Origin of the sequence: Microcystis sp. BLCC-F210, assembly GCF_042134685.1 — a bacterium.
GTDB classification, from domain to species: domain Bacteria; phylum Cyanobacteriota; class Cyanobacteriia; order Cyanobacteriales; family Microcystaceae; genus Microcystis; species Microcystis aeruginosa_D.
In genome coordinates, this window is sequence record NZ_CP169647.1 from 112,785 (window position 1) to 228,127 (window position 115,343).

Genomic DNA, 115,343 nt, shown 5'->3' on the forward strand with positions numbered 1-115,343 from the left:
AAGGAGGCGGTAAAAACGGCAAATTTCGTCTATGCTATTGTAGGATTTCTTTGCATCAGGTTAATAAATAGGGTTTATGAGAATTAATTTTTCCTTCTGTCAGATCACTCTTGCGATCGCTTTATTTCTCAATCCCTTGCCGGTGATCGTTGCCCAGACTGCCACCTCTGGGGAAATGGTATCACCGACCACGGGCATTAATTACACTCGCCTGAAAAATTTCCTCGCTCAACAAAATTGGCGACAAGCTAACGATGAAACCCGTAATTTAATGCTGAAAGCAACCGGACGGGAATTACAGGGCTGGTTTACCATAGAAGATCTGCAAAAATTGGCCTGTTGGGATCTGCAAAAGATGGATCAACTCTGGAAAGAAGCTTCCGGAGGTCGTTTTAGTTTCAGTACCCAATTTCGTATTTTTACCGAGACAGGTAATCGACCGGGTCGCTTAGTGGCGATCGAAAATTTTCAAACATTTGGCGATCGCATCGGTTGGCGTAAAGATGGTGATTGGATTATTTTTAAAGAAAATCTTAACTATACCCTCAATGCTCCCGTCGGTCATCTACCGGCGCCCCGGGACGAATATCAGATCGCCGGTGGTCGTCTAGAATACACCACCCTCGCCCAAAGATTAGTTACCTGTAATATTGTTAGCTTAGGGCAAGGCAAACAGTGATCACGCGATCAATTCTGTAGAATAAAATTTAAGGAAAAGCTTCTCTCCTCATCTTCTCTTTTTTTCCGATTTACTAGCACTTTTTCTGCCAAAAACCCCTAAATTTAACAATGATTAAACGATCCGTTAACCTATCAAGAGCGATCGGTTCGTCGATCGCCGTTTCCCTAATTGTCGCCGGTTGCGCCCCCCAGGGTCCCCAGGCCACCGGACCAGCGGCTATTCCCGTCAAACTGCAAACCCTCGGCACCGACAAATTAGTGCAAAGTAGCGAATTTGTGGGGACTTTGCTCGCCCAAGAGCGCGTTAGAGTCTCTCCTCAGATTACCGGTCGGATTCAGTCTATTTTCGTTGAATCTGGCGATCAGGTAACTCAGGGACAAAAAATCGCCGAATTGGATCCTGAACAACAACAACAACAGGTAAACGCTGGCATCGGCCAGGTAAATGCGGCCAAAGCGAACCTCAATGGGGCTGAGGCGGATTTAAGGGAAAGACAAGCGCAAGCGGCCGCAAATAAAGCCCAAATAGCTCAAAATCGGGCTAATGTGGCTAATGCCGAAGCCAATGTTAAAAGTCAGATCGCCACGTTGAGCGCCGCCGAAGCTGATTTACAGAGAGCAAGAGCTAATTTAACCTTAGCGGAAAAAGACCTAAAAAGAGCCGAATTTCTGGTCAAACAAGGCGCACAGCCCCAACAGGACTTAGATAATAACCAGCGCAACGTTCAGGCCACCAGGGCGGAAGTAGAGGCCCAGTCTCAAAATCGTGATGCGGCCCGTCAACAGGTGACGGCAGCTAAAGCTACTTTACAGGCAAACAAAGAAGCATTAAGTATCGCCATTCAAAACGAATTAGCGTCACAGCAACAGGTGGCGGCGGCAGCGGCAACAGTGAACAGTCGTCAAGCGGCAGTGGCCAGCGCTGAGGGGCAATTAGGGGCGACCCGTCAGAATTTAGTTTTTAACACTATTACCGCCCCGATTGATGGTTTTGTCGGCGATTTTAATCAAAGAAAAGTCGGCGATATTATCTCCCTGGGTGAAGAATTAACCTCGTTGACTAATAATAAAACTTTGGAACTAAATGTGCAGATTCCCGTAGAATTACAACCGCGTCTGCGCGTCGGGTTGCCCGTGGAAATTATTAATCCCGATGGCAGTCCTGGGGTTCGCGGTCAAGTAACTTTTATTTCTCCCACCGTTTCCCAAGCTACCCAATCGGTTTTAGTGAAATTTGCCTTTACTAATGATGGCAGTCTTCGTAATAACCAATACGTGCGGGCGCGGGTAATTTGGGATCAAAAACCGGGGGTATTAATTCCCACCACGGCAGTGACTAGCATCGGGGCGCAAAATTTTGTTTTTGTGGCCGAAAAAGAAAAGGCTAAAGAAGGTCAAGAAAATGTCAAGGAGCGTTTAGTGGTCAGACAAAAACCAATTCAAGTCGGCACAATTCAAGGACAAGCTTATCAGGTTATTTCTGGAGTAAATGCCGGGGAAAGAATTGCTATTAATAATATTCTTTCTCTCCGAGATGGTACAGCTATAACTGTTAGTCAGCAGTGATTTTTATGAGTAATTCGATTACCGTTCGTCCCCTGTCAGCGCAACTAATTACCGCCGAGAGTTTCCGTCCCTACGGTCAATTAATAACCCCTAGCCATGACGGAAAACCGTTTGATGAAAGCGATGCACAACTGCATTTAAAAAACGGTATGCCACGCTTTTATATTATGCGTTTACAGACTCGTGGACGTAAATTTAAACGAATTACTCGTCATAGTCAATGTACCCAATGTCTTGGTTCTTTGGGGGGACAAGAGTGGTTTTTAGGAGTGGCCCCCCCTAGTCCTCATCCTCAACCAGATGTAGAAAAATTAAAAGTTTTTCGCATCCCTGGCGACTGCTTTATTAAATTAGAGGTGGGAACTTGGCACGCTGGCCCACTTTTTGATCAACCGACAATTGATTTTTATAATCTTGAATTGAGCGATACTAATATTATCGATCATTTTACCTATAATTTTGCCCAAGAGCAGTCAATGGAATTCGAGATTATTGATTAAAACAATTAATTTTTTTTACCTAGGTTTTGCTGAATATTGGTGAAAGCTGACAGGGGGAAAATGTGAGTTCGGTAAAGTTAAAAAAAGGGCAGAAAGTAGAGCAGGTAAGCCTTTTGCCTCTAAATCCAGAAAAGGTTTAATAGGATGATAAGTGTAAGCAATGATACCCCCTAAAAGGTTAACTAGAAAATTCCAGATACTACTTTCAATTGGCACTATTTGTTGATGCCAAGTTAGTAATCGATCTTACTTTTTCCGCTAAGTCTGAAAATGATGACATATAGTCATTTCAGATAATTTATAATACAGTCTAGACCGACAAAATCCTTAAGGAACTCTGGGATTGATATTTCCAATCTGGTAATGATTCGGTAGTAGTGCCGTAGCCCTCTTGCTTACTTGGTATGAATTGTGTAAAATATTTATTGATAAAAATAAATGGAAAACCCAAACGTCAATGTAAAGAATGTGATCAATCCCACTAATAAAACCGTCTCTGACGAAACCAAACAATTAATTGATAAACTCTTACTCGAACGAATTTACTTAGGAGTAATTGCTAGAGTAACTGGAGTGAGTTGGCCATGCTTACAAAACTATGTTAATAATAAATTTAGCCAAGCTCCTCGCCAGGTCAAGGTAACAGACAAACCTAAAGGCAAATTAATCATAGCGCGTGATGAGTTATTCACCCGTTCGGACTTCGACGTAAGACTTCGGACGTTCGGCAATCAGCCAAAAAACTTTGGACTAGTTTACCAGGTATTGACAGACAATATGCGGTTGCTTATACAGACTTTTGGGAGTTCTATAAGACAGTAATTCCCAGTTAATGTCATCGACCCGTCAAGAAAGAAACTGGTCAAACTAATCCTATTGAAAGATTAAATAATACCTTTCGACAAAAGATTTCTCGGCTGGTGAGAGACAGTCTATCTTTCTCTAAAAAAATAGAGAATCATGTTGGGGAACTGTTTGGTATTTTATCCATGACTACAATGCACAGTAAAGCAAAGGATTAAGCCGCCATGACTACCCGAATCACCGCCAGGAATTGTTAGTATAAACTTTGTATTTTTACTCTCACCCACCCTAAAAATTATGGCTAATCAAGAAGATAATCAATTTTCCTGGTCACGGTTGCCGCGATTAGGCAAAATCCTGCTCATTTGTTCAGGTGTTGCCGCTTTAGGCTATCTTCTTATCCCTCGTTCCTCAGAATTGTCCAATATTCCCCTCGAACCCTACAGCGAATTTATCAGTAAAGTGGAACGGGGCGACATCAGTAGGGTCAGAATCGGTAATCAAGTCATCTTTTATCAATTAAAAAATCCTTTAGAATCCCTGTCTATTCCCAATCATCCCCCCGTTAATCCCCCGGGATCAAGTAATCCCTTTTACGGTGATCCTAGTTCTATGGCTACCGAACCAAGCAGTAATCTAGTCCCAGAACGAGTTTTTGCGACAATTCCAGTCGATAACCCCCAATTACCCCAACTATTACAGCAAAAAGGCGTAATCTTCGAGGCGATTCCCGTGGCCGAAAACAGTTGGATCAGCACTCTCCTCGCTTGGGTGGTTCCCCCCTTAATTTTAGTCGCCGCCATGCAGTTTCTGTTCTATCGCAACGATGACACCCGTAAATCGCTGCTTTTTAACAAAAATCTCGCTAAAGTTTACGGAGACGACGAAAAATATCCGATTACCTTCAGTGATGTGGCCGGGGCCGAGGAAGCAAAAACCGAGTTAAAGGAAATTGTCGAATTTCTCAAGGATGCCGAGCGCTTTAATAAAATTGGGGCGCGTATTCCTAAAGGTGTTCTCTTAGTTGGACCGCCGGGGACAGGAAAAACCCTCTTAGCGAAAGCAGTCGCAGGAGAAGCGGGAGTAACTTTTTTTAGCATTTCGGCCTCGGAATTTGTGGAATTATTTGTCGGCACTGGGGCAGCTCGGGTGCGGGATCTATTTGCCCAAGCGAAGAAAAATGCCCCTAGCATTATTTTTATTGATGAATTGGACGCGATCGGTAAATCAAGAAGTTCGGGATCGGGAACTAGCGGCAGCAATGATGAGCGTGAGCAGACTTTAAACCAACTTTTGACAGAAATGGACGGTTTTAGCCCGAAAGAAGCCGTAGTCATCGTTTTAGCCGCCACCAATCGCCCAGAGACTCTTGATGCCGCTTTATTGCGTCCGGGGCGCTTTGATCGTCAAGTTTTGGTGGATCGTCCCGATTTAGCGGGAAGATGGGCAATTTTAGAAATATACGCCCGACGAGTCCAGATGGGTGAAGATGTTAACCTCAAAGCGATCGCTACCCAAACCCCCGGTTTTGCCGGTGCCGATTTAGCCAACCTCGTTAATGAGGCCGCTCTCTTGGCTGCCCGTAATAATCGGGAAAAAGTCAGTCAAATTGATTTTAAAGAAGCGATAGAAAGAGTTATCGCTGGTTTAGAAAAGAAAAGTCGGGTTTTATCGGAAAAAGAAAAGAAAATCGTCGCTTATCACGAGGTCGGTCATGCTTTAGTTGGTGCTGTTATGCCTGGAGGGGGTTGCGTCGAGAAAATTTCCATCGTTCCCCGGGGTTTATCTGCTTTGGGTTATACCCTGAAAATTCCCACGGAAGACCGTTTTTTGATGACAGAAACCGAATTTAAAGAACAAATTACTATGTTATTGGGCGGTCGGGCTGCTGAAGAATTAATCTTTGGCAGTGTCACTAATGGTGCTTCCGATGATTTACAAAGGGCGACGGATATTGCGGAAAGAATGGTGACAATTTATGGTATGAGTAAATCCCTCGGTCCCCTAGCCTACGATAAAACGGGACAGGCTAATTTTTTAGGTAATAATCAGGGTAGTCCCAGGCGTTCGATCGGGGAAAATACGGCCAAAGCGATCGATGAAGAAGTTAAACAAATTATCGACGCTAGTTACCAAAAAGCCCTAGCAATTCTCAGCCATAACCGCAATTTATTAGAGTCGATTGCCACTAATCTTTTGACCACGGAGGTAATCGAGGGAGAAGAATTGCAAGGATTATTAAATCAAGCGCAAATGCTCTAATCAATCCTCATAAATAGGGTCTGCTGAAAAAGTTTTTTGTGGGGACAGGGTGTGGGGAAGTGGGGAAGTGGGGAAGTGGGGAAGTGGGGAGAACAAAGCTGCCTTTTGCATGAGCGCCTTTTGCCTCTCCTCATAACTAGGGTTTGCTGAATAAATAGTCGAGAAGAGCTAACTTAAGGAGGAGACAGAATCAAAGCATTGGAAAATTGATATTTCCCTGCTTTGACGGTTAATTTGCCCTTTTTCCATCCCAAAGAAACGGGAGAGTTATCTCGACTTAAACTGTTATAAAGGGCGAAATTTTTTGACCAATCGTGCTTTTGACCGTTACGAATTAACATCGGCAGTAGATTGATTTGATTATAGGTAAATTGTAAACTCTGTCCTTGACTACCTTTAAATAAAACCTTGCCCTGCTTAATTTGATTTAAATTTACTTGACTTTTTTGCTTAAATATGCCCTTAAAATTCTCATAACTGCCCTGGGTTGCCGCTTCCCCCACTTCCAGAGCAAAACCCGCATAATTGTTACCTGTGGGTAAAGCTTGGTAGGTATTATCATCGGGATAAGGGGAATTAGGAATCTCGATCATTTCAGGAGAAGAAAGATTGATTAATCTCAGAGCTAACCAAGTTTTTTCTAATTGAATAAACCAGATATTATCATCTTTTTCTACCTTGGCGGTTTTCGGTAATTGCCAGAAAAAAGCTTGATCTGCTGGTCGTAACCAGATTAAAAGATTGCGATATTGTCCGATTTCATCCCCGGGATTTTTGCCCGGTTTTACGCCATTTTTACCAGTGTTAGCCACAAAAAAATCCACCCCTTTTTCTTGATTAAAAGCCATTAATTTAAACGGGGCCACATCACCATCGGGAAAAGTTCCCGCCAGACTACCCATTTGATAACTAGCTCCGATAAATTGAGTTTCCCAATAACCCGGACTTTGATTATTGCCCGGTTTCCAGTTTTCATACAGGGGTTTACTGGCGAGAATTTCTACCGGTTTATTAAAGTTTTTTCGGGCTAATTCCATCACTGCTAAAGGAGGACGATAACCACTGGTAATTAGATAAAGAGAGTCCAATTCTGGGCGATTATTGGGGACAGGAGTATCACCAAAGTATAACCAAAAAGTGCGAGCAGAATCCGATCGCATTACCCCATTACTACCACCATAATCGCGTTTTACGGGACCACCCCAACCACCGCGATAATATTTAATACTAGCGGCCATGGATAACCAATCTAAGGTCATTTTTGCCCATTGTTTAACTTCCGTATCTTGAGCAAAATCGTAGAGATTGAGATAGGGAGCAAAGGTGTGACCGTGATAAACTTCTGAATCCCATTCTCCCATCCCGATGTTATATAAAGCTGAAACGTAACGCTTGATTTTACTTTTATAAATTTGACGAGTTGCTTCATTTCCTGTTTCTTCGGCCATAAGATAAACTGATGTTTCGCGCATTGCTCGCAGGTTATCAGTATTGCGACTATCTACCCATAAACCCCGTCTTTTCATACTCCAATCATTACCCGTTCCTTGGCCAGTGCCATGGATAGGGTGGGGCCGTTGTAAAGGGTCGGTTTCTGTCCAAATTTTCGCCGCATTATACATTCTCTGATGATAAACTGGATCGAGATACTTTCCGAAAAGAAAATATTTTCTAATTTGTCCTTTTAGGGTGAAAGAAAAATAATAATCTATATAATCAGTGTGGAACTGTTCTCGTGTTTGTGGGTCATCCTGCTGCAGGAAATCTAGGGCTTTTTGCTGGTTTCCTGCCAAGAAATCAAACATGGCCATGGGGTAGGCTCTTTTCTCGTTTTCTCCCCACAAATTGCCATAACTTTCCCGATTAGCAAAATGGTTAATAACCTGCTTTGCTCTTTGTTGAAATTCTGCCTCTAATTCCGGTGTCCAATCGTTAAGATATTTGGGGTTAACTTCGGCAACAGGAAAGGAAGCGATCGAGTTTTGAGAAACAGAATAGAGGGAGTTAAATCCAATAGTAAATAGGGCAATTATTACCCCTAAAACTAAATATTTAATTCTAGATCCAATCGTCATCTTCAGCAAATTCATCGATGTTTCCTTGATTTTCTGGGGACTGAGGTTGATCCTCTCGATCTAATTGTAAAGGTATTGGTTCAGCGGCGATAATTTCTGGTAATAATTCTTCGGGTTTTTGACCATCTACCTCCACCACGATCATTTCCGTGACGGGAAACCAAAGTATCCGGCCTTGATCATCACAAACCGTCAGCGATCGAGATTTATCTGGAGTCTCAGTTGCGAAGAAATCTCCTAACATTTTGGTGGGTAAAATACTCTTACTTTCACCCCCACTAACTCCTAGGAATATATATTCGTTACCTGTGGTCAAATGTTGAACAATAATCGCCATAGTTAAAAGATTTTAGTCAATTAAATGTACTGATTGATAGTGGACTCTTGAATGAGAGCTTTCAGCCCTAAGCTTTCCACTGATAACTGATAACTGATAACTGATTACTGCTTAACTTGACTGCCGTGACTGCGGGGATCGGTTTGACTAGCACCTACAAGGATATTAAAATCAGAAGTCTCTCCCGTAATGGTGGCATAGGGTAGGGTGGAATTAGTTAAAAGTGCTTCTAAATTAGCAGTTAAAATTGATTTTGGTTGTTCTCCGATCGCTTGGGCAACCGGTTGTCCTTGGTTATTTAAAAAGACAAAATGGGGAATCCCATCCACACGATAACGGAGAATTTCTGGCAACCATTTATTATTATCAACGTTGAGCATGACAAAATTAATGGCATTACCGTATTGTTTTTTAATTTCGGCAATTTCAGGGGCCATCGCCTGACAACTGGTACACCAATTAGCATAAAATTCTGTCAGGGTGGGTTTACCATTGCTGAGGGCAAGATCGAAAGGTGTCGCTTTTTCCGCTTGCGCTTCCAAAGATACGGAACTAACGGTGGTTTGAAACCCCAAGAAAATCGCTACACTAAGGATAACTGCCGTTACTGCCAGCAGCAGATTTCTGGTTTTGTTGGTGGGTGTGGTGGCTGTCATGGATAGTCTCTCAAAAATTATTCCTATCCTATCCTAATGAAAAAACGCGTTACTCTCACTTTTCCCAAAAAAGCCGTCCATATGCCCGTTACCTATCGACTGGCGAAGGATTTTAACGTCGCCGCTAATATTATCCGCGCCCAAGTTGCCCCCAATCAAGTGGGAACATTAGTATTAGAATTATCGGGAGATATCGATGAGTTAGAAGCGGCGATCGAATGGTTACAATTACAAAATATTGGCGTTTCCCAAGTTAGTCGCGAAATCGTCATTGATGAAGAAAAATGCGTTGATTGTGGCTTATGTACGGGAGTTTGTCCCACGGAAGCTTTAACCCTTGATCCCGAAAGTTTTCGTCTCAAGTTTTTGCGCTCCCGTTGTGTGGTTTGTGAACAATGTATCCCCACTTGTCCCGTTGTGGCAATTTCCACAAACTTGTAAAGTAGAAATTATTAAATTAATTTTTTTGCCCATTTAAATAATATCCATCTCTGGAGATTTTAAGCCTTCATTTGTGTCCAACCCGGTTAATCGTCACAAATATCCGGCTCCTTTTCTGCCTAAAGACCCTTTCTCCGATATCATAGTTAAAAAGAGAGCCTTGACTCTGGCCACATCTGTGGGGATTACATACCATTAATCATGGTTTTTTTTGCAAAAAATACAAAAAACTTGACATGACTTCTGCCGTTCCTCGCCTTTCCTATCCTGATAGTCCAATTGCTGATCTTCACAGCCTCTATAACTTTATCCTCAACCCGCAACTGTTAGCCGCAGAAAAGGGAAATCCGTCGATCATCAGTTTTTGTCAAAAAATTTCCCCCCTTGATCCCCTAGAAATTCTCCCTCGGATTGCCCCTAGCTATCCCACCCATTATTATTGGGAAAATCCCGAACGAGAAACCGTTTTTCTCGGCTACGGCATCGCCTTTGCTGCCACTTTCCACGGTAAACAACGTTTTTTAAAAGCTCAAAAATTTATTGAAAACTGTCAACAAAAAATTATTAAAATTGATAACTATAGCGAGATTACCCCTCGCATCTTTTGCAGTTTCACTTTTTTCGACTCGGCAAAAGCTACCCCTTTTCCCTCAGCTAACCTGACCCTGCCTAAGTTTCAAATTATCAAAAAACAGTCGGAATATTTTTTCCTGACTAATCTCTTAATCACCAGCGAAAAAGAAATAGAAAACTCCCTCGAAGAAACTATTAATAACCTCAAAATTATCCAAAATAACTCCAGCAATTACCAACAAAATCCCCGTCAGGATCCCTGTAGTTATTATATTCATCCTACCTATAATTTTCAAGCGGCTGTTGCCGATGCCCTCCAATCGATCCAAGCTCAAAAATTTAGCAAAATTGTCCTCGCTCACGCTCTTGACGTGATTTCTCCCCGTCCTTTTCATCTGGTAAACTGTCTCGATAATTTGCGTCAACGTCATCCCGATTGCTACACTTTTTCCCTCAGCAATGGACGGGGAGATCATTTTATTGGCGCTAGTCCCGAACGCTTGTTAACTGTCCATCAGGGGCAATTAATCACCGATGCTTTAGCGGGATCTGCCCCCCGGGGAGAAAATGCGATCGAAGATGCTCTCTTTGCCAATAAACTCCTCGCTAGTGAAAAAGAACAACGGGAACATCGGGCTGTTAGTGACTTTATTAACCAAAAATTGCGACAAATTGGCTTAAATCCGCAAAATTCCCCCTCTAGATTGTTAAAACTCTCCAATATTCAACATCTCTGGACTCCTATCCATGCCAAACTAAAACCCTCCATCCATCCCCTCGAAATTGTTGCCCAACTACACCCCACTCCTGCTGTTGCTGGGGTTCCCACCGAGATCGCCCTAGCACAAATTCGTCATTATGAAACCTTCGATCGCTCTCTTTATGCCGCTCCTTTGGGTTGGATTGATTGTCAAAATAACAGTGAGTTTATTGTGGGTATTCGTTCGGCATTAATTAAAGGCGATCGAGCGCGATTATATGCCGGTGCGGGTATTGTTGCCGGTTCCGATCCGGAAAAAGAACTAGCAGAAATTCAGCTTAAATTTCAAGCTCTCTTAAAAGCTTTAACTTAAACTGTAGGGTAAGTATGGTTTTCTGAAAAAGTTTGTTGGTGGGTGTGGGGAATTATGAATTATGAATTATGAATTATGAAGTGGGGTGTGGGGTGTAGGGAAAGAAACCTCTTTCATCTCTGGTGGTGAAAATTTTTTCATCGGGACTGACTCCATTGCTATCTGTTAAACTATAGATGAAATATTTTAAATCAGCTTATGAAAGTGGTGCGGCTGGCTTGGGTGTTAACTTTGGCATTGATGATCATGCCGCCGACAACAGTGGCACAAACACTGGAGCAGTTATGGCAACAGGGTGAAACCGCTCAAGCGCAAAAAAAATACCCGGAAGCCGAAAGAATCTGGCGACAAATTATTCAGCTTGATCCTAACAGTGCTGTGGCTTTTAGCAATCTCTGCGCTGCGCTATTCCGTCAAAATAAGTTAGACGAAGCACCGATTTTCTGTCAAAAAGCTCTCGCTCTCGATCCAAAACTTCCAGAAACCTACAACAATCTCGGTAACGTGCTGTATAACCAGAAAAAACTAACGGAAGCCGAGGAAATGTACCGTAGGGCGATCGAGCTTGATGATAAGTATGTCTATGCCTACAACAATCTCGGTATCGTGCTGGCAGACCAGAAAAAACTGACAGAAGCCGAGGAGATGTTCCGTAGGGCGCTCGCTCTTGATGATAAGGATGTCGATGTCTACTACAATCTCGGTATCGTGCTGTATGACCAGAAAAAACTGACGGAAGCGGAGGAAATGTACCGTAGGGCGATCGAGCTTGATGATAAGTATGTCTATGCCTACAACAATCTCGGTATCGTGCTGTATGACCAGAAAAAACTGACGGAAGCCGAGGAAATGTACCGTAGGGCGCTCGCTCTTGATGATAAGTATGTCCATGCCTACAACGGTCTCGGTAACGTGCTGTGGGCCCAGAAAAAACTGACGGAAGCGGAGGAAATGTACCGTAGGGCGCTCGCTCTTGATGATAAGTATGTCTATGCCTACAACGGTCTCGGTGTCGTGCTGAGGGACCAGAAAAAACTGACGGAAGCCGAGGAAATGTACCGTAGGGCGCTCGCTCTTGATGATAAGTATGTCTATGCCTACAACGGTCTCGGTGTCGTGCTGAGGGACCAGAAAAAACTGACGGAAGCCGAGGAAATGTACCGTAGGGCGCTCGCTCTTGATGATAAGTATGTCGATGCCTACAACGGTCTCGGTAACGTGCTGTGGGACCAGAAAAAACTGACGGAAGCGGAGGAAATGTACCGTAGGGCGCTCGCTCTTGATGATAAGTATGTCTATGCCTACAGAAATCTCGGTCTAGTGCTGAGAGACCAGAAAAAACTAACGGAAGCCGAGGAAATGTACCGCAGGGCGCTCGCTCTTGATGATAAGTATGTCGATGCTTACAACGACCTTGGCAACGTGCTGAGAGACCAGAAAAAACTAACGGAAGCCGAGGAAATGTACCGCAGGGCTTTAAGTTTACCCGATGATACCTCTGCCACCCCGACTACCGTTCACACCCTTGCCCATAATAATTTGGGTCTGCTCCTACAGGAACAGGGCAAGCTAGAGGCAGCGATCGCTGAGTTCGAGAAGGCGACGAAAATCGATCCGAAGTTTGAATTTGCCAGCAATAACCTGCAAGAGGCCCGGCGCTTGTTATCCTTGCAGCAACAACCGGAGCAGATCATCGCTTTGAATAATACCGAATATTTACGCCAAGAGGATCCCCTCACCCGGATCAAGCGATCGATCGTTAAAATCAGTGTGGTCTTTACCGGTAACGCCAAGGGGACTGCCTACGGTACGGGTTATGTGGTCAAACGCCGGGGAACAACGGTGTGGATTATCACTAATCGTCATGTGGTGGTCGATCGCGACACGGAACAGAGGGGCGATAATCTGGAAGTGGAACCCTATTACGGCGAAAATCTACCCAACCTCCCGCGCGATCGTGTAGTGGCTAAAATAATTCACATCACCCAACCCCAAGAAAACTTGGATTTAGCTTTGCTGGAAGTCACGGGTTTACCAGACGATATCAGTCCTTTAACCTTTCATCAAGGCGAAATTAACCCACAAACACCGATTTCTATCATCGGACATCCTGAATCAAAAGATTGGTCGAAGTACGAGGCGATTACCATCGGCATTCAGTCTAGTAGCGGCAATTTATTAATCGATGTGAGTCTGGCCGTGGGGGGGTCTGGCAGTCCAGTATTTGATCAGGAAATGCGGGTGATCGGATTGATGTTTAAAACGATTAACGAGTCCCAAATCGATTCTTCCGGTATCGGTTTCGCTTACCCAATCGATCGAGTTCTCCAAAAATTAGCTCAATGGCAGGTGGCTTTACCATGAAAAAATCATTTATTGCCCTCAACTTAACAATTCTTAGTCTTATTTTGGTCTCGTTCTTCCCTATTCAAGCTCAAAACTGTGGGACGGGAAATACTAGATCTAGCAACTATATCCAGAGAGATAATGACAAGCGCTGTGAGGGAATAGCTCCGATCGAGATTGCGGGCAGTTTTAGTCTTATTTCCCTTTCTATCGGCCGGATTCGGGAGATGACTGACTCCCTGAAGTTGGAAGTACCTAGTCGTAATAACCGAGCGCCAAAAGTGATAGTGCGTTCTGTGCCAAAAAATTATCAACTCGATCCCCTCACCTTGCGTCCCCAAGGTTCTCGCTATCAATTTAAATGGTCTAACTATGTTATTGATCGCGAAGATATCGCCCTTGAAAGTCTGCGGGCCACGGCCTCTATCAGTGACGGTAAATTGATCTATTTGCCAGTTATTTTTAATCAGGCAAAAACCTATGATATCGTCCTTTTTGCTAATGTGCGTAGCCAGATCAAAGAATTACAAATCCTCCAGAACAACGAGGTTATCTATGAGACTTCTCGCCCTAACTGGCAACCAAAAGGAGAAATTTTCTTTAGTTGGGATGGTCGTACTTCTGATGGTAAACTGGCTAAGGCGGGATTGTACGAATTGCGAGTCAAAGCTTTATTAGAACAAGATGATGCTCCTCCCAGAAATGCCCCGATTAATATAACTTTTGAACATAATCCCCAGTGGCTAAAATGAAGTCCAAGCATAATTTTAAAAGTTTCTGGCGATTTATCAGGAAAAATCTCAAGTTTTGCACAGTTTTTATAGTTACTCTAGCACTGGTTTTCCTGTCGATTTTTTGGGGAATTATCCCAGTTAAACAAAACTTTGAAGGCAATTTATTGGTAAAAAGCTTTAGTTTTACCTGTCAAGAAAACGAAAGTTTATTGCTCAAAGATGTCTATAATCTTTCCCAAATAGATCTATCGGGACTGAAAAAATTTACCCTCGCTGGCACCTTTAGCAGTCTTGCCGATCCCGAACTGAATAAACGAGAGCGACTAGAAATTGAATCAATCCGGGAAAATAGCACTTTAACAATTACCCCGACGGCGGATTTTATCCTGCAAGAACTCCGTTTACAAAAGGAAACTAGAGTAAAAAATCTCAAATACGCGCCTTTTAATAATCTTTTGGCTTTTAGTTTGCAGCCAAATTCTCAACCAGTAAATTTATCATTTAACCCTAGCAGCACCCCGATTAAAATAACTCTTTCTGGTTATAAAATTGCTAATTTTTCTTTAAAAAAAGAGGATATTCCCCTCGAATTTAATCTCAGCACCACCGAATTTAAATTAGAAATACAACAAGCGATCGATGTTAATTTACAACTTTCTCAAGATCAAGAACAGCCTATTTTTTGGCGCAATATTAAAGTTAATAATGTTAGATTTGAGCGACCGATTATCACCGGTAATAATGTGAGAGATGACTTAGTGGAATCGACAATTATTTCTGGTAATATCCGGATGGCTCAACAGGATCTTAAGCTAGAAGAAAACCAATTCCTGATCGTTGAGAAACCGGGAGTAGAGATATTAAATCAGATAAAAATTATCCGAGAGGATACCAACCAAAACCTCAAACTAAAAACCACGGGGGAAAACTTGCAGATTACCGAGGCATCACAAGGTTTAGAAGTGAGCGTTTCCGGCAATACCAACAGCATCCAAGTGGGGTTAAATCCGCGACTACCGATCGCCCAAATTCAAGGCAGTTTTTTATCCCGTTATCTTGGCAGCGAGGCGATCGTGGCGATAATTTCCTTTTCTGCTGGTTTGATTGTTTCCTTGCTTTCGTGGTTATTCGATAATTTTCCCGCTTCTCCCTAAAAATTACCGTCCCGCTCGCTAAACTGCCAAATTGATAAGATCCTTTGACCTTTCGCCGCCCTATTGAGCAAAACTAGGTATAAACACTTTCTTAAGAATTAACCTATGTCACAATAGATGAGGATAAACCAAATAGTGTGAAATTGTAAACTAGGTATTACTGAATGGAACCGCTTTATCAGTACGCGTGGCTAGTTCCCGTCCTGCCTTTGGTAGGCGCTACCCTAGTCGGCGCGGGCTTAATTTCCTTTAATGAAGTCACCAATCGTCTGCGACAGGTGAATGCTGTATTAATCATTTCTACCCTCGGTGCGTCGATGGTGCTGTCTTTTGCACTGCTGTGGAGTCAAATCAATGGACACGCTCCCTATACCCAAATGATCGATTGGGCATCGGCGGGTAACTTTCACCTGAAAATGGGTTATACGATCGATCATCTCAGCGCTTTAATGTCGGTTATCGTCACCACCGTGGCCTTTTTGGTGATGATTTATACCGATGGTTACATGGCCCACGACCCCGGTTATGTGCGTTTTTACGCCTATCTGAGCATTTTTAGCAGTTCTATGCTCGGTTTGGTCATCAGTCCCAACCTCGTCCAGATCTACGTTTTCTGGGAATTGGTGGGGATGTGTTCCTATCTGCTAGTAGGTTTCTGGTTCACTCGTCCGGCGGCCGCCGAGGCCTGTCAAAAAGCCTTTGTTACCAACCGCGTCGGCGATTTTGGCTTATTACTAGGAATGCTGGGGCTTTTCTGGGCCACCGGTAGCTTCGAGTTTGATATCATGGGTGAACGTCTAGAGGAATTAGTTTCTTCTGGAGCCATTGCCGGCAGTTTAGCGGCATTATTCGCCGTTTTAGTCTTCCTTGGACCCGTGGCCAAATCAGCCCAATTTCCCCTTCATGTCTGGCTACCGGATGCCATGGAAGGTCCGACCCCGATTTCGGCCCTGATTCACGCCGCCACCATGGTGGCCGCTGGAGTTTTCCTGATTGCTCGGATGTATCCCGTTTTTGAGCCAATTCCCACGGCGATGACGGTAATTGCTTGGACGGGGGCCTTTACTGCCTTTCTAGGGGCAAGTATCGCCCTCACCCAGAATGATATCAAAAAGGGTTTAGCCTATTCCACCATCTCCCAATTGGGTTATATGGTTATGGCTATGGGTATCGGCGCTTATAGTGCGGGGTTATTCCACCTGATGACCCACGCTTATTTTAAAGCGATGTTGTTCCTCGGTTCCGGTTCGGTCATCCACGGTATGGAGGATGTGGTGGGTCATGAGCCGGTTTTAGCGCAAGATATGCGGATGATGGGCGGTTTACGCAAGTATATGCCCATTACTGCCCTAACTTTCTTGGTGGGAACTCTGGCCATCTGTGGGATTCCTCCTTTCGCTGGTTTCTGGTCTAAGGATGAAATTCTCGGTTTAGCTTTTGAGGCGAACCCAGCTTTATGGTTAATCGGTTGGGGGACTGCGGGTTTAACAGCTTTTTATATGTTCCGGATGTACTTTAACACTTTTGAAGGGGAGTTTAGAGGCACTAATAAGGAGATTAAACGCCGACTGTTAGCCAACGCGGGCGCGATTCCGGCTTTTGGACCGGGGGCAATGAATGTTAAGCAATTAGACTCGGAAGCGCAGGAAGAAGACAACCACGGCCATCATGCCCATGAACCCCACGAATCGCCAATTACTATGACTTTACCTCTCATGATTTTGGCGGTTCCTTCTTTGTTAATTGGTTTGGTGGGTAAACCTTGGCAGAATTTCTTCGAGGGTTTTATTCATGTTCCTAACGAAGTAGTGGAAGAAGTTCATGCTTTTGATTGGACAGAGTTTCTGATTATGGCGGGTAATTCGGTAGGGATTGCTTTAATCGGGATTACTGTCGCTTCTCTGATGTATCTCCAGAAAAAAATTGACCCCGCAACTATTGCGGAAAAATTCCCCGTTTTGTATCGTTTTTCCCTGAACAAATGGTACATTGATAACCTCTATGATCGGGTTTTTGTTCAGGGTTGTCGTCGTCTCGCACGGCAAATTATGGAAGTGGATTATCGCGTTATCGATGGGGCGGTGAATTTAACCGGTTTAGCTACTCTTGTTAGTGGTGAAGGTCTGAAATACCTCGAAAATGGTCGCGCCCAATTCTACGCTTTAATTGTCTTTGCCGCAGTTTTGGGTTTAGTAATTGTCTATAGTCTGGTGTAGATTTTAATACTTTGACTAAAGATTTTTAGGGGCGCAAAGCCCCTTTTTTCGGCTTTAAGTCCCCCTTTTTAAGAAAGATTTAGGGGTATCAAACTCTTATAATCAGATTTGGGAAAAGCGATCGCTTTTGATATACTCTTTAAAAATAGATGATAATTGAAATCGGTTTTGATCCCTTTGAATTAAATAACATTGTTCCAAGGATTGTAAACCATTGATTAAATCACTGGCAGATAAATCTAGGTTATTTTATAATCATATATTGTCCTAAGCGATCGCTTTTCCTATCGGCTGCATTAACAAAGTATAGTGGGTCTGACAGTATTTCTCCTAATTTAGACTGCCCATCGGAAATAATAGTACAAATGCTCGGACTAGCAATTCTGGCACTCCCGTGCAGTCCTAACGAGTAATCTGGATAGTCAGCAGTCCATTCTGGTCATTTCCTTGTCACCTCGTCAGAGCAAGAGCAAAGCACGGACAGAAGCGAAGTTTGACCCAATGATTAGCTAATGGTATCGATAAACATCTTCAATGCTGCTTTTGAGAAGGAGACGGGTTGCTAAAGCCTCTATAATAAGTAGCCATAGAGATGCCGACAACTTCCCTTGTCGATAGCGAATAAGGAGAAAAAAAACCCAGTGTTTGTCCTCAAAGGTTACGAGTATTTTCTAGGATTTCTGCTCGCTTGCAGTTTAGTACCAATCCTATCCCTAACTGCCTCCAAAGTCCTGCGGCCTAGTGGTGGCGGTCCAGAAAGACGCACCACCTATGAATCGGGGATGGAACCGATCGGTGGTGCTTGGATTCAGTTTAACATTCGTTATTATATGTTTGCCCTCGTTTTCGTGGTTTTTGACGTGGAAACCGTCTTTCTCTACCCTTGGGCAGTAGCTTTCAATCAATTGGGCCTATTAGCTTTTGTAGAAGCACTGATCTTTATTGCTATCCTTGTGGTTGCTCTCGTCTATGCTTGGCGGAAAGGAGCCTTAGAATGGTCATAACGGCCATAATTTTCCTTATTTTTGACTTTTCATGAGAGGATAACCCGATGAGTCCCAACCCTACCAGCGAATTTAAGCAAATTATCGAACAACAAAGCGAAAAAATCCTTAATCCCATCGAACGCACCAAAGTTACTCAGGATTTATCGGAAAATGTCATTCTTACCACCGTTGATGACCTGTATAACTGGGCGCGTTTGTCAAGTCTTTGGCCGATGCTATACGGTACAGCCTGCTGTTTTATCGAGTTCGCAGCCTTGATTGGTTCCCGTTTTGATTTCGATCGCTTTGGTTTAGTTCCCCGTTCTAGTCCCCGGCAAGCTGATTTAATCATCACTGCCGGTACAGTTACCATGAAAATGGCCCCCGCTTTGGTGCGTCTGTACGAAGAAATGCCGGAACCTAAATATGTGATCGCCATGGGGGCCTGTACGATTACGGGGGGAATGTTCAGCAGTGACTCCACCACCGCAGTTAGAGGGGTAGATAAGCTTATCCCCGTGGATGTCTATATACCCGGTTGTCCCCCCCGTCCGGAAGCGATTATCGACGCGATTATTAAACTGCGGAAAAAAGTCGCTAACGAATCCATTCAAGAACGTGGGACTGTCCTCCAGCAAACCAATCGTTATTACAGCACCACCCACAAAATGCAGCCCACAGAACCGATTCTTACGGGTAAATATCTGCAATCGGCCACCCGTCAAGCACCTCCGAAAGAGTTACTAGAAGCCACTGGTATGCCTGTTCCCCCCGCTCTTTTGACCACGAAACAAAAGGAAGAAATCTAAATGACTGAAGAAACGACAGCTATTGTGCAAGCTGGCCCCACTTCGATTTGGTTAAGCGAAAATGGTTTTGAGCATCAAGCTTTAGAAGCTGACCATAGTGGTGTGGAATTGATTAAAGTAGAACCAGACTTTTTAATTCCTCTGGCCACTGCTTTATACGCTTATGGTTTTAATTATCTCCAATGTCAGGGCGCTTACGATTTGGGACCGGGGAAAGAATTAGTTAGTTTCTATCATCTGGTCAAAGTAGCCGATAATGTCGATAGTCCCGTGGAAGTTCGCTTAAAAGTCTTTCTTCCTCGAGATAATCCCCGGGTTGCTTCGGTTTACTGGATTTGGAAAGCTGCTGACTGGCAAGAACGAGAAAGTTATGATATGTTCGGCATTATTTATGAAGGACATCCCCACCTGAAACGGATTTTAATGCCAGAAGATTGGGTCGGTTGGCCCCTACGCAAAGACTACGTTTCTCCCGAATTCTACGAACTACAGGACGCTTACTAAGTCGAAAAACTAATCACTAATATCGGGTTAGAAGATATTTCTACCCCGATTTTTTTGAGATTTAGGGACAAGATAAACTATTGAGTATTTAGTCGAATAAATCTACATTTCGTAGCCAAATTTATTGGCATCTACTTCTTGTAAATTAATGTCGATTAAACCGTATTCTGACCAGCGTTGGGAAACCTTGACCACCATGGCCGAATCCGACTCCAAAGGTTCCCCCCACTCGTGGTCAGTTTCGGGATACATTTTTGTCGTGGCATCAATTCCCATTCTCCCCCCCAAACCGACCTTTTCGCTGGCAAAATCGAGGCTATCAAAGGGGGTTTCCGGGAGAATAAACACATCGCGAACCGGATCCACTTTAGAACTAATTGCCCAAACCACTTGCCGGGGGTCGCGAATATTAATCTCCTTATCCACGACGATGACAAATTTAGTATAGGTGAACTGGGGTAAGGCACTCCAAAAAGCTAAGGCCGCTCGCCGCGCTTGCCCTGGATAAGCTTTATCAATGGAGATAATCGCCGCTTTATAGCTTAAAGCTTCCATCGGTAGGAAAAAATCCCTTATTTCCGACACCTGTTGCCGCAAAATCGGCGTATAAATACGATTAAGAGCGATGGCCATCATCGCTTCTTCCTTAGGAGGACGACCGCTAAAAGTGGTCAAATAAATGGGGTCACGACGATGGGTCATGCAGTGGAAATGAATCAGGGGTGAATCTTCCACACCGCCATAGTAACCCATGTGATCACCAAAAGGACCGTCTGGCAATACCTCTCCGGGGGTAATTGTTCCTTCGAGGACGATTTCTGAGTCGGCCGGCACTTCCAAATCGAGGGTTTTACATTTGGCTAACTGTACCCCAGAACCTCCGTACAATCCCGCAAACAGCCATTCTGAGAGATCTACGGGGATAGGAGTGGCAGCGGCCATGATAATCAGAGGATCGACCCCTAAAGCGATGGCTATTTCTAATTTTTTGCCCATTTGCGCCGCTTTTCGCAGGTGACGCGCCCCACCGCGCACGGATAACCAGTGAACGGTCATGGTATTGTGAGACTGTAGCTGTAATCGATAGACACCGACGTTAGGGGTTCCCGTTTCGCAATCTTTAGTAATTACTAGCCCTAGGGTGATAATCTGGCCTGCATCGCCCGGATAGGGGCGAATCATCGGAATTTTCTTTAAATCTACTTCATTCCCCTCTAAAATCACCTGTTGACAGGCAGGAAAAAAGTTACGGCTGGGTTTGGCTTTCAGGACATCAAACAACACTTTACCAAAATCGATCGCTTGGGAGAGTTTTTTCGGCGGTTTCGGTTGTTGCAACAGGGCGAGTTTTTTGCCTAAATCTTCCAATTCTTCGGGTTTATTCAGGTTCATCGCCCAACAGATGCGTTCTACCGTTCCCATCAGGTTAATAGCGACGGGAAACTCGGCCCCCTGCACGTTTTCAAACAGTAGGGCCGGTCCCCCCACCTGCAGCATCCGATTAGCGATCTCGGCAATTTCTAAATCGGCAGAGACCGATGCACTAATGCGGCGTAATTGGCCACGATCTTCTAAAAGCTTAATAAATCCTCGTAAGTCTCTCGCCATGATGAAGAAATGTAAATAAATCCCTGTCTCTATTATCTCTTAGGGCGGCAGTTTCGGTGGGGGATAGTCACCGTTTTGAGAGTTGGAGGCGATTCTCGTCTAGAATTAAGTAAAAAAATCCCCATCTTGCCAGCTTCATTCCTAACCCTAAATTTATGCTTATTCAGCCCGGAGGTCAACATGATTAAGGATATTGAAATTAGTAATTTTAGATGTTTTGAGCATACCAAAATTGAAGGTTTTGAGCGAGTTAATTTAATTGGCGGTAAAAACAATTCAGGGAAAACTGCCCTATTAGAGGCAATATTTTTGTATAGTTATCCCTATCCAAATACTATTCATCCCTACATCAGAGGAATCATTCGTAGGCAATCTTTAGCAGTTGTTCAGGCTGTTCCCAAAAATGCTTGGGATGATTTATTATTCAATCTTGATAGAAAAAATATTATTGAGTTAAAAGGCTCCCAATCTAACCAAGGAGATAAATTGGTAAAAATATCGATTTCTAGTTCTCTTAAAGATAGTATTCTAGGAATCTCTGAAGACTGGCAAAAATTATACGATTTTATCGCTAAAGATAAATCAGTTATTTCTATCTTGAATATTCACACAAGTTTTGACCATGATCATGACTCAAATGATGAGCAAATGAACTATTTTTTAATTGCTAGTTCTAAGGAGATACTAGCTTTACCTAATGGGGGTGATGAGGAACCAGTAATCATTGCCGCATCTGTCAATAAATCTTTGGAAGAATTGAGCGAGTCTTATACTAAAATAGTTTTTAATGAACAGGAAGAAGAAGTGCTAAAAGCTCTACAAATTCTCGATCCGTCCATTGAGAAAATAGAAAGTTTTTTTCTGGGTGAACCAAATTTATATCTGAAAAGAAAAGAGAGAAAACGCCTACCCGTATCTCTGTTTGGTGAAGCCATTAATCGTCTGATAGAGATGATTTTTGCTCTACTGCTTAATCCGCAAAAAATTATTTTTATCGATGAAATAGAAAATGGTCTTCACTATACTGCTTACCCAGATATTTGGAAAACTTTATTCCGATTAGCTATCGAACTAGATAGCCAAATTTTTGCTACAACCCATAGTTTAGAGATGATCCAAGCTTTTGCCGATGTGGGGTTAGAATATTATCCAGAACAGGGGGCCTATTTTGAACTAGCAAGGAGTCCCAGAACTGATAAAATTATCGGTATTAAAAGACAATTAAGCACTTTAGAGTACGCCTTAAAACATGGCAATGAGGTGAGAGGTGAGTAACTTATTAATCGTCGAGAGCAAGAATGATAAAATTGGCTCTTCGGTTTGTGTTATGCAATGGACGAGGGTTATAAGGGATGGAACCCTTATAGAGAAAGGCATTTAGCGATTTTTGTCAATTGTTTTTGATCTAGAGCGAACTAATCAATTAAATCTTTTGCCAGATAAGGATTTAGTCGATTTATGCAACCCTATCGAACCATACCAAGTAACGAAGAACCATAAAATTTTTATCGAAGCCCTAGTGCAATACTTAAATTTTACCAAAATTCAGTTAGATAAACCGATTTGCTTTGAGGAAGATGACTATAAATGTTTACAGGGTTTAGATCAAGCTAAATTAACCAGCACTTTCGATGAAATTAAGGCGACTCTTGGTAAAAAAGCTATCCCTAAAGTTGGTATTATTATCGATCAAGATTCTGATACTAAGACAGAGCGACTAAATTGGCTTAACGATTGTCTAAAAAATGTGTATCCAGAAGCGGAAGATATTAGGGAAACCAGTCAGCTTTATAGATTGACAACAATAGAAGATCAAATCACAGAATTTGCTTGTTATTTTACCAATGTGGACGGACAAGGAGAACTAGAAACAGTTCTCAAGAAGATTAAAAGTCAAGATTCCACCTATGCGGATTGTTTAGAAGACTGGAGAAATTGTTTAAACAAGCAAGAAAAATCGATTAAAGACAAAGATTTTGATAAGTTTTGGATTAATAACTATTTACGATTTGATACCTGTTCCACAGAAGACAAAAAACAAGCTGGCAGGAAATGCAGTATGAATGGATTTGATTATGTTATGAAAAACAAACGTCATATTTGGAACTTTGAGCATGAGGTATTAAATGAACTCAAAGAATTTTTACAACTATTTGCTGTGTAATCAAAAATCCCCCTAGAAATCTAGAGGGATCGAGGGATATATGGAGGGCAATTTAGAAGTAAATTGTCCCACCCCAACGCTCGTCTAGACGGGGAGCAACCAACATATAAGCGGCGACGTTATACACATCATCTTCGGTCAGATTGCGTAATTCTGGAAAGACATCGGGACGGCTAACATTGGGATGCAATTCGCTCAGATCATCTACACCATCGTAACTGGTGGGATGTTCTAGATAATCAATCAGTGCTAACAGATTATCTCTGGGAGGTTCCGCTTTTGCCAGATCACCCAGACCCAAACTGACGTTATTATTAGTTTTGGTTTTACCTTGCAGGTGACACTTAGTACAATTGGCTACAAAAAGTTTCTGTCCTTCCGTCGCTTGTTCAGAAGTCAAAGTCACCGATTCCCCCGCATCATTGAGGGTGATGGTGAGGGTTTTTTCATTGAGTTCTAAGGCACTAGCGCCGTTAAGATTGAATTGTAATACAAAAAAGACTACAGCGATCGCTGCCACAATCAAACGTTTGATCATTGTTCTCCTACTCGCAATTGTTCCAAAAAAGGGAATTTTAAGGTGACTAAAAAATTTTCTCCTCTGGGAGGGTGTCGATCAATTCTAAGTGATCACGGACACCGAGAAGATCGCAGTGGGGAATAAAGTCAAGGGGACGTTTCCGTTTTCGAGGCGGTTACTCCTGAGCGTTGGGATAAAATCAGTGAGATAATTGCTTTAGCATCTTCTAGGGCGAGATTAGTCTGCCGATCTTTATAGGAGATGCCTAATTGGTCGCAAAGTGACAACACAGATTCATCGGCCAGATCGTACTCTGCCGCAATATCAGCGATCGATAGATCAGCAAAACCCATAGTCTGACGCACCCACTAAGGATAGAGAATACTTATTAGTTACCATAATTATCATGCCATTGTCGGGGACATTCTTAACAGTGATCAGTGATCAGTGATCAGTGATCAGGAGTCAGGAGACAGGAGACAGGAGTCAGGAGTCAGGATACAGGTTTTGGGGGTTGGGGTTTTGGGGTTTTGGGGTTTTGGGGTTTTAGTTCAATTTCCCCACCTCCCCAATTCATAATTCATAATTCATAATTCCCACTCCCCCTACACCCATCACCCCACACCCTACACCCCCAAAATTCCCTAATTTTCCCGACTTTTGGACTATTTACTCCCTAAGATAGAGACTTGTGTAAACAAATTTAATTAAAATCGCAAAAAACCTGAAAAAATACTAAAATGTGATTAAGAATGTTATTTTTAGCGTTGTAAGGCTAAATCTTTCTCGATAACATTGTAATCATACCTCCACACTCTTTTGTACAAGGGACTACACCTTTGTTAACTTATGGATATACAACTGATCAACATCGGCTTCGGTAATATTGTTTCCGCTAATCGGGTTATCGCCATCGTTAGCCCAGAATCGGCTCCTATCAAACGCATCATCAGTGATGCTCGGGATAAAGGCTGTTTAATCGATGCTACATACGGAAGACGGACTCGTGCGGTGATCATCACCGATTCTAGTCATGTAGTGCTGTCGGCCATTCAACCGGAAACCGTGGCTCACCGTTTCGTGGTCAACAAGGAAGCCCCTGTTAATAGTAGCAACTGAGTTATTAACCCCATGCAACCCGGTCAATTAATCGTCATTACTGGCCCTAGCGGTGTGGGCAAGGGTACGCTAGTACGGCATTTACTAACTCGTTTCCCTAACCTCTACCTGTCCGTATCCGCTACTACGCGCCCACCTCGACCGGGTGAAATTGAGGGGGAAGATTACTACTTTCTCGACCGTCCCAGTTTCGAGAAGAAAATGGTAGCCGGAGAATTTCTCGAATCGGCCGAATACGCGGGCAACTACTATGGAACACCCCAATCAGCGATCGCCGCTCAATTAGCGGCAGGCCAGACCGTAATTCTAGAAATCGAATTAGAGGGAGCTAGACAGGTGTGTAAAAGCTTCCCCCAAGCGAGGAGAATCTTTATCCTACCCCCCAGTTTCGAGGAATTAGAACGTCGTTTGCGCGACCGGGGCAAAGATAGCGAAACAGCGATCGCTAGTCGCCTAGAGCGCGCCCGAGAAGAATTGGCCGCCAGCGAGGAATTCCCCTATCAAATCGTCAACGATGACCTAGAAACCGCCCTAGATGCCATCGAGAAGATTATTTTTAGCCGTTAGGTGTTAGGGTGTTGGGGTTTTAGGGTTTTAAGGTTTTAGTTGAAATTCCCCACTTCCCCACTTCCCCACCCCCCAATTCATAATTCATAATTCATAATTTCCCGAATCCCTATCCCCCATTCCCTAAGTTACAATCAAAAAACTAACCGCAGCAGCAAGACGAGAAAGCGCAATGATTCCTACCGTTATTGAAACCACAGGCCGGGGCGAACGCGCCTTCGATATCTACTCCCGACTACTCCGGGAAAGAATCGTCTTTTTGGGACAAGAAGTAACCAGCGACTTGGCTAACCTAATCGTTGCCCAATTACTCTTTCTAGAAGCAGAAGACCCCGAAAAAGATATTTACTTGTATATCAACTCCCCCGGTGGTTCAGTTTCGGCCGGATTAGGGATTTTTGATACCATGAATCAAATCCGTCCCGATGTCAGCACCATTTGTATTGGTTTAGCTGCCAGTATGGGGGCTTTTCTGCTCAGTGCCGGCAAACCGGGCAAAAGAATGAGCCTACCCAACTCGCGGATCATGATTCACCAACCCCTGGGCGGCGCCCAAGGTCAGGCCACCGATATCGAAATTCAGGCCAAAGAAATTCTCTATCTCAAACAATTACTCAATCAACATCTAGCTAGTCATACCGGTAAACCTCTCGACCTCATCGCCGAGGATACGGAAAGGGATTTCTTTATGTCCGCCGAAGAAGCTCTAGACTATGGTTTAATCGATCAGGTGATCGATCGCAGTCCTTCTGCTTCCAACCCTCCCCAGTAAATAATGATGATCGGGTAGGCCTCGCCTACCCAAATTTTTGTAAATATTTAGTAAGCAGAAGTTAATCATCGATCATCGTTATTAATCTTAAGTAACAGTGAAAAGTTCTAGCGGATTGGGTTAAGATCGAGACGTAACCCGAAAAAATTGCAACAGGAATCGGTAGAAACACCCGGTGGGTTATTAACGGAAATTTTTTTACTGGCAATCCCTATGAACTATCATCCGCCCTCACAGCCCCTGCCCGCCCCCTGTATTATTGACTCTGGCGTGGTCATCGCTAAAGAAGATATGCGTCGTCTCCTCGATGATATCGGACGAGTTCGCTACATCCATAGTCTCGAAGGGGTGATTCAGAGTGAAGGGGAGGGATGGATAGTGGAAGTTTTCGCCGATTATCAGCAAAGTACCCTGGTTGCTAACTACAGTCTTTATCTGAATACCTATAGCTTCGATTATCTGCGTTTAACACGCTCTCCTGACGGTGAAACCTATTTTGATCTGGTCCAAGACAATCGGCAATTACGGCTGATTCCCCTGAGTAATCCACTGCAAGACCCCGATATGAAAGCTCGTCTCAATGCTGATACCCTCGAAGCCATGGTTACTCAGGTACTTTCTGCTAAGTGGGATGTGCAGTTTGAAGACGAAGACGACAACGATTGCCCCTTTTAGGCAGTGAGCAGAAATACTGGTTACTAATAACAAGGGCCGAATCTAAAACCTAATTGGTTAAGCTAAAAGCTTTGATGTGCTTAGTTTCTAACCTTCTTTTTAGGTAGGAGAATTGCCAGATTCTGTCTTTTACCTCTTGCCTTCAGAAGCTGATAACTGATAACTGATAACTGATAACTGATAACTGATAACTGAAACAGTGGGATTTTCCTTTGAACTAATCGCCCAGTGTCCCCAAACTGGTGCGCGGGTTGGGGTTTGGCATACTCCCCACGGACTGGTAGAAACACCCCGTTTTATGCCCGTGGGAACTTTGGCCACGGTGAAAGGTTTGACCCCCGCTCAAATCGCCAGCACGGGAGCGCAAATGATTCTCGCTAATACCTATCACCTGCATCTGCAGCCCGGAGAAAGTATTATCGAGAAATCGGGAGGTTTACACGATTTTATGGCATGGAATCAGCCAATATTAACAGATTCGGGTGGATTTCAGGTATTTAGCCTGAGTCAACTCCGGCAAATTAAAGAATCGGGAGTCACCTTTCGATCGCCCCGGGACGGTAGAATAATCGAAATCACGCCGGAAAAATCGATTCAGATTCAAAATGCCCTCGGTGCTGATGTGATTATGGCCTTCGATGAATGTCCCCCCACGGGAGTCAGTCATGAGACCATGAAAGCATCCATAGAACGCACCTATCGCTGGTTAGAGCGCTGTCTGACGGCCCATCAACGACCCCAACAACAGGCTTTATTCGCCATAGTACAAGGGGGAATCTATGAGGATTTACGGGCAGCGGCGGCGGAATCTTTAGTAAAACTCGATTTACCCGGTTATGCTATCGGGGGCGTGAGTGTGGGGGAAGAAACGAGCCTAATTCATCGCATTGTCCAGATAACTGCCCCTTTACTCCCCGAAAATAAACCCCGTTACCTGATGGGAGTGGGAACTTATCGAGAAATGGCCAAGGCGATCGCTAGTGGCATAGATCTGTTTGATTGCGTCATTCCCACCCGTTTTGGTCGCCATGGCACGGCTTTGGTGCGGGGAGAGCGTTGGAACCTCAAAAATGCCCGTTTTAAGGAGGATTTCGCCCCTTTAGACGAGACTTGTCCCTGTTACACCTGTCAACACTTTAGCCGTGCCTATCTGAATCATTTAATTAAATCGGGGGAAATGTTGGGTTATATTCTCTTATCTCTGCACAATATCGCCGAATTAATCAGATTTACCCGTGAAATTCGTCAATCTATCCTAGGGGGGACTTTTGCCCAAGATTTTGCCCCTTGGCTTGAGGATGCCGTAGATGTTACCCCAACGTGATAAAATTTCAGGAAACGTTTAAAAATTTTCTTGTCAAGGTAGATAGAGAGATGGAAACTGCACTTTTGTTCGCCAAATTGCCAGAAGCATACCAAATTTTCGACCCCCTAGTCGATGTCCTGCCCGTGATTCCCCTATTTTTCCTCTTGCTGGCCTTTGTTTGGCAAGCATCCGTCGGTTTTAAATAAATCGACCCTTAATTATCAGTGATCAGTTATCAGTGAGCAGTTATCAGCTTCTGAAGGCAAGAGGCAAGAGGCAAAAGACAGAATCTGACAATTGTCCTACCTAAAAAGAAGGTTAGAAACTAAGCACATCAAAGCTTTTAGCTTAACCAATTAGGTCTGAGATTCGGCCTTTGTTATCAGATTTGAGTTTTAAGTGAGTGGTATTAAGTGAGGAGTACGAAATGACATTAACACTGCTGTCTTTTCACTGTTTACTGATTACTGTTTACTGACCACTGAAAAAGCTTCCCAGATTAAAATAAAGTCCCGGTTAAATCAGCACCAGTTAAGTCCACATCTTCTAGAATTGCCCCGCGCAAATCGGCATAACTGAGATCCGCACCCCGGAAACTGGCCCCGGTGAGATCGGTGATAAATCCGTCTCTTTCGGGACTAGCACGAAAATTAACCCGGCAAAGTCGGCAATTAGCCAAATTAGCTCGATATAACAGGGAGCCGCTCAGATTAGCATAGTTGAGATCGGCTCCGCAAAAGTTAGTTTTGCCCAAGTCCGTGCGTTGGTCGGAAGTGGAGCGAAAATCCGTATCGATTAATACGGCCTGCTGGAGATTAGCACTGTTGAGATTAACACCGTTTAAGACGGCTTTGGTTAAATAAGCGGCTTCTAAATTGGCTTCGATCAGATTAGCTCCGCTTAAGTCCGCATCGCGTAAACAGGCTCGATAAAAGTCCACTTGACTTAAATCTGCTCCCCAAAGAATCGCCTCACTTAAATCCGCTTCCCTCAGCAGCGATCGCGCAAGGCGTATTTTTCCTAACCGCGCCTGTCGCAGATCAGCACGGCAAAAATCGACTCCCGGGAGGATAATATTCGTTAAGTCGCCTTCCCGCAAATTAATCCCCTGAAAATCTCTTTCTCCCTCCCGATAGCGTTGACAAAGTTCTTCTACGAGCATGGAAATTTTTCCTTATCATAATTGAGGCAAAATGTCAAGGATTTGGTGATTTTTATTTAGGGAGATGGAAAGCTGGCAGACTCTCGAATTCTCTGGCCCGTTGACGCATTTGCTGACTAATGCGATCGCAAACCACCTGACAGAGATCATAGATGACGGGGTCGGTAATTTGATAGTAAACGCTGACTCCTTGGGGTTGTCGCGAGATAATTCCCGCTTGGGTTAAAGCTTTCAGGTGTTTGGAGAGATTGGCCTGGCCTAGTCCGGTAGCTTCAGCGATTTCTTTACCATTCATCGCGCCTAATTGCAAGCAACTGAGAATCTGTAGGCGACTGACTTCCGACAGGACTTTGAAATAGTCCGCCACGGAAGCGAGGACGACGCTAGAGGTTTGGGGGGAGAAACTGTCTAACATGGGTGGGTAATAAAGTGACCAGTTAAAAAGGCTGACAATAGGTGATCGTTTAAAACTTTATAACTATTGACTACTATAGTTTAACTGGAGAGGTAACTAGAGTCTAGTCGGCAAACTCGATCGAGATTGGGTCATTCATAAAATCTACTGCTGCAAGAGTGCCTCCTAACTCCACCAACAGACTTTTTATCGCAAACCCTAACTATCACCGAGCATGGTAGTGATTAAGTTCCGGACTGTAGTGCTAGGATGGTTCTCTAAATTGCTTGGTAAAGCCCATTCTGAGTCAAGATAGGACATCTTCAGTAAATCTCTCACTTGTTTTGATTTAGCTTGTCCTGTACTTTGAGCAACCCCAAAAGCCTGATAAAGTTCTGTGGCCGAAATGTGGGGATTTTGACTAGGATCGAAGAGAAAATTGACCATTCCTAGGGCGTGAGTAATGCCGGCAGCCCAGGAATTAGCTTTACCTTTTTCTAGGGGAGAGGGACGCTTACGAGCTAAAGTTGCGGTTAATTGGCGAATAAGTTGGGCGTATTCTTCATTAAGATATTTAGCGGCAAATTTATCGGTAATATCGATAATTTCTTGATATTTGGCCTGCATTGCCTTGGGAACATTTTCCGATTTAGGAACAGCTGGGGGCGTTTTTTTCGATGTTGCTGCCGCTTGCTGTTTGGCGCGTTGTTCAGCATTATATTTTTCTTGAAAAGCTGTTAAACCCTCCTGACTGGTGATATCGAAACCCTGCTGATGCGCTTGTAACAGGAGATTTTTCATAAAACCGCCACTGTTGGGATCGTTCATCAGTTGACCAAAGCGATCGCCTAATTGCTCTAAATATTTAATAATAGCCTTAGCCTGAGTTAATTTATATTCTCGTTCCAAAAATTGCCAAAAACTAATTAATTCAGGGATAGCATCTTCGGTTTCCGTCGGATCGAGGATAGTAATTTTGCGTGGTAAGATCTTCTCCATTAAGATCTGCACATCTGCCTTAGTCATGGTAGCAAGGGTATAACCTTCATAGAGATAGCCCAACTCGATAAAGGTAGCAATCCAATCACAACCTTCTTGTTTTTCTTGATAATAGGCATCTCCCTCGGGCGAATTGATATATTCTTCGATCGCTCCATTAATATAATCTTCTAGTAAGGGTTCGGCTTCATCGTAGTCTAAATTATCTAATTGTCGGATATTAAAAGTCATAACTGTAGGTTTTCCTTCGAGGCTTTCCTTTAATTTTAGGGGATTAGCTGACCGACAGCCAAACTGACGCTAAAATAGTCTTTGCTGTCCGGGGTTGTTGCTTGCTCCTGACGGTGATTGTAACCGGTAACTGAACATGACTTCGATTCGTCAACTGCATCAACAACTCGTTAATAAAGAAAAAACAGCCGTCGAAATCGCCACAGAATTTCTTGCTCGTATTGAAGCGATCGAACCACAAGTAAAAAGCTTTCTCCATTTAACCCCGGATTTAGCCCTCGCACAAGCCCAAAAAGTGGACGAGAAAATCGCCAGAGGTGAATCTCTGCATCCCTTGGCAGGTATTCCCATCGCATTAAAAGATAATCTCTGCACCAAAGGTATCCCCACCACCTGCGCTTCTCGGATTTTAGAAAATTTTGTCCCTCCCTACGAGTCCACCGTTACCCAAAAATTACGGGATTTAGGGGCAGTTATCGTCGGTAAAACCAATTTAGACGAGTTTGCTATGGGTAGTTCCACAGAAAACTCCGGTTATCACGTTACTGCTAATCCCTGGGACTTATCCCGGGTGCCGGGAGGCTCTTCGGGGGGGTCGGCTGCGGCTGTGGCCGCTCAAGAATGTGTGGTCGCCCTAGGATCGGATACCGGTGGCTCAATTCGTCAACCGGCTTCATTTTGTGGCGTTGTTGGGCTAAAACCGACCTATGGCTTAGTTTCTCGCTTTGGTTTGGTGGCTTACGCTTCTTCTCTCGATCAGATCGGTCCCTTTGGTCGTACCGTAGAAGATGCGGCGATTTTATTACAAGCGATCGCAGGTTACGATCCCCAAGATTCTACCAGTCTCAATCTGCCGATTCCCGACTATAGCCAATTCCTGAAAACCAGTTTAAAAGGGCTAAAAATTGGCGTAATTAAGGAAACTTTCGGAGAAGGTTTGGATCAGGTGGTTGCCGAGGCAGTTAATCAAGCTTTAGAGCAGTTAAAAGCCCTCGGTGCTACGATTAAAGAGATTTCCTGTCCCCGTTTCCGTTACGGATTGCCCACCTACTACATTATCGCCCCCTCGGAAGCATCGGCGAATTTAGCCCGTTACGATGGGGTTAAATACGGTATTCGGGAAGATGCCGACAGTTTGATTGATATGTACACCAAGACTCGCGCTCAGGGTTTTGGTGCAGAAGTTAAGCGCCGGATTATGTTGGGAACCTATACCCTCTCGGCGGGTTATTATGATGCTTATTACCTGAAAGCACAAAAGGTGAGGACTTTGATCAAAGAGGATTTCGATCGAGCTTTTCAATCGGTAGATGTGTTAGTTTCTCCCACTTCACCGACCACAGCTTTTAAAGCCGGGGAAAAAACGGCGGACCCTCTGAGTATGTATTTATCGGATTTAATGACTATTCCCGTCAATTTAGCCGGTTTACCCGGGTTAAGTCTTCCCTGCGGTTTTGATGGGCAAGGTTTGCCGATCGGTTTACAATTAGTCGGTAATGTGCTGCGCGAAGATCAATTATTTCACGTCGCCCACGCCTACGAACAGTCCACCGATTGGCACAAACGTCAACCATCTTTTACAAATTGATACAATTGCCGATGGCTATCTTTTGCCGGTAGCCAAATAGTAGGGTGGGTTAGGCGATGACAAATGAGACAGTTAAGCAACTAATAGGGTATTCGCCATAACCCACCAATCTGTTGATTTTGATCCTAATGCTGAATTGCTAGAATTTGGTATTGTGTGTATCGGTGATTTCTCGGAAAGTTGATGTGTCTCTATGAATATATCTCTAGATTTATTAAAGAGTGAGTTTCGACAATTTTGCTTAGAATATAGATATTATATTGATCAAATAGATAGTTGGTTTACGGAGGCGGGATTTGATAAATACGAGCCTCGTGCATCTACGCGCCTAGAGCAATTGAATGGATACTACTCAAAGATTGATTGGGAAAATCAAAACGATATTCAGAAATTTCTGAAAGTAATTGAATCAATACTTTTATACAACACTTATCATATTAAGGAAGAGCATAAGCAAACTTTAAGAGGAATTTGTGAAAAAAGTGGTTTTCAAGTTGATAGTAATGGCTACACAATTCATTTAACCAAAAAACTAGGACATCAAAATATCAAAAATATTATTTTTGCCTCTAATTCTTTTAAACCAGAAATTATTTTTTCAGATTCACTTAGCAATGATATTGAAATTACGAAGTATAAAGAATCCTGTTTGATCTATGATAAGCCGATTCAAAGTCATGGATTATTATGGATAGAGTTAATTGATTGGTGGAAAGAGTATAAAAAAATTATTAGCTGGTCAAATTCAGAAGCGGCAGATTCTCTTTACAAACGACTTAAAGAATCCTTGCAAAATAATGGAGTAGAATCTAGATTTTTTGACACTTACTATAACAATGAGCAATTATGTCGTCGTTGGGGTGAAAATTCGCCCGCTCTACTGCCACAAGTTTATTTACATTATGATCCCTATACTATCAAAGAACTCAAAAGATATAACAATGGGAGAAGATTGATAAGACAACGTATGGATTTTTTATTATTATTGCCAAAATCAAAAAGAATTGTTATTGAGATTGATGGTAAACAACATTATGCTGAGGGAGAATATGCGAAGCCTCAGCTTTATGCAGAAATGGTAGCTGAAGATAGAAAGTTAAAATTGCTAGGTTATGAAGTTTATCGATTTGGAGCTTATGAAATTATGCAAGAAAACTATGAGTCTATAGTGGTAGATTTTTTCCAAAAACTTTTTGATTTTTATGATATAAACCTTGATTTTTGAAGACTAAAAATAGGGTGCATTTGATGGTTCTTATAATTATAGCCTAAAGTAGGATTACGGAAGGGTCATGCTTGGTGCTGAGTTTAATTGCCTTCCATATATTGAAGTAAAACTTTGTTGATAAGGGTTTTACAATTAATCATAGCACCAACCGCCAGAGCGATCAAGCAAGGAAAACAATTAATTCCACGGATTAGACAAGAATTACCTAATCTCAAACAACAGCAAGAACTTTTAGAATTGATAGAGACAATCTTGGTTTATAAGTTCCCCCAAGTCAGTAGAAAGTAGATAGAAGCGATGTTTAGTTTAAGCGATTTAAAACAAACTAAAGTTTATCAGGAAGCTTTAGAGGAAGGTAGAGAAGAAGGCAAATTAGCGGCAAAATTAGCCTCTATTCCTCGTTTATTGGCATTAGGATTAAACTTTGAACAGATAGCACAGGCTTTAGAATTAGATATCGAACAGGTTAGACAAGCAACTCAAGGGGAATAGGAAAAGTTCAAAGCGATCACACTAATGTTAGATAGCGTATCATGCTAAACGACGATAAAGTTTAGCGTTTTTCTTAAGTACATAGCTTGATGCTTGAGTAAATTCGTTTTTAGGATCAACCAACCAATCTTCTATGCTGGCACTGAGTAAGTCTTCAGGGGAAACTTGGCTGTTCTGAGCTAACTGTTGTAATCGTCGAAACTGCTCATCTGAGATATTAACAGTAATGGAAGCCATCAAAAACCTCTCAATAGTCTAAATATTTAACATTATAACCTCAGTGATATCTTCCTCTATCTCCACCAAACGGACTTAAGCAACAACTGGCAGGGAGTAGTTATTTATCCTCGGCGTTCAGTGGAAAGCCTAGAGACTGCTCGTTATGGGGAGTTAATCAACTCAGGCAGGATTTTACGTTTTTATCTCGAGGAATTAAGGGAAGTGGAATCCTTGGGAATATCGATGTTACAGTTAATTATAGCACCCACCGCCAGAGCGATCGAGCAGGGAAAACAATTAATTCCACTGAATAGCTTGGCAATAAGGCTATCATCAATTATGATTAAAATTAATAAGTAGGTAGGCACAATTATTGGGAGGATAGGTTAGCGGTAGCGTAACATGAGCGGGCGTTGGGTTTGATGCTTCAACCGTTCGGACTTCGTCCTTGAGCTTTTGCGTTCGACAAAAGCTCAAGGACGAAGTCCAATCTAAGTTCATCTTATCTTTAATTCCACCCACCCACTTAAAAACAGATCAGCAATATTTGAGAATAATTGTAATTATGAAACTTGTGTTAAGTTCTCAAAATGTTTATGACTATTTAATCGACAAAAAAATCTGCGATCGTCTTCTAAGAAATCCGGGAGTAGAGCAGATTCAGGCTAAAAATTTTAACTTATTAGTAACTTTACCAGAAGGTCGAAAGTTACTGGTTAAACAAGAACAATTTATTAATTTAGAAAAGGAAACAGTGGGTGAGTTTTTTGGGGAATGGCGAATCCCCAAATTTCTAGAGAACTTTCCTGAAATTGATCATTGGCGTAGTTTTATGCCAGAATTGCTGCTCCACGATGCTGATAACTCAATTTTAGTTTCTACCTATCTGGATAATTATCAGGATTTAGCAGAGTTTTATTCTAAAGAGAATCTCTTTCCGGCTCAGGTTGCTACTCAAATCGGCAGTTGTTTGGCGACAATTCACCGTGATACTTGGAATCAGAGTATTTATCGGGAGTTTTTTGTCAAAGAAGAGTTTGCTGAAAAACCGAAAGTATCTCCGCTATTATTAGAGAGTTTGGAAAGGATCGGTCCTGAAATTTTTGGCATGGCTCCGATGGATGGATTGAAATTTTTTGCACTTTATCAACGATATGATAGCTTAGGAGAAGCAGTTCATCGAGCCAGTGAAACTATTGCTCCTATTTGTCTGACTCACAATGACATCAAGCTGAATAATATTCTTCTGAATCGAAACTGGGAAGATATTAATGGAAATGTGATCCGGTTGATTGATTGGGAAAGGTCTGATTGGGGAGATCCAGCATTTGATTTGGGAATGGCAATCGCTAGTTATCTACAAATTTGGTTGGGTAGCTTGGTGATTAGTAATTCTCTCAGTATTGAAGAATCTCTGCGACTAGCCACTACTCCCCTAGAATTACTGCAGCCATCTATCGGTGGGTTAACTTTAGCTTATTTAGAAACTTTCCCAGAAATCTTAGAATATCGTCCTGATTTCTTAAAGCAAGTAGTCCAGTTGGCCGGTTTTTCTTTAATTATTGCAATTTTGGCCATGGTTCAGTATCAAAAAATCTTTAATAATACTGGAATTGCTATGCTTCAGGTAGCCAAGGCTTTGTTATGTCGTCCTGAATCATCAATGTCCACGATTTTTGGGGCTACTGCTAATCAGTTAAATCAGATGAATTCTTCTGTTGTTGGCCAAGCTTAATATCGTTGAGTATCTTGAAAAATTATGTCATTACTTAATTCTCAATTCCATCATTTAGCCCCTGAGGTTAGAGGTCGGTTAAAGGAAGTTTTGTTAGATATTGTTGAAAATCTCGAAATTTCCGCTGATTTTTCGATTCGTCATCCTAACTATCAACCCTGGGAAATGCCTGCTGAGATGTTGTCTCGGATTCAGGCTTTACCGAAGGAAATACAGGATAAATATATGAGCTTACAGTTGAGGAGTTTTCTTTATGGCATTTATTATAATGGGTCGATGCAAGCATCGCAAGCATTAGGTTCTGAGAATAAGGGTCAGCAATTAGATTTGGAGAATAATAGTTTTGCTGGCGTAGCTATGAACTTTTATTTACAGTTGGAAGAAGCGAACAAGGGGAAGGGATATTTTGATTCGGGTTGGTCAATTTTGAAAGAGGAAACCGATGGCAGTTTGGCTGTGACTAAGGGAGGTTTGCGACTGCATATCCAACGGAAAAAGCATCTTCAAGGGTCTGAGCAAGCGGCAGCAGTGGGGGGTGTTGTGTCAATTTTGATGCCTAAGAATTTTGTACAAAATGGCTTTTATATGGCGGTGGGTAATGCCGGTTTACAGAGAGAAGAAGCTATGGTGCGGCTCTATTTTAATGTTACTCCCGAAGGCGCAGTGGCTGTGATGACTGGGTTGACTGAAAGGTTAAATGAGAGGGGGATTCCTTTTAGTTTTAAGGCTTTATATAATCCAGTTGATTATCAACGATATGATGCTGGGGTGCTTTATTTTGGCAAAACAGATTATGAGTTGGTTAGGCAGGTTGTGGCTCATGTTTATCAAGAAAATCAGTCTGTGTTTAAGCCAGAAATACCTTTGTTTACTCTGGAGTTAGCACCGGGTTTGGGGTTGGCGGAAGAACCGGACAAAAAGTTTGGCAGTGAGGAGAGTTTTGGGATGAATCGCTGTCAGATTATAGCCAATGGGTTATTGATGGCTTGGCAACAGGAGGACAATTCTGCGGCGGGTCGGATTACTGCTATTTCTGAGCAGTTTTCTGGGTTGGGGATTGATTGGCAGCGTCCTTATTTGAATGCTGATTCTGAGGATGTTTATCAGGGATTAGAGTTGGCAGGCTGATATTAGTCGCCTATCTGGGAATCAAAGAGCAATCGGCCTATCGGTAGATTTTAGCCTCATTAGGTCATGGGGCTATTTTTTTGCTCTGCCACCACCCAAACCCTGGGCAGAGAGATATTAAAAAAACATATAGCGTTTCTGATTCACAAGAGGTACATTCCCGATCCTGAACAGCTTAATCAGCAAAGGTTTAAGTGTGCCGCACAGATGCGAGAACCGCTATAATTGGGTTATTTATGTCTTGAAAAACAAGGCTCGTTGATAGGAGATTATGGGCATTTGCGGTCATAATCTACATGAAGTTACGGTGTTTAGTCGGTAAAATTGAGACATAATTGTGTCATTTAGATTAATTTTAAAGTTACTTAACCTATTGTCATTGTTGGAGAGTTGGGCAATAATAACTGGACTTCCCCCATACATAAATACTAGAAAATTAACAAAACCCTTACTGCAGGTCGCGTCTAAGAAAAAATTGAAAAGAGGCTACTGGGTACATTTTTCCCTTGAAAATGGACGTTCGGCGATGCTCAGACGTTCGGCGATGCTCAGTCGAGCCGTCGAGCCGCTGTACCGTTGACTGTATCTGGAGTAGAGCGATTCCGTAGAGTTGGCTGTATAGTGATCGCTAACCTGATTTTGACAGATAGTGTCATTAATCTCTAGAGTAAGGGATGCGCTCTGTAGCCATGTTTTTGCTGGTTTTCTGCCCCAAAACAAGCTATAATGGTCTAAAGGTCAAATTTGAAAATTTTTGCCTCAAACCCTATCTGCGTAAGAACTTCAGGATTCTGTGCCCAGTAGTTCATTGGTATTATATGGCTTGAACTCAGTCTCTGTAAGACTTTTAGCCATAGCTAGTATGTTTATACGGGGGAAGTCCAGTAATAATAGTCATAGGGAAAGAAAAAATATAAATCTAATTACCTCAAAGTAAAACTTATTCCAAGAAGAAACAAAAATGGCTAATATTACTATTTCTGAGTTACGCTCTGCTGGTGCAGACTTGTTCTCCGATTCTGAGAGTTACCTTACTGACTTGACCGGGTCGGAAACGCTTGGTTCAGTCAATGGTGGGTTATTTTGGTTTGGAGTTGCGGTAGGACTTGCTATTGCTCATGTTCTGAGAAACTAGGTTGTAATTCATAGGTTGGATTTAGGCATTACAAAACCCAATACCAAGAATACCTACTTTTGTGGTGTTTCGTAACGCCTCAACCTACGTCTAAGTTTATCAAGACGTTTTGGTTCTTCGGTTTGTCTTATGCAATGGACGGGAGCATAAGAGATAAAACCCTTATAGAGAAAGACATTTGGCGATTTTTGTCAATTGTTTCAAGGGGTGACAAGGCGACTAAAAGGCTTGCTGGATAAGGCGCATAGCCGTTAGACCCCTAGAAAAATCGGGGTGTTTTCCTGGCTTGAGGCGGATCAAAGAAAAGGCGAGTTCCGAGTACGCGTCCATCGACTCGATCCAGAAGCTCCCATAAGTACCTATCCAAAAATCGCTATGTCTTTCCGGACCGCGTTTCGCTTCTTTGGAGCGACAAATATAATCGCGAGTTCCCGATTTCTTGAGATTTTGACCACGGGTTGTATTCAAAGAGTAAGCGATAGCGATTAATAAAATTAAGGCGAGAAAGCGAGGCTCGCTCACTTTCGTTTTTTCAAGATTATATCCTCCCGTTTTACAATCTTTGAACATCGCTTCAATCCCGAATCGAGATTTATATAACTTGAGAGTTATCTCTAAAGATTCTAGGTTGGTCAATAAATACCAAGGCTCTTTAGACCCTTTAGTTCGATAACCTCTTTTCCAATAAGTTGCTAGGTTGAACCCCTCGATCTCATGGCTTTTCGTGTGGGTCACTCCCCGAAAGAAGTTTCGCTCGCCCCGGTTCGGTTCTAACTCGGAAAGGGCTTGATAGTTTTCTCCATCTTTCAATCGCGTGTAGGTACTTTTCTTTTGACGGAAGATAAAAGCTACACCTCTGTCGTCAAGCCACTTCCCTAATTGCGCTGACTGAAATTCACGGTCTCCCATTACGACGAGCGGATAGGGTTTCAACAACCCTAAGACTGGCTTGAGGAATTTTTTCTGTTCCCCGAGAGCGCTACTTCCTTTTTTATTCAGTAACACCCAATATACGGGCAAAGCTCTCCGACCACAAATCACACTGGCGACGAATAAATTTCTCCCCTTCCAATCGGTTCTATCTATGACGACTAATAATCTTCCCGCGTGTTTCAGTTTTTTGAGCCTTCTTCTTTGCTCTCGATTTTTATTTTTTCCGCTAAATTCTAGCTTGACGATCTGTTTGATCAAAGGAAACCACAAGAGTTTCACGTTTAGTTGCGGGAGCTTAAGAAATCTCTGCAAATTCCGTCTTCTACTTTCAAAGGTTATCGGTTGCGGGAAAAGAGCGGCCAGTTTCTCTAGTTGGACTATCCGATGACTTTGTAAGAGCAGGATTAGGAGCTGTAAGGTCAAATAGCTCGCCTCGCTAAGGTTCGCCTGTAAACAAGCCTGATAGAATGAAGGTAACATTTTAAAATTTTGAGTGGTTGTCCTAACCACTCTATTTCTTTAGGGGGTCGTTTGGCTAGACCCCCCGCTCTATCTAGCTTGTAGCCCCTCTGTCACCCCTTGAAGTCAATTGTTTTTGATCCAGAGCGAACTAATCAATTAAATCTCTTGCCAGATAAGAATTTAGGCTATTTATGCCGTCCTATCGAACCATAACAAGTAACGAAGAGCCGAAAATTAGGTAACTGACTACCTCAAAATCGGTAAAACCCGACACCCGTTCAGACCTCGGTGTGAGACTTCGGACGTTTCGGACGTTCGGACGAACGCTGATTTCACGGCCGAAGTCCACACCCTTCACCCGTTCGGTGGTAGCGACAATGGGCGATGCCTCTGGGTATAATGGTTCAACTGACTCTCAGGCTAGAAAGCTCTATTGAAAGAACAACCTTTTTGCCTTAGCTTTAATTGGAGGCTATGATGTTTTCATGCTTGGCAGTGCCAACTTTAGCATCGGGACTGCCTTCTGCCTAAACCCAGATTTATGTACCTCAACTAAATGATAAACGCTGTAACTGATAACTGATTAAGACATTTCTAACATTTTTTGAATCGGCAACAGTGCCTTAACTCTTAAATCTTCGGCAATAGTAATTTCTGGAGTTTTATATCGCATACAGAGATACAATTTTTCGAGAGTGTTCAGTCTCATGTAGGGACACTCATTACAAGCACAGTTATTTAAAGCCGGTGCGGGGATAAATAGTTTTTCTGGGGCGGATTTTTGCATCTGGTGAATAATCCCCGGTTCTGTGGCGACAATAAAGGTTTTTTCGGAACTTTTCAGGGAATAATTTAACAGTGCCGTCGTAGAACCAATATAATCGGCATGGCGTAAAACCGATGATTCACACTCAGGATGGGCGATAATTTTTGCTTCTGGATGAGCAACTTTTAATTCTATTATCTTGCGCTCAGAAAAAGTTTCATGGACAATACAACTACCCTGCCAGAGAACTAAATCTCTACCAGTTTGCTGACTGACGTAACGGCCTAAATTGCGATCAGGAGCAAAGATAATCTGTTGATGAGCAGGGATTTGATTAACTATTTTGACTGCATTGGAACTGGTGCAGATAATATCACTCATGGCCTTAATTTCTGCACTGCAATTAATATAGGAAATCACCATATGATCGGGATATTGGGCTTTAAAACGAGCAAAATCTTCAGGATGACAACTATCTGCTAAAGAACATCCTGCATCTAAATCCGGCAGCAATACCAACTTATCTGGATTTAAGATTTTAGCTGTTTCTGCCATGAAGTGAACCCCCGCAAATACGATCACATCTGCTGGCGTTTGGGCAGCCTGTTGGGATAAACCTAGAGAATCACCAACATAATCAGCTGTATCCTGTATGTCAGAATTTTGATAGTAGTGAGCCAGAATAACGGCGTTTAATTCCCGTTTAAGCTTTTTAATCGCTGTAAATAGGTCATCAGGTAAGCTCGATCGATTTGCAGGTTGAACAGTTGTGAACACGGTGGCACTTATGGTTATTTTTACCAAATACTAAATGAGATTCTCATATGATAGCAAATTTTTTTGAAAAAATTAGAATCCACATTCAGCACTCACCGTTCGCTTAAACTGAAGAGGTAAGGTGGGCAAAAAAGGTTAAGATCCTTGTTTAGTCAAGTGTTGGGTAACAAGGATCCGCTCAATTACGTCACAAACACAGTCAGACTCACCGTTCGCTTATTTTAAACTTAGGGAGCTTCGATAAATGAGGCTAACTGCTCTGTGTACAAGGCTTTTAGCCGACTAAGCGGGGAGTGAGGGACTATTTTGGGCAGTCATCTTCTCTGTGCCTTGGCATCCCTACAAAAACGAAGCAATTATGGCTCTCCCAGGCTTGGTGGGTAAAATGTATTCTAAGATACAGTCCTGCTGGCGAGGGAGTAAAAGGAACCACAGAGACACAGAGGACACAAAGATCGAGCGAGCCTATGTAGGGCTTGCTGAATAAATGTGAAATATAGACGAGGTAAGGGTTTTAGGGTTCTGTTTTGCTCTCACAGGTGCAAGATTTTGAGAGAATCGTCGTTCAAAACCTTGCGTCTTCATCGGCCTGCGTTCTGTAGGGGCGAAGCATTCGGACAATAACCTATCGGTGAAACCGTAGATTTTCTATCCGAATGCTTCGCCCGTATTTTTTCAGCAGACCCTATGTAAGTTAAACTTATCACACAGAACCTAGAAGAGCCCAATTATGATTTTAAGTAGGTTAGTTGGCACACTGCGAAGCGGCTCCCTTGGAGATTGCCTTGGATTAATTTTCTCCAAGTTAACCACCGCTAATTCTTGTCGATTGATGACCTACGGACAAATAAACTTATGATAGACCCAAAAAAATATTTACCCTATCAATCAGCCGCTAATTTCGGCAAGTTTTTGATTATTGCTATTTTATTAATCGGAATTAGCCTAAGATTTTTCAATTTAGAGCAAAAAGTCTATAGTGCCGATGAAGTTAGAAGTATTAAACGTTTTTCGGGATACACGACTCAAGAGCTGCAGGAGCAGGCTTTCAACGGTCAAATTATTGGTCGGAAAGACCTACAATATTGTCAACATCCTCATTCCGAACGCTCTCTATCCGATGCCTTGCGCTCTCTGATGAGAAATCCAGAACATCCTCCCCTATACCATTTGTCAGCGCGCTTCTGGATGCAGTTAATCCCCATCGAACATTCCGCCAGAACTTTCTCGATTTTCTTAAGCATCCTAGCCATTCCCTGCCTTTATTGGCTATCCCTAGAATTGTTCAATTCTTCGCTAACGGCCTGGATTACAATCGCTTTATTCGCTGTTTCTCCCTTTCAGATGCTTGTGGCTCAAAATACTACCCAGTATAGTTGCTGGACAGTGACAATTCTTTTATCAGGAATTGCCCTTTTACGAGCAATCCGTAAAAATACGCTTAAAAGTTGGCTCTGGTATAGCCTGAGTTTAGCCTTGACTTTTTATACTCATTTATTTTCTGCTCCCGTCGCCATCGCCCAAGCTTTATATGTGATTCTTCTAGAAAGATTGAAAATTACAAGAACAGTTGTTAGCTATGTATTGGCAGCCGTTGGCAGCTTAGTTTTATTTAGCCCTTGGCTATTCGTGATTTTTACCAACCTAGACAAAATTGATGGCAACACCCAATACTATCGACAGTTTAAGAGTAATATCATCCAAATATCTCAAACCTTATTTCGTCATACTGGTCATGTATTTGTGGATTTCTTTCACCGCAAAGGAAGATTAGAATCGGCTTTTCATCTATTAATATTATTGTTAGTGGTTTATTCTCTTTACCATCTGATCCGATACGCATCGCCGAAAGTTTGGTTATTCCTCATAACTTTGATTGTTGTTCCGACACTGTTTCAAATTGTACCTGATTTATTAAAACCATCGATCCGCTCCCTACAGGCAAGATATTATCTACCGGTTTTTTTGGGAATACAGATGGCTATATCCTACCTGATTGCCAGTTGTATCGGCTCAAAGTCGCCAAAAAATTGGCTGCACTATTTAGGACAACAAATCTTGCTAATTTTCCTGCTACTAGGTATAGTATCTGGTGTATTTCTGGGTTTAACTCCTGATGCGGGTTTAGACGATCAACGAGGTACAGGCAGTGGAGCTAATCTAGAAATCGCCCCTGTTTTAAACTCCATGACCAAGCCGATAGTTATCAGCGATAATACCCCTAGTTTCTTTTTGGCATTATCCTATTTAGTGAACGATCGAGTTAAGTTTCAATTATTTCAGGATAGCGATGTGGAATCCTGGCGGCAAAAACTCAATCTCAAGGAATTAGCCCAAAACTACAGTAATATCGTCGTGGCACATCCCGAAGAAGATTTTGTTAACTTTTTAAATGAGCAGTACCCAATTCGTACAGAAAAATTAGCAGAGCAGCTAATAGAAATTAAACTCGAATAGCGGAGGAAAACTGTCTAACTTTGTCCACAACAGCGATCGATTCCTAAACTATCTAAAATTAAATCACTAACAGCGTTAGCGATGGCAAATTCACTATAAAAACTTTCGCGGAAATCAAAAGCTTGCATCTCGGTAACGATCGCAATTACTAGGCAACCGAGATCGTTTTCTCCTTCCAAACGCTGACGCAGAAAAATCTGACTAGCGCGTTCAGCGATAGTTTCATTAATAGCTTCGGGAATAAATTCTGCATCTAACCAACGATGTAAAGCAGTGCGTAGCCAAGTTTGTTCCCGTTGGGGATTTTCGATCGGTGGTAAAGTAATAGGTGGAATTGGTGCGGGATTGTCAGGCATAATTAGAGGATGATCCGGCTACGAGACTGAATTCTTGGGGGGAGTCGTGGATATCGCCTCTATTATACAAGGATACGCACGCGGTTATTTTCTCATGGCCGATGAGGGGGGGCGATTGGATTGGTATTCTAGTAGAAATCGCGCTCTTATCCCCCTTGATCGGCGTTTTAGGTATCCCAAGTCCCTAAAACGAGTTTTGAATCAAAATCGCTTTAGCGTGGCTATTAACCGGGATTTTGCTGGGGTTTGTGCCGGTTGTGCCGATCGCTCGCTGACTTGGATTTCCCCGGAGTTAATCCAAATCTATCAGCAATTACACCAAGCCGGTTGGGCCTACAGTTTCGAGACTTGGCAAGGGGATCAATTAGCGGGGGGGATTTTAGGTTTAGCAATTCGCGGGGTTTTTATCGGAGAATCGATGTTTTATCAAATTCCCGATGGTTCTAAAGTAGCCATGGTAAAGTTAGTTGAACACCTCAGAGAACGGAATTTTTGTCTATTTGATGCCCAAATGCAAAATCCCCATCTGGCTAGATTTGGAACCTATACTATCTCCGAAAAAGAATATCATTCTCGACTAGAAAGCGCTCTGCTCAAGCATTGCCGTTTTGTATAAGTAGAGTTAGGACTTTATCTCTCCGGTCCGATTATCGATGCTCATGGGGGAACTATTGCCGTCACTTCAGAATTAGAACATGGTAGTAGCTTTTCTGTCCGTTTACCTGTCTATAAAGATCGATAATAGAAAAAATACTTTCTGCCGATCGGTTACTGTTAATGGCTTCTAATTGGGATATCTTGTTAATACAAGCGGCGCGTCAGGGCAATCTGGCGCGGGTTCAAGCTTTACTGAGTCAGGGGGCAAATGTCAACGCCACTGATGGCCAAAATACGACAGCTTTAATCTATGCCGTGCAGGGGGGTCATCGGGAAATTGTGGCAATTTTGCGAGAATTTGGGGCTGATATCAACAAAAGTAAACAACCTCAAGGTTTAACCCCTCTCATGTTAGCAGCTGCCCTCCATCACAGTGAAATCCTCGCTCAATTAATCGCCGCCGGTGCTAATGTCAATCAGGTCAATCAAGATGGTACACCTGCACTAATGATCGCCATTTATAAGGGTCATACAGCGATCGCAGAACAGTTATTAACCGCCGGCGCTCGGGTCAATATGCGCGATCGGGATGGAGATACGGCTTTGTCTGTAGCGATTAGCCAAAATTACGCCATAATTGTCCATTTACTGCTCGATCGTGGTGTAGATGAAGAAATCCGTCAAGAAGCTTGGTTAGAGGCTCTCAACGCTAATCGTCCAGAAATCCTCCAATTGTTTATTAACCGTGGTATGCCCCTCGATTCTCCCACTTTATCCGGGGAAACTCCCCTAATTTTGGCTGTAGAGAGGGGAAATCTCGGCAGCGTACAAACTTTACTGCAAGCGGGAGCAAATCCGAATATCAGCACGGAGGAGGGAGAAACTGCCCTGATGCTCGCTGCTGCTGAAGGATATTTCGATATTGTCCGACTTTTACTCGCTCAGGCGGCCAGTGTTGACAATCAAAATCAGGTTGGGGAAACGGCCCTGCATTTAGGGACGATCGAAGGACATTTAGAGATCGTCCAGGCCCTACTACAAGCTGGTGCTTTTGTCAATCACCGTAACCATTTTGGTGATACACCCTTGCTTATCGCTACGATGCAGGGATACGAAGCGATCGTTTTAGAATTGTTAAAACAGGGAGCCGACCCTAACCTAACTCAGCAAGGAGAAACACCATTAACTTTAGCTTTACAGCGCCAATTTACGAAAATCTGCCGTTATCTCCTCGAATACGGGGCTAATGCCAACGCCGTTTATCCCGATGGTAAAACTGTCCTCATGAAAGCTTGTGAGGGCAATAATAGTCAATTGGTGCGCTGGCTAATCGATATCGGTGCTGATGTCAATAAACTCGATTTTAGCGGTGCTTCCCCTTTAATGTGGGCCAGTTATCACGGTTGTCTCGACACGGTTAAAGTTTTGTTAGACGGGGGAAAGGTGAACTTAAATCAGAAAAATCAAGGGGGAATGACCGCTTTAATGTTAGCTAAATTTAATCACCATCAGGCGATCGTTTCTTTATTACAACAAGCAGGAGCGATCGAGTAGGAGTGCAAGTTTAGCGATCGGCGATCGGCAGGAGATAGGGTGTTAGGGTGTTAGGGTGATAGGGTGTTAGGGTGTTAGGGTTTTAGGGTTTTAGGGTGATAGGGTTTTAGGGTGTTAGGGTGATAGGGTGTTAGGGTTTTAGGGTGTTAGGGTTTTAGGGTGTTAGGGTTTTAGGGTGTTAGGGTGATAGGGTGTTGGGGTTTTAGGGTGATAGGGTGTTAGTTGAAATTCCCCCACTTCCCCACTTCCCCACTTCCCCACTTCCCCACTTCCCCACTTCCCCACTTCCCCACTTCCCCACTTCCCCACGAGAAACTTTTTGCCGCAAACCCTAGATAGTCAACAGCTGACCATGACCACGGTGATATTATCAGAACCGCCGGCTTTTTTGGCCGCTGCCACTAAATTCTCGACAATTTCCTGACAATCGGCACCAGTTTGCAAATAATCGCTAATTTCCTCGTCGGACACTTCTTCCGTCAAACCATCACTACAGAGAATTAAACTATCGCCGGATTGCAGATCGAGGGGAGATACCGTTACTGGTGGCAAATCGCGACGACCAAGACATTGAAATAAAACGTGCCGCCAAGGGTGGTTTTTCGCCTCTTCTTTGGACAGATCCCCCATTTTTATCGCCCTAGCTATCCAAGTATGATCTTCCGTCACCTGTTCTAATTTTTGCTCACGAAAGCGATAGAGACGGGAATCACCAATATGGGTGTACCAAGAGCCATCATCTCGGAAGATAGCCATGACTAGGGTTGTCCCCATGTCCTGTCTTTCGGGATGTTTCAGTTGATCTTCGATAATCTTCTCGTTAGCGACGGTAATTGCCTCCTGTAGCAATTCCCCAGCAGTCAGGGGTGAACTCCAGTGTTCTTCTAGATGAGCTTGGATAGTTTCAGTGGCGATTTGACTAGCTTCCTGGCCCCCCGCATGACCCCCCATACCATCAGCAACGATAAAAAAGCGCCGCTCGGGGTCGATATAATAACTATCCTGATTAACTGATCGTACTACACCACGATCAGTCATTCCTCCAAAAGAAAGATTGTTCATCGAAATTTCTGCTGCTAACACAATATTTATTATCCCGCAATCGATTACATCATGCGATCCTGACGTTCAATTTTTCGCCAGAGTCTCACAAGAGCTATCCCCGGCAGCAGCGAAATCGCCATTGGTAATAAAGTTAACCAACCAAAACCACTGACGAATAGAAGCGTCGCTGAGATAAGCAAAGCACTGATCAGTAAAGTGTAGTTGGTTCCCATTTGAATCATACCCAATCGCCGCAAAAGTCGATCGGATTCGCTGGAACGTACCCGGACACGGATATCACCCCGTTCTAATTTTTCGATCGTATCATCGATGCGTCGGGGTAAACTCAGGGCGGTGCTGCTCACTTGGGCTGCTTGTCGTCCTAACTCATCGAGGATATTACTGCCATTATTTCCTGTCATATCATTTACTAATTGCAGGGCAAAAGGTTGGGCCACTTCCATAAAGTTAAATTCGGGATCGAGTCCTTTGCCTACCCCTTCTAGGGTAGAAAATGCTCGCATGACGAAGGTGAAGGTAGCGGGAAAGCGAAAAGGCTGATCGTAGGCGATTTCATAGAGATCATCGCTGATAGAGGCTACGGATTGCTCCTCAAAGGGTTTATCCATGAAGTTATCGAGCATATACTGGATCGATCGCCGCACTGCTCCCATATCACCATTAGCAGTTAATGCTCCTAAATCCACCAGAGAAGTGACCACGCGATCGGCATCTTTTTGGGCAATTCCCAAGAGAGTTTGCATTAATTTTTCGCGCACGTTGGTTTTAATTTGTCCCATCATGCCGAAATCGTAGAAAATTAAGGAGCCGTCACTATCAACGGCAATATTCCCGGGGTGAGGATCTGCGTGAAAAAAGCCGTTATTGAGTAGTTGAATTAGATAAGCTTTTGCCCCTAGTTTAGCCAACAATTTGCGATCGAGTCCGGCCGCTTCTAGGGCCTCATAATGACTGATTTTGATGCCGGGGAGGTATTCTAGGGTTAAAACCTGGGGAGCGGTGTAGCGCCAATAGACTTTCGGTACTTTCACCCAATCTTCCCCGCGAAAATTACGGCGAAAAGTGTCAGCGTTACGACCTTCGTTGAGATAATCGGTTTCTTCCCAGAGGATTTTACAGCATTCTTCATAAATACCCGTCCAATCGCGACCTTTACCCCATTTTGGATGATTTTGGAAGTATTGGGCGATTTTTTTTAGGATGGTCAGATCGATACTAAATAATTTTTTTAATCCGGGCCTTTGGACTTTGACCACCACATCTTCCCCGGTCTTCAGTTGGGCCCGGTGAACTTGTCCTAAACTAGCGGCTGCCAGGGGAATAGGATCAAAGCTTTTAAAGAGTTGATTGAGGGGTTTACCGAGGGATACCTCGATAATTTTGCTGGCCTGTTCGTAGGTAAATGCGGGAACCTGATCCTGTAGTTTCGAGAGTTCTTCCACATATTCGAGGGGAAAAAGATCGGCCCGGGTGGAGAACAGTTGACCGACTTTAATAAAAGTCGGTCCCAATTCTAGCATGGTTTCCCGAATCCAAGCGGCTTGTTTTCTGCGTCTGCTGGCGAGTTTTTCCTCGCTATAGCTGCCGTTATAGCTCCATTTTTTACCGTTGAGCCAGAATTGATAAAGTACAGTCAGAACGAATCGCCAAATATCTAGACGACGACGATTGATGGAATAGTTTTCTTGATTCCAACGATAGCTATTTTTGGCGACTTGGAGGGCCGGCATTGCTGGGTTTAACTCTAGGGTAACGGGGACGGGTAGAAGGGCTGACACGCAATTTTTGGGGCTTTAAAGCGACTAAAAGAGGGTTTTTGGTTAATTTCGGTAGTTTTTTAGTTCCGAGCGCAATTGGGCGATTTCAGCCCGCATTTCGTCGATGTTTTCCTGCACATCGGCACTGGAGGAACCACTGGAGTCTGTACCAGTATATACTCCCTTTTCCATGGCTCGATCGGCTCTCATTTGCACTTCTTCGACGAATTGCCGCAGGTTTTCCCGTTGTTCGGCATCAAATTTGCCTAATTCGCTTAAAGCGTTGGTAAACGCATCTTCTAGCTGTTCACTGACCACTTCAGCGATCGCTCGTCCGAGGAAAAAGGCGTGAATAACGGGGTTAGTCATAATCTTAAATGGATGTTTTCGCTTGCTGGGGTTTGTGGACGGGAAAGGCGATAATAAATTCCCTAACTACTAGGTTAGGCGACAGAACCAGAAAAGGCAAATCGTTTTTCTGAAAAGGGAGGTGAGACGGGGAGGTTGATCGACAAAATCAGGAGAAACAAAAGGCGCTAAGGGAGCAAAATCCTGTTCGATCACGTCGAGGATTATCGCTGAAATCAACCCGATTAGCGAAATAATAGTGTCATCAACAATACTCAGTCCCCGGAGAGTTAAGATGCTCAGAAAACGTTTATTAATCCCCTTAATACTATCCCTAGTCACTTTTGGTCTAGTGGTGGCCTGTAATTCCGGGACTCCCACCAGTCAAACTAACCCCAGTCCCGCAGAAAACGCCGCCACTGCTGCTATTCCTATTGGTGCAGCTTTAGCTCAAACCAGCAATCTCGCCCTATTGGGACAGGAACAGGTGATCGGTGTCAAGATGGCTGAAACATATTTTAATAAAAAGGGCGGAGTCAATGGAACACCGATTAAAGTTATTATCCAGGATGTGGCCGGGGATGAACAGGGGGCGATCAACGCCATTAATACCCTAATCACTCAAGATAAGGTGGTGGGTATTCTTGGTCCGTCTCTGTCCCAGCAAGCTTTTGCCGCTAGTCCGATCGCCGATCGAGCTAAAGTTCCCATTCTCAGCCCGTCTAACACGGCTAAAGGTATTCCCCAGATCGGTGAATATGTGGGTAGGGTGTCCGCTCCTGTGGCTGTGGTCGCTCCCAATGCAGTTAAAACCGCTTTAAAAATCGATCCCAAGATTAAAAAAGTGGCTGTCTTTTTTGCCCAAAATGATGCTTTTAGTAAATCGGAAACAGAAACTTTTCAAGAAACCCTAAAAAGTTTAAATCTTGATATTGTCACCGTGCAGAAATTCCAAACCACCGATACAGATTTTCAAAACCAAGCCACCGCCGCTATCAATATTAAACCGGATTTAGTGATTATTTCTGGTTTGGTTGCTGACGGGGGCAATTTGGTCAAACAGTTGCGACAATTAGGCTATCAGGGGTTAATTATTGGGGGCAATGGTTTAAATACTTCTAATATTTTCCCGGTTTGTCAAGCTCAATGTGATGGTATTCTCATCGCTCAAGCTTATAACCCGGAATTAGATAATCCTATTAATCGGGATTTTGTCGCCGATTATACAGCAGAAAATAAAAAAGCACCGCCCCAATTTACTGCTCAAGCTTTTACGGGAATTCAAGTTTTTGTCGAGGCCCTAAAACGGGTAGATGATAAAAATAAACTCAGTACACTTTCCCTCGAACAAATTCGCCAACAATTAAATCAGGAAATTTTAGCGGGTAAGTATGTGACTGTCCTGGGAGATATTGCTTTTACTCCCGAAGGGGAAATCATTCAGGATAAATTCTCCGTGGCACAAATTAAAATGGATGCCGATGGTAAAAATGGTAAATTTACTTTTGTGAAAAATTAATCAGTAAAGGGTTCTTCTCATTTCTATCTCGTTGCAAGGGTATCCCTTGCAACGCACTTCCAGAGGTTCTAGCTTTTGTGTCATAATCAGACACGCTATAAACTAGGCGATGTTCTTTTGTAATGCGTCGTGACCATAATCCTGATAGTTCATGTTTTAATGCTTCTGGTTTTCCTAATCCAGAAAAAGGCTCTCAGCGTAAACTTTTTTGTCTGCGATCGCTTATTGGTTAAACTCATCAAAACTTCGGGTTAGAAAGGCGACTTTCCTCATAAGTTAGCAGCATCTACATAAATATAACTATCAGGATTTTTCAGAGATTCTATTGCCTCTTGGAGATGTTGACGGTTAGCTTCTGTGGAAAGCAGATAGTCGGTTTCATCCATTTCAGCAGCTTCTTTAATCAATAAAATCGCTTCGACCACTGTTCCTTCTGGTAAGTCGAGGGGAGGTAAACTAAGTTGACCATTTTTGATGATTGTTTGGTATTTCAGTGCATTCATAGACTTTTACTATTCTTGAGATTTTATTAATTATGGCAGTTTCAATGATAACTTGGCTCTTCTCGTTTCTGTATAGTCTTACCTCGCTGCAAGGGATACCCTTGCAACGCACTTCCAGAGGTTCTAGCTTTTGTGTAACCGATCAGGGAAGGGAGGGATATCCTCCCCTTTCTCGTGCCAATGTGGAACCTTGGTATCAGAGAAGAAAAATGTAGGTTGGTTTTCACTTTCTTCGGAAATTCTTCTTAAGTTTTCGTGTACCCTAATTCTTACTCTCAGCTAGTTTTGGAATTTCTGGCGATTATTATTAGTGAAATTTGCAGAAAATGATCACAATTTCTTGATCAGACACGCTATCAACTAGGCGATGTTTTTTTATAATGCGTCAACTAGCGACTGATCTGGACTTTATCCTAATGTTGCCATAATAATGACATTTACATAGGGACACTTGCGGGCAGTTTGTACTAAAATCTCTAAAGTTAAAGATGTTCAATAGAGGCCAAGAGAAAAATGACTTATCTGGAAGCTACTGCCAAATTTTACAGCGAAGTAGCCCAAACTCCTGAAGTGGGGCTATGTTGTGTTCAAAGCAGTCCTTTGCAACTACCGGGGCTTAAAATCCCTACCATTATGCAGGAGATGAACTATGGTTGTGGCACGACAGTGCAGGTTAATGAATTGGGCAATTCTCCTAAGGTGTTGTATGTGGGTGTGGGTGGTGGTTTAGAAGCACTGCAATTCGCCTATTTTTCCCGTCGTCCGGGGGGGGTAATTGCGGTGGATCCAGTGCCAGAAATGCGTTGGGCAGCCCAGAGAAATCTCGGCGAAGCACTGCTGGAAAATTCCTGGTTTAGTCTCGATTTTGTGGAAATTAAAGATGGTTCCGCCTTTGAATTGCCAGTGGAGGATGCCTCCGTCGATGTGGTGGCGCAGAATTGTCTTTTTAATATCTTTAAACCAGCCGATTTACAGTTAGCTTTACGGGAGGCTTTTCGCGTCTTAAAACCGGGAGGACGTTTACTGATGAGCGATCCGATCGCCACTCGTCCAATTCCCGAACATTTGCAAGAAGATCAGCGTTTGCGCGCTATGTGTCTATCGGGGGCCTTGACCTACGATGATTATATTAAACAGTTGATCGCTGCTGGTTTTGGTCAGGTAGAAATTCGGAGTCGTCGTCCCTATCGTTTACTGGACTGTCAGAGTTATAATTTAGCCGAGCCGCTCCTACTAGAAAGTTTGGATTCCGTAGCTTTTAAAGTAGCTATTCCCGAAGATGGGGCTTGTATTTTTACGGGTAGAACTGCTATTTATACTGGTACGGAGGCAATTTTTGATGATGGTGCTGGGCATATTTTAGCCAAAGGATTGCCGGTGGCCGTCTGTGATAAAACTGCGGGCAACTTAGCTCGTTTCTCTCCCCAAGATATCCTCATCACTGAGTCCACTTGGCACTATAATGGGGGCGGTTGCTGTTAAAAAAGCAAGGTCGAGACAAGTTTGATCGGTCAGTTACCAGTTATCAGTTATCAGTTATCAGATGTGAGTTATCAGTTATCATTGATTAGTTATTGGTCACTGATTACTGTTTCCCGTTTACTGTTTACTGATTACTAATTACTAATTACTGTTTCCCGTTTACTGTTTCCCGTTTACTGTTTCCCGTTTACTGATTACTCTACCATGATTCCTTTTTTTAAGAAACTAAAAACTCCTTTAACTAAGCAAAAAATCTCGGTTCTGCAAGTTAATTTGGGGAAAAGATGTAACCTTGCTTGTAGCCATTGTCATGTGGAAGCTAGTCCAGGTCGCACCGAAGAAATGAGTCCAGAAGTGTGCGAACAAATTATCGAACTGATCGCAAGATTTCCCCAAATTAAAATCGTCGATCTGACCGGCGGCGCTCCGGAAATGCTCTACGGTTTTAAGCCAATTGTGGAAACATCTAGAAAAGCAGGAAAAGAGGTAATTGTGCGCTCGAATTTAACTATTTATTTCGAGAAAGGATTTACTGATATTCCTGAATATTGCGCTGGTCATCAACTGCGGGTGGTGGCTTCTTTACCCTGTTATCTTGCCGATAATGTGGATAAAATGCGCGGTCTGGGAGTCTATGATCGATCGATCAATGCTTTACAATGGTTGAACCGTCTTGGTTACGCTCAAGAGCCGAATTTGATTGTGGATTTAGTCTATAATCCCCAGATTCCTAAGTCAGAGAATTTTTCTCTCACACCGGATCAGGTATCCCTAACACGGGATTACAAAAAGTTCTTGCAAGAACATTTTAATATTTCTTTTAACAATCTGTTTACTATCACTAACTTACCCGTTGGAAGAACCCGTTTCCATCTGGAACACCAGCAACTCTATCAACCCTATCTTCAATTCCTCGAAGACCATTTTAATGGTGATACTGTCGAACATTTGATGTGTCGTAATCAGCTTTCGATCGATTATTTGGGTAATATCTATGACTGCGATTTTAATCAGATGGAGAATCTGGCTGCTTGCACCAGTCAAGGCCAAAAACTAACCCTGCCGGATTTATTACAAGCGGATAGTTTAGATGTAATTGCAGAGGTACAAACCGCTTCCTATTGTTACGGTTGCACTGCTGGCAGCGGTTCCAGTTGTGGGGGAGCTTTGATTGCAACCTGAACAAGTGTACTGAATTGACAGCCTATCTCGGAAAAATTTAGTACAAATGCTCGGACTAGCTCTCCCTTGATTAAGGACCAGAAAAAACCGCCGATTCGATATCGTGACGACTAAGGGAGTATTTAAAAGCGCGATTGATATCGCTGCCGTCATTGGCTGCCCGAAAGTAACAAACGGTGATTTCTTCGAGATCAAGGCAGATTTCCGCTTTCCATGTCGGTTTTTCCACAGTCCAACAGTGGACATTCTCGGTATTTTTCCGACAACCTAACTTAACTAGCCATGCTTCGATCGCCGGTAAGGGATGATTATAGAGGGGAGTATCAGCAGTGGGAATCTTCATCGCATCTAAATCAAAAATAATTGGGCTACAGTGACGGCATTCTCTCCTCGAAGCATAGCAATAATCACCGCCAGTAACAAGCAGCCCAGCAGGGTCAGTCCTAAGATAAACAAAGCGAAAATTTCTCCCGAAGATAGGGGGCGATCGGTCGGATCGAGATAGGCGCTACGATTAGCTATGGGTTCATCGCTATCCGGGATAGTTTGGATGACATTCCAGCGGGAGTAACCTATCTGTAAATCATACAGGGAACGGCGATCGGGATTACTCAGGGTGGCATAAGCTTCGTTAAGACGCTGGAATTTAACCGTTGCCACTTCGGGGCTGAGTTCGGTAGTATCGGGGTGGTATCGTTTACTGAGTTCCCGATAGGCGCGTCGCACTTCGATCACCGAGGCGCTCGGATGTAGTCCTAGAATGGCATAATAGGTATTGGCAAAGCGCGAGTTAGCGGCAATGACTCGCGGGGTGGTTGGGGAATTATCGCGCTCGAAGGTCACAAGATTTTTTACACTAAAAATTGTCTTAATATTTTAACTCTGTTGATCATGAAATCTCGTTATCGGCTGCGTCTTCGGATCTGTCTTGTCTTTCTTATTATGGCCTTGACGAGTTTGTCTCCTTGGCTAACCCCTAGCGCCTACGCAGGGATCGATGACGATCGCCTTGATGGTAATATTTTTGTGGTCTATGCGGGTAATGGTTCCCTCGTGCCACCACGTTTAAATTTAGCGGAAACTTTTCAACGGAAAATTCCGGCTATTATTGTCTATTATCTGGATGATAGTAGTGATTGTAAGCGATTTGCGGCGATTGTCTCCCGTTTTCAAGAGTTTTATGGTCGCGCCGCCAGTATTATCCCCGTTACTGTCGATTCTATCCCCTTAAAGTCTTCCTATCGTCCCGATGAACCGGGTTACTATTATCGCGGTGGGGTTCCCCAAACGGTGGTTTTAGACCAACAGGGTAAAGTGGTTTATGATGGTTTGGGCAATATTAAATATGAAGATGTGGATGATATCTTAAGAAAGGTTTTTGAGCTTCTGCCTCGATCGGAATCGGTAGAGTTAAAAAGACGCTCTTTTAACGAGTTTAACGCTGAATTGCGCTAGTTACCTCTTTTTTATCCTCAATTGAACCAAAAATAATCATTTAGAGATGCTGTCAGCAGTGTCTCTATCTTGTTTTTAGGAACAATAAAATTATTTACTTATTGGTTTTATTATCATTTAAGATTTATTTGAACCAATAAGTGCTAGACAAATCAGATTTTATCTGAAATAACACTTGAAAAATATTAGCAACAGTGCCAGACTGGAAAAAGTTTGCTAACCTGATTATATTGAGAACAATAATCATTCTTATAGGTGTGAGAGACAGCAATGAAAATCAAGCAAAATTTCCTAACAGCAGCGATATTACTGGGTTTTTCTGGTCCGGTACTGGCTAATAGTCTCGAGAACCTCTCTAGTAACCCCATGGCACAGGTAACAAGTGTCAATCAATTGCGGGATGTTTCTCCCACCGCCTGGGCTTTTGAGGCCTTAAGAAGTCTCGTGGAGAGGTATGGTTGTATAGTAGGTTATCCTGACCGTACTTTTCGCGGTGAACGCGCTTTAACTCGTTGGGAATTTGCCGCCGGGTTGAATTCCTGCTTAAATACCCTAGAAAGATTGATTCAAGAAGGAGTAGCCGTATTAAAAGAAGATCTAGACAAAATCAAGCGATTAGTCAGCGAATTCGAGACCGAATTAGCGGCATTGGGTGCTAGGGTTGATAACTTAGAAAATCGAGTCGCTTTTCTGGAAAATAATCAATTTTCCACCACTACTAAATTAACCGGGGAAGTGGTGATGGCATTATATGGGGTAGCCACAGGAGAAAAAAACGGTGGTGAAGGGATTCCCCAAGTGCCAGCTTTTGGTTATCGGGCCCGTTTAGAATTAAATACTAGCTTCACAGGCAAAGATTTACTCTATACCCGTCTAGCAACGGGAAATATTGCCGATTTAGCCGATACTACGGGAACTTTTGAAAGTACCTTAGCTTTTACCCAACCCGACGGCAATGATTTACTGCTAGAAGTTTTAAACTACAGTTTCCCCCTAACGGAAAATATCCAACTCTGGTTAGAAGCGACGGGAGGTGCTAAAGATGACTTTACCAATACCCTCAACTTTTTGGATGGAGATGGCGCTAGTGGGGCGCTTTCCACTTTTGGTACCCGCAATCCCCTTTATTTTGCTCCAGGACAAACTGGACTCGGTTTACAGGGTAATTATGGGGCTTTGCAATTCAGCGCCGGTTATCTTGCTGGAGATGCTAACGATCCTAACCCAGGAGCGGGTTTATTTAACGGTTCCTATACTGCCCTAGCGCAGGTGGGTTATGTTCCGGGCGAAAATTTTGGCATTGCTTTATCCTACTTTCATAGCTATAACCAATTAGATACGGGAACGGGAAGCCAGCGCTCGAATTTCCGATTTTTCACCGAAGAACTATTCGGGGAGGCTGTCCCGACAATTAATAATAGTTTGGGTTTACAATTTACTTGGCGAATTGTCGATGGTTTTGTCCTCGGTGGTTGGGGGGGTTACACAAAAGCGAGAACTCTTAGCACTTTAGATGGACAACTAGAACGCGGGGATTTAGATATCTGGAATTGGGCGGTAACTTTGGCTTTTCCTGATTTATTTAAGGAAGGAAATACGGCCGGTATTATTGTTGGTATGCAGCCTTGGGTATCTAGTTCTAGTATTAGATTAAATGATGGTAGTGCCACTAATGATCCCGATACTTCCTTTCATATTGAAGGATTTTATGAGTGGAAACTCACCGATAATATTGCCCTTACTCCAGGGGTAATTGTGATTACTTCTCCTAACTCCAATAACAACAATTCCACCTTAGTTATCGGTACTATCCGCACGACTTTTACTTTCTGATTTGTCTAGGCAGCCCGTCAGAAATAAACTAATCCTACTTGTGGGACTAAATTGGCTATTTGTCTCTTCTCGACTTTGTGTGATCATCAATGCTTTATCTTGTTCCAGGGTAGAACCTTGGAACAGGATCAGGTAGGATATACCTCCGTTTTCTGATGCGTTATACCAATTCTCCAAAATCTAACTACAGATAGGGTAGAATATCATATTAGTACAGTTAAGGGAAAAATATGGGACGAGTTTATAAGATAGAACTATCTGAAAGTGGTCGATTCAAGTCTGAATTGCATCACTATCTGATCTACCTTTATAGAATACCTAATTGGGGGTACGATAGTCAAGACATTTTCGAGGACGATTGTTAATCAAGTTTACGGCTCTTTCCACCACCTCTGGCTTAACGATTTTAAAATTCGTTCCCTTGGGGAAAAATTGTCTTAATAGTCCTTTGGTATGCTCGTTTAATCCCCGCTTGGATGGATGAGGTTCTTTCTCAGAAAGCCCAAGAACTTGTCGGCTAAAAATATTATAGATGACAATTTTTGAGAGTTAAAAGGAGAGATTTATATTACCTCGTTCCCCATCTCTTTTGCCAGAAATAATTTCCCCTACATATCTTTATTTTTGCTCAGGTTAATTTTTGGTACTTGCTATCAGATTACAACATCTGCTCAAAAACTTGACAGATGCGGGGTTGAAAGCGCTGACGGTGTTTTATTTTTAAAAAAGGGCGCGTAAATTCGAGATAGCGAGGAGATAAACCAGAAGTATCGATGACTCGAATCGATCGCAATGTGCCTAATTCTAATTCCTTTTGAACCATCAATTCAGAAATACCGGCAGCTGCCGAACTATTCTCGATGATTGCTTTCACCATTTCTCCGGTATTTAACAGCAAAGTCACCTTTAGTGTCCTTAAATCGATACCCCAATTCCGTAACGCTTCCTCGAATCTTTGTTGAGTTCCCGATCCCGATTCTCGCATTACCCAAGGAGTTTCCACTAATTCGGGTAATTCGATCGCTTCTCTTTTATACCAAGGATGAGAACGTCCGACAATAATTAATAGGCGATCGCTGCCGACGATCTCCTGTTCTAAACAATTTGTTAAATCACTCTTGACTTCTCCCTCGATTAATGCTAGGTCAAAACGTCCGTTAGCCGTACCCAGACAGATTTCTTCCGTATTAGCTAGGGTGCAGTTAATCTTAATTGCCGGATAGCGCTCCTGAAAATCGCTAATTTTTGCCGGCAGCCAATAGTTACCAATAGTCAAACTCGACCCTAATTGTAGTTCTCCCCGTTGCAAGTCGTTAAATTCCGCCAATCCCCTTTCTGTCAAAGTTACCTGGGTAAGAATGCGTTGCGCTTCTAATTGCAGTAAACGTCCTGTTTCCGTGATCTCGATATGACGACCGACGCGATGGAATAATTTCACCCCGTATTCATTTTCTAGAGAGGCAATGGCGGCACTGACAGCCGGTTGGGTGATATATAAAGCTTCTGCTGCTTTGGTGAAGTGGAGATGTTCGGCAGTCGCTAGAAAGATTTCTAGTTGATCTAGGGTCATTCTGGCCATGGCAATGGGGTTTTCCGTCTTTATTCGTCTTTCCATCATTTTAATTTATTAAATCAACAAGAAAGAATATTTGATTTTATTAATGGCTCTTTCTAGAGTGGAGGTAGGGCGATCGAGATCAGAAGACCCGATTAAGAAAAAAATCCTATGACTACCATGATTACTGCCATATCTACAGCAATAGCGGCCTTTATTGCCACCAATCTCGATGACATCCTGATTTTGACGATTCTTTTTACCCAAGTCAATCAACTTTTTCGCCGTCGTCATATCGTTATCGGTCAGTATTTAGGCTTTATACTGCTGATTTTGGCCAGTTTAACTGGCTTTTTCGGGAGTTTCTTGATTCCGGCTCAGTGGATTCGTTTTCTCGGTCTTTTGCCGGTGATTGTCGGGATTCGGAGTCTCTGGCAGCGAGAAGAAACCGAGACGGATAATCATCTGGAGGTGGCTGTAGAATCAACAGCGTCTTCTCCTTTGGTGGCCTGGTTTTCCCCTCAAACCGGCGCTGTGGCGGCAATTACGATCGCCAATGGCAGTGATAATATCGGCATTTATCTGCCGCTGTTTGCTAGTAATACCTGGCCAAATTTAGTTACTATCGTCAGCGTTTTTCTGATCTTGGTGGGTGTTTGGTGTTTTACTGCTCATCGGTTAACCCAATTACCGGCGATCGCTAATTTAATTACCAGTCACGGCAGCCACTTTGTCCCCTGTGTGTTGATCGGTTTGGGTGTATTTATAATCAAGGAAAGTCTTCCCCTCGCTTTCTTGGCCTTGTCCTTAAGCTATGGATGGAGGCTTTTTCAGCAACAAGCAGAATCTATTTAATTTTTGATTCAATACAAATACATTTAAAAATAGATTTTAGATTTTTTCCATACCATCTATAACTCAAGTGCCATAGAATAACATCATCTTCTCAAGCGGTCAACTTGAAACCGACCCCTAGTCATCTCGATCATGTTATTTTTTCTCAAATCACCAGTGACGGAAAGCAAGACCACCATTACACCGAAAAAAGTCAATCCCAATCGGGTCCGCGATCATCTGGCCAATGAACGCACCTATCTGTCTTGGATGCGAACAGCGATCGCATTAATGGGTTTTGGTATGGTTATCCTGCGCTTACGGGCCTTTCATCCTCCTCTGGTTCCCCGGCCCGGTTATGGCTGGAAATTAGGCTTAATGTTTGCTTTAGTGGGTTTATTGACCGTATTTTTGACCACAGCCCATTATTTTACAGTCAGACGAGATATAGATGAAGATACCTACGAACCAGCCGATCGATGGGTGGTACTATTTAGTTTAGCGATCGTTATTCTCGGTGCGGGAATTATCTATTTTGTCGCCACCAGTCCCGATCTGTTGATGGGTAGTATGATGACCTTCGAGTGAACTGTAGGCATTAGGTCCGTTGGAGCAGTGGAGAACCAGTACACTGCCAATTACTAGCTATTTTACCCCCTCTAACTCGATCGCCTGCCCTTACCAGTGATCAACAGTGCTGACCACAAAGAATAGTCGATTTTTGCTTCAGTCGTCTCTTTTCTCCGATGCGTTTCCGGTCGTTAATGGATAAAATTAGTTAATTAAGCCTTTAAAAGAGTAAAAAAGAGTAATGGTAAGCTTTTATGTCTCTTGAAAAATGTAATTGTATTAAAATACAATTGTGCTTGATTCGTAATCAAAATACGGTCAAACCCTATACATTTTTTGCCAGAGGATTAGCCACCGTGAGTATCATCATCGAGCAAGTATCGAAAAAATTCGGCACCTTTACCGCTTTAGACCAGATCAACCTAGAGATCAAATCGAATCGTCTGGTGGCACTGCTGGGGCCGTCTGGTTCAGGAAAAACCACTCTCCTGAGAGCGATCGCAGGATTAGAACCCCCCGACACAGGCAAAATTATCATCAACGGCAAAGACACAACCAATTTAAATGTCAGAAAAAGGAATATTGGCTTTGTTTTTCAGCATTATGCGCTTTTTAAACACCTGACGGTGCGTCAGAATATCGCTTTCGGTTTAAAGATTCGCAAAGCTACCCCCGACTATATTCAAAAACGAGTGGACAGTCTCTTGAGTTTAATTCAATTGCAGGGATTAGGCGATCGCTATCCGGCCCAACTATCCGGAGGTCAACGTCAACGGGTTGCCCTGGCCCGGGCCTTAGCGGTGGAACCGGAAGTATTATTATTAGATGAGCCTTTTGGGGCCTTGGATGCCAAAGTTAGAAAAGAGCTACGGGTTTGGTTGCGACAGTTACACGAGGAAGTCCATGTCACCAGTGTTTTTGTCACCCACGACCAAGAGGAAGCCATGGAAGTGGCCGACGAGATCGTAATTTTCAATGAGGGTAAAATCGAACAGGTGGGGACTCCCGATCAGGTGTACGATCATCCGGCCTCTGCTTTTGTGATGAGTTTTATCGGTCGGGTGAATGTTTTACCACCGACCTCGGCCGCACTATTCGGGCAGCTTGGGGGGGGTACTAACGGAGTCAAGATTTTCATTCGTCCCCACGACCTAGAAATTCTCTCTTCTCCCAATGGGTCTAGTATTGCGGCAAAAGTCGAGCGCATTATCCATCTGGGTTGGGCCATCGATGTGGAATTAATTCTACCCGATCGCTCTCTCCTGATTGCCCATCTGAATCGAGAACAACTGGCTCAATTGCATCTCAAAGTCGGGGAGCAAGTTTATGTTCGTCCTCGGGATGCTCGCGTTTTTAATTAGGGTTTGCAGCCAAAAGTTTGTTGATGGGGTTAGGTTTCGGCCGTGAGATCAGCGTTCGACTCAGCGTTCGTGTTAGTGAGCTTGTCGAACGTCCGAAGTCTCACACCGAGATCCGAACGGAGTCAGTAGCCAGTTGTCGGGAGGGAAAGTCAGAATATATAGAATGACCTCGCAAGTCTGGAAGCAGAACGCTTTGGGATCGAAACTTTGCATCTCACTATTTAGATAACTGCCATAACTTTTCGATAATCTAAGACAAGAGTGGATTAAAAGTCAAATTTCCCCTGAGAACCTGTGAGAGAGTAAATTTTCTCTTTTCACTATTTAGTGTCTTACCGCTAGAATAATAGGATAAAAACGCTATATATAGAGTCTAGCGAATAGGGGATAAGGATGAAATATTTAGAAGAATGGCGTGATAGCGGGGTGGATACGGAGTTAATCGATCTCAATGTCACCAGTTTAGGGGGATTATCTGCCAGTGAATACCTACTCTACTCCCAAGAGTTACCGCGACGCAATGATGGCAGAGTTAGGGATGATATTCTCAAGCGTTATGAACACATCAGTCAAGGTGGTTGGTGGTGTTCAGGAATTGACTTATTAACGGGTAATTATGACCTTTGGGGCTGTTTTAAGCCCGATTTTCCCCGTTTAAGCTTTGATAAGGCTAAACCAATTAAGTACGAACATCCTCCCCAAACCCCTACGGGAGTCTTTGCTTTGCGGGTTCCCCTAAAAATTTGGCAAAAGATAGCCCACCATATCAGTATTAATATTTTAACTGAAGAAGTGGACAATACGCAAGAGGATCTGGGTTTTTGGTCTTGGGTAATTAAACATCCAGAGATACCTATTTGTCTTACGGAAGGAGCAAAAAAAGCGGGGGCATTATTAACAGCAGGTTATGTAACAATTGCCTTACCAGGAATTCACAATGGTTATCGCACTCCCAAGGACGAATTAGGTAGGAGAATCGGCAAATCTCATCTAATTCCGCAGCTAGAAAAATTAGCTCATTCAGGACGAAAGATTTATCTAGTTTTTGATCAAGAAACTAAACCAAAAACCCAACAAGCGGTTAATTTAGCTTTACAGAGAATGGGTTATCTATTCAGTCAGGCTAACTGTGAGGTAAAGGTGGTTACTTGGGATGCTGCCGATGGTAAAGGAGTAGATGATTTACTAATCAATCGTGGAGAAGATTACTTCCAGCAAGTCTATCAAAAAGCTACCTCTTGGGAAATTTGGAAGGCAGCGAGTTTAAATAGTTTAACTCTCTCACCTAATCTAGAGTTAAATAGTCGTTACTTGCCAGATATTGCTATCCCGACATCAGCGCAGTTAATGGCGATTAAATCGGCTAAAGGTACGGGGAAAACTGAGTTTTTAGCCAAGATAGTTAAACAGGCTATTGCCAATCAACAAAAAGTTTTAGTTATCGGTCATCGGGTGAAACTGGTCGAGGAGTTATGTCAACGCTTTGGTTTAAACTATATCAGTAATATTAGGGACAATCCTGCAGCACAAATTTACGGTTATGGTTTATGTATTGACTCTCTTCATCCCCAATCACAAGCTAAATTTCAAGCAGAAGATTGGCAAGAAGCTATTATTATTATTGATGAGATCGAACAAGTTCTATGGCATGGGTTAAATGGGGATACTTGCAAAACTAATCGAGTGGCAATTTTAAAATCCCTAAAGTCGCTGCTGCAAACTGTGGTCAGCAGTGGGGGTAAAATCTTAGTTGCTGATGCTGATTTAAGTGATATTTCCTTAGAATACTTAACTTCTTTAGCGACAATTAAACTAGAAACTTTTCTAATTAATAACGAGTGGAAACCAAGTTATCAAGAAGCTTGGCGAGTTTATAACTACTCTGATAATACTCCCGAACAACTAGTTAAGGATTTAGTAAAACATATTAAAGAAGGAGGAAAACCTTTTGTTTGTTTATCAGCACAAAAGTTAACCAGTAAATGGGGTACGATTACCCTAGAGTCTTATTTAAAAAAGCAATTCCCTCAAAAGAAAATTCTACGGATAGACTCAGAGTCATTGCAAGATTCTAGTCACGATGCTTATCAAGCGATTGGCAATTTAAATCAGTTGTTACTTAACTATGATATAGTTCTAGCTAGTCCTGCGATCGAAACGGGAATTAGTATTGATATTCAGCAACACTTCACCTCGGTTTGGTGTTTAGCGCAGGGGATTCAGACTCCCACTTCTATCGCTCAATTTTTAGGGAGAATTAGGGAGAATATTCCTCGTTATATTTGGTCAGCAGCCTACGGATTTAATCAGGTGGGCAATGGTTCCACTTCTATTCCCAAACTTCTCACCTCTGGACACCGATTAACCGAGGTGAATATTCGCTTACTACACCAATCAGATTTAGAATCTCTGGAGGATTTAGATACAAATTTTCAAGCGGAATCTCTCCTCTGTTGGGCTAAAATGGCTGTGCGAACAAATGCTTATATGCTTAACTATCGTCAGTCAATTCTAGGGATTTTACAAACAGAAGGTCATAGAATTAAAGAACGGAATCAGGAGGAAAAACTGGAAACAACTAATCAGTTAACGGCAGCAATTGAGGAAATTAGGGAACATAATTATCGTTCTGAATGCGAGGCAATTGCCAGCGCAGCCGAGATCACGGAATCAGAATATCGTTTGCTAAAAAAACAGTTAATTAAGTCAGTGAAAGAAAGGAGAATTATCAGGAAATATGACCTATACAAACGCTATGGAATTCCCATTACACCGCAATTAGTGATTAAAGATGATCAAGGATGGTATCAAGAACTACGCCTACATTACTTTTTGACAATTGGGCGACAATTTTTGTGTGATCGAGATGCTTTAATTGCCCGTAAACTGATAGAATCAGGTCACGGAAGTTTATTTATTCCTGATTTTAATGGTAGTCAATTAGGAGTGATTATCGGGACGTTAGAAGTGTTGGGAATTCCCGTATTATTAGCTAACCCTGAAAGAGAATTAACTAACCATGATACCGATTTACAAAAAATGGCTGCAATCGCCATTAAAAATCGTAACGAGATTAAAACTATCACCAAGATTAATCTCTCTAATACTTCCCGTCCTCTGACGATTATTCGTAATTGTTTGAACTTGTTAGGTTATGAATTAACCAGCAAGGGCAGCCGGAGAATTGCTAAAAAATCTCTAAAAGTTTATCAGATTGTTGTCCCTCAGGATGGTAGAGAACAAGTGTTTCAACAATGGTTATTTAGAGATGAAAAATGTGCGGGAAGTTCTGAGATTTGGTATGAAGACTATCTCTTTTCTCTCAACCAGAAACCATCTCTAGGCGAATCAGAAAATGCTTATATTCAACTAAGTCTAGAATTTAGTCTAGCTATGGGAAAATTGCCTATTTAAGCGACTTTTTTTCCTAAAATGACCACATCAGCCAGAAAATCGTCTAGAGCGGCAATTTGGGGTAAATAACCCCATCGTTGGAAGCCGAATTTTTCAAAGAGACAAATACTGGCTTGATTGTGGGCAAAAATAATACAGATAAGATTAGATATACCCAATTTGGGACAACGATTCAAGCAATATTCTACTAATAATTTACCAATTCCACGACCTTGATAATCGGGGGCAATATATAAACTAACCTCTGCCGTTTTTTGGTAAGCGATACGACCATAAAACATCTGTAAACTCAGCCAACCTACCACCCGACCTTCGATCGCTATTACCCAGATGGGATACTGTTCAGGTTCGTGCTTTTTAAACCATTCTCGCCGACTTTCGAGGGAAATAGGCTTTAAATCAGCAGTTGCCTTGCGAGTGGGAACAGCAGCATTATAAATCTCGATAATTGTTGGTAAATCTGTTTCCTTAGCCTCGCGAATAATCATAGAATATCAAGTAAGTAGTCATGCAAAATAAATTTCCCAGTGAAGATAGGCAAGAGGCAAGAGGCAAGAGGCAATAGCTTCATCGAAGCGTGTAATTAATTTTGCTTAGGTACTTAAGATGAAGTATAACCTAATTTTCCCTTGTCTCCTAACTTCTGAACTCTCCTATATCTCTCAATCTTACTTTAAAATTGGGTTTGATAGCGGACGGTAAACTCATTCAAATTGTAATCGTAGGAGAAGCGGATAAAAGACTGGGAATTAACTCGATAAACGGTTTCCAAATTAGGAAGAATATTAAAATCTGTTGCTCCGATCGCATTACTGACCGCATTCTCCACATCATAGACGACTCCTTGCGCTAAGAGGGGAATGGCCAACTGAACCACTCCAAATTGAATCAATTGTTCTGTATTTTTCCCCTGTAAACCATTAAAAACCGATAGCAATTGTTCCCCCAAAAGTCGAACAATTTCCCCTTGACTGCGGGGGGGAGTGCTGGTTAATTTAACTAGGGGAGTATTAAGCAATCCCTCATCTTCACCTCTAGCAAAAGCTACTGCTTGTAAACAATTAGCAGCTTTTTGTAATTCTGCATCTGTATAGTTTTCCTCTAGGGGAAAAGGGGGACTATCGGGACGAATTTGGCAGACTTCATTGATGTTGCGACCTAAATTTGGTAGCAAGCGGTTTAATTCCCCTTCAACGCTGAGGGTGACATCAATCCTTTGAATGCGATTGAGGCTATCATCGGGAATTTCATTACTAGGAAAATCCCCCCCCGGACGGGAGATTGCAAAATCGCGAGATTGAGAAAATTCGCTGAGAATTGTTCGCAGTTGAATGTCAACAAAGGGGTTTAAAAGTCCCAACCCGCGACTAGAATCGAAAACAATAACATTTTGATTGCGTCGGTTAAGAAGAAAACGCGTATCGATGTAGCTAACCCGTCCTCGATCGAGATTAATCACTCCATTGGTTTGTAATTTCTCTAGTGGAGTGAGCGGACCGTTCAAGGTTAAAGCACCACTAAAATCAAATTGATATAAAGGTTCTTGTTCAATTGATAATCCTGCTAAAGACACTTGAAAATTATTTAAAACTGGAGTGATATTTGTCGTCTGAGGAATGTTGAGAGGCTGCAGCCAGCGACTCACTGGTTTATTGGTTGCTTGATTAATTTCTGGGGTGCGAGGAAGAAAAACTTTACCTCTAGAAAGACGCACATTCCCCCCAATAATTGGTTGTTGGACTGTCCCTGTCACCACGGCATTTCCGGCAATTAATCCCCGATAAAGGCCATTAATTGCTATATCTCCCTCTTGAATATTAACTGTTAAAGGATTAGAACTATTTTTGATGGCTTGAAAGAAAGGTAAAACTCCCACCACAGAAATTTGTCTGTCAGCGATCGAGCCTTCTAATTCCTCTACTGTTAAGCTTTCAGGGGTTAACCCAATGCGGCCATTTACGGTTAAAATCTCTGGAAAAGCAACACTGCGGATAGCGACATTATCGAGAGTAACTATACCATTTGCTTCTAAATCTTTGATTTTTAATCCCTCTGTTACATCTAATCTTCCCGTCGCTGAAAGAACTACCTCTCCTTCACCTTTAACCCATTCGATGGCGTTTTGACTGATAGCTTCAATTAATTTGATTGCATCGGTTCCTAATTTTGCTTGTATTTTTAATTGATCATTACCCGGTAAGGGAGGATAGGGAATGCTGCCATAGAGTTGGATTGATTCAGAGGAGGTTGTCCGCAAATCAAAACGATACTGATTATAGGTAAATAACCCAATTATATCCTGATTAATATTTTGGGCATTAATTGCACCATCGATAAAGGCAAAGTTACCCTGAATACGAGGATTTAATAAGGTTCCTGTAATTTGTCCTTGAGTTTTTAAACTCCCGGATACATCTAAGGGAAACTGCACAAAATTTCTCAAGAGGTCGAGAGAAAGATTTTCCACAACAAAAGTTCCCTCTACTTTTTTTAAGGAAAAATCACCCGCTAAAAATACGGAAGAATCTCGTGATTTTAATCTAATCGGTTCTATCCTGAGCAACTGACGATTTAAGTTAAGATTAATTGTTACTTCATCAATCGGAATTAATTGGGTATCGGTGGTGACAATTCCCAGAGGGTTAACAATATTTACCGTCGGTTTTTGGGGTCGCCATTCCCATCGATTACCCTGAAATTGTACGCTAAGATCAGGATTTTTAAAAGTCCCAGTTAAGGCTATATTTGCTTGATAACGACCGCGAAAATCTAGTTCAGAAGGTATCCCAAGTACCCCTCTTTCCCCTGCTAATTTCTGGATTATTTCTTCAATTTTTGCCCGCAAATTTACCTGTTGTGCTAGGGAAGCTTCGGGATTACCTACTCCTAGGGGACTAAGTTCAATAGCTGGGTTATTCTCTGGGGAGAAAAAGTTGATTAAACTGGTTAAATCATAGATACTAGCAACTGATAATAAATCCTGAATATAACCTTGATCTACCCTGAGTTTAGCTTCTATTGCTTGGGTTTGCCAATTAAATAAACCTTGCAGATTATATTGACTTGCACCTGCTTGCAAACTTCCCGATTGTAGTTGAACAATGGAATCTTGATAAACCAAATGTGCTGTTAATTTTTCCCCAATTAAATTACCTAAACTAGGTTGATTAATCTCTAGTTGTCCCTGTCCCTGTAAGTTAAATAAATTGATGTCTAGATTGGCACTCAATTGTCCAGTAATAATCCCCGGAATATTGTAGGCTGCCGTGGGAGATATTTTCAGGATTTCTAGGGGAAAATTGGCAATCTGAACATTTAATTTTTCTCCGCTTCGTTTAGCTGTTGCTAGAAAAGGAGTCTTATTTCCAAAAGCTTGGCGAATATTCATCTCTAGGGGAAGATAGGGCAGCAGACAATTATTTTGTTGACAAGGATCAAAAGTTAGGTCAATAATGTCTTGATTTCCCCGCAGATTTAAACTAATATTTTGACCGATTCCTGCTTGAATTGTTCCTTTTAGTAGGGGTTCAAAGAGTCGCTCATTAATGCTAAAGTTAGCTAAATCTATATCCCCTTTGATTTGTATATTTCCCACTTTTTGCCAAGCACTTAAGAAATTTTTTCCTGTGATTTGTCCTTGAAATTCTCCTATCCCTGTTAGTGTCGATTCTTTGGGTTTTAGGTTAGAGTCAATCGGCAAAAGTGATATAATCTGATTTAGCGGTACAGCAGCAAGGTCGGTTTTTGCCTGTAGATTTAAGTTAACCTCAGCGATATCGGGTTGACTGGTAAGATTAGCTAAAAGAATATTTCCTCGCACATTAAAGCTATTTTCTCCCCACTGTGCCGAAAGATTATTAACCTGAATTGGTGTTACTCCCTGCCAAATTTCTTTAATATTTCCTGCTAGATTAGCTCTAAAATCTAAGTTAGGAATCCAGATCGATTTTATTCCTGGCAATTGCCCCAGTACGGCAGCGGGATCAAGATTAGCGGCAATAATATCACTTTGCCAGAAATTATTATTAAGTTGTGCCTTAGCTTTAATCTCTCCTTTAGCTACATTAATACGAGAGTTGAAAACTGCTTTGACACTGCTTAAGTTCAGTTGTTTTTCTAGCAGGGAGTCGAAAATAGTTTGAGCATTTCCTGCTGCTTGAAACCTCGTTTGGTAAATATTCAACGCTAGGGGAACATTAGTCTGAAAACGCTCTAAACTACCGAGAATATTAAAAATACCTTTGTTTAACTGAATATCAGTATTAATAGGATTATTATCCACTAACAAGCGAGTATTTACCCTAGCATTGATGGTGGACAAATTAGGAATTTTTCCCGCTAGTAAATTATTGATTGCACCAGTGAAATTGACCTGGGTTTTCCCTAGACTAACAGGAATATTTATCTTGGGTAAAAACGGATTTAAGTTAATCCCATCTGTCTTAACTATACCGCTTAAAATACCTTCTTCCAGTTGGGTTGTCGTTCTTAAAAATTGATTATTGACAAGTAACTGTATATCTCCTTCTCCGCGCCAAGTTTTTAAATCCGTCAAAGTACCACTAATCAGAGAATTTATTCTACCAGCAAAGCTGATTTTTGCCCTGCCTAAACTAACGGGAATTGTTAAATTTTCTGTGAAATTATTGAGACTAATTCCTCTGGTATTGACTGTTCCTGTCAGGAAACCTCGATTTAGTTTGGCTGTGGCAATTAAAGGATTATTATCCACTAATAACTGCATATTACCTTGACCTTGCCAACTGCTGAAAATATTATTTTTATTATTCAGTAATTCCCCTAAATAACCCTGTAAATTAATTTGCGATTGCATTAATTTAACTTGGGTTGGTAAGTTAGGTAATAGGGAATTAATCGGCAATCCTGCTAAGACAGCTTTGGCCTGAAGATTTCCTTGCAATACTTGACTATTGACTAAAATTGTGCCTTGTTTACCGCTAATTCTTAAGTTAGCAATTCCGTTTAAAGTATTAATATTGATTTGATCAACTTTGCCAATAACCTGAATATTAGCTGTCTCTAAATTTAAGGGTTCTAAGGTTTCTAAGTAGGGGCAAATAATATCTACATATTGACAAACGATAGGCACAAAAGGAGTCAATAAAAAGTTATTACCCGTGATTTTTGCCTGGACTAATTTGCTAGTAAAATCACTATTAGCATTAACCTGTAGTTTGCCGCCATTTGTTTTAATCACCGTATCGGTTAAATTTATTTTGTTGCCACCTAAAAATACTTTACCCTCCCCAGCAACATTGATTAATCCTGACTGATTAATCATGGGTATTTGCCAATTAATTAATAATTGGGGCAGTCCTAAACTACCTCTAGCTTTAATCTTAGCTTGCAGATCGTTTATCTCAATTTTAGTGGGAATTGTTGCCAATTGAGATAAAATTTTTCTCGTGGGAAAATGCGCTTGTAAATTCAAATTAATTGGCATTTTTGTTCCGTCAAGAGGTTGATTTTTTTGCAGGGATTGCAGAATATTTAACTGCAATTTTCCTTCCCCTTTAATTTCTCCACCTGCAACGGGTTTAATTTGAATTTTATCTAAATTAAGACTATTGAGATTGGTTTGAAAATTACTGGTTATTGATTGAAGAGGTATTTGCTCAAAAATAATCGGTTTGCTGTTGCTAACGGTTCCTTTAATTAGAGGTTGATCTAATTTTCCTGTCACTTGAAAAGTAGAGCGTGCCTCTCCCCGTAAATCTAGAGGTGATTGCAGATAAATAATTCTTAAAAGCTGTTGTAAATCTACCGATTCTAGAGCGACCTTGAGATGATAACCAGTTTGCCAATTTACTTCTCCCTTCACCTCAGTTTTAATCTTGCCAATACTTGCGATCGCTTGTTCAATTAATACTTTATCCCCCTGTAAATTTAACTTAGTTGTCAGCTTAATTGGGTACTGGAAAGGTTGGAATTTTCCCGCCAAATCTGTCACCTGAAAATTTCCATTTCCTTCGGTTTGATTTAGCTTTGCCCAACTGGGAATATTGAGAGCAATATTAGCATTTACTTGTCCTTGATTTAATTGGAAATTGCTCCGAGGAATTAAAGTTAATAGTTCACTTAAGTTCAAACGATCAATCTGAAGATTAGTTTGACTTTCACCCGTTTTTAACGCCGTTTCTCCAGCAATTTTTACTTGACTTTGGAGAATTTCTGCGCTAAAATTGTAGGTGAGAGGCTGCCTTTGATTATCGATGAATCTTCCTTGACCATCGGCCTTAATTTCTATTGGTTTTTTCAAGGCATAGGGTTGGATAGTAATATCTCCCTTCTCCACCTGAAAACCCAGATTTAACCTGATGGGTGCCTCCCGATCTAAGTTACTAGATATTTTTTCTAAATTATCGAGCCATTGACCATTTTTATCCTGATCGAGATAAATACTGGGATTAATTAACTTGACATCAACCGGCAGCGGCAGACCTAAAAGTAAGGGCAGCGGATTTAATCCCAATTCGATCGCATCAATAGATAAACTATCGGCAGAATTGGCCGTAGCTGGAATTTCCGATTTACCGATACGAATGCGATTAAAATAAAAGCCCTCTATCTTACCTACCCTGACGGGTCTGTGCAGCATTTCACTGAAGATATTATCTAAAATCGGAGTGAGACGTTCATAAACTAAATAACGAGTCGTAAAATAGCCAAGGGAGGTAATTCCTAGGAGAGTAATTCCCCCAAAAATTAAAGTAGAAGGGCGACAGAAAAATCGACCAAGACTCAGAAAAAGATTAGGACGAGGAGAAGGATCACCAGGGGAGTTACTCATAATTTTTTACCTCACACACACCAAAGAAAGGGCAATGGCTCACCAGAGCTAATGAACTATGATAATTCACCGCGGCACTGATAGCCCTCGATCGATTAATTGCCACTTTTTAGGCAATTATTGGGCTTAAATCCTGTGAGGAAGTCAAGGGCTGCGGCCAATTAAAAGCCTCTCTTCCCATCTTAGCCTAAGACTCGAATAGCTTGCTAAAATTTTCAACAATCCGCCAAAATCTTCCCAATTTCAACAGCTAACCGAGCTAATATTGCTCAACCCACCAGTTCCATCAGAATATTGCTCAGATCAATGGGTTCGGAAATTGAAGATTGAGAGAAAACTGCTGCGGACAGACAACAATCCGGCGCAGTCTGGAACAACCACCGGAAGTATTCAGTCCTAGAATATTGGGACTAGCACATCTATTTTTACTACAAAAAACGTCTTATAGATAAAGATCATGAAAGCCAGATTATCGATCGCCCTAACCGCCCTAATGACCTTGGGCATAACTGCCACACCAGCGGCCAACTTTGACGAACAGGACATCGAGCAGACCCAGGTAGTAGCGATCGCTCGTCCCTACGGAGGTAATAAATTTGACCTGCTAGTCTTGGAACAAATCCAAGGAAAACAGAAGTGTTGGAGCGAAAACGGCTCAAATCCCGTCATGATCGACCCGCTGCTTCTCAACTTTGACTTTACCGGCATTTGTCGCCGCGCCACCGATAGTAATGGTTATTCTATCCGTCTTGATGGCCGGGATTTTGGGCTAGATTACATCCTGCGTATTGTGGAACGCAACGGCGAATTATACTTAGTGGGAACTCCCCGGGATGCTCGCAGACCCGAATTAGTGGTGGGAAGAACTCGAGGAATGCAAACAGGATTTATGAAAATTATCCTCGAACCGGGTTGGAGATTTAGCCGTCGTACTTTCCAGGGCAAAAGTTTAGGCCACTTCTACTTTAGCGGCAAAGAAGCGGAAGTTCTCGCAGCCGTCGGCAGACCTCCCATCAGCGAAACCACTCCCCCCCCCAGTTCTGGATCTAGTTTCCAGGATATTAGCAGCGATATCTATAAAACTGAGATTGAAAAAGCGATCGCACTTGGGGTAGTGGCCGGTTTTAAAGAAGATAACACCTTCCGCCCCGAAAATCCCGTCACTAGGGAACAATTCGTCTCGATGATTATTGAAGGGATGGGAACTGTCACCAAAATTAACCTAGAAGAGATTCCCCCCGGCAGCGGCAGTTTTAACGATGTGGACGCGACGCGTTGGAGTGCCAAAAAAATTCAATGGGCCCGGGCTAATGGTATTGTTGCTGGCAAAGCTAACGGCGAATTTCGTCCCACCGACCCCATCACCCGGGCTGAATTGATGGCGATTCTCAAACAGGCCGCCACCTACCTGAAAACTCAGCAAAAACAAGCCCCCGATTTAGCCCAAACTAAAACCCCCGTCAATTTTTCCGATACTTCCGGTCATTGGGCTGCCGGGTTAATTACCCAGATGTCGGGATTTTGCGCTGTGGCCTCTCCCTTGAACGAACAGGGTAGTGCCTTTGTACCAAATGATCCCGCCCGTCGTAACTACGCGGCTGCTGCGATCGTCCGTACCCTCGATTGTGTTAAAACCGCCAAAAAATAAGTAGGGTTTGCGGCAAAAAGTTTTTCCTAGGGGTAGGTTGTGGGGTTTCACCCATTTTTGGGTGGTCAATTACCTAATTTTCAGGGATTTTTTCCCTGAATTTTCCCCCCGACCACTCCCGGACCCAGAACTTTTTGATTTCAAAAAGGCCTAAAGATATTATCCAATTACCGATGACTGATCACTGATTACTGACCACTGATAACTGATTACTGATTACTGATAACTGATCACTGATAACTGATTGTGGTTATTAATTTTTACTTTAGGTATGCCGTCGAGTATTCCCGCTAGACTAGGAAATAATGCACCTCGGCTAGACAAAATCCTATGGTAAAGCTGCTCGAAAATCCTCTCCGAGTGGGATTGCGACAAGAAAGAACCCCAGAACCCTTAATCTTAGTCATTTTTGGGGCATCAGGAGACTTAACCCAAAGAAAACTGGTTCCTGCTCTCTATCAACTGAAACGGGAAAGACGACTGCCGGCCGAATTAACCATCGTTGGTACAGCGCGCCGAGAGTGGAGTCATGATTATTTTCGCCAACAGATGCGCCAAGGCATCGAAGAATTTTCCGACGGGATTGGTAGTGAGGAATATTGGCAAGACTTCGCCCAAGGGTTGTACTATTTCCCCGGCAACATGGACGACCCAGAAAGTTACGCCAAAATGAAAGTCTTTCTGGAAGAACTAGACGGAATCCGGGGAACTCGCGGCAATCGAGTCTTTTATCTAGCGGTTTCTCCTAATTTCTTTCCCCCCGGTCTTAAAAACCTCGGCGCAGCCGGAATGCTCACAGACCCGATTAAACACCGGTTAGTGATCGAAAAACCCTTTGGCAAAGATCTCAGTTCTGCCCAAGTTCTCAATCGAGTCGTACAAGAGGTTTGTCAGGAGAACCAAGTTTATCGCATTGACCACTATTTAGGCAAGGAAACCGTCCAAAACTTATTGGTGTTCCGATTTGCTAACGCTATCTTTGAACCCCTCTGGAATCGTCAATTTATCGATCACGTCCAGATTACCGTGGCCGAAACCGTGGGAGTGGAGGAGCGGGCCGGATATTACGAAAAATCGGGAGCTTTGCGGGATATGGTGCAAAATCACCTGATGCAGTTATTCTGCTTAACGGCGATGGAAGCACCCAACGCTATTAACGCTGATAGTGTCCGCGGCGAAAAAGTCAAAGTCCTACAAGCAACTCACCTGGCCGATATTAATAACCTAGAAAAATCCGCCATCCGCGGCCAGTATAAAGCCGGTTGGATGAAAGGAAAACCCATTCCGGGCTATCGGGAAGAACCGGGGGTTAATCCGGAATCGACCACTCCCACCTATGTGGCCATGAAATTAATGGTAGATAACTGGCGTTGGCAGGGTGTCCCCTTCTATCTGCGTACTGGTAAACGTCTGCCTAAAAAAGTTTCCGAGATTGCCATTCAATTCCGCCATGTGCCGTTATTAATTTTCCAATCGGCAGCTCAACAAACTAATGCAAATGTACTGAGTATGCGAATCCAGCCTAACGAAGGTATTGCCCTCCGTTTTGAGGCGAAAATGCCGGGGTCGGAATTACGCACGCGCACGGTAGAAATGGACTTTAGCTATGGTTCCTCCTTCGGTGTCACCAGCGCCGATGCCTATAATCGCCTACTTTTAGACGCTATGCTGGGAGATCAAACCTTATTTACCCGTTCTGACGAGGTAGAAGAAGCATGGCGCATCGTTACTCCCGCTCTTGCCGCTTGGGACGCTCCCGCTGATCCTGCCTCCGTACCCCAATACGAAGCGGGTACCTGGGAACCCACAGAAGCGGAATTTCTCCTTAACCGCGATGGCCGTCGTTGGCGACGACTCTAGTACAGTGAACAGTAATCAGTGAGCAGTAAACAGTGAGCAGTAAACAGTGAGCAGTAAACAGTAATCAGTAAACAGTAATCAGTAAACTAAAAACTCACATCTGATAACTAAAAACTCACATCTGATAACTGATAACTCACATCTGATAACTGGTAACTGAATCACTGATAACTGATAACTGGTAACTGGTAACTGATAACTGATAACTGATAACTGACATGACTACCCAAAGCCCCCCCATTGTCTCCCTGCAAGCACCGAAAGATGTTTCCATCGATGTGATCGAGCAGGAACTACGCGATATCTGGCAATCCTACAATAATAATGAGGATGGTATGGCCGCCACCCGGGCCACCACCTTTAGCTTTATTGTCTATGAACCCGATGCGGTACAGGAATTGTTAACCCTTCTCGGTTATTACACCGGCCCGATTGATGGTATTGCCGGTCCGCGGACCTACGCCGCCATCAAAGTGGCCCAGAAAGACCTAGGACTAGAAATAACTGGGCTTTCTAGCGATGAATTTGTCGCCGGGTTAAGGGCAGCCTGGGAAGCGGAAAAAAACGCCGAGGACGGGGCTAATCATCGTCAATACGCCGCCGATTTGGACGCGATTGGGGTCGCAGATGCGATCGCTGCTTCCAATCCCTGTCGCATTATTACCCTCTGTCCCACCGCCGAGGCCGATGAAGGGGTGAAAGCCTCCGTTTCTGCCTATTGTCCCGTTAACAAACGTAGTCAGAACACTTTAGTTTGCTGTGAATACGTCACTTTAAGCGGTACAGCGGAAGCTTTGGAACGAATTGGCGGCATTATTTCTGAGTTAACTATTCCCAGTTTGCCTAAATTTCTCTGGTGGAAAGCCAGTCCCGATGGCGAATATGGACTATTTAAACGTTTGGCCGGTCAATGTGATACGGTTATCGTCGATTCCAGCACTTTTCGGGAACCAGAAACGGAACTGCTGCAGGTGGGGGATTTATTAGCAACAGATGTACCATTAGCTGACCTAAACTGGAGTCGTCTCGCTCCTTGGCAAGAACTAACCGCCGAGGCTTTTGATCCGCCAGAGCGTCGGGATGCTATTCTGGAAGTCGATCGCATCACTATTGATTACGAAAAGGGCAATCCTTGTCAAGCTTTTATGTTCCTCGGTTGGATGGCCAGCCGGTTACAATGGCGACCGGTGGGATATACTCACCAGTCGGGAGATTACGCTATTCATCGGATTAGTTTCCTCGGTCTGGACCAGCGTTTAATTGAGGCGGAATTAGCCGGTGTTCCCGTGGCCGATTGGGGTGAGATACAAGGGGATCTGATTAGTATTAAACTCAGTTCTACTAATCTTCAGGCCGATTGTTGCACGGTAATTTGTTCGGGAACTACCGGCTGTATGCGGATGGAAGCTTCGGGAGGGGCCCAATCTTGCCGCATTGAACAAGTGTCCCATCTGGAAGACCAAAAAACAGAAACTCTTCTAGGTAAACAGTTACAGCGTTGGGGCCAAGATGTGCTTTATCAAGAAAGCATGAAAGTCACCGGCGCTATCCTCAAATTATCCCAACCAGATTAGCAAATTAGCAATAATAATCCCACCCACTTTGAAGAGACCTTGTTAACAAGGTCTCTCGATATTTATACAGCAGTCAGCACCTGATTAAAACCGATAATTATAAGTAGCTAGGCGTTAAAAACTGTCAGACACCCCCCTTATCAAGGGGGGATTAAAGGCAAAATCCATTTTTAATTTAATTATAACCAGCTACTTACCTTTTCAGAAAACAGGTTATTATAAAAACAGAGCTTTGCTTTCAAGGGGGCAATATGGTCGCAACCACTGAGAAACGCTACACAGTCGCAGAATACTTTCAACTAGAGGAAACTGCCACCGACAGACACGAGTATCGAGATGGAGAAATTATTATTATGACCGGGGGAACTCCTAACCATAATCGCATTGCCTTGAATTTCTGTAGAAAATTTCCCTTAACTATCCAGAATCAAGCCTACGATATATTTATCAACGATCTACGCTTGGCCATACCCGCCTATAATGTGTACACCTATCCCGATATTATGATCGTTAAGGGAGAACCAATTCTCGAAAGAGGACGCACCGATACGATTACCAATCCACAGGTGATTATCGAGGTTTTATCAAAATCTACTCAAGACTATAATCGGGGTGATAAGTTTAAATTTTACCGCTCTCTTGATAGTTTTGAAGAATATATTTTAATCGATCAATATGGTTATTATATCGAACAATTTCATAAAAGAGGCGATCATTGGGAATTTCGGGATTATCACAGCCAAGAAGCGATTTTAACTCTGTTTTCTCTAGATTTTCAAATATCCCTGACAGATTTATATCAGCGAGTGGATTTTACTGCGATTGAAGTATCCTAATGATTCAACTATTTTTGCCGCAAAAGTCCTGGTATGATCAACTCCCAATCCAACTTTAAAAACCTAATTCCCAATTCATAATTCATAAAAAAAAGGCGGGTTAGTACCCACCTTGTTTAAACCTTAGATATTAGCGATAATTAGGCCTCATCGAGAGCGGCAATACCGGGTAAAACCTTCCCTTCGAGTAATTCCAAACTAGCGCCACCACCGGTGGAAATATGGCTCATTTTTTCTGCCACTCCCACTTTTTCCACCGCCGCCACCGAGTCACCACCACCGATAATAGTAGTTGTACCCGTAGCGGTTAAATCGGCTAAAGTATTAGCGATCGCATCTGTACCCGCCGCAAATTTATCGAACTCGAACACCCCCATCGGGCCATTCCAGAGGACAGATTTACAGTTAGATAAAGCTTTTTGGAAAACTTTAACTGATTCAGGTCCAATATCCAATCCCATCCAACCATCGGGAATATTTTCGACGTTGACGATTTGGGAATTGGCATCCTTATCGAATTTATCCGCTAACACCACATCGGTAGGAAGGAGGAATTCCACCCCTTTTTCTTTAGCTTTTGCTTCCAGGGATTTAGCTAACTCTAGTTTGTCTTCTTCCACCAAAGACTTACCAACACTTAAACCGCGGGCCTTGTAGAAAGTAAAGATCATACCGCCACCGATGAGCAGTTTATCGCACTTTTCCAATAAAGTTTCAATCACGCCAATTTTACTAGAAACCTTAGAACCGCCGATAATCGCCGCTAGGGGACGTTGGGGAGTTTCAATAGCGGACTGTAGGTAGTTTAACTCTTTTTCAATCAAATAACCCGCCACCGAGGGGCTGAGATAGTGGGTAACGCCTTCCGTGGAAGCGTGGGCGCGGTGGGCCGTACCAAAAGCATCATTAACATATAAATCGGCATTAGCGGCTAATTTTTTGGCAAAACCGGGATCATTTGCCTCCTCTTCACCGTGGAAACGCAGATTTTCTAACAGGGCCACTTGACCGTTAGACATTTGACTAATCGCTGCCGTCACTCCCTCACCAATACAATCGGGACACATGATTACTTCTTGGCCCAATAATTCCGAGAGACGTTTAGCTACAGGGGTCAGACGCAAATTTTCTTTAACTTGACCGTCGGGGCGACCCATGTGGCTGCATAAAATAACCTTAGCCCCTTTTTTGATTAAATCCTCAATAGTTGGTAGTGCGGCCCGAATGCGGGTATCATCGCTGATTGCCCCGGTGGCTTTGTCCATGGGAACATTAAAATCGACCCGGACTAAGACCCGTTTACCCGCTAAATCAGCCTCTGTTAAATTCGCTACTGTTTTTTTTGGCACAGCCCATAACCTCCTAGATTGCTTACCGTACAATAAAGATTAAATCAGGGTATCGCTACTTGCGGCAATTACTTTGACAAAGATTATTTCAGATTTGGGGATCAGTTTTGCAGTTCCAAGACCGATTTGCCCAGAAAAATTTGATTGGAGAGACTTGCTAATTATGTTTGAGACGATTTTATTTCCCATCGACCACAGCCGCGAAAGTCGTGACGCTACCAGTAGTGTGATCGAATTAGTCAAAATCTTTGACAGTCGTTTGGTGCTGTTGTCGGTGGTGGAAACGACACCCACCGGGGAAATTGCCGCCGACGATAAGATGAATTCGATCGAAGCGGTGGATAGATTGTTACAATCGGCCCAAGCGATTTTCGCCCAAGCTGGTGTCAAGGCAGAAATGATTGAAAGGGAGGGAATACCCTCTTTTGTCATCTGCGATGTGGCCGATGAAATTAATGCTCACCTGATTGTTATGGGTTGTCGCGGTTTAGGATTAACCAGCGAAGGTGTGTCCGAAAGCGTCACCACCAAAGTCATTAACCTTGCCCCCTGTCCAGTGTTGATTATCCCTTAATCAGTGAGCAGTTATCAGTGAGCAGTTATCAGATGTGAGTTTTCAGTCCACTGATTACTGTTTACTGTTTACTGATCACTGAAACAAAGCTCCCCACTCCCCCGTCTCCTGAGAGAAATGTAACGAATTGTGAGAGTTTCAGCCGTCAACCCTTGAAAACTCGATCGATGGGGTTGCTTGAAGTAATTCTTAGGCCTAAAGTGTAATCTTAAAGTTTTATGATCAATTTTCCTGTTGATCGGAAAAAGGAGAACTCAAACACAATGGCTGAAACTGGATACAAACAGGTGGTGACACCCTACAATGATGATCCGTTCATTGGTCATCTAGCTACCCCCATTTCCGCTTCTGGTTTTACCAAAGCTTTTATTGGTAACTTACCTGCCTATCGTCCCGGTCTAGCTCCGATTCTGCGCGGTCTAGAAGTGGGTATGGCCCACGGTTATTTCCTCGGTGGTCCCTGGGTTGTCCTGGGTCCCCTGAGAGACTCGGAATATGCTAATCTCGGCGGCTTAATCCCCGCTTTAGCCATGGTTCTTTTGGCTACGGGTTGTTTAGCTAGTTATGGTCTTGTCTCCTTCCAAGGTAAGGCCGCTAGTGGTGATCCTCTGCAATCCTCCGAGGGTTGGAGTCAATTCGCCGCCGGTTTCTTTATTGGTGGTATGGGTGGCGCTTTTGTGGCCTATTTCCTCCTAGAAAATCTTGGTGTCGTTGATGGCATCATGCGCGGGGTTTTTAATCAATAATTAACCCTTGTTCTACCTGATTATCATTTCCTTATTTTTTTACTAGGAGCATTTGACATGACTGGTGCCTACGCAGCTTCTTATCTGCCTTGGATTTTAATCCCGATCGTCTGTTGGTTAATGCCAGCCGTGGTTATGGGGTTGTTATTTATCTATATCGAAAGTGAATCCTAATTTAGCCTAGGATTCCTACAATTAAGGGCTTGAAAATTAGCTATGTGATAGTTAGTTTTCAAGTCCTATTTTCTGAGGAAAAAAGAAAAATATGGCTCTTCGTTACCCTTTATGCTAAATCAACAGACAAGATGCCAAGATAACATACTTCTAACCCAAAAATTCCGAAAGTTTCTAAAGCCATAGGCTCTCCGTTTTATTAGTTTAAGTTTATTGTTGATTCCCTCGACCACCCCATTTGTTGTCCTTTGCTCGAAATAACTAATTATTTCTCCAAACCAGTTTCGGATTGTTTGACAACTCTTAGTAAAAACACTGGAGGATTTTGCCAACCATTCCGAGATGGATAGCATTCCCTCTGTCGGATTCTCTGAGGTTTCATAAATCTTTCTAAATTCTTCCTTTAATTCCTGCATCTTTTTCAAATTTGGAAAATTTTCTTTGATAGCTTCTAGTTTAATTTTTTGGGTTTCCGTTAAATCTTTTTCATTTTTTAACAAGCTATATTTACTTCGCTTTAAAACTTCTAGCTTTGCTTCTTTTTCCGCTTTCTGTTTTTTATTTTTCTGCGCTTCTACCGCTCTTTTTTCTGCTTTTCTCTGTTCGTCTAACTCTTGATTAATTTGTTTCATTACATGGAATCTATCGGCGACTACCTCGGCCGATGGCATCAATTCTTTCACCAAATTTTTATAGGGCAACCAAAGGTCTATGCTGACTTCTTCAATTTGCTCTAACACCTCTTTTCCCCACCCTGTAAGCGTTTCCCTCAACTCCTCTTGTGTTCGCTTCTCTAGAATAGCTATTAGTTTTCCCGTATCTAAATTTACTAAAACTGCACAGTAATTTTTTTGTCCTTTGACTAGAGCGATTTCATCAATTCCTAGTCTTTTTAATTTCGATAGGTCTGTCTCTGTAATTTCTTCAGCTATGTCCTCTATCATTCTTTGAATCTCTTCTTCCGTTACGTCATTTCTTCGGCTAACATTTAAAATATCTCCTGATTTTAATTGTTCGAGTATATTCTCGGCTAGTCTTTTCGTATAGGTTCGTTTCTTGGCGACAAAATCTAACTCTTCGCTAAAGGGTTTCTGACAATTACCGCACTTAAATTGACGACGATTAACTTGTAGGTACACTGGTTGACCTGAGAGCGGTAAATCTTTGACTAAATGTCGATGATTTTGGTGGAGTTTATCGCTCTCTAACCCACAACGAGGACAGACTGCTTTTTTATTTTTCGATTCGATTTGGAAAACTATACCGATATTTTCTAGGTGTAGATAGCCTTGAATAGAGGTTCCTTCTAGGTTCAAAAATTTGTCAAGTATCATAAGTAAAATACTCTGGTTTTTGGCTATTATATCAAATTTTAACTCGATTGTCTATCTTTTTGTATTAACCAGTTTGTGCCTTAAACCTTTTCCTGTATGGGTTTCAGCTATTTTTGGGCGTAGGCTCTCTCATCGAATTTTATTTTAAGTTAATTATTTGCATAACAGTTACCGAAGAGCCAAAAATATTGACCAGATGAAAATGGGTAAAACCCCACACCCTACCCTACACCCCACACCCCACACCCTACCCGCACCGAAAAACTTTTTGCCGCAAACCCTACTTATCGAAAATTTGGGTTAAAACCCCGTCGTTTTACGACGGCTTTTCCTGATCTTTGATATAAGACTTAAGAACTTCCAGTGGCGCACCTCTCAGTTATCAGTCATCAGTCATCAGTCATCAGTCATCAGTTATCAGTTATCAGTCATCAGTCATCAGTTATCAGTTATCAGTTATAATACTAAATATGATTATTAAAAACAATTTATGAAAATTAACAAAAAAAGCACCGCAAAACTTTGGGATAAAGCGGATCGCCTAATGGTAGTAACGGTGGGAGGCGCAGCCTTGGGTGGATCGATCGCAGGAATTTACGGCGCAGGTATTGGAGCAATATTAGCAGCGGGCATCGAAATCAAAATAAATCTTTTATAAGGATTGCTAACATCAGTTATCAGTTATCAGTTATCAGTTTTTAGCTTCCAGGCTTAAGTTATCAGCTTAATGCTGCATCGGTTATTGGTTTTTCGGTTCTATTTGGCGGCTTCCCTGCTGTTCCTATTGTTGCTACAGGTTGTCTTTTGCCCTAATGATTAATGATGCAAACCCTGGAAATCCAACAGTTGTGGTGGCCAAAAACGGTATCTTTAGAGAGAGGGTTAGAGCTTGTAAAGAAGAGATCGAAACTTCCGTAAAATATGCAGTAAATAAACAGCAACTAAAGAATAATTTTAAACTAACACCATAAGTGAGGACAAGCTGATGAGTGAACCAAAAATTTTAAAAGTAATTATTGCCGTTGTCATTAGTGCTGTGGCCAATATGTTAATTATGTTAATAGTGGCCAATTGGCTCATAGATTTAGTGACGGTCACTCCGCAGGAAATAAAACAATATGAAGAACGAATGGCAGCAGAGAGACTTGACAGGCCGATTAACGAAAACGGCTCTTTTGAAATTACGATCAATCAACCAGGAGTAACAGGCTCGTTCAATGTTTCTTCGATTGTGGTTCAGGAAGACCCTGGAACAATAGGTAATCCTAATATTGATCCAACGGCAGAATATCCTTTCGCGGTTGGCCTTGTGACAAGAAATGCAGACGGGACAACTAAAAAAATTTACTTTTGTCCTGACACTAAAGAATTGGTTGTGGTTGACCCCGGTGCTAACTATAGCAAAATAGTTCAGGATTGTGACAGTCCCACAAAGCCCAAAACTCTTGTAACAGACGCAATAGTTAACCAGAAACTAAATTTTAACTAGAGTTTGAAACCATAAGTGAGGCCAAGCTGATGAGTAAACCAAAAATTTTAAAAGTAGTATTTTTTACCGTTGCGGGCATCCTTAATGTTGCTTATTTGACCATCCTTGGTAGGATTGCTTATTTTAGGATTGCTCCTCCAACACCCACCCCACCTTCATCACCGATAGGTGAGGAACCTGCAGATACCAAATTCTGTAGAATAAATGGCTGCCCACTACATCAAGATACTGGAGGGCGTTTAACAAAAGTTGCAGAAAGAATGGAAGAAATAAAAAAAACTTCAGAAAAGACTTATGCAACAGATGAGGTAAGAGCAGATGTGCGAGTACAAGATGCAACACTTATAAATACTGCACAATATATTGATGGTTCAATTAATAATGCTATATCAGATGCGAAAAGAATAGGAGAAGAAGGCAAACAAATTGTCTTTGAACTGCAAAAATTGCAAAAAAATTGCAATGAAAATCTTGCTAGTATTGGCAAAGGAACAGAAAGAGCAACAGAGAGATTTAAAAAATATGATACAAGTAGAGGTCAAAATGAAGAAATAGTTGAACGGTACCAACGTGTACCAAAACAAATAGCCGATTCCTCAGAACGTGTACGACAGGAATGCGAAAATGAACTTAAAAAACTTCAAAAACAAATAAGTGCAAAACGAAATGAAAGGCTTGCAGAACAGGAAGAATTGCCACCACCACCTACTTATGATGAAGTTATGAGACGAAAAAGAGGCCATAAGCACTGATTACTGCTTACTCCTTACTGCTCACTGCTTACTGACATGATCCGATCTATTCTTCTCGCTGTACTACTAACCGCACCGATCGCTGGCACAAACGACCTCAACCCCAAACAGACCAGTTTACCCTGAGCAAAGCCGAAGGGAAGCGGAAATAAACTTAACCCCTAGCAAAAGCGCCACACCCAAGCGCCTGAAAATCAACCTATCGATCGCCAATCCCAGCGATCTAAAAGTGCGAGAAGGGGATAAAATACTCAGGAGCAAGCAAATGTATTTTCATAACGTTAACGCTTTTTGTCGCCTCACCCCTGACGTAAAAGAATTTGCCGTAAAACTTGAAGATATGCCAGTAAAACTAGGACATCATTTATCGATCAGCAATTCTCATTTTAAGGTTTCATGACATTAAAACCCTTGCACCCAGAGGGGTTAATAATTCTTAACGAATCTCTAGATCGCTGAAACAACGCAAAATCGTTTCAAAATGAGAATTGCTGTTTATCGATAGACAAAGATGGTTTTTATTGCAAAATATTTTATTTTAGCGGAGTATCAGCTAATGTCTATCCAGAGATTTATGACACCAAAAAAGTGTACGAAGTATTAAATAACTTTAATAAACCCCAAAGTTATTTATGGTCTTGCTTGCAAAATTGCAAAGCCTAGTGGGTTTTAATTATCAGTTATCAGTAACCAGAAGTAAATATGAATCAAGCCAGAAATGTTGAATCTCGTAACAAAACTTTACATTTAAGAACAGGACAACCCCAGAACGCCATTTTTCAGATTGAATAGACAATTTTCCTAAACCAGTGTACATAGCTGATATGTTGACACATAAAACTCTGTAAATAGCGCAATTTATCTAATAAGCTTTTGCCAAATACTTCTTCAATATCTATTAGCTGCAAAATTAAATAAGCGATGATACAGCTATAAATTTGTATCCGAATTCCTCTCTCGTTTTTTGTGATTAAACGGTCAAGCTTGAGGTGCATTTTTAAGAACTTCCAAAGAAGTTCTATTTGCCATCTTTGTCGATACATTTCGGCAATTTCCTCATTACTTACCCCCCCTTCTCCTTCTAAGGGTAAGTCCGTCGCTATCCGAAATTCACTTTTACTTTCTAGATCACAAAACTCAACGATTCTTACCTCTACTTCTCTTTTTTCTGCTCCTAGCTTGCTCTGACCATTTTCCAGCATTTCTAGCTTCATATCATTTTTTACCCTTAAAACAAAGTGCTTGTCTTTTTTCTCTAATAATTTTCTGATTCTTTCATTAGAAGAAAAGCCTCTGTCCATTACCCCAACTCCATTTACAGGAATTTCTTCTATAGTTTTTTTCCCTTCTTTAGAGTCATGTCCTTGACCAAAATTGATCACAATCCCCCCCACTTCTGTGGTGATACTATTTATTCCACAAAATAATTTTACTTGATGCCATCCTTTTGTCCACAACAGTTTACTTGTTAGTGAGATTATTGTCGAGTCAATTGGAAATAAAGCTTGAGCTGCTTCTTTTCCTTTTTTGTTTACTAAACTTTTATTTAATTTATTGATGATTTTCTCAAATGGTTCTGTCTCTCGGATTTTACTCGCCTTAGAAAACGTTGACGTATTGACATTAATTCCTTGCATTTTCAGGCGTGCGCTTAAGTCTCTCATGCTGACGATACTTTTATCCAGCGCAAAACCTATCCAACAGGACACAAAAGTAAATGTACTTAATGCGGGATAGTCATTTTTGGGGAGTGGCTTGAGAAGCTCTTTCATTAGTTTTGGGAAAATTGTTAGCATGGCTTATTCACATTTATTGGTGTATATTTACTTTGTTTTCTTATCTATAATATCAAATTTTGTACGACTTTTTTCCACGTTCAACACTTCTGGAATCAAGCGTATATGCAAGATACTGCTCATGTAATAGTTCGTGGCGAAACAATTAAAGTTTTGCGTCGATCCGCAAAGTATGGCATTAAACTAAGATTGAGAAAATCAGGACAACTAGGAACATTTTTAAGCGATGAAAGTATATATTTAGGATTAGACGAAGAATTGTCTAAAACCCGTTTAAACGAATTACTTGAGGGAAAAGTAATCTATTTGTAAATTATCAGTTATTAGTTATTAGTTATTAGTTATTAGTTATCAGATGTGATTTTTTAAGTGTGCAGTATTAAATAGAATTTTCCTACTGTCTTTTTACTGTTTACTGATTACTGTTTACTGATCACTGATTGTAGAGTGTCTTTCTTTTCGTAGATGACTTGATATAATTAGCAGACCTAGTTACAATAGAATGCAGACGCACATATTTTAACCCAATGAAAGCGAGGTATCAATACCGCATTTACCCAACAGACCAACAAAAGAGGCTTTTGTCTCAATTGTTTGGGTGTGTGCGTGTCGTCTGGAACGATACCTTAGCTTACTGCCAAGAACTCTATCAACAAGGAGAAAAAAAGCCAAAATATACCGAGTTATCTAAAAGACTAACTCAAGTCAAAAAAACAGAAGAAAGACGGTGGTTAACTGAGGTTTCTTCTATTCCTTTACAACAGTCTTTGAGAGACTTAGAGACAGCCTATTCTAACTTCTTTACGTCTTGCAAGGGAGAGAGAAAAGGAAAGAAAGGGTTCTTCGGTTTGTCTTATGCAATGGACGGGGGTTATAAGGGATGGAACCCTTATATACAAAGGCATTTGGCGATTTTTGTCAATTGCTTTTGATCTAAAGCGAGCTAATCAATTAAATTCCTTGCCAGATAAGGATTTAGTCGATTTATGCCCCCTATCGAACCATACCAAGTAACGAAGAGCCAAAGAAAGTCAAACCTCCTAAGTTTAAAAAACGCAAATCTAAACAATCGGCAAGATTTACTGATAATGGTTTTACCATCAATCAATATCACGTTACTTTAGCCAAAATCGGTGATTTAAGAATCGTTTGGAGTCGCCCATTACCCTCTAAGCCTTCTAGTGTCACCGTGATTAAAGATGCGGCGGATCGCTATTTTCTCAGCTTTGTTGTCGAGATTCAGCCCAAAATACTTCCTAATAACGGGGAGTCCGTGGGAATCGATTTAGGGATTGCTACTTTTGCGACTCTCTCAACAGGAGAAAAGATAGACGCACCGAAACCGTTAAAGAAACGATTAAAACGACTAAGAAAAGCACAGAAAAACCTTTCTAGAAAACAGAAAGGAAGTAAACGACGGGAAAAAGCCAGAAAACGAGTAGCTAAAATCCACGCAAAGATTAAGGACACTCGTACTGATTTCTTGCATAAACTATCCACTAGAATCGTTCGTGAAAATCAAACGATAATTTTAGAGGATTTAAACACATCGGGAATGGTTAAGAATCGCAAGTTATCCCGTGCCATATCAGACTTAGGATGGCGTTCTTTCCGAGATATGCTATCGGCAAAGTCTGACAAATATGGGCGTGATTTTCGGATAATTTCCCGATGGGAGCCAACGTCTCAGAGATGTTCCTGTTGTGGGAATATCGGCGGGAAAAAAGCGTTAAATATCCGTGAGTGGGAATGTCTTTTCTGTGGAACTTTCCATGATCGAGACGTGAACGCCGCAATTAATATTAAGGTCGCCGGTGGGCAATCGGAGACCTCAAAAAACGGACGTGGAGGAAAGCGTGAGACTACCGCTAAGGTAGCGGCATCCTGTGAAGCGTCAACCCATCCGAAGATCGTTCAATTAAGTTTGTTCGATCTGTAGGGAATCACCGTCCGGCCCCGGCGGTGAGGATGTCAAAAAGCGGTTAGATAGCGGATTTTTTCCAACAATAGGGAGGGTTGAATCGGTTTGAGGAGATAGTCGTCAATGCCATGACGGCCGAGAAAATTAACGCTGATTTCAGGGGTATCATTCAAGATTAGCACTTTACTGGCTTGAGTTTGGCTGGATTTTTTTAAGAGATGACAGAGATGATATATATCGGGCATTTTCCGATCGACAATTATAATACTTGGCTGCACGATCTCAATTTTTTTGATAGCGGAGACACTATCGATTAACCAAATAACTTGATAATGTGCCACCATCAATAACTCACAAATAAGATTGGCAATTTCTTCGTCACTTTCGATTAAAACTACAGTGGGATGGTGCTGATTAAAATGGGGATTATGCTCTGAGAGTTGAGGTTGAGATTTGGATGGCTTTTGTTGAGGTAAGCGGACGGTAAAGATGGAACCTTTATCTAAGCAAGATTCTACCTCGATCGTGCCGTGATGGAGTTCCACTAATTGTCTAGTTAAAGCTAATCCTAATCCCATACCACCATAACGACGTTTACGAGAGCCATCCAATTGGGTAAATTTTTCAAACAGAAGCGGTATTTTTTGAGCAGGAATGCCGATGCCCGTGTCTTCTACCTGAAAAATGACCTGACTGCCTTCTTTCCACAGTCTCAGCGTGATAGCACCCTGTTCGGGGGTAAATTTCAGGGCATTTTTTAACAAGTACAAAAGTATCTGCTGAACTCGATCATAATCGGCATAAAAATAATGCTCTTTTTCGGTGATTTTCATCTCTAAAATTAGATTAATTTCTTTAATTTCTGCCTCTGTTTTGATAATTTCTAAAACATGATGACAGAGGTATTTTAGCGAAAATTGTTTAATATCTAAAACAGCTTTTCCTGCCGAAACTTGCGAGAAATTAAGCAAGTCATTAATTAATTCTAATAGTTTATTGCCGTTATCCTGAATAACTTTTAGATAGTGTTTTTGTTTGTCGGGGGGTAAAAAATTATTGGCTGCCGAGCATTTTTGCAGGGTACTGGACAAACCGATAATACAAGTTAGGGGAGTTAATAACTCATGACTCATATTATTTAAAAATTCACTTTTGCAGAGGTTAGCGGCTTCTGCGGTCATTAAAGTATCTTGTAATTCTTGGGTTCTTTCGATTACCCGGCGCTCAAAAATATCTTTTTGTTCCTGTACTTGGGAATATAATTGCGCTTGATAGATAGCGATGGCGAGATGTTCACCAATCTGACCTAAAAATTTCTTTTCTTGGGGCAACCATCGGCGTTTTTGTTGACATTGATGGGCAATTAATAAACCCCACAATTCTTCTTGTACCACAATCGGGGCGATTAATTTTGATCGCACTTGGTGTTGTCGCAAAAATTCCGACAAACAGAAGGAAGAAGAATAGTTAACATCCACATCATCCACGGCCAAAATTAATCCTTGACGATACTTTTCCTTGTATTGGGGAATATAGGAAAAACAATCGTCTTCGGGGGTTAAATTTAACACCGAATTTATCTGGTCAGAAATGCGCGACTCGGAAGTTATTTTTCCCTTTCCCTCGCCGGTACCGGGGAAAAATTGATAAATTAACAATCGGTCCACTTGCAGAAATTCCCGCGCTTCCCTGACCACGGTTTCCAGAATCACCGGTAACTCCAGACTCTGACGCATTTGGGTGATGACTTGGTTTAATAATCTTTCCTGTTGGATTTGTTGGGATAGGGCAGCTTCTATCGGTTGACAAACGGAGAAGATGCGGGGACAACCCCCCTCAGCAGACGGAGAAGAAATTATCGAGAGAATTTTGACTAAAATTTTATTTTGAAAACTGCTGACATTAGTGGATAGAGGGAGGTTTAAAATTTGATAACTCTGCTCAATTTTCGGGTGGTGGAGAGACTTGACGGCCAGTCCTTGCAGAAAATTTTTAATCGTGTTCGCTTCAAAACTAATGCGGACTTCGTAATCAAAGTTATGTGCTTGGGGACTGGCTAACAATAAAGCTTGTAGGTCAGTGGAAAGCAAGATTTGATAGATTTCCCCTGTCTGTGAGGGAATATCTCTTTCACTTAGACTAATCCTCGGCCCTGTTACCTGTATTGCCAACTGTCCCCACCAAGAACGAATTTGTTCGAGGTGAGTAGATGACAACACTTGACAGCAAACATAAGCGGAAGAAGCATTCATTTATCATTCATCAGTTATCAGTCATCAGAAGGCAGGAGATAGGGTGTTGGGGTGTTGGGGTGTTGGGGTTTTAGGGTGTTGGGGTTTTAGGGTTTTAGGGTTTTAGGGTTTTAGGGTGTTGGGGTTTTATTTGAAATTCCCCCACTTCCCCACTTCCCCACTTCCCCACTTCCCCACTTCCCCACTTCCCCAAACCCCAGTTATCAGTAAGGGGACTGGGGTTTGGGGTTTTAGTGAAGATTGTTCTTAATCCCTATCCCCTAACACCTATTCCCTGTTCTTTAAATTGCCACAGACAGATATAATCATTTCTATCTACATAAAAATGATCCCTCGATCGAGACCCTGATTCTCAAAACCTAATCATTATTTAACCTGACTCTCAAAATTTATGCATCGTATTGCTCCCCAAGCGGGTGGTTGGACAGCGGATACCGAAGGGGTGATTATTATTGACCAAAATCCGGCCCCGATTGTCCTCCTCACCATGGCTGATACCGATATTCAAACTCTAGCGGCAGCTATCGACCATCTACCGGATAATTTTCCCGCAATTCGCGCCCTCAATTTATCCCAGTTACAGCAGCAATACAGTATTGATAACTATGGGGACAAGGTACTATCCCAAGCAAGGGTGATTATTCTTCGCTTATTGGGGGGACGGGGGAGTTGGTCCTACGGGTTGGAAGTAGTTAAGGAAATTGTCGAGGAAACTGGTGCGACTTTATTTGTCCTCCCGGGAGAGGATAAACCGGATTTAGAGTTGATGAGTCATTCCACTGCTTCCCTGACTACTGTTAACCAGTTATGGTGCTATTTCACGGAAGCAGGGATAGATAACTGGATTAATGCTGCTAAATTTATCGCGTATACCTGTCTCCATCTCGACTATCCTCCCTCTCCTCCTAGGGTTGTCCCGAGGTTGGGAATCTATTCCCAGATAACCCTACCCCAACCCCAAGCACGGACTTGGATACTTTTCTATCGTTCCCATTATCTCGCGGGTAACACCAAAGCTATCGATGCTTTAATCAGTGCTTTCACCCAAAGAAACATGGAAACTGTCCCCATCTTTCTCTCCTCTCTGCGGGAAATTGAAGTGCAAGAGGAACTATTAACCCTCTTTTCCCACCATCCCCCAGACCTAATTCTCGATACCACTAGCTTCTCTATCCAGCGACCGGAAGACAAACAAAATCATCACTTTTGGCAGTCCCTCAATAAACCCATCTTCCAAGTTATCCTCAGCAGCAGCAGTTTAGAAGCTTATCAACAGGGTTATCAAGGTCTTTCCCCCCGGGATGTGGCTATGAATATCGCTTTACCGGAAATGGATGGCAAAATTATCACCCGCGCTATTTCCTTTAAATCTGTCCTCACCCGACATCCGAAACTAGAAACGGAAATAGTTATCTATCAACCCCTCCCCCACCGGGTTGATTTTGTCGCTGATTTAACCGCAAACTATTGTCAACTCTCCTCCCTTCCCAACTCCCAGAAAAAAATTGCTCTCATTTTCCCCAACTATCCCAATAAGGATGGTCGTATCGCTAACGGAGTCGGTTTAGATACTCCCGCTAGTGGTTTGGAAATTCTTCGCGCATTACAAACCCAAGGTTATACCCTCACCGACCTCCCCGACCATAGTGACGAATTAATGCGATTGCTTATTTCCGGTATCACTAATGACCTGGAGACAAGGGAATTAAAACCTATCTATCAATCTCTCTCCCTAGAAGCATATCTAGATTATTTCTCCTCCCTTCCCCCCGATAATCAAAGCGCTCTCCTTGACCGTTGGGGATATCCAGACAAGGATTTTCCTATCCCGGGCCTCCAGTTAGGTAATGTCTTTATTGGTATTCAACCTTCTCGCGGTTACGACCTTGACCCGACCCTTAATTATCATTCCCCCGACCTGGAACCTACCCACAGCTATCTCGCTTTTTACCATTGGTTACGACAGGAATTCCAAGTCACTGCTGTGATTAATCTTGGTAAACACGGCAATTTAGAATGGCTACCGGGGAAAAGTCTCGCTCTTTCTCCCCATTGTTATCCCGAAATCGCTTTCTCGTCGCTGCCGAATTTCTATCCTTTTATTGTCAATGACCCCGGAGAAGGTTGCAGCGCTAAAAGACGTTCCCAAGCTGTTATTATCGACCATCTCACTCCCCCGATGACCCGAGCGGAATTGTATGGGGATTGGGAAAAGTTAGAGTCCCTCATCGATGAATATTATCAGGCAGAATCTCTTGATCCTTCTCGTTTAGCTCTGATTCGCGAGCGGATTAACGACCTGGTGGCGAAAACTAATCTCGATCGAGAGCTAGGCACGATTAGCGCCTCCTTTGGTCAATTTCTCACCCTCGTGGATGGTTATCTCTGTGAACTCAAGGAAGCACAAATCCGCGATGGTTTACATATCTTCGGTCAATGTCCCCAGGGTCAGCAGTTAATTGATTTAATTCAATCGATCGCTCGTTCTCCTAGTCCCGACCGCCCCGGTTTAACCCGTTCGATCGCCCTTGACCTCCATCTCGACTGCGACCCCCTGACGGAATATAACGATACCACTACTTATCTGGAAAGTCTCGCTCAGGATTTAATTAGCCGGAAAATTGAACCTGTAGGCGAAAATACGGCAAAAGAATTGGTTTGGCTAGAAAATCAGTTAATTCCTGCTTTAAAACAAACCCCCGATGAACTTACCTATCTCTTAAAAGGTCTCGCTGGTCAATACATCCCCAGTGGTGCTTCCGGCGCTCCTACCCGCGGCCGTCCCGATGTTCTCCCCACCGGCAGAAATTTCTATTCCGTCGATACCCGCGCAATCCCCACAGAAACCGCGTGGGAAGTGGGAAGAAAGGCCGCAGAGGCACTAATTGAACGTTATACCCAAGAAAATGGCGAATATCCCCGCACTTTGGCGATTTCTATCTGGGGAACTTCGACAATGAGAAATAGTGGCGAAGATGTGGCCGAAGCCATGGCTTTACTGGGAATTCGTCCCCTTTGGGATGGTTTTTTCCGTCGGGTGGTCGGGTTTGAAATCCTTACCCCGTCCAGCTTAGGCCGTCCTCGCATTGATGTGACCGTTCGGGTATCGGGCTTTTTTAGGGACAGTTTCCCCAGCATACTACATCTTCTTAATTCTGGCATAAATGCGGTAGCTTGTCAAGAGGAAGAGGAAAAAATTAATCCTTTAGCGGCGAAAGTGAAGACAGAGAGGGAGTTTTGGCTAAGTCAGGGCTTAGGAGAAAAAGAGGCGAAACTGAGAGCTACTGCCAGAATCTTTGGCTGCAAACCGGGTGCTTACGGGGCCGGTTTACAGGGGTTAATCGAGTCACAAAACTGGCAAAATGATCAAGACTTAGCTAATGCTTATATTAACTGGAGTTGTTATGCCTATGATAGTCAAGGAACTGCCCATTCTTTACCAGAAGTATTGAGAAATAGACTGCAAGAATTAGAGATAGTGCTGCACAATCAGGACAATCGAGAACACGATATTTTCGACTCCGATGACTACTATCAATTTCAAGGCGGCTTAACTGCCAGTGTCCGAGCTTTAACCGGCAAAAATCCCGTCACCTATTTTGGTGATCATTCCCGCCCAGAAAATCCCCGCATCAGAACCCTAGGGGAAGAAATTCGCCGCGTTTACCGCTCGCGAGTGGTTAATCCCAAATGGATAGCGGGAGTGATGCGACACGGCTATAAAGGCGCTTTCGAGATGGCTGCAACCGTAGATTATATTTTTGCCTACTCTGCCACTACTCACCTAGTGGAGGATTTTATCTATCAGGGAGTAGCCGAAGCTTATTTATTTGACGAGAAGGTACAACAATTTATTCAGGAGAAAAACCCCTGGGCATTGCGAGATATGGCCGAAAGATTATTAGAAGCTCAACAACGGGGATTATGGACCCAGGTGGACCAGAAAACTTTAGATCAATTGAGGGCAATTGTCCATGAGGCCGAAGGAGCGATCGAATCGGGTCAGTAATTAGACCTCTGGCAAAAATCAAAAATCTGACCTTAGGTGAGGAGTTAGTAGCCAGTAGTCAGTAGTCAGGAGAATTAAGAATGAGCATTAATCAATTAAATGCTCATTCTAAGAATTTTATGCAATTTTATGCCTATTTTTCTCATTTTTGAAGTCTCAAAAATTAATTAGGCAAGAACTCTATTAATAACCGCTCTAGAATCAGTCTATACTATATATTCTCTGGGGAGAAATTGCTCAAATTACTTTAGTAATAAGAAACGGGACTAAATCATGGCCGGAATTGAGGGATTGAGGATTAAAAATTATCGAGCGCTCAAGGATATAACCCTGGGCAAGTTATGGAACACCAATTCAGACTTAAATCGGCCTAATGTTTTTGACTTGCCCATCAATTTCTCAAGCTTTCCTTTAGGATTAATTGAGCAATACTGAAATAAATAAAAATTCCTAAAACATCAACCACTGTCGTAATAAAAGGAGCAGACATTAAAGCAGGATCAAATCCCATTTTGTTAAAGACAAAAGGTAATGCTGTACCTGTTGTCGCTGCAATAATTGAGATAGCAATTAAACTAATTCCCACTATAAAACCAATCTCTGGTTTACCTAAGAATACAAAAATCATGGCAATCACAATGACGGCTAAAATGATTCCTAATAATCCCCCTGTTATTAACTCTTTCACAATAATTGAAAACGGTTTCTTATCTCTTAATTCATCGGTACTTAATCCCCTAATAACAACGGTCGATGACTGTGCACCTATATTTCCCCCTGCATCAATTAATAATGGCGTAAAAAAGGCTAAGGCAACTACTTCCTCTAATACTTCCTCAAAATTACTCATTAAAAAAACTGTTCCAGAATTCGTGATTAATAAAATTAATAACCAGGGTATTCGTTTTTTTGTGATTTTATACAAGCCCAATTTAAAATAATTTTGATCATCAGATTCTGTATTAATTGCCCCCATTTTATAAATATCTTCAGTTGCTTCTTCCTCTAAAATGTCGATGACATCATCTACCGTAACTACCCCTAATAAGTTTTCATCTTTATCAACAATTGGCAAAGCTAATAAATCATAGCGTTGAATCAATTTAGCGACTTCTTCTTGGTCTGTATCGGTATAGGCATAAATAATATTTCTGTTCATAATTTCAGAAATTATGGCTTCTGGTTTAGCAACAATCAAATCTTTTAAAGATAAGGTTCCTTGTAATTTCTTGTTATTATCTGTCACATAGATATAGTAAGCTACTTCAATTTTATCGGCTAAATTTCTGATTTTAGCTTGGGCTTCATTAGCGGTAATAGTTTCTTTAACATAGATATATTTCGGGGTCATAATTCGCCCCGCTGTATCAGCAGAATACCCGAATAGTAAAGCATTTAACTCTCTTTCTTCAGGGGATAATTGAGCAACTAAAGTCCTCGCTAATTGAGGAGGTAACTCATCAAATAACTTGACTCGATCATCAGGAGACATATTATTAATAATTTCATTTGCTTCCGCATTTTTAAACTTTTCGATTAATAAATATTGGGTATTTCTATCTAAATGTTCATAAACGTCAATGGCTTGAGATTTATTTAAAAGTCGGAAAGCAATGATTTGTAGGGTTTTAGGTAAGTCCGCAATCGCTTCTGCTATATCCACGGAAGCCACGGGAATTAACAGAGTTTTAGCTGCATCATAATTTTGGGCTTCTAAAAAAATGAGTAACTGATTTGTGATAACATCTCTTAGATCACTCTTAGAGCCTTTGGGAAAGTCGATTTCAGTGTTATTCATAATTGATAATTGGGTAAGGTAACTAAAAAGGGAAGCTCGGAAAATTGATGGAGGAGACAAAAGGATTATAAGCGAAGAAAGTAGCGTGGCACAAGCGAACAAACGGACTATCCCGCCGCAAGCGGACGGGGTATCAGAATCAAAATAGACTCAATCGTAGATTTTGGTGTAGCTGCAGATAATCTTTATCTTGTTCTTTTACATATATAGCGTTTCCTAAGCTAGGGAGGTACTCCTATTTTTCTGGCATTGTTCAGATAAAGAGAAGAGAAGGCAAAATAGATAGAAACTCAATGAAAGAAAAAAACGATGAAATGTCCAGAATGTAAAAGTGACCACATCAATTTTATGAAAGGTTCTTTTCACCTTGGAGAAATAAGTCGCTTATATTTATTGAGATAGGGGTTAGCAAAGGTGGATTGTTACAAATGTGGCAACGTTTTTTTGGCCCTATGGCAAAAATCATTGGAATTGACATTGATCCACAATGCAAGGACTGTGAATCTCAGGGCATCTTTGTTCGCATAGGAGATCAAGCAGATCATATTTTTCTTGCAGAAATTATTGATGAATTTGGGGTTCCAGATATTGTGCTGGATGACGGAAGCCATCAAATGGCAGATATAGCAAGTAGCTTTCAGTTTTTTTATCCATTAATGTATAAAAATGCAATATACATGGTTGAAGACTTACATACTGCATATTGGGAAGAGTATGGTGGTGGGATCGATAAAAGTGAAACTTTTATAAATTTTTCAAAAGGCTGCATTGACAGGCTAAATGCAGATCACTCAAGAGGTCAACTCGATCCAGATCTGATCACACGAGAAACATTTGGGATTAGCTTTTTTGATAAGTACCTAAGCAAAATTAATTACACATATCTAACCCCCTCTTGCCTTTTGCCTCTTGCCTTTTGCCTATCTTTACTAGGAAATTAATTTTGCACGACTACTTAGCATAGTTTGCTTTGAGAAAGGTGATGTTTGGTGGAAAAACGCACCTATGATCGGGAGAGAAAGCTAACCCAGCCTACACCAGTTGTCTAACAAGCGCCCTGGAACGTACGGGACTCTACTTAACTGCGATGCCAAAGGCACTGCGTAGCAGATCGCCAGTCTCGTAGGGTGCGTTCCCTAATGCAACTTCTACTGCTCCAGCGATCGATTTTTGGGGAACGCACCATGCACATTAATTGCAGCTGTGGGTTTAAGTGCGATGCCGCTCTTGTGGTCCCAGTTGGGGAATGTTAGCGAAGATTCCCGATGTTTAGGTTAAAATAGAGGGCAAAAGTTGCCACAGGGTCAAGCCAATGACAGTTCGACAACCCCGCTATAGCAAAGAAGAATTCGCTCGACGTGGTAATGAGATTTATGAATCTCAGGTACGTTCTCAAGTGGAGGAGGGAAATCACGGGAGAATTGTGGCGATCGACATCGAAACTGGAGCGTTTGAGCTTGCCGACGATACGATTACTGCTACCGATCATCTCTATGAGCGTGTCCCTGATGCTCAACCTTGGGTGATTCGGATTGGACATAGAGCCGTCTTCCGTTTTGGCAGTCGCAGCCAGAGAAAACCCGTATGATGTTCGGTGTAGTCAATAATAATTGTGAAGCAATCATCAAGGTGGCAGTCGGTCGCATTGGCTCACCGAAAATAGCACTCGATGCTATCATTGATACTGGATTCACCAGCTTTTTGTCTTTACCGCTTTCTATCATCACAGATATTGGTTTGCCTTGGTACTATCGAGATATTGGCACATTAGGGGACGGGAGCGAAGTCGTTTTTGAAATATACAAAGCTTCTGTGATCTGGGATGGTCAAGAGCAGATTATTGATGTGGCAGCTTCTGATGCAGAGCCGTTAGTGGGGATGGGTCTTTTGTATGGCTTTAAACTTCAGATTGAGGCAGTGGAAGGTGGGCGCGTTACAATTGAAGCGTTATGACTCAGCCAAAGTTATCGGTGAAGACGGTCTAACTTTACCGTTATACTGAATCGGTTTTTAATAGCATGATTAACTGCCAATCCCACTTTAAAAACCCGTTCCCTTCTCCCCACTGCTGTAACAAAAAACAACTATCCCCCGATAGCGGTCGCTAAAGGTCGAATAATTGTAAATTTTTGTCAAGGGGTGGGGTCAGACAGAGGAATTATCGCTAGAATGAGCCTAAATTGTCAGGAATTTAGTTAAACAAGGTTTTTGGCAAGATGCTAGTCTGGCTAACGCGCTTTTGGAAGTGATATAGGGAAAACTTCGGGCGATTGCGCCTAAATGGGGTGATATACCGAAAGTTGACCTACATTGTTACTTTCAAGAGTGTTATACGGAAAGTTTCTGTATAATCTCTAGTTAAACAGTTTGACTGATAGAATGTTCTTTTCGCTCGGATAAGCAATGAAGTTTAGGGCAGTATTGTATTTCTTGGTTACATGCTTAGTTTCTTTTCTGTTTTTCTTGGCTCATATTACCACCACAGATCATTTTGTTCTTGGGAAGAGTATTAATGAATTCCCAAAAAGGCTAGAAAGAATAAGTTTTGAGCAAAAAGAAACTAAAAACTTTCGATTTAATTATAAACAAGCTCAACAGCCTTATCTCCTTAGTCAAGTTCCACCAGTTAAAAACGTTAATTTTGCTTGCGAACCTAGACAAACTGAGGTTTATCAATATAGTGGCGGCGTTGTTTCTTACTGTAAAAAGAAGAATTTTCCAATCACCGAAAATGATACAGCGAGGGTTGAAATTAAACCTAACTCAGCCAGAACACCCCATTGGCATAATACATGGGAACAACAGGTTTTGATTTCTGGCAAAGCCAAAACTATTTTAATCGATCCAAAAGGTAAACTCTACGAACAAAAATTAGAATCAGGAAATATTGTTTTCATTCCATCTGGATGGACACATTGGTCGGAAAATATAGGGGAGGAAACTGCAACTTTTATTTTTATATTTCCCCATGATTTTCAAACCTTTGAAGTTCTCGATTCAGTAGTCACCATGAATCCCTCAATAATGGAATCTATGTTGGGATTAAAAAATCCTAAATTTACACTTAATCATGATATTTTAATTAAAATTTCTAATTAAAAATTTATACTAAAATGAAACAATCTACTTTGACAAAAATAGTGCGATCGCCGATCTTTTAGGGTGCGTTCCCTAATGCAAGTCCTACTGCTCCACTGATCGATTTTTGGGGAACGCACCATGCCCATTGATTGAAACTGTGGGTTTAAGTGAGTGCGATCGCCGTAGGCTGGGTTGACGACAGGAAACCCAGCATTGCTTTTCCTTGCCAGCACTGACCTAAAGTGCGATCGCACCCAAAACACATCGACACATCGACCCTTATTAGAATCGGATAATTTTGATCGTGCGTCGCGATCGCTTAAAACAGACATCAAATTCTCGAAAGAAGTTTGTTTGCCCAAGGATTAAGGGTACCTGAGAAGCTTGTGCCCAAGCAAATGCTAGGCGAACTGGTTCCAAATTCCCAATTTGAACATACACAAATAAACCCCGCGCTTCAACCGTTGCAAGATTTCCAGCCAATGGCAAGCGGACAGTTTGTTCCTCCCAACTTGCACCTAATTGTAGCCCGATGTCATAAGGTAAGAGATTGACCGTAGACCCACTATCTAGCAGTGCATTCGCAGGAACAGAAGAGCCTGCATGACTCAGAGTGATGGGAATCGTGGGCAATGCTTCATCGTCAGAAAAGGGAAACTCGATTGTATTAGGCATGAGTAGATGTCTCTTGGTCATCCTGAATCATCTGCATCAGAATGTTTGCAGCCTCCGTTGCGTCGTAGGGTGACCAAACCGGATACTCTGATGCAGAAAAGATGACTTGTAGTTCAGCGTCTGGGATTTGTGCAGCTAGGAGTTTGAAGAGTGATAATTTGTCTGCCTGACTTAGATTGTTGACTAAAGAAATTAACTCAGCGAAAGGCATGGTTTAAACTCCTGAACCTACGAGAATACATTGATCATAAGCGATCTGAGAGATACGGTCTAACGGGGTCGTTATGCGGCTCAGTGCGATGCCGAAGGCACTGCGTAGCAGTACGCCGATCTTGTAGGGTGCGTTCCCTAATGTGGCTCCCACTGCTCCACTGATCGATTTTGGGGAACGCATATACCTTTTAAACGGGATTTAGTCTGACTATCTAAATTACTCGTTAAGACTGTCTATGAGCAGGGAGCAGGGAGAAAAAACCTCACTACTGACTCCCGATCGCCGACAAAACCTATCCCAAAACGATCGAATCGCGCAGGGATTGAATTTCCTCGGTTTGTAAACGCGCTCCAAAAGTAGAAACCACCCGGGCAGCCGCTAGAGAAGCGAGATTTCCCGCTCCTTTGTAACCCATACCGTGGGTAATACCGTAGAGAAAAGCCCCCGCGTACATATCCCCCGCACCGACGGTATCGATCGCCTGTACGGGATGGGGGTCGATTTCCAGCAGATTTTCGCCATCATAGATCAAAGAACCACTGGCACCCCGGGTGATAGCGAATCCTTTGGCAATGGTTTTAAAATAGGCGATCGCTGACTCAATTTCCTCGCTGCCGGAAATAGTCAAAGCTTCCGACTCATTAGCGAAAACGAAATCTAACCCCGTTCCGATCATTTCCAGTAATCCCTCCCGGAAGAAAATCGCCATATTGGGATCCGACAGGGATAAAGCGGTTTTGACTCCAGCCGCCTGAGCAATTTCTCGCCCTTTAATAGCGGCAGCTTTGGCAGTGGGAGAGGTGACGAGATAACCTTCGAGATAGAGATAATCGGCATTAGCGATCGCTGAGGGGACTAATTCCCGTTCGGAAATTTCCCCGGTGATGCCGAGAAAAGTATTCATGGTGCGATCGGCATCGGGAGTGACGAAAACTAGACATTTTCCCGTGATTCCCACCTCTTTTTCGCCGCCGTGTTCATTGGTATGCAAACCACAGGCCCGCAGATCTTGCAGATAAAACTTACCTAATTCGTCATTGCCCACTTTACAGGAATAGAAACCTCTACCCCCCAACTGAGCGATCGCTACTAGGGTATTCGCCGCCGATCCGCCACCGCTGCGTTTACAATCAAGAGCCAATTTTTCCATCAACTGGGTTTGACGATTTTCGTCCACCAGCGTCATCACTCCTTTATCGATGCCTAATTCTTGCAGTAATTCAGGGGAGACTTGAAATTCCATATCGACGAGCGCGTTACCGATCCCATAAACGTTGTATTGTTTGCCCATAATTTAGTCGATCGCCTAAAAATACTTTGTTATTGATAGTAGGGAAAGAAGGGGCAAAAAGCTAGGGGCTTTTTTCAGCCGGAGAATATCATAACCAAAAATAATGGGTGTGCTAGTCTCACACCCCCAGTAATTTGTGTTAAGTTTTGTTTAACTAAGCCACTTTAAGCCTCATCGTAGGCTTCTAGATCCAACAGATAAAGATAAGGTTCGGCTAATTCCTGCCTTTGAAAAGCGATCGCCCGCAATAGATGCCAATCCCGCAAAGCCTCGAAAGGGTTACTATACTCATCTTTTTCTAGTCGTTCGGCTAAAGAAGCAATATCAGCGGTGGTATATTTGGCAATATCTTGACCAGTGAAGCTTATAACTGTCATTTCTGCACCTCCCTCGACCTTTGTTCTATTTCTAGCCTAACATATATTCTGAGTTGAAAAAATGTCTTGACCGCCAAGTTAAGAACTGTAAATGAAAGGGTAATTGTGCTACAATTCCAGCAAAAAAGCTATTTTTGGTTGATCTTCTATGAAAACAGCCCTCATTACTGGCGCTTCTACTGGTATCGGTGTCGTCTTTGCTCGTCAACTTGCTCAACGGCAAGTGGAGCTAATTTTAGTCGCTAGATCTAGGGATAAACTAGAACAATTAGCAGCGGAATTAGAGGAACAATACGGGGTAAAAGTGACAGTTATCGTTCAAGATCTGACTGTTGCCGGGGCGGGAAAGCTAGTATATGATACGGTGAACCAAAAAGGAATCAACGTTGATTTACTGGTAAATAATGCCGGTTTTGGTGATTATGGTGCTTTTAGCGAGCAGGATTTAGCCCGACAGTTAGAAATGATCCAGTTAAATAATCTGGTATTGGTGGAATTAAGCCACTATTTTCTCCGTCCCATGCTTGCCGGCACTGGGGGGGCAATTATCAATGTTGCTTCCATTGCCGGGTTTCAACCGCTGCCCTATCTTTCCGTCTATGCGGCGACAAAAGCCTTTGTCCTCAGTTTTAGCGAGTCTCTCTGGGCAGAAAATAAAGACAAAGGCGTTGAAATCCTCGCTCTTTGCCCCGGTCCGACGGAATCTAATTTTTTTGAGGTAGCCCGATTTCCCAGTGCCTTTATGGGCAAAAACGGCCGGTTAGATTCGGCGGAAGTGGTGGTACAAGAGGCTTTAACTGCCTTGGCAAACAAACGCCCCAACGTGGTAGCCGGTAAATTGGCTAATAAAATTATCGTCAATCTGCCCCGTTTTTTACCCAGAAGTTGGATCGTGTCTTTGATAGAAAAGCAATTTAAGCTATAACTAGGGTCTGCTGAAAAAGTTTTTCGTGGGGACAGGGTGTGGGGTGTGGGGTGTGGGGTGTAGGGTTTTACCGATTTTGAGGTAGTCAGTTACCTAAAATTCAGGGAAAAAGTCCCTGAATTTTACCCCCGATCACTCCAATGGTCGGCACTTTTTGAGGTAAAAAAAGTCTAAAAGCCTTATCCAACAAGGTTTTTAGATTTATTCAGCCAGCCTTAAGTAGAATAAAGCGAATTAAAGCAATTGCTGATAGGATTTTAAGGGAATACCTGTCCGGTTTCTTACTTCGATCGCCGAACGATAGACACCGTTTTTTTCTCTTTCGGCGACAATTTTATCAGCCACGGAAAAGTCAAGACCGAGATTGACTAATTCCGCAACGGAGTAGTAGTTTAAACAACGCCAAGAAACGTCAACTTCTTGGCGAATATCGTAGGCAAAGATAACCAAAGGTTCTAATTTTTTGAGATAATTTTCTGGTAAACCAGCTAGGAAGTGTAATTCTTCTAAATGGGTAAAAATATGTCCTTCGTTACGGACAGAAACGATATCATTGGCATAGACAATCGGCAACCCTAATTTATAAACCAGATCGTTGGTGGAACAACTGTTAATATCAATTTTTTCGAGAGGAGAGGATGACTGTCTGGAATTGGTTCTATTTGCCGAAGCTATTGGATGAGAATTAAGCTGTTGACGGATGTATAAACCCAGTCCGATTTGGGCAAACCAAATTACGATAAAAGACTCTTGTGTAAGGAAAATAAGGGAGATAATTGTCAAGGCAATGCCGACGGATAACCAACTTTGATTATTAGTTTTTTTGCCAGCATTAGCAATGGCAAGACCACCAAAAACTGGGACTAAGGACAGCCAGATCCACTCGGAAGACTCGGGAGGGCGAGGAGAGAGATTAGACATATTTTTTTCAAAGAGAATCTAAATATTTTCTGCGTTTTTCTTCGTATTCTTCAGCAGTAATAATTCCCTGATCGTAAAGCTTTTTAAGCTGGAGTAAAGTAGCGGTTTTTTGCTGACCTGATTCTGGCAGTCTTCGCTCTGTACTGTTGGGGAGATAGTTAGGATTGTATTTAGCATCAAAAGCTTGATCTGACATGATGATTAAACCAATAAATTCAAAAAAAGCAATGATGCCGGGGATAAAAGTCCAGAAGAAAAGTAGATAGAGAATACCTGCTAAATTCTCCCCTAGATAAAACTTATGGATGCCAAGATAACCGAGAAAAAAGGCTAGTAAAGCCGCTATAGTTCTATTTCTCATAATTTTTGAGATTTCCCTAATTTAGCCAAAAGAAAGTATAAAACCACGATGCCTGCCTGTAATTCCAAGAGAGTAATATAACCCTTGACTAGATAATTTAATTCTAGGGAGGAATTAAAGGCAAAAACTAGCACACCCAAGACTAAAAAAGGCAGTAAACGCCAGCCAGACTTGGGTATTTTTATTACCGTACTATTAACCTGATTCATGGGCTAATTCTCTAGGTTGGTCTTTTTCGGTGATAGTCGCAAAATCGGAACCTGTCAAGGGGTGGTTTGATTAACTTTTAGCATCTCAACGAGGATATTATGGGCATCCTTGGCTGATTCTAGGGTACGCTCAAAAGGTATTCTAATTGTTTGATTCTCCCCTAATTTTTCTACGGCTAAATCCATGCCTTGGGGATCGATGGAGAGCATTTGAGCGGTTTCTGCATCGGTGATATTACCGTAAACTTGAGCGTAGAAAAGCACGGCATCACCGTGATCTTTATTCATGTGTTTACAGATGCGATCGCTAATGGCGGAAGTGATAGTTTCAGACATAATGTTCCCAAAAAAAATCGATAATAAGGTGGGGACAGATAAAAGCCAGTTCTAAATCAAGGCAAATGGGGGGATATTAGTTAGGGTAGCGTAATTAATCGCTAATTGCCAGATAATTTGAGCTTGGGGATGGCAGGTATCAATAATAAGTTTAATATTATTTTCTTGACAAAAATCCTTAACTGTGCATTGCTCTAATTGTCCCACTTATGGTCAATCGGGGCAGAGAGTAAGATCCAGGGCTACCCGTGCAGTTAAATTGCCTGTTGAGATGAAACAAGAGGCAACAGTAAAGGGATGGGGGAGATTCAGCTAATCTAAGGATAGGCGGTTAAAATGCCTCTTAGCTTAAAACCTCACACCCAGTCCCCACCAACAAACTTTTTCAGTACACCCTCTATATTTTATCGTTCACAACCGACAACAGAAGCGGTGTAGGTATTACCGATATGCTGAATACCATTGACAAAAAGATTGACTAGAAAAGGTTGATCATTTGCCCGGACTGTGGCAGTAATTGTTAAGGGTTTATCGGGTTCGATTCGTAATCCATTAGTATTAAAAAATTCCTCATTAGTTTGATCGCTATACTTGAGAAACAGCCGGATATCAAAGGAAGCAGCCCGGGGAACAGAAACCGTAACGATAAACCTCTGAAAACTTCTCCCCCCCGGCACTGCCCAATCGGTATTCCAATTATTACGAGTTATCGTGACACCGAAAGGCCCTGGAACAGTGGGTTGTGAGACGGTTTTCGTAACTTCACTACCTTCACCCCCTAATAAAGAAAGTGGCCGACAATTTTGGGACGCTGCCGGTAGATGTGAGCTTAATAATACCGCCGATAGACTCAATAACCCAGTGATAGAGGTTAATTTCATCATTGATTTTGTCTCCAATTAATAGAACCTATCCAAAAATTATAGATGATCATGACGGTAAAAAAAGGCGATTTAACTTAATTGAGGTAAATTACCAGAAAAATGCCGATCATCAACCTTAATTTTCAAAAACGGGTTTAAAATTGATTCATAATTTCCATATAAATATGTTCTAACTGTACCGTCTGACGGGCGATAGAATCAATATTAATGCCATCGAATGCCTGAATAATCTCGCTTAATTCTAGATGTTCATCTAACCAAAAAGCTAAATCTTTACCGTAAAATTTGGAAGTAAATCCTAATTGTTTCCCTCGATTTATGGCCGCTTCTTGATCCTGGGTATCCATGATAATAATTTCTTTCGCAGGAATGTGCTGACGCAGCTGATTTAAATTACCTTCGGCAATAATACGACCTTGTTTTAAAATGCCGATACGTTGACAGAGACGCTGTGCTTCATCCAGGAGATGGGTAGTTAATAAAATTGTCATTCCCTGGCGCCTTAATTCTCCGATTAAATCCCAAATTTCATAGCGAGATTCGATGTCTAAACCGGTAGTTGGTTCATCGAGAATTAATAATTTTGGCTGATGAACAATAGCCACAGCAATATTCATCCGGCGCTGCATTCCCCCGCTTAAAGTTTCCACCGGACTACGGGCGCGATCAAGCAAATTTACTGCCGATAAACTGGCTTTAATCCGATGACGACGCTGGGGGCGATCAAGTCCATAAATCTGAGCAAAAAAGTTGAGATTTTCCTCACAAGTAAGGGATTTGTACAATAAATTTTCCTGTGGGGCAACCCCAATTAATTCTTTAGTAACTCTCGAAATTGGCAAATAATTAAAGGTAATTTCTCCCGATGAGGGTTTTAATAAATTACAAATTAAGTTAATAGTGGTGGTTTTTCCCGCACCATTAGGACCGAGTAAACCGTAAATTTCTCCCGATTCAATATGAAAGTTTAATTGATCTAATACTAAGCGTCTTCCGTAATTTTTTTTGACATTACTAATAGTCAGCATTTTTAATAAAGTAACAAGGATAGTCAGGCTTTTTTAGGTCATCAGCCGTCAGCTAGGTAATAGTACGAATAACAGGGAAATTGGCTAATTACACTGAAAAACTAAGAAGCTGAATAACTGATGGTGGGTTACGGCGAATAGATAAATTAATGATTAAGTCTGATAATTTGTCTCCGCCTAACCCACCCTACCTAACTGATAACTGATAACTGATTTACAATCGGCGTTCAAGGTTTAACATTTGTCGATAGGTAAGCCAACCACCTGCTACCATAGCTAGAGCAAAAAGACAGAGAAAGCGAAAATGAGAGCTAATATCTTGGAGATTTTCGCCCTTTGCCCAAACAGCAATTAAAGCTTCATTCATGTGGTAGATCGGGTTATATTTAGCCAGAGATAGAATGTTGTCGGGGAATAAAGCAGTCGGAAGAAAAACGCCGCCTAAAATTAATAAAGGAACCCCAAAAGTTCCCACCAAAGCATTAACATCTTCTGTTCTTTTCGCCAGTTGAGTACCAAGAATAAATCCTAAACCCACATAGGCGGTGATACTAAGGAAAATAATTAATAATTCTAGAGGAATTGAGCCTTTAAAAGTGGCTCCATACTGTTTAGCAATAGAATAAACTAAAACTGTCTGACAGGCGGCAATCACACAATGGGCGAGAAAAATGCCGATAAAATAGGAAACACCGCTTAAAGGCGATAAAAATAACCGTTTAATCGTTTGTTGTTCCCTTTCCGCTACTACCGTCGCCACGGTTCCCCCCAAACAACTAAAGAAAAGTGCCGCCCCTACAAGGGTGGGAGGAGTAGCCAGAGCCATCGCCTCGGCAAGCTCAATTTTACCTTTTTCTGCCATAATATAGCCATTTAAGAGCAGGACAAGGATCGGGAAAATGCCCCAGAGGATTAAGCTACGCCCGCGCCGGATTAATTCCACTAAAATTCGTTGAGCGATCGCTAAAATTTCCTGCCAATATTTCATAGAATGTTAGTGTAATTGTTTCTCCCTGTAGAGAAATGAGTTTTTCTACTTTGTGACTTAGGGTTATTGTAAGTGTTCCAGAGCTTGATCGGCACGCAATCTTACTACTATTTCCGCTTCTGTCTCCCCAATCTGTCCTAAAAGTTCCCGAATCGCCCCGCGAAATGCCGCCGCTGCAGTTCCTAATCCCTCCAATCCGACGATCGCCGCATATCTAACCACCCACTCTGGATCCCCTTGCGAAAGTTTCTCCAATGCCGCAAAAACCGCCTTCTGAGCATCAGAAACCCGACTTTCCTCCAAATCAGACCAAATTATATTTCCTAAGCCTCTAGCCGCCCCTCGCCGCACGCTAAAAGAAAAATCACTCACCGCCGCCTCAAGTAATAAGTCCAATCCTCGCACATCGCCAATTCCTGCTAGGGCGCGGGTTGCCCAAGCTCTTGCCCCATAATTATAACCGTCTAGGTTGGCCAGTAAATAGGGAACCGCCGCTTTGCCGATGGCGATTAAACCATCCACGGCTGCTACGGAGGCACCGGGGTTATTATATTTCAGGACATCGGTGAGGGTGGGTATTGCCGCTTCACTTTTGACGGCGGCTAAATTTTCCACGGCGGTTAGTAACCCATTGGCTGAGTCGGCTTTTTCGACGGCAATAATTAAAGTTTCAACGGTGGGAAGCATTGGTTATCAGTAGAGGGGTTAGGGGTTGGGGGAGTGAGAATTATGAATTATGAATTATGAATTGGGGAGATGGGGTAATCGGGGAGGGGGGAGAAGGGGTAATTGGGAGAAGTAATTATGAATTATGAATTAGGAAGTGGGAAGAATAAATAAAAATAATCTCCTGACGACTGATTCCTATATTCTAAAACCACTAACAAACTTTTAAAGATAATTTTATCGCCAAACTTTTTTCTGTAAAATCTGACTAATTTCTTGGGGAAAAGGACAATCATCGGGAAAGTTAAAGGATTGATAATCTGGGTTATCTCGCAAGCTTTTTAAAGCCGTGGCATAGCAATCTAAAAATACTTGCTCCCAGTAGGGTTTTAAACTAGGAGAATCGCTCAAAAGTTCTTCTAGTTCCCGTTGACTGCGCCTAATAGTTTCTTGCCAACCTCGATCATCTTGAACGTAATCAGCATAGCAGAGTTTGAGGCCGTGTGTTGACTTCTGCCCAAACTTTCTATCGTTCCAGATCAGCAGCAGCGAGTAACCTTCGCCATTGTACCAAAGACTCCATACCGTCCGCTACACTGGGGGGTGTATGCTGTTTACTAGGGCCCTAGGGAACCTAAAATCCCATTTTGGGATTATTCTAAAATAGGTTTATCTTGAAAATGCTAACTCCTGTGCTCATTAAAGCACGATGAAATCTATTTTTAGCCCAGAGTACCATATCTTTCGTCGATGCCTGATCGCCGCGCGTAAGGATGCGAATTTAACTCAAGCAGCCCTCGCTAAAGCCATCAAAAAGCCGCAATCTTTCGTTGCCAAATACGAAAATGGTGAAAGAAGATTAGATGTCGTTGAGTTCCTTCTGGTTAGTCGTGTAATCGGTGTAGATCCTTGCGAAATTTTAAGGCAAGTTGAGCAAGCTTGTCAATCCACATCTTGTGGGGAAGGGTTATGAATACAGAAGATGTTATTAGCCTTGCATCGCAATATCTAGATGATTTGTCTGGACATAGATTTGACCTATTAGACATTGCTAGACCAATATCGGTTGCTGCAGCAGTTAATTTAGCCAAAGTAATTTCAAAGCTATCACCACTATTGGGAAATCTGATTGAATTTAACACTGTTGAGTTTTTAAATAAGCAGGAAATATTTGCGCCGTTTGGTGAATGGAAAAGGCAAGATCCAGGATTTCCTGATACTGTCTTCATGGGTAGCATCCAGCCTACCCCGGGATTAGAAATAAAAGCATGGTTCCCATTAGCTACTGAAATAACAGCCCGTTTCAAAGATAGTCAAAATCATTTTCAGTTTGATCAAACCTACGTTTCTCTAATAGCTTGGCTGCCTGAAGCGGTAATTTATGGCAAACCCAAGATTCTAGATGTATGCGTTGTCTCTGGCTTTTCAGTGGCTAAAGCGAGAGATGATCATTATCATAATCCTCCTGATTACCTTGTTCTAGAACCCGAAGATACAACCCAAAGGAGAGCAAATTTGCAACAAACAAATACTAATGGATACAAATTTCAAGGGACGGATGAAGAACTATTTCAAGCTGAAGAAATAGTTAATTCTTGGGGAAATGATGGCAGGCTTTATAAGCCGACACAAGAGTATCAAATGCTCTTGCGGGAACTGATCACTCGCTTCAAATACAGATTAGACACTAATTTTGCCAAAATGGACAGGATTTTACATCCAGGAATTGAGGATTTTAAAAAGCGTGTTTATCGAACACAGTTCTCTGGAATGGAAGTTGGACAGTGGAACAGGCTTTTAGCTAGTCGTCGAGAGGAGTTAATTAAATCTGCTTTCAGAGAACACCTTGGCATTAAAGAAGGGAACATTGATGAACTACTTGACTAAATCTTTTGACTCCATAATAGAAATAAGTTTCGTCAATTTCACAAGCGAAAGCTTTTCGATTCAGGATATTGGCAGCTAAAGAGGCACTGAAAAGCCCCCCAAATGGTTCCCAAACCACATCCTGTTCCTCACTTGAAGCTGCAATAATTAATTTCATCAGATCCAGTGGCTTTTGATTTAAGTGAACAGCTTTACCATCCTTAGACTTAATTCGTTCATCATCGCGCAAAGCTGAACGATCCCAAACATTTGTAAAACCATGAGGGCAATTAAATTTAGAGCGCATCTTCTCCCACTCTTTACCTGTTAAAGGACGCTGTCCATTTTTAGAAAAATAGGGTTTTCCCTCTGGGTTTCCGTGTTCGTTGGCATAGAAAACTAATTTTTCAAACATTTCGGGTGGGGGAAAATACCATAAATGTCCTTGATCAAAATATTTTCTTGTTGCCGCATCTGCGACACCACAAGCTAAATTAGCTTGACGCAAAGGTAAGCCCGATCTTAACCATTCCTTTCGGAGCCATTCTTTAAGTGTTAAGTCAGCAATTTTGACTTCTCTAACGTATTGGACGCAAACCTCTGTCACCACTGGAAAACGCCTTATTTTTTCTGTGTTGACATTACCTGCAATATGACCTTTTCCTTTATTCCATATATTACAATTAACATATCGCCAACCAAATTTCTCAAGTATTGGATGTACCACAGCCCAGCCAATTTCTGAGTTCCAAAACCAAAGAGTTGTATTTGGCAAGGCTAACTTCGACCAAGCTTCCACATGAGGTTCATACCATTCAGGTAGGTCAAGATGATCTGATGTATCACCTTCAAATCCTAAAAGACCGTAGCCTCCGTCTGAGATTATTACTATAGGTTGTTCCCAAGAATCATAATGTTCAATGCTATTACCAAGACTCAGACTAACACTGCTGTTATTCCAAGCTGAAAAAGCTAGTTTCTCAGTAAGTTGGACAGTTTTGCCACGCCCAACAGTGCTTGTTGCTTTATTCTTCTTTATACTTGGCAGACGATGGGAAGGCTCAGGTATATCCATGGATTTTTTTATCATCTTATAAACAGTATGAATATCAATACTCTATCCTGTTTTAGGATATTTGGCTACCCCATAAACCAATGACCTAGAAAGTTAGCCTAAGACTAGCAAACTTTCTATCTCCCCGCTCAAGTTTTCCCAGTCAACTTGATCAAAGTTTTTTTGTTTTAACAGAGTGATTGTTTCGTTGAGCCAGCCAACATAATCGGTTTGAATTAGCATAAAACCTCTGGATTTTGTGAGTTTGAATTTTCCTAGAAAATAACCAATCATTGACAGCATTTCTCATAAAGATAAAGTATAACTGTATCGGACATTGTCTCAGATTTGAACGTCTCCTAATCCCACCAACAAACTTTTAAAGATAATTTTATCGCCAAACTTTTTTCTGTAAAATCTGACTAATTTCTTGGGGAAAAGGACAATCATCGGGAAAGTTAAAGGATTGATAATCTGGGTTATCTCGCAAGCTTTTTAAAGCCGTGGCATAGCAATCTAAAAATACTTGCTCCCAGTAGGGTTTTAAACTAGGAGAATCGCTCAAATGTTCTTCTAGTTCCCGTTGACTGCGCCTAATAGTTTCTTGCCAACCTCGATAATCCTCAACGTAATCAGTATAGCAAAGTTTGAGGCAGTGTTCTAAGATGGTCGTTAACCGGTTGCAGAGTTCACGTTTTTGACTTCTGCCCAAACTTTCTATCTCCTCGATTAAGTTTTCCCAGTCAACTTTATCAAAGTTTTTTTGTTTTAGCAGAGTGATTGTTTCGTTCAGCCACCCAACATAATCAGTTTGAATTAGCATAATAACTCTGGATTTTATCGGTTTTAATTTAGATATGATTAATTACAATAAACTATCCATTAAAGTGAGAATTTCGGAGATATTTTCGCCCCTAGAATTAGTTTTTAGATGGTTTTCTAAAAGTTCCTTGAGAGCAACCAGTTTCAGACTATTTTCCGCCAAAGTATTAGCGATCGCAGGAGCGGCTGGTAGATAACCCGTAGCACCCAAGTCCATTAAAGCAGAACGACGCAGCTGTAATTCTTCCCCTTGCAAGGCCTTAATCAGAATATCGCCATAGTGGGGGTTAGCTGTGAGTTGATAGAGAGCGCGGGCAGCCGCATAACGCACTTTTTCGACAAAATGCTTTAAAAACGGTTCGATCAGGGGAATCGCTGCCGTCGCTTGCAGGGTTCCTAAGGCTTCGATAATCGCCTCGTAGGGTTGGACTAAATGGGGTTTTCCCGCCACTAAAACGGCCACTTCGATGCCACCCTCTAATAGTTTCTTTAAAGGTGCGATCGCTCTTTGATCCTGAAGCATTGCCAATGCTTGGGCAGCCGATTCACGCACATAATAATCTTCACAGTCGAGACAGGCAATCAAAGCGGGAACACAACTGAGATCATCCAATTTCCCTAAAGCGCTGGCAGCATTGCGTCGCAGGGGATAACCGCCGTCGGGAGTGCGATCGCTTTCGTCCTCTAAAGCGGCAATTAACGCCGAAATCGCCTCCGGTTGACGAACACGAAATCTACCCAACCACCAAGCGGCATAATAACGCGCGCCTAGGTCTTCTCTTTGCTGGATATTAGCGATCGCTTGTTCAACAGTATAGGCTGGATTATCGACGGCAGCAGAGTAAGAATCGCTCATAGACAAGTAAAAATAATTATTGGGGTAGTGGGGTTGGGGGTTCTGACAGCTGTAGGCACTTGATAACCAAGAGGAAAGGGAGTAGTAAAAAGCATCCCCTGGGGTGGTAGGAAAAGAACTCTAACGATCAAGATGATCCGATAGTTTGCGCTACTCACAAATGAGGTAGATGCTCTGAAACTATGCAAGACCACTGCTGGAGATAGTTGTTGTTTAGCATTGTTTTTGACGATGCTCCTCTAAACCCCTATCTTGATTTTCTCACTCCTGTTGGCGATTACTCACCTCTTTGTAATAAACCTATATTTGTACGACTTCCCCACTTCTCCATCTCTTTAACTGCGTTTCCAAGTATTCCAAGCAGCTTTCAAACCGATCAAGAGGCGACGGCTGCCACGATCGAGCTTGCTGAGACCAGCTTTAGCACTACCGAGACTGCGATCAACTCCCTGGACAACTTGGCGGGTACTTTTGACCCCTTCATCGATATTTTCGGTTAATTCGCTGATTTCCGCCCCTGTTAGGCGAATTGCCTCTAGAGTCGGGGGAAATTCCCGATGGAGGGTATCGAATAATTTTTCGGCACTGCGGGCTGCCCGGGCTAACTCTTGCAGAGCAGGTAAAGCGGCGATGAAAACCGCCGTTAAACTAACGGCGACTAGCAGTAAAGAACATCCTAGCCAGAAAATAGGTTCGGTCATTTAATGGTCATTCGAGTGATGATTATCGCCTTGGGAGGATTCTTGCGAGTCGGGGAAGGGATTGTCTGTGGCTAGATTTTGACTAGCTTCGATTCCAGCTGTCACCGCCTCTTTTAATCTAATTAAAGTATCATCCCAATTACGCCGGGCCGATTCCGATAGGCGATCGGCCTGTAATTGCATCGTTGTGGTCAGATCTTCAGCTAATTCCGGCAAAGCCCTGGCGGATTTTTGCAGAATTCGACGGGTTTCTTTTCCAGATCTGGGTGCTACTAATACACCCGCCACTACTCCGATCGCACTGCCCACTAAAACCCCGACGAAGAATAAGCCGCCGTTACCGTTATTTTTATCTGCCATAGGATTGCCCCTGTACTTAATTCCCAATTTTACGAGCAATTACACTTCTCTTGTGCAGTTTCTTCGGCAAAAATTTTGACCTGTTGCTCTTGGCCAGCAGCCACAGACCTAGAAGGGATAACTTGAGAAAAAACTAGCGATCGGGAAAAATCTGACTTTATGGCAATAAGGGAGTGAAAAAGAAGAACCTCTGGGAGTCTTGCCGTGTTTCGACCCCAAAGGTTCCTCTTATGCTGAACTTATACTCCTCACACAACATTCATATTACACACAACCCGCTGCTTTTGTCAAGGTGTTTACGAAATTTTTTCCACAGACCTCTGGCCAAATTAATTTCCCAGGGCCGGTAGGCACTCTTGTCAGGGACAGCTATCAGACTAAATCCTGTTTAAAAGCTATGGGAGAGTGGGAAGAGGGAAGTAGGAGTGGTATCAACTATTACCTTCAATCCATGTTTTTAAATCTCGTTCTGGTTTAGCCACATTAAATAAATGTAAACCAAAATCCTCTGAAATATCTTGACAAATTTTCACTCCTCTGATGCTGTTGCCTTTTTCATCTAAAAGGGGCGAAAAAGTCCCAATTCCCAACTGATGGGGGACTACTGCCGTAATTCCGCCACCGACACCGCTTTTTGCTGGTAATCCTACCCGATAGACCCATTCTCCCGAAGCGTCGTACATTCCACAGGTAAGCATAACACTGATCACATCTTGAACGTAGTGTTCATCGATCGCCCGTATTCCTGTGATTGGGTTGACACCTCCATTAGCTAAGGTAGCAGCCATCAGAGCTAAATCGTGAGCATGGACGAGAATGGCGCATTGTTGACAGTAAAGATCGAGGGTTTCTTCAATTTTATCGCTAACCATGCCAAAATTTAGCATTAGATAAGCCATAGCCCGATTGCGATTGCCAGTGGATTTTTCCGAGAGAAAAACGGGGACATTAATCTCGTGATCCCTACCCGTATAGCGTTTAAACATTTCTAAAATACGTTTTAGCCTTTCGGTGGCATTCTGTCCGGTGATTAAATCCGTGGTAGCGATCGCACCAGCATTAACCATAGGATTATAGGGACGATTGGTTTTTTCATCGAGAATAATCGAGTTAAAAGCTTCTCCGGTGGGTTCAACACCGACTTTACTATTAACGTATTCCCGTCCGTGATCTTCTAGAGCTAATCCAAAGACAAAAGCTTTAGAAATCGATTGTACTGTAAAGGTTTGCTGACAGTCTCCCACCTCAAAAATCTGACCATCAGTG

108 protein-coding genes and 7 pseudogenes (1 of these 115 only partly in view) are annotated in these 115,343 nt (G+C 42.4%); 62 read left to right on the forward strand and 53 right to left on the reverse strand.

All coding sequences use genetic code 11. From position 1 onward, the window contains the following. Positions 1 to 76: 76 nt before the first annotated feature. From ACE3JL_RS00575 to ftsH, 5 genes and pseudogenes are all read left to right on the forward strand, one after another. Positions 77 to 679 (forward strand): GUN4 domain-containing protein, encoded by a 603-nt coding sequence (locus tag ACE3JL_RS00575; RefSeq protein ID WP_375328613.1) that lies wholly within the window; start codon positions 77 to 79, stop codon positions 677 to 679. A gap of 110 nt (positions 680 to 789) precedes the next feature. After that, positions 790 to 2,247 (forward strand): efflux RND transporter periplasmic adaptor subunit, encoded by a 1,458-nt coding sequence (locus ACE3JL_RS00580; RefSeq protein WP_375328614.1) that lies wholly within the window; start codon positions 790 to 792, stop codon positions 2,245 to 2,247. Positions 2,248 to 2,252: 5 nt separating this feature from the next. Beyond that, positions 2,253 to 2,747: an ureidoglycolate lyase gene (locus tag ACE3JL_RS00585; RefSeq protein WP_375328615.1), complete on the forward strand. Its 495-nt coding sequence runs from the start codon at positions 2,253 to 2,255 to the stop codon at positions 2,745 to 2,747. A 468-nt stretch (positions 2,748 to 3,215) separates the two neighbouring features. Beyond that, positions 3,216 to 3,756, forward strand: a pseudogene (locus ACE3JL_RS00590) (IS1 family transposase); the annotation flags it as partial. A gap of 92 nt (positions 3,757 to 3,848) precedes the next feature. Then, positions 3,849 to 5,813 (forward strand): ATP-dependent zinc metalloprotease FtsH, encoded by a 1,965-nt coding sequence (gene ftsH, locus ACE3JL_RS00595; protein WP_375328616.1) that lies wholly within the window; start codon positions 3,849 to 3,851, stop codon positions 5,811 to 5,813. Positions 5,814 to 5,986: 173 nt separating this feature from the next. On the opposite strand, the gene ACE3JL_RS00600 is transcribed toward ftsH, so the two are convergent. The 3 genes from ACE3JL_RS00600 to ACE3JL_RS00610 form a co-directional block, all read right to left on the reverse strand. Then, positions 5,987 to 7,903 (reverse strand): hypothetical protein, encoded by a 1,917-nt coding sequence (locus tag ACE3JL_RS00600; RefSeq protein ID WP_375328617.1) that lies wholly within the window; start codon positions 7,901 to 7,903, stop codon positions 5,987 to 5,989. Beyond that, the gene (locus ACE3JL_RS00605; RefSeq protein ID WP_375328618.1) at positions 7,872 to 8,225 is read right to left on the reverse strand and encodes a hypothetical protein; all 354 of its coding nucleotides are present in this window, start codon (positions 8,223 to 8,225) and stop codon (positions 7,872 to 7,874) included. Before ACE3JL_RS00605 ends, ACE3JL_RS00600 begins: the two co-directional genes overlap by 32 nt. A 104-nt stretch (positions 8,226 to 8,329) precedes the next feature. Continuing rightward, positions 8,330 to 8,881 (reverse strand): thioredoxin family protein, encoded by a 552-nt coding sequence (locus ACE3JL_RS00610; protein ID WP_375328619.1) that lies wholly within the window; start codon positions 8,879 to 8,881, stop codon positions 8,330 to 8,332. A gap of 36 nt (positions 8,882 to 8,917) precedes the next feature. On the opposite strand from ACE3JL_RS00610, the gene ACE3JL_RS00615 reads away from it, so the two are divergent. The 9 genes from ACE3JL_RS00615 (at position 8,918) to ACE3JL_RS00655 (ending at position 19,717) form a co-directional block, all read left to right on the forward strand. Further along, entirely contained in the window at positions 8,918 to 9,322 is a 405-nt protein-coding gene (locus ACE3JL_RS00615) for an NIL domain-containing protein (RefSeq protein ID WP_002739790.1), read from the forward strand. 236 nt (positions 9,323 to 9,558) lie between these two features. Beyond that, on the forward strand, positions 9,559 to 10,968 hold the full coding sequence (locus ACE3JL_RS00620; RefSeq protein WP_375328620.1) for an isochorismate synthase MenF: 1,410 nt from the start codon (positions 9,559 to 9,561) through the stop codon (positions 10,966 to 10,968). A 198-nt stretch (positions 10,969 to 11,166) separates the two neighbouring features. Then, positions 11,167 to 13,332, forward strand: coding sequence for a tetratricopeptide repeat protein (locus tag ACE3JL_RS00625; RefSeq protein ID WP_375328621.1), 2,166 nt, complete (start codon positions 11,167 to 11,169; stop codon positions 13,330 to 13,332). Then, positions 13,329 to 14,066, forward strand: coding sequence for a FlgD immunoglobulin-like domain containing protein (locus ACE3JL_RS00630; RefSeq protein WP_375328622.1), 738 nt, complete (start codon positions 13,329 to 13,331; stop codon positions 14,064 to 14,066). The genes ACE3JL_RS00625 and ACE3JL_RS00630 overlap by 4 nt, the downstream gene beginning before the upstream one ends. Beyond that, positions 14,063 to 15,202 carry a hypothetical protein gene (locus ACE3JL_RS00635; RefSeq protein WP_375329558.1) on the forward strand — a complete coding sequence of 380 codons (1,140 nt, stop codon included), beginning with the start codon at positions 14,063 to 14,065 and terminating at the stop codon, positions 15,200 to 15,202. Before ACE3JL_RS00630 ends, ACE3JL_RS00635 begins: the two co-directional genes overlap by 4 nt. 164 nt (positions 15,203 to 15,366) lie before the next feature. Then, positions 15,367 to 17,418 (forward strand): NAD(P)H-quinone oxidoreductase subunit 5, encoded by a 2,052-nt coding sequence (locus ACE3JL_RS00640; protein ID WP_375328623.1) that lies wholly within the window; start codon positions 15,367 to 15,369, stop codon positions 17,416 to 17,418. Positions 17,419 to 18,059: 641 nt separating this feature from the next. Next, on the forward strand, positions 18,060 to 18,422 hold the full coding sequence (ndhC, locus tag ACE3JL_RS00645; RefSeq protein WP_002739390.1) for a photosynthetic/respiratory NAD(P)H-quinone oxidoreductase subunit C: 363 nt from the start codon (positions 18,060 to 18,062) through the stop codon (positions 18,420 to 18,422). A gap of 47 nt (positions 18,423 to 18,469) precedes the next feature. Then, a complete protein-coding gene (gene ndhK / locus ACE3JL_RS00650; RefSeq protein WP_271991212.1) occupies positions 18,470 to 19,213 on the forward strand; it encodes a photosynthetic/respiratory NAD(P)H-quinone oxidoreductase subunit K in 744 nt (247 codons plus the stop codon). After that, entirely contained in the window at positions 19,214 to 19,717 is a 504-nt protein-coding gene (locus ACE3JL_RS00655; protein ID WP_271991209.1) for an NAD(P)H-quinone oxidoreductase subunit J, read from the forward strand. Positions 19,718 to 19,819: 102 nt separating this feature from the next. Here ACE3JL_RS00655 and ACE3JL_RS00660 read toward each other — a convergent pair whose 3' ends face one another. Further along, a complete protein-coding gene (locus ACE3JL_RS00660; protein WP_271991206.1) occupies positions 19,820 to 21,325 on the reverse strand; it encodes a UbiD family decarboxylase in 1,506 nt (501 codons plus the stop codon). Positions 21,326 to 21,505: 180 nt separating this feature from the next. Here ACE3JL_RS00660 and ACE3JL_RS00665 point away from each other — a divergent pair, with 180 nt between their 5' ends. Next, on the forward strand, positions 21,506 to 22,600 hold the full coding sequence (locus ACE3JL_RS00665; RefSeq protein ID WP_375328624.1) for an ATP/GTP-binding protein: 1,095 nt from the start codon (positions 21,506 to 21,508) through the stop codon (positions 22,598 to 22,600). Between the two features lie 244 nt (positions 22,601 to 22,844). Next, positions 22,845 to 23,489 carry a DUF3226 domain-containing protein gene (locus tag ACE3JL_RS00670; protein WP_375329559.1) on the forward strand — a complete coding sequence of 215 codons (645 nt, stop codon included), beginning with the start codon at positions 22,845 to 22,847 and terminating at the stop codon, positions 23,487 to 23,489. Between the two features lie 52 nt (positions 23,490 to 23,541). Here ACE3JL_RS00670 and psbV read toward each other — a convergent pair whose 3' ends face one another. After that, positions 23,542 to 24,027 (reverse strand): photosystem II cytochrome c-550, encoded by a 486-nt coding sequence (psbV, locus tag ACE3JL_RS00675; protein ID WP_271991199.1) that lies wholly within the window; start codon positions 24,025 to 24,027, stop codon positions 23,542 to 23,544. Between the two features lie 128 nt (positions 24,028 to 24,155). Continuing rightward, complete coding sequence (locus ACE3JL_RS00680) at positions 24,156 to 24,362, reverse strand: hypothetical protein (protein WP_002735525.1); 207 nt, start codon at positions 24,360 to 24,362, stop codon at positions 24,156 to 24,158. Positions 24,363 to 24,858: 496 nt separating this feature from the next. Between ACE3JL_RS00680 and remA the strand changes: the two genes are divergently transcribed. The 6 genes from remA to ACE3JL_RS00710 all read left to right on the forward strand — a co-directional run bounded on the left by remA (position 24,859) and on the right by ACE3JL_RS00710 (position 28,654). Continuing rightward, positions 24,859 to 25,128, forward strand: coding sequence for an extracellular matrix/biofilm regulator RemA (gene remA / locus ACE3JL_RS00685; RefSeq protein ID WP_002737924.1), 270 nt, complete (start codon positions 24,859 to 24,861; stop codon positions 25,126 to 25,128). A 12-nt stretch (positions 25,129 to 25,140) separates the two neighbouring features. Then, complete coding sequence (gene gmk / locus ACE3JL_RS00690) at positions 25,141 to 25,695, forward strand: guanylate kinase (protein WP_375328625.1); 555 nt, start codon at positions 25,141 to 25,143, stop codon at positions 25,693 to 25,695. A gap of 133 nt (positions 25,696 to 25,828) precedes the next feature. Then, positions 25,829 to 26,467: an ATP-dependent Clp endopeptidase proteolytic subunit ClpP gene (gene clpP, locus ACE3JL_RS00695; protein WP_271991226.1), complete on the forward strand. Its 639-nt coding sequence runs from the start codon at positions 25,829 to 25,831 to the stop codon at positions 26,465 to 26,467. Between the two features lie 213 nt (positions 26,468 to 26,680). After that, positions 26,681 to 27,142 carry a hypothetical protein gene (locus ACE3JL_RS00700; protein WP_002738355.1) on the forward strand — a complete coding sequence of 154 codons (462 nt, stop codon included), beginning with the start codon at positions 26,681 to 26,683 and terminating at the stop codon, positions 27,140 to 27,142. A 199-nt stretch (positions 27,143 to 27,341) separates the two neighbouring features. Continuing rightward, on the forward strand, positions 27,342 to 28,466 hold the full coding sequence (gene tgt, locus ACE3JL_RS00705; RefSeq protein WP_375328626.1) for a tRNA guanosine(34) transglycosylase Tgt: 1,125 nt from the start codon (positions 27,342 to 27,344) through the stop codon (positions 28,464 to 28,466). 50 nt (positions 28,467 to 28,516) lie between these two features. Continuing rightward, positions 28,517 to 28,654 (forward strand): photosystem II reaction center protein K, encoded by a 138-nt coding sequence (locus ACE3JL_RS00710; RefSeq protein WP_271991190.1) that lies wholly within the window; start codon positions 28,517 to 28,519, stop codon positions 28,652 to 28,654. A gap of 293 nt (positions 28,655 to 28,947) precedes the next feature. Here the strand turns inward: ACE3JL_RS00710 and hetL are convergent, their stop codons facing one another. From hetL to ACE3JL_RS00725, 3 genes are all read right to left on the reverse strand, one after another. After that, positions 28,948 to 29,610, reverse strand: a complete 663-nt coding sequence (hetL, locus tag ACE3JL_RS00715) for a heterocyst differentiation pentapeptide repeat protein HetL (protein ID WP_271991187.1) — start codon at positions 29,608 to 29,610, stop codon at positions 28,948 to 28,950. A 52-nt stretch (positions 29,611 to 29,662) separates the two neighbouring features. Further along, positions 29,663 to 30,025 (reverse strand): helix-turn-helix transcriptional regulator, encoded by a 363-nt coding sequence (locus tag ACE3JL_RS00720; RefSeq protein ID WP_002738764.1) that lies wholly within the window; start codon positions 30,023 to 30,025, stop codon positions 29,663 to 29,665. 198 nt (positions 30,026 to 30,223) lie between these two features. Next, positions 30,224 to 31,234 carry a DUF6398 domain-containing protein gene (locus ACE3JL_RS00725; RefSeq protein WP_271991183.1) on the reverse strand — a complete coding sequence of 337 codons (1,011 nt, stop codon included), beginning with the start codon at positions 31,232 to 31,234 and terminating at the stop codon, positions 30,224 to 30,226. 136 nt (positions 31,235 to 31,370) lie between these two features. Between ACE3JL_RS00725 and gatA the strand changes: the two genes are divergently transcribed. From gatA to ACE3JL_RS00745, 4 genes are all read left to right on the forward strand, one after another. Continuing rightward, a complete protein-coding gene (gene gatA, locus ACE3JL_RS00730; protein ID WP_375328627.1) occupies positions 31,371 to 32,822 on the forward strand; it encodes an Asp-tRNA(Asn)/Glu-tRNA(Gln) amidotransferase subunit GatA in 1,452 nt (483 codons plus the stop codon). A gap of 193 nt (positions 32,823 to 33,015) precedes the next feature. Beyond that, the gene (locus ACE3JL_RS00735) at positions 33,016 to 34,047 is read left to right on the forward strand and encodes a DUF559 domain-containing protein (protein ID WP_375328628.1); all 1,032 of its coding nucleotides are present in this window, start codon (positions 33,016 to 33,018) and stop codon (positions 34,045 to 34,047) included. 117 nt (positions 34,048 to 34,164) lie between these two features. Next, positions 34,165 to 34,338 carry a DUF2887 domain-containing protein gene (locus ACE3JL_RS00740; protein WP_375329560.1) on the forward strand — a complete coding sequence of 58 codons (174 nt, stop codon included), beginning with the start codon at positions 34,165 to 34,167 and terminating at the stop codon, positions 34,336 to 34,338. A gap of 9 nt (positions 34,339 to 34,347) precedes the next feature. Then, positions 34,348 to 34,542: an aspartate aminotransferase gene (locus ACE3JL_RS00745; protein WP_375328629.1), complete on the forward strand. Its 195-nt coding sequence runs from the start codon at positions 34,348 to 34,350 to the stop codon at positions 34,540 to 34,542. A 39-nt stretch (positions 34,543 to 34,581) separates the two neighbouring features. Here ACE3JL_RS00745 and ACE3JL_RS00750 read toward each other — a convergent pair whose 3' ends face one another. Then, positions 34,582 to 34,779: a DNA-binding protein gene (locus tag ACE3JL_RS00750; RefSeq protein ID WP_271991176.1), complete on the reverse strand. Its 198-nt coding sequence runs from the start codon at positions 34,777 to 34,779 to the stop codon at positions 34,582 to 34,584. 48 nt (positions 34,780 to 34,827) lie between these two features. Here ACE3JL_RS00750 and ACE3JL_RS00755 point away from each other — a divergent pair, with 48 nt between their 5' ends. The 3 genes from ACE3JL_RS00755 to ACE3JL_RS00765 all read left to right on the forward strand — a co-directional run bounded on the left by ACE3JL_RS00755 (position 34,828) and on the right by ACE3JL_RS00765 (position 37,624). Next, positions 34,828 to 35,121 (forward strand): DUF2887 domain-containing protein, encoded by a 294-nt coding sequence (locus ACE3JL_RS00755; RefSeq protein ID WP_375329561.1) that lies wholly within the window; start codon positions 34,828 to 34,830, stop codon positions 35,119 to 35,121. 205 nt (positions 35,122 to 35,326) lie between these two features. Continuing rightward, positions 35,327 to 36,496, forward strand: coding sequence for a phosphotransferase (locus ACE3JL_RS00760; RefSeq protein ID WP_375328630.1), 1,170 nt, complete (start codon positions 35,327 to 35,329; stop codon positions 36,494 to 36,496). A gap of 24 nt (positions 36,497 to 36,520) precedes the next feature. Further along, positions 36,521 to 37,624, forward strand: a complete 1,104-nt coding sequence (locus ACE3JL_RS00765) for a T3SS effector HopA1 family protein (RefSeq protein WP_271991172.1) — start codon at positions 36,521 to 36,523, stop codon at positions 37,622 to 37,624. A gap of 1,354 nt (positions 37,625 to 38,978) precedes the next feature. On the opposite strand, the gene ACE3JL_RS00770 is transcribed toward ACE3JL_RS00765, so the two are convergent. The 3 genes from ACE3JL_RS00770 to ACE3JL_RS00780 form a co-directional block, all read right to left on the reverse strand. Then, positions 38,979 to 40,172, reverse strand: a complete 1,194-nt coding sequence (locus ACE3JL_RS00770) for an IS4 family transposase (protein WP_149989937.1) — start codon at positions 40,170 to 40,172, stop codon at positions 38,979 to 38,981. 565 nt (positions 40,173 to 40,737) lie between these two features. Then, positions 40,738 to 41,697 (reverse strand): quinolinate synthase NadA, encoded by a 960-nt coding sequence (nadA, locus tag ACE3JL_RS00775; protein ID WP_271990325.1) that lies wholly within the window; start codon positions 41,695 to 41,697, stop codon positions 40,738 to 40,740. A gap of 301 nt (positions 41,698 to 41,998) precedes the next feature. Next, positions 41,999 to 42,193: a hypothetical protein gene (locus ACE3JL_RS00780; protein ID WP_375329562.1), complete on the reverse strand. Its 195-nt coding sequence runs from the start codon at positions 42,191 to 42,193 to the stop codon at positions 41,999 to 42,001. A gap of 359 nt (positions 42,194 to 42,552) precedes the next feature. On the opposite strand from ACE3JL_RS00780, the gene ACE3JL_RS00785 reads away from it, so the two are divergent. Continuing rightward, on the forward strand, positions 42,553 to 44,154 hold the full coding sequence (locus ACE3JL_RS00785; RefSeq protein WP_375328631.1) for a glycosyltransferase family 39 protein: 1,602 nt from the start codon (positions 42,553 to 42,555) through the stop codon (positions 44,152 to 44,154). Positions 44,155 to 44,168: 14 nt separating this feature from the next. On the opposite strand, the gene ACE3JL_RS00790 is transcribed toward ACE3JL_RS00785, so the two are convergent. Further along, positions 44,169 to 44,510 (reverse strand): hypothetical protein, encoded by a 342-nt coding sequence (locus ACE3JL_RS00790; protein ID WP_271990828.1) that lies wholly within the window; start codon positions 44,508 to 44,510, stop codon positions 44,169 to 44,171. Positions 44,511 to 44,544: 34 nt separating this feature from the next. Between ACE3JL_RS00790 and aat the strand changes: the two genes are divergently transcribed. Together aat and ACE3JL_RS00800 are read left to right on the forward strand one after the other, a co-directional pair. Then, positions 44,545 to 45,126, forward strand: a complete 582-nt coding sequence (gene aat / locus ACE3JL_RS00795) for a leucyl/phenylalanyl-tRNA--protein transferase (RefSeq protein WP_150977441.1) — start codon at positions 44,545 to 44,547, stop codon at positions 45,124 to 45,126. Between the two features lie 161 nt (positions 45,127 to 45,287). Then, positions 45,288 to 46,661 (forward strand): ankyrin repeat domain-containing protein, encoded by a 1,374-nt coding sequence (locus tag ACE3JL_RS00800; protein ID WP_375328632.1) that lies wholly within the window; start codon positions 45,288 to 45,290, stop codon positions 46,659 to 46,661. Positions 46,662 to 46,823: 162 nt separating this feature from the next. Here the strand turns inward: ACE3JL_RS00800 and ACE3JL_RS00805 are convergent, their stop codons facing one another. From ACE3JL_RS00805 to ACE3JL_RS00820, 4 genes are all read right to left on the reverse strand, one after another. After that, complete coding sequence (locus tag ACE3JL_RS00805) at positions 46,824 to 46,970, reverse strand: hypothetical protein (protein ID WP_375328633.1); 147 nt, start codon at positions 46,968 to 46,970, stop codon at positions 46,824 to 46,826. A 30-nt stretch (positions 46,971 to 47,000) separates the two neighbouring features. Then, positions 47,001 to 47,723 carry a Stp1/IreP family PP2C-type Ser/Thr phosphatase gene (locus ACE3JL_RS00810; RefSeq protein WP_271990833.1) on the reverse strand — a complete coding sequence of 241 codons (723 nt, stop codon included), beginning with the start codon at positions 47,721 to 47,723 and terminating at the stop codon, positions 47,001 to 47,003. 44 nt (positions 47,724 to 47,767) lie between these two features. Then, positions 47,768 to 49,456, reverse strand: coding sequence for an AarF/UbiB family protein (locus ACE3JL_RS00815; protein WP_375329563.1), 1,689 nt, complete (start codon positions 49,454 to 49,456; stop codon positions 47,768 to 47,770). A 90-nt stretch (positions 49,457 to 49,546) separates the two neighbouring features. Next, positions 49,547 to 49,852 carry a DUF6825 family protein gene (locus ACE3JL_RS00820; protein ID WP_002742311.1) on the reverse strand — a complete coding sequence of 102 codons (306 nt, stop codon included), beginning with the start codon at positions 49,850 to 49,852 and terminating at the stop codon, positions 49,547 to 49,549. Positions 49,853 to 50,126: 274 nt separating this feature from the next. Between ACE3JL_RS00820 and ACE3JL_RS00825 the strand changes: the two genes are divergently transcribed. Next, the gene (locus tag ACE3JL_RS00825; protein WP_375328634.1) at positions 50,127 to 51,350 is read left to right on the forward strand and encodes an ABC transporter substrate-binding protein; all 1,224 of its coding nucleotides are present in this window, start codon (positions 50,127 to 50,129) and stop codon (positions 51,348 to 51,350) included. Here ACE3JL_RS00825 and ACE3JL_RS00830 read toward each other — a convergent pair. Together ACE3JL_RS00830 and ACE3JL_RS00835 are read right to left on the reverse strand one after the other, a co-directional pair. After that, positions 51,331 to 51,569 (reverse strand): annotated as a pseudogene (locus ACE3JL_RS00830) (Txe/YoeB family addiction module toxin). The gene ACE3JL_RS00825 and the pseudogene ACE3JL_RS00830 sit on opposite strands and share 20 nt — an antisense overlap. A 50-nt stretch (positions 51,570 to 51,619) precedes the next feature. After that, positions 51,620 to 51,853, reverse strand: coding sequence for a hypothetical protein (locus ACE3JL_RS00835; RefSeq protein ID WP_002792890.1), 234 nt, complete (start codon positions 51,851 to 51,853; stop codon positions 51,620 to 51,622). Positions 51,854 to 52,366: 513 nt separating this feature from the next. Here ACE3JL_RS00835 and arsM point away from each other — a divergent pair. Then, positions 52,367 to 53,335, forward strand: a complete 969-nt coding sequence (gene arsM / locus ACE3JL_RS00840) for an arsenosugar biosynthesis arsenite methyltransferase ArsM (RefSeq protein WP_375328635.1) — start codon at positions 52,367 to 52,369, stop codon at positions 53,333 to 53,335. Between the two features lie 204 nt (positions 53,336 to 53,539). Next, positions 53,540 to 54,517 (forward strand): arsenosugar biosynthesis radical SAM (seleno)protein ArsS, encoded by a 978-nt coding sequence (arsS, locus tag ACE3JL_RS00845; RefSeq protein WP_271990842.1) that lies wholly within the window; start codon positions 53,540 to 53,542, stop codon positions 54,515 to 54,517. Positions 54,518 to 54,587: 70 nt separating this feature from the next. Here the strand turns inward: arsS and ACE3JL_RS00850 are convergent, their stop codons facing one another. Together ACE3JL_RS00850 and ACE3JL_RS00855 are read right to left on the reverse strand one after the other, a co-directional pair. Next, positions 54,588 to 54,860: a DUF3143 domain-containing protein gene (locus ACE3JL_RS00850; RefSeq protein WP_271990844.1), complete on the reverse strand. Its 273-nt coding sequence runs from the start codon at positions 54,858 to 54,860 to the stop codon at positions 54,588 to 54,590. 5 nt (positions 54,861 to 54,865) lie between these two features. Further along, on the reverse strand, positions 54,866 to 55,360 hold the full coding sequence (locus tag ACE3JL_RS00855; protein WP_271990846.1) for a J domain-containing protein: 495 nt from the start codon (positions 55,358 to 55,360) through the stop codon (positions 54,866 to 54,868). A 48-nt stretch (positions 55,361 to 55,408) separates the two neighbouring features. Between ACE3JL_RS00855 and ACE3JL_RS00860 the strand changes: the two genes are divergently transcribed. Together ACE3JL_RS00860 and ACE3JL_RS00865 are read left to right on the forward strand one after the other, a co-directional pair. Beyond that, on the forward strand, positions 55,409 to 55,972 hold the full coding sequence (locus tag ACE3JL_RS00860; RefSeq protein ID WP_271990848.1) for a thylakoid membrane photosystem I accumulation factor: 564 nt from the start codon (positions 55,409 to 55,411) through the stop codon (positions 55,970 to 55,972). Positions 55,973 to 56,242: 270 nt separating this feature from the next. Then, positions 56,243 to 57,805, forward strand: coding sequence for an iron uptake porin (locus ACE3JL_RS00865; protein ID WP_271990850.1), 1,563 nt, complete (start codon positions 56,243 to 56,245; stop codon positions 57,803 to 57,805). A gap of 318 nt (positions 57,806 to 58,123) precedes the next feature. On the opposite strand, the pseudogene ACE3JL_RS00870 reads toward ACE3JL_RS00865, so the two are convergent. Next, positions 58,124 to 58,288 (reverse strand): annotated as a pseudogene (locus ACE3JL_RS00870) (IS30 family transposase); the annotation flags it as partial. 175 nt (positions 58,289 to 58,463) lie between these two features. Then, positions 58,464 to 59,384: a LysR substrate-binding domain-containing protein gene (locus tag ACE3JL_RS00875; RefSeq protein ID WP_375329564.1), complete on the reverse strand. Its 921-nt coding sequence runs from the start codon at positions 59,382 to 59,384 to the stop codon at positions 58,464 to 58,466. Positions 59,385 to 59,531: 147 nt separating this feature from the next. On the opposite strand from ACE3JL_RS00875, the gene ACE3JL_RS00880 reads away from it, so the two are divergent. The 4 genes from ACE3JL_RS00880 (at position 59,532) to ACE3JL_RS00895 (ending at position 65,539) form a co-directional block, all read left to right on the forward strand. Continuing rightward, positions 59,532 to 60,215 carry a cadmium resistance transporter gene (locus ACE3JL_RS00880; protein WP_271990852.1) on the forward strand — a complete coding sequence of 228 codons (684 nt, stop codon included), beginning with the start codon at positions 59,532 to 59,534 and terminating at the stop codon, positions 60,213 to 60,215. A gap of 132 nt (positions 60,216 to 60,347) precedes the next feature. Continuing rightward, a complete protein-coding gene (locus ACE3JL_RS00885; protein ID WP_375328636.1) occupies positions 60,348 to 60,782 on the forward strand; it encodes a YidH family protein in 435 nt (144 codons plus the stop codon). Positions 60,783 to 61,120: 338 nt separating this feature from the next. Beyond that, positions 61,121 to 62,125 (forward strand): sulfate/molybdate ABC transporter ATP-binding protein, encoded by a 1,005-nt coding sequence (locus tag ACE3JL_RS00890; protein WP_375329565.1) that lies wholly within the window; start codon positions 61,121 to 61,123, stop codon positions 62,123 to 62,125. Between the two features lie 393 nt (positions 62,126 to 62,518). Beyond that, positions 62,519 to 65,539 (forward strand): plasmid replication protein, CyRepA1 family, encoded by a 3,021-nt coding sequence (locus ACE3JL_RS00895; RefSeq protein WP_375328637.1) that lies wholly within the window; start codon positions 62,519 to 62,521, stop codon positions 65,537 to 65,539. Here ACE3JL_RS00895 and ACE3JL_RS00900 read toward each other — a convergent pair. Then, on the reverse strand, positions 65,536 to 66,027 hold the full coding sequence (locus tag ACE3JL_RS00900; protein ID WP_375328638.1) for a GNAT family N-acetyltransferase: 492 nt from the start codon (positions 66,025 to 66,027) through the stop codon (positions 65,536 to 65,538). The two genes, ACE3JL_RS00895 and ACE3JL_RS00900, sit on opposite strands and share 4 nt — an antisense overlap. Before the next feature lie 185 nt (positions 66,028 to 66,212). Beyond that, on the reverse strand, positions 66,213 to 72,350 hold the full coding sequence (locus ACE3JL_RS00905; RefSeq protein ID WP_375328639.1) for a translocation/assembly module TamB domain-containing protein: 6,138 nt from the start codon (positions 72,348 to 72,350) through the stop codon (positions 66,213 to 66,215). 457 nt (positions 72,351 to 72,807) lie between these two features. On the opposite strand from ACE3JL_RS00905, the gene ACE3JL_RS00910 reads away from it, so the two are divergent. From ACE3JL_RS00910 to ACE3JL_RS00925, 4 genes are all read left to right on the forward strand, one after another. Then, entirely contained in the window at positions 72,808 to 73,998 is a 1,191-nt protein-coding gene (locus tag ACE3JL_RS00910) for a DUF3747 domain-containing protein (protein ID WP_375328640.1), read from the forward strand. A 330-nt stretch (positions 73,999 to 74,328) separates the two neighbouring features. Then, entirely contained in the window at positions 74,329 to 75,858 is a 1,530-nt protein-coding gene (gene zwf, locus ACE3JL_RS00915; RefSeq protein WP_271990866.1) for a glucose-6-phosphate dehydrogenase, read from the forward strand. 218 nt (positions 75,859 to 76,076) lie between these two features. Next, positions 76,077 to 77,432 carry a glucose-6-phosphate dehydrogenase assembly protein OpcA gene (gene opcA / locus ACE3JL_RS00920; RefSeq protein ID WP_271990868.1) on the forward strand — a complete coding sequence of 452 codons (1,356 nt, stop codon included), beginning with the start codon at positions 76,077 to 76,079 and terminating at the stop codon, positions 77,430 to 77,432. Between the two features lie 251 nt (positions 77,433 to 77,683). Then, entirely contained in the window at positions 77,684 to 78,268 is a 585-nt protein-coding gene (locus ACE3JL_RS00925; protein ID WP_375328641.1) for a Uma2 family endonuclease, read from the forward strand. A 140-nt stretch (positions 78,269 to 78,408) separates the two neighbouring features. Here the strand turns inward: ACE3JL_RS00925 and ACE3JL_RS00930 are convergent, their stop codons facing one another. Continuing rightward, positions 78,409 to 79,617 carry a phosphoglycerate kinase gene (locus ACE3JL_RS00930; RefSeq protein WP_271990872.1) on the reverse strand — a complete coding sequence of 403 codons (1,209 nt, stop codon included), beginning with the start codon at positions 79,615 to 79,617 and terminating at the stop codon, positions 78,409 to 78,411. Positions 79,618 to 79,780: 163 nt separating this feature from the next. On the opposite strand from ACE3JL_RS00930, the gene ACE3JL_RS00935 reads away from it, so the two are divergent. The 3 genes from ACE3JL_RS00935 (at position 79,781) to ACE3JL_RS00945 (ending at position 81,111) form a co-directional block, all read left to right on the forward strand. After that, positions 79,781 to 80,191, forward strand: a complete 411-nt coding sequence (locus tag ACE3JL_RS00935; RefSeq protein WP_271990874.1) for a universal stress protein — start codon at positions 79,781 to 79,783, stop codon at positions 80,189 to 80,191. A gap of 263 nt (positions 80,192 to 80,454) precedes the next feature. Further along, positions 80,455 to 80,937 (forward strand): photosystem I reaction center protein subunit XI, encoded by a 483-nt coding sequence (locus ACE3JL_RS00940; RefSeq protein WP_002737469.1) that lies wholly within the window; start codon positions 80,455 to 80,457, stop codon positions 80,935 to 80,937. A 57-nt stretch (positions 80,938 to 80,994) separates the two neighbouring features. Further along, on the forward strand, positions 80,995 to 81,111 hold the full coding sequence (locus tag ACE3JL_RS00945; RefSeq protein ID WP_002737043.1) for a photosystem I reaction center subunit VIII: 117 nt from the start codon (positions 80,995 to 80,997) through the stop codon (positions 81,109 to 81,111). 119 nt (positions 81,112 to 81,230) lie between these two features. Here ACE3JL_RS00945 and ACE3JL_RS00950 read toward each other — a convergent pair whose 3' ends face one another. Next, entirely contained in the window at positions 81,231 to 82,445 is a 1,215-nt protein-coding gene (locus tag ACE3JL_RS00950; protein ID WP_375328642.1) for an ISL3 family transposase, read from the reverse strand. A 490-nt stretch (positions 82,446 to 82,935) separates the two neighbouring features. On the opposite strand from ACE3JL_RS00950, the gene ACE3JL_RS00955 reads away from it, so the two are divergent. The 3 genes from ACE3JL_RS00955 (at position 82,936) to ACE3JL_RS00965 (ending at position 84,686) form a co-directional block, all read left to right on the forward strand. Then, the gene (locus tag ACE3JL_RS00955) at positions 82,936 to 83,103 is read left to right on the forward strand and encodes a hypothetical protein (protein ID WP_375328643.1); all 168 of its coding nucleotides are present in this window, start codon (positions 82,936 to 82,938) and stop codon (positions 83,101 to 83,103) included. A gap of 327 nt (positions 83,104 to 83,430) precedes the next feature. Continuing rightward, a complete protein-coding gene (locus ACE3JL_RS00960; protein ID WP_375328644.1) occupies positions 83,431 to 83,934 on the forward strand; it encodes a hypothetical protein in 504 nt (167 codons plus the stop codon). A gap of 29 nt (positions 83,935 to 83,963) precedes the next feature. Further along, positions 83,964 to 84,686 (forward strand): hypothetical protein, encoded by a 723-nt coding sequence (locus ACE3JL_RS00965; protein WP_375328645.1) that lies wholly within the window; start codon positions 83,964 to 83,966, stop codon positions 84,684 to 84,686. Between the two features lie 779 nt (positions 84,687 to 85,465). Here ACE3JL_RS00965 and ACE3JL_RS00970 read toward each other — a convergent pair. Then, positions 85,466 to 86,482 carry an IS4 family transposase gene (locus tag ACE3JL_RS00970; RefSeq protein WP_110579901.1) on the reverse strand — a complete coding sequence of 339 codons (1,017 nt, stop codon included), beginning with the start codon at positions 86,480 to 86,482 and terminating at the stop codon, positions 85,466 to 85,468. 105 nt (positions 86,483 to 86,587) lie between these two features. Here ACE3JL_RS00970 and ACE3JL_RS00975 point away from each other — a divergent pair, with 105 nt between their 5' ends. From ACE3JL_RS00975 to ACE3JL_RS00985, 3 genes and pseudogenes are all read left to right on the forward strand, one after another. Then, positions 86,588 to 86,794, forward strand: coding sequence for a hypothetical protein (locus ACE3JL_RS00975; protein ID WP_375328646.1), 207 nt, complete (start codon positions 86,588 to 86,590; stop codon positions 86,792 to 86,794). Between the two features lie 215 nt (positions 86,795 to 87,009). Beyond that, positions 87,010 to 87,312 (forward strand): annotated as a pseudogene (locus ACE3JL_RS00980) (RNA-guided endonuclease InsQ/TnpB family protein); the annotation flags it as partial. A 194-nt stretch (positions 87,313 to 87,506) separates the two neighbouring features. Continuing rightward, positions 87,507 to 88,421 (forward strand): annotated as a pseudogene (locus ACE3JL_RS00985) (RNA-guided endonuclease InsQ/TnpB family protein); the annotation flags it as partial. A 32-nt stretch (positions 88,422 to 88,453) separates the two neighbouring features. Here ACE3JL_RS00985 and ACE3JL_RS00990 read toward each other — a convergent pair. Further along, positions 88,454 to 90,655, reverse strand: coding sequence for an ATP-binding protein (locus ACE3JL_RS00990; protein WP_375328647.1), 2,202 nt, complete (start codon positions 90,653 to 90,655; stop codon positions 88,454 to 88,456). 391 nt (positions 90,656 to 91,046) lie between these two features. On the opposite strand from ACE3JL_RS00990, the gene cobN reads away from it, so the two are divergent. Beyond that, a complete protein-coding gene (cobN, locus tag ACE3JL_RS00995; protein ID WP_375328648.1) occupies positions 91,047 to 94,664 on the forward strand; it encodes a cobaltochelatase subunit CobN in 3,618 nt (1,205 codons plus the stop codon). 391 nt (positions 94,665 to 95,055) lie between these two features. Here cobN and mgtE read toward each other — a convergent pair whose 3' ends face one another. After that, positions 95,056 to 96,462 (reverse strand): magnesium transporter, encoded by a 1,407-nt coding sequence (mgtE, locus tag ACE3JL_RS01000; RefSeq protein WP_271992757.1) that lies wholly within the window; start codon positions 96,460 to 96,462, stop codon positions 95,056 to 95,058. Positions 96,463 to 96,890: 428 nt separating this feature from the next. On the opposite strand from mgtE, the gene ACE3JL_RS01005 reads away from it, so the two are divergent. The 4 genes from ACE3JL_RS01005 to ACE3JL_RS01020 all read left to right on the forward strand — a co-directional run bounded on the left by ACE3JL_RS01005 (position 96,891) and on the right by ACE3JL_RS01020 (position 99,561). Then, a complete protein-coding gene (locus ACE3JL_RS01005; protein ID WP_375328649.1) occupies positions 96,891 to 97,403 on the forward strand; it encodes a hypothetical protein in 513 nt (170 codons plus the stop codon). A 371-nt stretch (positions 97,404 to 97,774) separates the two neighbouring features. Then, positions 97,775 to 98,050 carry a hypothetical protein gene (locus tag ACE3JL_RS01010; protein ID WP_002774813.1) on the forward strand — a complete coding sequence of 92 codons (276 nt, stop codon included), beginning with the start codon at positions 97,775 to 97,777 and terminating at the stop codon, positions 98,048 to 98,050. Then, positions 98,047 to 98,415, forward strand: coding sequence for a clan AA aspartic protease (locus tag ACE3JL_RS01015; protein ID WP_375328650.1), 369 nt, complete (start codon positions 98,047 to 98,049; stop codon positions 98,413 to 98,415). Before ACE3JL_RS01010 ends, ACE3JL_RS01015 begins: the two co-directional genes overlap by 4 nt. 510 nt (positions 98,416 to 98,925) lie before the next feature. Next, positions 98,926 to 99,561: a cupin domain-containing protein gene (locus ACE3JL_RS01020; protein WP_375328651.1), complete on the forward strand. Its 636-nt coding sequence runs from the start codon at positions 98,926 to 98,928 to the stop codon at positions 99,559 to 99,561. Positions 99,562 to 99,825: 264 nt separating this feature from the next. Here the strand turns inward: ACE3JL_RS01020 and ACE3JL_RS01025 are convergent, their stop codons facing one another. From ACE3JL_RS01025 to ACE3JL_RS01045, 5 genes are all read right to left on the reverse strand, one after another. Beyond that, positions 99,826 to 100,218, reverse strand: a complete 393-nt coding sequence (locus ACE3JL_RS01025) for an aspartyl protease family protein (protein WP_375328652.1) — start codon at positions 100,216 to 100,218, stop codon at positions 99,826 to 99,828. Next, positions 100,211 to 100,429 carry a hypothetical protein gene (locus tag ACE3JL_RS01030; protein ID WP_375328653.1) on the reverse strand — a complete coding sequence of 73 codons (219 nt, stop codon included), beginning with the start codon at positions 100,427 to 100,429 and terminating at the stop codon, positions 100,211 to 100,213. The genes ACE3JL_RS01025 and ACE3JL_RS01030 overlap by 8 nt, the downstream gene beginning before the upstream one ends. A 3-nt stretch (positions 100,430 to 100,432) precedes the next feature. Next, positions 100,433 to 100,612, reverse strand: a complete 180-nt coding sequence (locus ACE3JL_RS01035) for a hypothetical protein (RefSeq protein WP_375328654.1) — start codon at positions 100,610 to 100,612, stop codon at positions 100,433 to 100,435. 112 nt (positions 100,613 to 100,724) lie between these two features. Continuing rightward, positions 100,725 to 101,723 (reverse strand): adenosine kinase, encoded by a 999-nt coding sequence (locus ACE3JL_RS01040; protein WP_103113235.1) that lies wholly within the window; start codon positions 101,721 to 101,723, stop codon positions 100,725 to 100,727. Between the two features lie 164 nt (positions 101,724 to 101,887). Beyond that, complete coding sequence (locus ACE3JL_RS01045; RefSeq protein WP_375328655.1) at positions 101,888 to 102,100, reverse strand: DUF2555 domain-containing protein; 213 nt, start codon at positions 102,098 to 102,100, stop codon at positions 101,888 to 101,890. Positions 102,101 to 102,248: 148 nt separating this feature from the next. On the opposite strand from ACE3JL_RS01045, the gene ACE3JL_RS01050 reads away from it, so the two are divergent. After that, positions 102,249 to 103,025: an SDR family NAD(P)-dependent oxidoreductase gene (locus ACE3JL_RS01050; protein ID WP_375328656.1), complete on the forward strand. Its 777-nt coding sequence runs from the start codon at positions 102,249 to 102,251 to the stop codon at positions 103,023 to 103,025. 234 nt (positions 103,026 to 103,259) lie between these two features. On the opposite strand, the gene ACE3JL_RS01055 is transcribed toward ACE3JL_RS01050, so the two are convergent. The 10 genes and pseudogenes from ACE3JL_RS01055 to ACE3JL_RS01100 form a co-directional block, all read right to left on the reverse strand. Further along, a complete protein-coding gene (locus tag ACE3JL_RS01055; RefSeq protein WP_375328657.1) occupies positions 103,260 to 103,946 on the reverse strand; it encodes a helix-hairpin-helix domain-containing protein in 687 nt (228 codons plus the stop codon). Positions 103,947 to 103,953: 7 nt separating this feature from the next. Further along, positions 103,954 to 104,307, reverse strand: coding sequence for an NINE protein (locus ACE3JL_RS01060; protein WP_002768785.1), 354 nt, complete (start codon positions 104,305 to 104,307; stop codon positions 103,954 to 103,956). Continuing rightward, positions 104,304 to 104,516, reverse strand: a complete 213-nt coding sequence (locus tag ACE3JL_RS01065; RefSeq protein WP_002768784.1) for a hypothetical protein — start codon at positions 104,514 to 104,516, stop codon at positions 104,304 to 104,306. Before ACE3JL_RS01065 ends, ACE3JL_RS01060 begins: the two co-directional genes overlap by 4 nt. A gap of 54 nt (positions 104,517 to 104,570) precedes the next feature. Beyond that, entirely contained in the window at positions 104,571 to 104,852 is a 282-nt protein-coding gene (locus ACE3JL_RS01070) for a DUF2470 domain-containing protein (protein WP_271988010.1), read from the reverse strand. Positions 104,853 to 104,903: 51 nt separating this feature from the next. Next, entirely contained in the window at positions 104,904 to 105,059 is a 156-nt protein-coding gene (locus ACE3JL_RS01075; RefSeq protein ID WP_271988012.1) for a precorrin-6A/cobalt-precorrin-6A reductase, read from the reverse strand. Between the two features lie 197 nt (positions 105,060 to 105,256). Then, positions 105,257 to 105,736: a hypothetical protein gene (locus ACE3JL_RS01080; RefSeq protein ID WP_375328658.1), complete on the reverse strand. Its 480-nt coding sequence runs from the start codon at positions 105,734 to 105,736 to the stop codon at positions 105,257 to 105,259. A gap of 134 nt (positions 105,737 to 105,870) precedes the next feature. Then, on the reverse strand, positions 105,871 to 106,764 hold the full coding sequence (locus tag ACE3JL_RS01085) for an ABC transporter ATP-binding protein (protein WP_271988014.1): 894 nt from the start codon (positions 106,762 to 106,764) through the stop codon (positions 105,871 to 105,873). Positions 106,765 to 106,978: 214 nt separating this feature from the next. Further along, the gene (locus tag ACE3JL_RS01090) at positions 106,979 to 107,752 is read right to left on the reverse strand and encodes an ABC transporter permease (RefSeq protein WP_002774827.1); all 774 of its coding nucleotides are present in this window, start codon (positions 107,750 to 107,752) and stop codon (positions 106,979 to 106,981) included. A 63-nt stretch (positions 107,753 to 107,815) separates the two neighbouring features. Then, positions 107,816 to 108,439, reverse strand: a complete 624-nt coding sequence (locus ACE3JL_RS01095; RefSeq protein ID WP_271988015.1) for a HEAT repeat domain-containing protein — start codon at positions 108,437 to 108,439, stop codon at positions 107,816 to 107,818. A gap of 216 nt (positions 108,440 to 108,655) precedes the next feature. After that, positions 108,656 to 108,916 (reverse strand): annotated as a pseudogene (locus ACE3JL_RS01100) (DUF29 family protein); the annotation flags it as partial. A 211-nt stretch (positions 108,917 to 109,127) separates the two neighbouring features. Between ACE3JL_RS01100 and ACE3JL_RS01105 the strand changes: the two are divergent. Then, positions 109,128 to 109,391: a helix-turn-helix domain-containing protein gene (locus ACE3JL_RS01105; RefSeq protein ID WP_375328659.1), complete on the forward strand. Its 264-nt coding sequence runs from the start codon at positions 109,128 to 109,130 to the stop codon at positions 109,389 to 109,391. After that, entirely contained in the window at positions 109,388 to 110,305 is a 918-nt protein-coding gene (locus tag ACE3JL_RS01110) for a hypothetical protein (RefSeq protein WP_375328660.1), read from the forward strand. The genes ACE3JL_RS01105 and ACE3JL_RS01110 overlap by 4 nt, the downstream gene beginning before the upstream one ends. Here ACE3JL_RS01110 and ACE3JL_RS01115 read toward each other — a convergent pair. The 7 genes and pseudogenes from ACE3JL_RS01115 to glsA form a co-directional block, all read right to left on the reverse strand. Beyond that, positions 110,271 to 111,374 (reverse strand): DNA methyltransferase, encoded by a 1,104-nt coding sequence (locus tag ACE3JL_RS01115; RefSeq protein WP_375328661.1) that lies wholly within the window; start codon positions 111,372 to 111,374, stop codon positions 110,271 to 110,273. The genes ACE3JL_RS01110 and ACE3JL_RS01115 overlap by 35 nt on opposite strands. 93 nt (positions 111,375 to 111,467) lie before the next feature. Next, positions 111,468 to 111,581, reverse strand: a pseudogene (locus tag ACE3JL_RS01120) (DUF29 family protein); the annotation flags it as partial. 148 nt (positions 111,582 to 111,729) lie between these two features. Further along, the gene (locus ACE3JL_RS01125) at positions 111,730 to 112,161 is read right to left on the reverse strand and encodes a DUF29 domain-containing protein (protein ID WP_375328662.1); all 432 of its coding nucleotides are present in this window, start codon (positions 112,159 to 112,161) and stop codon (positions 111,730 to 111,732) included. A gap of 42 nt (positions 112,162 to 112,203) precedes the next feature. After that, positions 112,204 to 113,016: a HEAT repeat domain-containing protein gene (locus ACE3JL_RS01130; protein ID WP_375328663.1), complete on the reverse strand. Its 813-nt coding sequence runs from the start codon at positions 113,014 to 113,016 to the stop codon at positions 112,204 to 112,206. A gap of 335 nt (positions 113,017 to 113,351) precedes the next feature. Next, on the reverse strand, positions 113,352 to 113,717 hold the full coding sequence (locus ACE3JL_RS01135; RefSeq protein ID WP_150978254.1) for a DUF948 domain-containing protein: 366 nt from the start codon (positions 113,715 to 113,717) through the stop codon (positions 113,352 to 113,354). Further along, positions 113,718 to 114,077 (reverse strand): YtxH domain-containing protein, encoded by a 360-nt coding sequence (locus ACE3JL_RS01140; RefSeq protein WP_271988018.1) that lies wholly within the window; start codon positions 114,075 to 114,077, stop codon positions 113,718 to 113,720. 431 nt (positions 114,078 to 114,508) lie between these two features. Then, positions 114,509 to 115,343, reverse strand: the 3' portion of a protein-coding gene (gene glsA / locus ACE3JL_RS01145; RefSeq protein ID WP_271988019.1) for a glutaminase A. 182 nt of this gene lie beyond the right edge of the window; 835 of the gene's 1,017 nt are visible here — the last part of the coding sequence; its start codon lies off the right edge, out of view — the gene reads right to left on this strand; the stop codon is at positions 114,509 to 114,511.

Coding starts and splice junctions, on each gene's coding strand:
- ACE3JL_RS00625 (WP_375328621.1), top strand. CDS start 11,167: ATGAAAGTGGTGCGGCTGGCTTGGGTGTTAACTTTGGCATTGATGATC.
- ACE3JL_RS00770 (WP_149989937.1), bottom strand. CDS start 40,172: ATGTTACCTTCATTCTATCAGGCTTGTTTACAGGCGAACCTTAGCGAG.
- ACE3JL_RS01135 (WP_150978254.1), bottom strand. CDS start 113,717: ATGACCGAACCTATTTTCTGGCTAGGATGTTCTTTACTGCTAGTCGCC.
- mgtE (WP_271992757.1), bottom strand. CDS start 96,462: ATGAATAACACTGAAATCGACTTTCCCAAAGGCTCTAAGAGTGATCTA.
- ACE3JL_RS00635 (WP_375329558.1), top strand. CDS start 14,063: ATGAAGTCCAAGCATAATTTTAAAAGTTTCTGGCGATTTATCAGGAAA.
- ACE3JL_RS00680 (WP_002735525.1), bottom strand. CDS start 24,362: ATGGGTTTTGCTGATCTATCGATCGCTGATATTGCGGCAGAGTACGAT.
- ACE3JL_RS00665 (WP_375328624.1), top strand. CDS start 21,506: ATGATTAAGGATATTGAAATTAGTAATTTTAGATGTTTTGAGCATACC.
- ACE3JL_RS00725 (WP_271991183.1), bottom strand. CDS start 31,234: ATGACTTTTAATATCCGACAATTAGATAATTTAGACTACGATGAAGCC.
- ACE3JL_RS01110 (WP_375328660.1), top strand. CDS start 109,388: ATGAATACAGAAGATGTTATTAGCCTTGCATCGCAATATCTAGATGAT.
- ACE3JL_RS01055 (WP_375328657.1), bottom strand. CDS start 103,946: ATGTCTAATCTCTCTCCTCGCCCTCCCGAGTCTTCCGAGTGGATCTGG.
- ACE3JL_RS01045 (WP_375328655.1), bottom strand. CDS start 102,100: ATGACAGTTATAAGCTTCACTGGTCAAGATATTGCCAAATATACCACC.
- ftsH (WP_375328616.1), top strand. CDS start 3,849: ATGGCTAATCAAGAAGATAATCAATTTTCCTGGTCACGGTTGCCGCGA.
- ACE3JL_RS00580 (WP_375328614.1), top strand. CDS start 790: ATGATTAAACGATCCGTTAACCTATCAAGAGCGATCGGTTCGTCGATC.
- ACE3JL_RS01105 (WP_375328659.1), top strand. CDS start 109,128: ATGAAATCTATTTTTAGCCCAGAGTACCATATCTTTCGTCGATGCCTG.
- ACE3JL_RS00875 (WP_375329564.1), bottom strand. CDS start 59,384: ATGGCCAGAATGACCCTAGATCAACTAGAAATCTTTCTAGCGACTGCC.
- ACE3JL_RS01015 (WP_375328650.1), top strand. CDS start 98,047: ATGATGTTCGGTGTAGTCAATAATAATTGTGAAGCAATCATCAAGGTG.
- ACE3JL_RS01085 (WP_271988014.1), bottom strand. CDS start 106,764: ATGCTGACTATTAGTAATGTCAAAAAAAATTACGGAAGACGCTTAGTA.
- ACE3JL_RS00910 (WP_375328640.1), top strand. CDS start 72,808: ATGAAAGCCAGATTATCGATCGCCCTAACCGCCCTAATGACCTTGGGC.
- ACE3JL_RS01125 (WP_375328662.1), bottom strand. CDS start 112,161: ATGCTAATTCAAACTGATTATGTTGGGTGGCTGAACGAAACAATCACT.
- hetL (WP_271991187.1), bottom strand. CDS start 29,610: ATGCTCGTAGAAGAACTTTGTCAACGCTATCGGGAGGGAGAAAGAGAT.
- ACE3JL_RS01050 (WP_375328656.1), top strand. CDS start 102,249: ATGAAAACAGCCCTCATTACTGGCGCTTCTACTGGTATCGGTGTCGTC.
- ACE3JL_RS00790 (WP_271990828.1), bottom strand. CDS start 44,510: ATGCCTGACAATCCCGCACCAATTCCACCTATTACTTTACCACCGATC.
- ACE3JL_RS01035 (WP_375328654.1), bottom strand. CDS start 100,612: ATGCGTTCCCCAAAATCGATCAGTGGAGCAGTGGGAGCCACATTAGGG.
- ACE3JL_RS00965 (WP_375328645.1), top strand. CDS start 83,964: ATGAGTAAACCAAAAATTTTAAAAGTAGTATTTTTTACCGTTGCGGGC.
- ACE3JL_RS01130 (WP_375328663.1), bottom strand. CDS start 113,016: ATGAGCGATTCTTACTCTGCTGCCGTCGATAATCCAGCCTATACTGTT.
- ACE3JL_RS00765 (WP_271991172.1), top strand. CDS start 36,521: ATGTCATTACTTAATTCTCAATTCCATCATTTAGCCCCTGAGGTTAGA.
- ACE3JL_RS00860 (WP_271990848.1), top strand. CDS start 55,409: ATGAAATCTCGTTATCGGCTGCGTCTTCGGATCTGTCTTGTCTTTCTT.
- ACE3JL_RS00710 (WP_271991190.1), top strand. CDS start 28,517: ATGGAAACTGCACTTTTGTTCGCCAAATTGCCAGAAGCATACCAAATT.
- ACE3JL_RS01005 (WP_375328649.1), top strand. CDS start 96,891: ATGTGGCAACGTTTTTTTGGCCCTATGGCAAAAATCATTGGAATTGAC.
- ACE3JL_RS00955 (WP_375328643.1), top strand. CDS start 82,936: ATGAAAATTAACAAAAAAAGCACCGCAAAACTTTGGGATAAAGCGGAT.
- arsM (WP_375328635.1), top strand. CDS start 52,367: ATGACTTATCTGGAAGCTACTGCCAAATTTTACAGCGAAGTAGCCCAA.
- ACE3JL_RS00950 (WP_375328642.1), bottom strand. CDS start 82,445: ATGATACTTGACAAATTTTTGAACCTAGAAGGAACCTCTATTCAAGGC.
- ACE3JL_RS00620 (WP_375328620.1), top strand. CDS start 9,559: ATGACTTCTGCCGTTCCTCGCCTTTCCTATCCTGATAGTCCAATTGCT.
- ACE3JL_RS00825 (WP_375328634.1), top strand. CDS start 50,127: ATGCTCAGAAAACGTTTATTAATCCCCTTAATACTATCCCTAGTCACT.
- remA (WP_002737924.1), top strand. CDS start 24,859: ATGGATATACAACTGATCAACATCGGCTTCGGTAATATTGTTTCCGCT.
- ACE3JL_RS00905 (WP_375328639.1), bottom strand. CDS start 72,350: ATGAGTAACTCCCCTGGTGATCCTTCTCCTCGTCCTAATCTTTTTCTG.
- ACE3JL_RS01080 (WP_375328658.1), bottom strand. CDS start 105,736: ATGATGAAATTAACCTCTATCACTGGGTTATTGAGTCTATCGGCGGTA.
- ACE3JL_RS01070 (WP_271988010.1), bottom strand. CDS start 104,852: ATGTCTGAAACTATCACTTCCGCCATTAGCGATCGCATCTGTAAACAC.
- ACE3JL_RS00895 (WP_375328637.1), top strand. CDS start 62,519: ATGAAATATTTAGAAGAATGGCGTGATAGCGGGGTGGATACGGAGTTA.
- ACE3JL_RS00940 (WP_002737469.1), top strand. CDS start 80,455: ATGGCTGAAACTGGATACAAACAGGTGGTGACACCCTACAATGATGAT.
- ACE3JL_RS01025 (WP_375328652.1), bottom strand. CDS start 100,218: ATGCCTAATACAATCGAGTTTCCCTTTTCTGACGATGAAGCATTGCCC.
- ACE3JL_RS01060 (WP_002768785.1), bottom strand. CDS start 104,307: ATGAGAAATAGAACTATAGCGGCTTTACTAGCCTTTTTTCTCGGTTAT.
- ACE3JL_RS00750 (WP_271991176.1), bottom strand. CDS start 34,779: ATGGCTTCCATTACTGTTAATATCTCAGATGAGCAGTTTCGACGATTA.
- ACE3JL_RS00925 (WP_375328641.1), top strand. CDS start 77,684: ATGGTCGCAACCACTGAGAAACGCTACACAGTCGCAGAATACTTTCAA.
- ACE3JL_RS00760 (WP_375328630.1), top strand. CDS start 35,327: ATGAAACTTGTGTTAAGTTCTCAAAATGTTTATGACTATTTAATCGAC.
- ACE3JL_RS00945 (WP_002737043.1), top strand. CDS start 80,995: ATGACTGGTGCCTACGCAGCTTCTTATCTGCCTTGGATTTTAATCCCG.
- ACE3JL_RS00735 (WP_375328628.1), top strand. CDS start 33,016: ATGAATATATCTCTAGATTTATTAAAGAGTGAGTTTCGACAATTTTGC.
- gatA (WP_375328627.1), top strand. CDS start 31,371: ATGACTTCGATTCGTCAACTGCATCAACAACTCGTTAATAAAGAAAAA.
- ACE3JL_RS00660 (WP_271991206.1), bottom strand. CDS start 21,325: ATGGCGAGAGACTTACGAGGATTTATTAAGCTTTTAGAAGATCGTGGC.
- ACE3JL_RS00615 (WP_002739790.1), top strand. CDS start 8,918: ATGAAAAAACGCGTTACTCTCACTTTTCCCAAAAAAGCCGTCCATATG.
- ACE3JL_RS01065 (WP_002768784.1), bottom strand. CDS start 104,516: ATGAATCAGGTTAATAGTACGGTAATAAAAATACCCAAGTCTGGCTGG.
- arsS (WP_271990842.1), top strand. CDS start 53,540: ATGATTCCTTTTTTTAAGAAACTAAAAACTCCTTTAACTAAGCAAAAA.
- ACE3JL_RS00865 (WP_271990850.1), top strand. CDS start 56,243: ATGAAAATCAAGCAAAATTTCCTAACAGCAGCGATATTACTGGGTTTT.
- ACE3JL_RS00975 (WP_375328646.1), top strand. CDS start 86,588: ATGCAAGATACTGCTCATGTAATAGTTCGTGGCGAAACAATTAAAGTT.
- zwf (WP_271990866.1), top strand. CDS start 74,329: ATGGTAAAGCTGCTCGAAAATCCTCTCCGAGTGGGATTGCGACAAGAA.
- ACE3JL_RS01010 (WP_002774813.1), top strand. CDS start 97,775: ATGACAGTTCGACAACCCCGCTATAGCAAAGAAGAATTCGCTCGACGT.
- ACE3JL_RS00720 (WP_002738764.1), bottom strand. CDS start 30,025: ATGTTAGACAGTTTCTCCCCCCAAACCTCTAGCGTCGTCCTCGCTTCC.
- ACE3JL_RS00600 (WP_375328617.1), bottom strand. CDS start 7,903: ATGAATTTGCTGAAGATGACGATTGGATCTAGAATTAAATATTTAGTT.
- ACE3JL_RS01095 (WP_271988015.1), bottom strand. CDS start 108,439: ATGCTTCCCACCGTTGAAACTTTAATTATTGCCGTCGAAAAAGCCGAC.
- ACE3JL_RS01090 (WP_002774827.1), bottom strand. CDS start 107,752: ATGAAATATTGGCAGGAAATTTTAGCGATCGCTCAACGAATTTTAGTG.
- ACE3JL_RS00810 (WP_271990833.1), bottom strand. CDS start 47,723: ATGAACAATCTTTCTTTTGGAGGAATGACTGATCGTGGTGTAGTACGA.
- gmk (WP_375328625.1), top strand. CDS start 25,141: ATGCAACCCGGTCAATTAATCGTCATTACTGGCCCTAGCGGTGTGGGC.
- cobN (WP_375328648.1), top strand. CDS start 91,047: ATGCATCGTATTGCTCCCCAAGCGGGTGGTTGGACAGCGGATACCGAA.
- ACE3JL_RS00835 (WP_002792890.1), bottom strand. CDS start 51,853: ATGAATGCACTGAAATACCAAACAATCATCAAAAATGGTCAACTTAGT.
- ACE3JL_RS00585 (WP_375328615.1), top strand. CDS start 2,253: ATGAGTAATTCGATTACCGTTCGTCCCCTGTCAGCGCAACTAATTACC.
- ACE3JL_RS01030 (WP_375328653.1), bottom strand. CDS start 100,429: ATGCCTTTCGCTGAGTTAATTTCTTTAGTCAACAATCTAAGTCAGGCA.
- ACE3JL_RS00640 (WP_375328623.1), top strand. CDS start 15,367: ATGGAACCGCTTTATCAGTACGCGTGGCTAGTTCCCGTCCTGCCTTTG.
- ACE3JL_RS01115 (WP_375328661.1), bottom strand. CDS start 111,374: ATGATAAAAAAATCCATGGATATACCTGAGCCTTCCCATCGTCTGCCA.
- ACE3JL_RS00605 (WP_375328618.1), bottom strand. CDS start 8,225: ATGGCGATTATTGTTCAACATTTGACCACAGGTAACGAATATATATTC.
- ACE3JL_RS00745 (WP_375328629.1), top strand. CDS start 34,348: ATGTTTAGTTTAAGCGATTTAAAACAAACTAAAGTTTATCAGGAAGCT.
- ACE3JL_RS00960 (WP_375328644.1), top strand. CDS start 83,431: ATGAGTGAACCAAAAATTTTAAAAGTAATTATTGCCGTTGTCATTAGT.
- ACE3JL_RS00630 (WP_375328622.1), top strand. CDS start 13,329: ATGAAAAAATCATTTATTGCCCTCAACTTAACAATTCTTAGTCTTATT.
- ACE3JL_RS00850 (WP_271990844.1), bottom strand. CDS start 54,860: ATGAAGATTCCCACTGCTGATACTCCCCTCTATAATCATCCCTTACCG.
- ACE3JL_RS00970 (WP_110579901.1), bottom strand. CDS start 86,482: ATGCTAACAATTTTCCCAAAACTAATGAAAGAGCTTCTCAAGCCACTC.
- ACE3JL_RS00610 (WP_375328619.1), bottom strand. CDS start 8,881: ATGACAGCCACCACACCCACCAACAAAACCAGAAATCTGCTGCTGGCA.
- opcA (WP_271990868.1), top strand. CDS start 76,077: ATGACTACCCAAAGCCCCCCCATTGTCTCCCTGCAAGCACCGAAAGAT.
- ACE3JL_RS00700 (WP_002738355.1), top strand. CDS start 26,681: ATGAACTATCATCCGCCCTCACAGCCCCTGCCCGCCCCCTGTATTATT.
- ACE3JL_RS00820 (WP_002742311.1), bottom strand. CDS start 49,852: ATGACTAACCCCGTTATTCACGCCTTTTTCCTCGGACGAGCGATCGCT.
- ACE3JL_RS00900 (WP_375328638.1), bottom strand. CDS start 66,027: ATGATTATTCGCGAGGCTAAGGAAACAGATTTACCAACAATTATCGAG.
- ACE3JL_RS00885 (WP_375328636.1), top strand. CDS start 60,348: ATGTTATTTTTTCTCAAATCACCAGTGACGGAAAGCAAGACCACCATT.
- ndhK (WP_271991212.1), top strand. CDS start 18,470: ATGAGTCCCAACCCTACCAGCGAATTTAAGCAAATTATCGAACAACAA.
- ACE3JL_RS00815 (WP_375329563.1), bottom strand. CDS start 49,456: ATGCCGGCCCTCCAAGTCGCCAAAAATAGCTATCGTTGGAATCAAGAA.
- psbV (WP_271991199.1), bottom strand. CDS start 24,027: ATGATCAAACGTTTGATTGTGGCAGCGATCGCTGTAGTCTTTTTTGTA.
- ACE3JL_RS01140 (WP_271988018.1), bottom strand. CDS start 114,077: ATGGCAGATAAAAATAACGGTAACGGCGGCTTATTCTTCGTCGGGGTT.
- ACE3JL_RS00800 (WP_375328632.1), top strand. CDS start 45,288: ATGGCTTCTAATTGGGATATCTTGTTAATACAAGCGGCGCGTCAGGGC.
- ACE3JL_RS00880 (WP_271990852.1), top strand. CDS start 59,532: ATGACTACCATGATTACTGCCATATCTACAGCAATAGCGGCCTTTATT.
- ACE3JL_RS00655 (WP_271991209.1), top strand. CDS start 19,214: ATGACTGAAGAAACGACAGCTATTGTGCAAGCTGGCCCCACTTCGATT.
- ACE3JL_RS00785 (WP_375328631.1), top strand. CDS start 42,553: ATGATAGACCCAAAAAAATATTTACCCTATCAATCAGCCGCTAATTTC.
- ACE3JL_RS01040 (WP_103113235.1), bottom strand. CDS start 101,723: ATGGGCAAACAATACAACGTTTATGGGATCGGTAACGCGCTCGTCGAT.
- ACE3JL_RS00935 (WP_271990874.1), top strand. CDS start 79,781: ATGTTTGAGACGATTTTATTTCCCATCGACCACAGCCGCGAAAGTCGT.
- ACE3JL_RS00990 (WP_375328647.1), bottom strand. CDS start 90,655: ATGAATGCTTCTTCCGCTTATGTTTGCTGTCAAGTGTTGTCATCTACT.
- ACE3JL_RS00575 (WP_375328613.1), top strand. CDS start 77: ATGAGAATTAATTTTTCCTTCTGTCAGATCACTCTTGCGATCGCTTTA.